The sequence below is a fragment of the Pseudonocardia sp. genome, assembly GCF_050250275.1.
Classification (GTDB): Bacteria; Actinomycetota; Actinomycetes; order Mycobacteriales; family Pseudonocardiaceae; genus Pseudonocardia.
This window is the reverse complement of the sequence record NZ_JBFWOY010000025.1, coordinates 16,820-106,595: the sequence shown is the minus strand read 5'-3', so window position 1 is coordinate 106,595 and position 89,776 is coordinate 16,820. Positions and strand designations below refer to the sequence as shown.

Here is an 89,776-nt window from a genome sequence, read left to right as displayed (position 1 = left end):
CAACACGAGGACCTCCAGGGCGAGGGTGTGGGTGCCTTCAGCAGCTCCACACTCAGCCCGGAGGTCCTCCCTGGATCAAGCACCCTCACGGGTGTGTCGCCCTGCACCAACCTGCCCGAGCAGTACATCTAGTCGCCGTCGAGTGTGGGCGGCCCACCGCCGCCACGTCAAGGGCCGGGACTAGAGCGCTCCAGTACCCTGGGCGCATGAACCGCCGCCCCACGCTCGAGGACGTCGCCGCCCGCGCGGGCGTCTCGCGGGCGCTGGTGTCGATCGTCATCCGCGACGCCCCCGGCGCCGGCGCCGAGACCCGCGCCCGGGTGCTCGCCGCCGCCGACGAGCTGGGCTACCGCCCCGACGCCCGCGCCCGCATGCTCGGCCGCTCCCGCACCCGGCTGATCGGCGTCTCCTTCGGTGTGGCACACGCCTTCCACGGCGACCTCGTCGACGGGCTCTACGTCGCCGCCCGCGACGCCGGGTACGAGCTGGCGCTCTCGGCCACCACCGCGCGGCGCGGCGAGGCCGAGGCGCTCGCCGACCTGCAGCAGGACCGGTGCGAGGCCATGGTCCTGCTCGGCCCCCAGCTGCCGGCCGCCCAGCTCGTCGCCGCGGCCCGGCACCTGCCCGTCGTCGTGGTCGCGCGGGCGGTGCGCAGCAAGGCGATCGACGTCGTCCGCACCGACGACGCCGCAGGCCTGCACCTCACCGTCGACCATCTCGCGGGTCTGGGGCACCGGCGGATCGCCCACGTCGACGGCGGGTCCGCCCCTGGTGCGGCCGAACGCCGCCGCGGCTACGCCCGGGCCATGGCGCGCAACGGTCTCGACGGCCACGCGTGCGTCGTGCCGGGCGGGCTCACCGAGGACGACGGGGCCGCCGCGGCCGAGGCCCTCATGGCGCTGCCGCAACGGCCGACGGCCGTCGCCGCCTTCAACGACCGCTGCGCGACCGGCCTGCTCGACCGGCTGCGCCGCGCGCACGTCGACGTACCCGGCGAGATGTCGGTGGTCGGGTTCGACGACAGCCGGCTCGCCCGGCTCTCCCACGTCGACATGACGACGGTCGCACAGGACGGCGACGGCCTGGCGGCGACGGCGGTCGGTCGGGTGATCGCCCGGCTCGACGGGGCGACCGTCGATCGCCGGGAGGTCGTGCTGGCGCCGCGGCTCGTGGTCCGCGGGACAACTGCACAGGTAAAACTGGACAGTCTGAACTGAACAATCTACCGTCGGCGACGTGCCCGCCGTCCTGTCCGAGTCCGCCACCCATGCCGCGCGCGACGTCCGCGTGCTCGTCGGACGCCTGCGGCGACGCCTGCGTCAGACCTACGACACCATGGACCTCACGCCGACCCAGATCTCGGCGCTGAGCCGCATCGGACGCGAGGGCCCGCTGTCGGCGAGCGACCTCGCCGCCGCCGAACGCGTCCGCCCCCAGTCGATCGCCGCGACCCTCGCCGTGCTCGAGGAGCGCGGCCTCACCGAGCGCCGCCCCGACCCCGGCGACGGCCGCCGCCGACTGCTCTCCCTCACCCCCACCGGCACCGCGCTGCTGGACGACGGCCGGCGCGCCGGCGAGGAATGGCTGGCCAGAGCGCTGCACGAGCGGCTCACCGAGGCGGAGCGGCGCACCGTCGTCGAGGCCATGGCATTGCTCGACCGGGTCACCGGACCGTGAGCCGCACCCACGTCACGGACGCGTTCGACCGACGGCTCATCGCGCCGATGATGCTCGGCGCGACGCTCAACCCGGTCAACACCTCGATGATCGCGGTGTCGCTCGTGCCGATCGGACTCGCGTTCGGGGCGTCGCCGTCGGAGACCGCATGGCTGGTGTCGGGCCTGTACCTCGCGACGGCGGTGGGGCAGCCCGTCGTCGGCAGGCTCGTCGACGTCCACGGCCCGCGCCGGCTCTACCTGGCCGGGACCGCGCTCGCCGGGCTCGCCGGAATCCTCGGCATGCTCGCCCCGTCGCTCTGGGTGCTCGTGATCGCACGCGTCCTGCTCGGGTTCGGCACGTGCGCCGGCTACCCCGCCGCGATGTACCTGATCCGCAGCGAAGGCAGACGCACCGGACAGGACAGCCCGGCGAGCCTGCTGGCGCTGCTCGCGATCGCGAGCCAGATCGTCGCCGTCGTCGGCCCGACGATCGCCGGCGTCCTCGTCGGCCTCGGCGGCTGGCGCGCGGTGTTCGCCGTCAACGTCCCGCTGGCCGTCGCCTGCCTCGTCCTGGGCGCCCTGCGGCTCCCCCGCCACCCCGCCCCCGACGCCGACGCACCGCGGCCCCGGACCGACCTGCTCGGGATCGCCCTGTTCGCCGTCACGCTGACGACGTTGCTGCTGTTCCTCATGTCCCCCTCGACCGGGCACTGGTACCTGGTGCTCGTCGCCGTCGCGGCCGCCGCGGTGTTCGCGGTCCGCGAGCTGCGCGCCACGAGCCCGTTCGTCGACCTGCGGGTGCTGGGCGGCAACCCCGCCCTGGTCGCGACCTACGTCCGCGCCCTGCTGACCTTCACCATCGGCTACGCCTTCATCTACGGCTACACCCAGTGGCTGCAGGAGACGCGCGGGCTCACCCCGACGCAGGCCGGGCTCCTCATGCTCCCGATGTTCGTGACGACGATCGCCGTCACGGCGCTCACCGGCCGCAACGGCGCCGTGCGCGCCAAGCTGGTCGTGGCCGCCCTCGCCCAGGTCGTGCAGGTCGCACTGTTCCTGGCGCTCGGCGCGGACAGCGGCATCTGGTTGCTGGTGCTGATCGCCGTGGCCGGCGGCGTCGCGATGGGGCTGGGCGGCCTCGGCAACCAGAACGCCGTCTACCACCAGTCCGACGCGGAGCGGACCGCCTCGTCCGCAGGGCTGCTGCGGACGTTCTCCTACCTCGGCGCGATCGTCGCCGCAGCCGCCACCGGCGAGTTCTTCGCCGACGGCGCCGACACCCCCGGCCTGCACCGGCTCGCAGTGTTCCTGCTGGTCGTCGGCGGGATCTGCCTGGTCGTGACGCTGCCCGACCGGTCGCTCGCCCGGGTCGGCGCCGGCGTCAGCGACCGGCCGCGAAGGAGGTGACGATCCCCACCGCGGCGAGGTCGTTCCACACGTGGTGCTCGTCGACCAGCCCGTCGCGCACCCCGAAGCGGTCGATGAACCGCACCCCGGCGAAGGCGCCGCCGTCGATCGCCTCGCCGTTCAGGGTGCCGTTGACGATCACGCACCAGCGGGCGTCGTCGGCGGACCGGTAGACGTCGACGCGCTCGATGTCCTTGTCGACCCGGCGGTACAGCGTCCGCCCGTGCTCGACCTGGTCGGCGGGCCCGGAGTAGGCGACGCCGCCGGGGAACACGATCGACGCGCCGGGCGCGAGCAGCGCGGCCGCCTCGTCGGTGTGGCCGTCGGAGCACAGCGTCAGGTAGCGGTGGGCGACCTCGACGGCCGCCTCGGACGTACTCATGCCTCAGTCAACCCTGCGAGCGGCAGCGGTCGCCACAGCGCCTGTCGCCACCCACGACCTCAGTCCTCGGCGCGCCAGAACGTGAAGCCGCCGAGCTTGCTCTCCCCCGTCCCGAGGTTCACGACGGTCGCGAACCCGGCCTCGGCGAGCATCGCGGCGACGTCCGGGCCCTCGTGCCCGTGCCCGTGGCCGTGCCCGTGTCCCGGGGCGCCGTGCCCCTCGGCGCCGTGGTCGTGGCGGCCGAGGTGGCCGTGCGCCGCTGCCCGCAGGCGTGTCGACGCGATCCGCGACACCACGCGGGCCAGCGGCACCGCCTCACCGCGGTCGATGTCGACCAGGTGCAGCCGGCCGCCGGGAGCCAGGACCCGGCGTGCCTCCCGCAACGCCTGCACACGCTCGGGGGCCGACACGTGGTGGAGCATGAACGACGACAGCACCCGGTCGACGCTGCCGTCGGCCAGCGGGATCTCCTCGGCGAACCCCTCCCGCACCGTCGCGGCGACACCGGCCCTGGCGGCCTTGCGGCGGGCCCACGAGATCGACTCGGGATCGGGGTCGATCCCGGTGATCTCCGCGGCGGGCTCGGCGTGCGCCGCGAGCAGCACCAGGTTCCCGGTGCCGCAGCCGATCTCCAGGACCCGCGTCCCCGGCTCGATCCCGGCCTGCACGAGCAGCCTCCAATGCGCGTCCCGCGCGCCGAGGAACCGGGAGAACCGGTCGTAGAACGGCAGCAGGCGCGGGTTGACCATCGCCGGCAGGTACTCGCGGGCGGCGGTTGCGGTGCTCATGTTCTCCTCCAGGAGACGAAGTTCGATTACCGTTCCCAGTGTGGATGTGCCTTCATCTGCGGACAAGCAACGAACTGTGGGCATGATGGGACTTTCTTCGGTCACCGATTCCGACGGCGTCCAGCTCGTCGGCTACGACCGGCGGGCGGGCGTGCCGCCCGTCACCGTCCGCCGGTGGGACGGCGCGCCGCACGACGCCGTGATGCTCGGGGCGCACGCCCACGACTTCCTCGTGCTGCTCCACGTCGTCGAGGGCGCCGACGTCATGCGCGTCGACGGCCACGACTGGCCGCTCACCGCGGGCGACGCGTTCGTGATGGCGCCCGGGGCCGTCGTCACCCCCCGGCCCGGTCCACGCCGCAGCGACGCCCGGATGTGGGCGGTGTTCTTCCCCGCCGACGCCGTCGATCCCGCCGCGGCCGCCCCCCTCGCCTCCTGGCGCTCCCATCCCCTGCTCGCCGCGTTCGGCGGACACCGGCGCGGGGTTGCGCAACGGCTCCACGTCCCCGAGGAGGAGCGGGCGGCCTGGGCCGGGCACCTGCGCGACCTCGACGACGAGCTGCGCGGGCGTCGCGACGGGTACGCCGACGCCGTCCGCGCCCACCTGACGTTGCTGCTCGTCCGGCTCGGACGGCTGCAGCCGGGCCCGCCGGCGGACCAGGGCGTGGAACCGCTGCTGGCGGCGGTGCTCGACGTCGTCGAGACCCGGTTCCACGAGCCGATCTCGCTGCGCGACGTGGCGTCCGCGGTCGGGCTGACCCCCGGGCACGTGACGACGGTCGTGGGCAGGCGCACCGGCCGCACCGTCCAGCAGTGGATCACCGAGCGGCGGATGCGGGAGGCCCGTCGGCTGCTGGCCGGGTCCGACCTGACGATCGCGGAGATCGGCAGCCGGGTCGGCTACCGGGAGACGGGATACTTCGTGCGGCGGTTCCGCGCCGAGCACGGCGTCCCGCCCGCGGCGTGGCGCAGGGCCGGCCGGACGGCCTGAGCGGACCGCGCAGGGGCCATGTCCGGGGCGGTGGAGTTCGGGCTCGACACCGAACGTGGGAACCCGGCCCGGCCACGGGGGACCTGAACCTTCCTCGACCTCGGCTCGTTGGAGCCTGATTTGATGACTGTGCCGACAACCGGACACGATCCACGCACCCATGAGACGGCGTCGCCAGATGGCAGCTGAGCTGCGACGACGAGCGATGAATCGAACGCATGTTCGAGTATCATCGTGTGGTGTCGACCGGTCAGCTCTTCGCCGCGCATCGCCTGCTGCAGCAGGCGATCGAAGAGCTGGCCGCGGTGTCCGGTCCCGCCGCCGGTGACGACGAGCTTTTCTCGGCCCTCACCGTCTGCGAAGGCGCCGCCCGACTCCTGGAACGGCTCTCGATCGGTGCGGTCGCCGCCCTGCAGCGGCGTGGGGTGTTCGCCGAACGCGGCTACCGCTCCACCGTCACCGCCCTGGGCGACCTGCTCGGCTGGGAACGCTCCGACGCCCGCCGCCGCCTCACGGTCGCCGAGCACGCCGTCGAGACCGTCGCCCTCGACGGCACCGCTCTCCCCGCCCGACTTACCGCGACCGCGACCGTCTTCGCAGCCGGCAACTGCTCGGCACGCCACGCCGAGATCATCGCCCGCGTCCTCGACACCCCCGCGGCCCGACGGCTGGCACCCGACGTGTGGGCCGCCGCCGAAACCCAGATCGCCGCGAAGGCGGGCGACTACAGCCCCGCCGACCTCCACGCCTGGGCCACAGCCCTGGTCGACACACTCGACCAGGACGGCCCCGAACCCGACGACCGCCCACCGGTCCCGGTCAACGAACTGTCCGTGACCCGCAACCCCGACGGCGCCGGCGGCCGGATCAAGGGCCGTTTCGACGACCCCACCATGTTCGACGCGATCGCGACCGTCGTCGACGCCCACTCCGCCCCGCCGACCGCCGACGACGACCGATCCGCCGGGCAGCGCCAGGCCGAGGCGCTCGCCGACGCCTGCGCGTTCGTCCTCGACCACGCCGACGTGCCCGCCCGCGGCGGTGAACGCCCCCACCTCACGGTGACGGTCCGGTTGGACGACCTGGAGGGGCGCGCCCGCGCCGGCTGCCTGGACGTCGGCGGTGCCCTGACACCGGAGCAGCTGCGGCTGCTGTGCTGCGACGCCCGGGTCGTGCCGGTCGTGCTCGGCGGCGAAGGTCAGCCCCTCGACGTCGGACGTGCTCGCCGCGTCATCTCCGACGGCCTGCGCCGTGCGGTCGCCGCCCGCGACCGCGGCTGCGCCCGCTGCGGCCGACCACCGTCGTGGTGCGAAATCCACCACGTCATCCCCTGGGAGTCGGGCGGGGCGACCTCGATCCACAACTGCACCATGCTCTGCCGCGCCTGCCACCGCCTCGTCCACCACGGCGGCTGGGCTGTGCTGCTGCGCAACGGCCTCCCGCAGTTCCTGCCACCCCGCTGGATCGACCACGGCCGCCGCCCACGAAGCCGACCCCGGCACACGGTCCAACTCCCCGACCTCGACCCGCCCGCGCATCCGTGCCGGCCGGTCGACGTCGCACGCCCCGGCCCTCGCCCGGCTCGCGAGTAGGCGCAGTACCCGAACCGTGCCGGGAGTCGCACACTCGCCACCGGGCCCGTTCACCGTGCGGGCCTGTTCTGGTTCGAGCTAGGGGTCTCGTGGCGCGGTGATCACGAGCAGGCGACCGTCGTCCGGGCGCATCGCTCCGGGCGCTCGAACCGCCTCGGCCTCGACCGTCGAGATGTCGCCGAGACGCGGCGACCCTGGCGGAACACCCGTCGTCGACCGCTCGCCGAGTACGCCGGCGAAGGCGGTGTGGGCGTGCCCCGTCGCGCCGGGCGGAGCGCACGGGACATGCCGTGGCGACGTGCGACGACCGCGGCCGGGTCACTGTCCGGGTGAGGTCGACGCCTCTCGATCGGCAGTGAGCGCCACCGAACGTCCGGTGGACGGTCGCGCCTCCCGGCCGGAGCGCCATGACCGCCGCCACCGACTCCCCCGTCGACCGGCCCGACGGCCCTCGACCTCGCCCCGCTCCACGCCGTCACGCGCCGCGAGGCGGCCCGTCGCCGCCGTGACGACCCCGCGGGCCGGGCTTCGACGACGTCCGCACCCTGCTGGGCGACAAGCGCCTCGGCCGGTCCCGCCCGGACCCGACGACGCCGCCCGGGTGCGGACCGTCTTCGCGACGCCCGCCCGCCGCCTCCCCGACCTGCGCCTGGCCCGCGGCCTCGACACCGTCGGCGTCCGCGTCGGCCACGTCAGCGGAGGCGTGACCGAACTACCGGTGACGTGGTGGGCGCTGGTCAGCGGTCGAGCCAGGCCGTCGCGTAGAACATGTCGCGCGTCAGGTACCGGACGACGCCCTTCACCTCGGGCTTCGTGATCGTCGACAGGTACCCGCGGCTGTAGTAGGCCATCGCGAGGTCCTGGTTGGTGACGAGCTGGACCTGTTGGTAGAGGCGCGTGCGTTCGGCGTCGTCGGTGGTGCGGGCCGCGCGGTCGAGCATCGCGTCGACCTCGGGGTCGGAGTAGGCACCGTAGTTCTGGCTGCCGCCGGTGCGCAGCGCGTTCGACGACGACGGGTACGGCGCGTCGACCGGCCCACCGACGTTGCCCGCGATCTGGAAGTCGCGGCTCTGGACGACGCTGGAGGAGTACTCGGCCAGGTCGTAGAACTGCGGCTGCAGCGTGATGCCGATCGTCGCCATCTGGGCCTGCAGGAACTCCGCGAACTCGACCCGGTTGGGCGCGTTCGTCGTCTTGTAGACGACGGTCGCGCTCCCCCCGCCCGCCACGTACTCCTGCACGAGGGCCTTGGCGCGCTGGACGTCGTAGGCCGGCCACGCCGCGGCGGCCTCCGGTGTCTGGTACTCGCTGGAGTCGCTGAAGTAGCCGGTCGCGCGTTCCATCTGGTTGCGGAACTGCACCGCGGCCAGCGCGTTCAGGTCGATCCCGCGGACCAGCGCCTCCCGCATCCGGTGGTCGTCGAAGGGGGCGGTGGTGTGGTTGAAGATGATCCACTCCGCGCCGTGCCCCGGCCCGTAGTAGGCGCGCAGGTTCGGGTTCGCCATGCCGCGCACCAGTTCCGTGTGGTAGCCACCGAAGATCAGGTCGACGTCACCGTTCTCGATCGACGCGTACCGGCTCTCCGTGTCGGGCAGCGGCCGGAACTCCAGCCCGTCCAGGCGCGGCAGGCCCTGCTGCCAGTAGTCCGGGTTGCGGGTCAACGTCATCCGGGAGTCCCGCACCCACGAGCTCAGCACGAACGGGCCCGCCCCGACCGGGTTCGTCGTGATCTGCGCACCGTACTTCTGCAGTGCCGCCGGCGAGATGATCAACCCGAGGCTGCCGCCGGTGAAGTTGCCCGCGAACGCCACCGGGAACATCCCGAACGGCCCGTCGAGCCCGAACTCCACGGTGAGCGGGTCGATCGCCCGCATCGACCGGATCGGTGCGGTGAACCGGTTGCCGGGCGAGGACTTCTTGTCGATGTGGCGCTGCACGTTGGTGATCACCGCCGCCGCGTCGAACGGCGTGCCGTCGGAGAACGTGACGCCCTCTCGCAGGCCCATCCGCCACGTCGTGCCGCCGTCGGGTGAGTCCATCGACCTCGCCAGGTACGGTTCCGCCCCGCCGTCGGGGGTGAGCTTCATGAGCGAGTCGTAGACCGCGAACGCCGCCATGTTGGTGTTCTGGATCGTGGGGTCGAACCCGACCGCCTCCCGGTCGGTGCCCATGACGAGCACGCCCCCGGTCTTCGGGGTTCCCTCCGTGGCCGGGTCGCCGCCGTTGGGGTTGGTGGCCTGCACTCCCCCGGCGCCGTTCGTGCCGGACGGGGTGGCCGATCCGCACGCGGCCACCAGTGTCAGGCCGACGAGAACGGCGACGAACCTCAGTAGCAGCCTTCGGGTCGTGGTGGTGGACAAGGCGGTCCCCTCACTCGTCGTCGAGTCGGCCCGTCCGGTGCCGCGGGACGGCGGCGATACGGACCCGACGGTCCGAACCGGAGCTTGGAGCGCGGACCCGACGCTAGTGGTGATGCGGGGCACACCGGAAAGCACTGTCGTTTCTGACAGTCATCGACGCCGTTGATGGTGACGCCGTCCAGACACGGCACGCCACTCGAACACGTCGGCGCTGGTGATCTCGGGCGGTTCCGCAGGCCCGGGCGTCAGGCGTTGCGCGGGAACCCGAGGTCGACGCCGCGGTGGGAGGGGTCGGGCCAGCGCGTCGTCACGACCTTGGTGCGGGTGTAGAAGTGCACGCCGTCGGTGCCGTGGGCGTGGGTGTCGCCGAACAGCGAGTTCTTCCAGCCGCCGAACGAGTAGTAGGCCATCGGCACGGGGACGGGCACGTTGATCCCGACCATCCCGACCTCGACCTCGTTCTGGAAGCGCCGGGCGGCGCCGCCGTCGTGGGTGAAGATCGCGGTGCCGTTGCCGTAGGGGTTGCGGTTGACCAGGGCGAGCGCCTCGTCGTAGGTGTCGACGCGCAGCACCGACAGGACCGGGCCGAAGATCTCGTCGGTGTAGATCGACATGTCGGTGGTGACGTGGTCGAACAGTGTCGGTCCGACGAAGAACCCGTCGCCGTCGGCGTCGTAGCGGGCGGTCCGTCCGTCGAGGGCGAGGGTCGCACCGGCCTGCTGCCCGGCCTCGATGTAGCCGGTGACGCGGTCGAGCGCGGCGCGGGTGACGAGCGGGCCCATGTCGGTGCCGCGGCGGCCGTCGCCGGTGCGCAGGGCCCGCGCGCGGTCGGCGATCGCGGCGACGAGCCGGTCGGCGACGTCGCCGACGGCGACGACGGCGGAGATGGCCATGCACCGTTCGCCGGCGGAGCCGAAGCCGGCGTTGACGGCCTGGTCGGCGGCGAGGTCGAGGTCGGCGTCGGGCAGCACGACCATGTGGTTCTTGGCCCCGCCCAGCGCCTGGACCCGCTTGCCGTGCTCGGTCGCGGTGCGGTGGACGTAGCGCGCGACGGGTGTGGAGCCGACGAAGGAGACCGCGGCGACGTCGGGGCTCGTGAGCAGCGCGTCGACGGCCTCCTTGTCCCCGTTGAGGACGTTGAACACGCCGTCGGGCAGCCCCGCCTCCTGCCAGAGCCGCGCGAGCCACAGTGCCGCGCCGGGGACCTTCTCCGACGGCTTGAGCACGACGGTGTTGCCGGCGGCGATCGCGATGGGGAAGAACCACATGGGGACCATGGCGGGGAAGTTGAACGGCGAGATGATCCCGACGACGCCGAGCGGCTGGCGGATCGAGGCGATGTCGACGTTGGTGGAGGCGTTCTCGGTCGCGGATCCCTTGAGCAGGTGCGGCATGCCGCAGGCGAACTCGACGACCTCGAGGCCGCGCGCGACCTCCCCGGCCGCGTCGGCGAGGACCTTGCCGTGCTCGGCGGTGATGATCTGCGCGAGCTCGTCGGCGCGGGCGTCGAGGAGGGCGCGGAACGCGAACAGGATCTTGCTGCGCCGGGCGAGGGAGGCGTCGCGCCACGCGGGGAACGCGGCCCGGGCGGTCGCGATGACACGGGCGGCGTCGTCGGCGGAGGCGAGCGGCACCCGCGCCGTCGTCGCGCCGGTGGCAGGGTCGGTGACGTCGGCGAACCGGCCGGACTCCCCCTCGACGGGGGTGCCGCCGGCCCAGTGGTGGAGTACGGCGGGGGGCGCGGGCGTCGTGACGGTCATGCGCGACTCTCCTCGGGACGGCGGGTGCGAGCCTGTGGATCCTAGATGAGATCTCAAGATCTCATCTAGGGTTCGCCTCGCGGCGGCAAGACGCGACACCGCGAAGACAACGCGCTGAACTGGTGTAACACGACCGAAACGCGCGGCACCCACTAGAGTCGCCACCCTGGGAAGGAGCGACAACTGCTGACCTCTTGACAGAGGGTCCACTGGTGGGTCAGGTTTGCGATCTCAAGTCGCGACGCCGAGGGAGACCGCATGACCGACCCCGCCGGACCTGCTCGCCCCTGCGACCTCCTGGTCACGGCCGCGTGGGTGATCACGGTCGACGCCGAACGCCGGATCCTCCGCGACGGTGGCGTCGCCGTCCTCGGCGACACGATCGTCGCCGTCGGCAAGGCTGCGGACCTCGACCGCGAGTTCACCCCGGCGCGGCGGATCGACCGGCCCGACGCGGTCGTCATGCCCGGCATGGCCAACGGGCACCGCCATCTGCTGTGCTGCGCGAAGGGGGCCATGCCCGAGGGCGGCACGACCCTGCAGTCGTTGCGCCGCTTCATCTATCCCTCGTTCTCCTCCCTGGAGCCCGAGGACATGTTCGTCTACGCCCGGCACGCCACCGCGGAGATGATCCGCAACGGCACCACGCTGTTCGAGGAGCCGGGCTGCAACCACATCGACGCAGTGCTGCCCGCGATCGCCGAGTCGGGCATCCGCGCCCGCATCGGGCTGTGGACGTGGGACCAGCGCGGGTCCGGCGGCGACGACGGGCTGCCGGACTGGCTCCGCCTCGACACGGCGGCGGCGATCCGGCGCCTCGAGGACGGGCTCGAGACCGTGCAGGCGTTCGGCAACGAGCGGATCCGGCCGGCCGTGTGCGTCGAGGGCGTGACGACGTGCTCCGACGAGCTGACCGTGGCCGCCGCCCGGCTGGCCGAGGAGTCGCGGACCCTCGCGGTGCAGCACAAGTCGACCAGCCAGCGCGAGGTCGAGCTGGAGCTGAAGGTGTTCGGCGAGCGCCCGGTCAAGCACACCGCGACCATCAAGGCGCTCAACGAGTACACCCTGCTCAACCACGTCACCAGCCTCGACGCCGACGACGTCGCCGCCATTGCCGACAGTGGTGCGACGGTCTCGTGGAACCCCAGCACCGCGCTCAAGCTCGCCAAGGGCACCACCCAGCACAGCAAGTGGCCCGAGCTCGTCGCGGCAGGCGTGCCGATGGGACTGGGCACCGACGCCGAGAACTGCTCCAACCACCAGGACATCTGCCGGGCCATCTACCTGGCGGCCCTGCTGCCCCGCGACGCCCGCGAGGACCCCGGCGCGGTCAGTGCCGAGACCGCGGTCGAGCTCGGCACCCTCGGCGGCGCCCGCGCGCTGCGCTTCGACGACGTCACCGGCTCGCTGGAGCCCGGCAAGCAGGCCGACATCGTCGTCTTCGACACGAACGACTACGACTGGCGGCCGCTGCACAACCCGATCGCGAACCTCGCCTACGGCGTCACCGGGCACTCGGTGGACACCGTGCTGATCGGCGGGAAGGTCGTGCTGGAGAACAAGAAGAGCACCGTGTTCGACGAGGGCGCGCTGCGCGAGGAGGTCGAGGCCACGGACCGGCGCATCCTGAAGAAGATCGGCATCGACCCCAGCCCGGCCTGGCCCGTCATCTGAGACCCGCTCCCGACCCCCGAAAGGCCCGAAGCCATGTACGGCGGCGTCGCCCTCCAGCCGGTCTACGCACCGGACCAGTTCGTCTCGATGGTCGAGCACGTGGAGCGGGTCGGGATCGCCGACCTGTGGCTCACCGACTCCTCGCTGCACTCGCGCTACTGCTACTCCTACCTCACCCTCGCCGCGGTCAACTCGCAGCGGCTGCGGCTGGGCACCGCCGTCACCAACCCGGTGACGCGCCACCCCGCGCTGGCCGCCGTCGGCATCTCGACGATCGACGAGATCTCCGGCGGTCGCGCCGTGTACGGCATCGGTGCCGGCGACCGGCCGCTGGACGCGCTGGGCCTCAAGCCCGCGAAGCTGGCGCTGCTGGAGGACTCGATCGTCGCGGCGCGGCGGCTGTGGACGGGCGAGACCGTCGACATGGCAGCCCGTGGGTTCACCCTCGACGACGCGCACCTGCGGTTCCCGTCGCGTCCCGACATCCCCGTCTACGTCTCGGCGAGCGGCCCGAAGACGCTGGAGCTGGCCGGGCGGGTGGCCGACGGCGTCGTGCTGCTGGCCGGTCTGCACCCCGACGGGCTCACCTACGCCCTGGAGCACATCGACCGTGGCGTCGACATGGCCGGCCGGTCGAGCAGGCCCGCGATCACGGTGTTCGCCTACGGCGCCATCGACGAGGACGAGGACGTCGCGCTGGCGGCGGGCCGCACCATCGCGGCATGGTTCCCGATGACGGCCCCGGTGTACTGCGGGCTCGCGGGTCTGTCGCCGGAGCTGGTCGAGCAGGTCCGCGCCCAGTACGCGGGCGGGGAGTTCCAGGAGGCGGCCAAGGCCGCCGAGCTGCTTCCCGACGACTTCGTGCGCCGGATGTCGTTGTCGGGCAACCGCGCCGCGACCCGCGAGCACATCCGCACCCTCGACAAGCTGGGCATCGACAGCATGGCGGTGTTCCCGATCGGCGGGGACGCCGACAGCCGGCTCGCGACGATCACCGCGTTCGCCGAGTGCCTGCGCGAGGAGGGCCACATCGCCGCCTGACTCATGACATACAGAGGCCCCGCAGCCGGTCCGGCTGCGGGGCCTCTGCGCGGCGCGTCAGCCTCGCGAGGGCAACGGCCGCCCGACCATCGCCGGGGCGCGCACCCCGCGCGCCGACGTCGCCAGCGCGATCAGGCTGAGCACGTAGGGCAGGCTCAGCCAGAACTGTGACGGCAGCACGAAGCTCGGCAGCAGCGCTGTCCCGAGGCCGCCGGCGACGATGCACAGCACCGCGCCCAACAGCAGCCAGCGCAGCGGCGAGCCGGACCTCCGTGCCCGCCACACCCCGGCCGCCGCGACCGCGAGACCGACCACGACGAGGGCGACCCACACCTCGCGCGGCACCTCGCCCATCGACTGCAGGCGCAGCTGCAGCGCGTCGGTGAAGCCGAAGACGAGACACGCCGCGACGACGCCGTAGGGCCGCCACTGGCCGAACACGACGGCGGCCAGCGCGAGGAAACCGCGCCCGGCCGTCATGTTCTCCGCGAAGAGCCCGACCTGGCCGACCGACAGGAACGCCCCAGCGAGCCCGGCGAGGCCACCCGCGGCCAGCACGCCGCTCCACTGCACGCGCACGACGTCGACACCCGTGGAGTCGAGGACCTCGGGCTTCTCCCCCGCCGACCGCACGCGCAGTCCCCCGCGGGTCCGGAACAGCATCCAGGCCACGAGCGGGCCGAGGACGTAGGCGAAGTAGACGAGCGGGAGCTGGTCGAACAGCACCGGGCCGATCCCCGGGATGTCGGCGAGCAGCGGCACCGCGTAGGGCTCCATGCGGACCGTCGTGGGCTGGGTCCCCTGGAACTGCAGCCGGTAGAGGAACATCGTCACGCCCGCGGCCAGCAGGTTCAGCGCGACGCCGACGACGATCTGGTCGCCGCGCAACGTGACCGAGACGAACGCCATGATCGACGCCGTCAGCAGTCCGAGCGTGATCCCCGCGGCCAGCCCCAGGCTCACGCTCCCGGTGGCCCACGCGGTGATGAACGCGCCGTAGGCGCCGAAGAGCATCATGCCCTCGAGGCCGATGTTGATCACGCCGCCGCGTTCGGAGATGAGCTCGCCGAGCGCGGCCAGCAGCAGCGGGACCGAGAGCCGGATCGCGGCCGCGAACAGCGCGATGTCGAACGGGTTCACGAGCGGACCCCTTCCGCGACCGGGGCGGGGACGTCGGTGGCACCGGGTGGCCTCGGCCTCGACCGGCGCCGTTCCGCGTACCAGGCCGTGCCGGTGACCAGCAGGATCACGACGGCCTGGGTGGCCGTCACCAGCCCCGACGAGATGCCGACGCGCGCTTCGAGCAGCCCACCGCCCTGCCGCAGCGCCGCGAGCAGCAGGGCCGCCGGGATGCAGGCCAGCGGTGAGTTGCGGGCGAGGAGGGCGACGACGATGCCGTCGAAGCCGTAGCCCGCGGAGAACCCGGGCGCCAGGTTGGCGGCCGGCGCCGCGAGCACCAGCGACGACCCCGCGATGCCCGCGACGGCGGCGGACGCGCACAGCGCCCCGACGCCGACCAGCGTCGTCCGCGTGCCGGTGGCCCGGGCGGCGTCGGCGTTCGCGCCGGTCAGCCGCAGCCGGTACCCGACGACGGTGCGGCGCAGCACGTACGCCGCGAGGAGGACCAGGATGATCACCAGGATGATGTCGGTGCGCAGCGTCGTGCGCGGCAGCAGCACGGGCCAGCGGGCGGTGTCGGCGACGGGCGAGCTCTGCCCGAGCGTGCCCGTCGGTTCCTCCATCGGGCCGTTGGCCAGCCACGACACGACCTGGGTCATGATCAGGGTGAGCAGCAGCGTCGCGATGAAGTCGTTGACGCCGCGGCGGGCCCACAGCCACGCGGCGACCCCGCCGAGCAGGGCGCCGCCGACCGCGCCGGCGAGGACCGCGATGGTCAGGTGCAGCACCGTCGGCAGGCCGGTCAGGTAGAGCCCGACGACGGCGGCGGTCGTGCCGCCGGCGAGGATCTGGCCCTCGAGGCCGACGTTGAGCCGCCCGGCGCGCGACGCGACGACCCAGCCGATCGCTGCCAGCACGAGCGGGACGAACTTGGTCAGCGTGGCGCCGAACTGCGCCGGGCTGCCGAACACCCCGTCCCACATCGCGGCGGCGGCCTTGCCGATGGGGGCGCCGGTGAGCGCGATGACCAGCAGCGACGCCGCCAGCGCGAGGACGACGGCCAGCACGCTCACCAGCAGGCCGCGCAGCGCCTGGCGGTTCATGCGACCACGTCCTCTCCGGCGCCGTTGACGGCCGTCATCAGCTCACCGACCCGGTCGCGGGTGGCCTCGTCGGCGGACAGCACCGCGACGATCCGCCCACCCGACATCACCGCGATCCGGTCCGAGAGCGCGAAGATCTCGTCGAGCTCGGCGGAGAACAGCACCGTCGCCCCGCCCGCGGTCTTGTGCGCGTTGATCTGGGCGTGGACGAACTCGATCGCGCCCACGTCGAGCCCGCGCGTCGGCTGGGCCGCGACCAGCAGGTCCGGATCGCCGTAGAGCTCACGGGCCAGCACGAGCTTCTGCTGGTTGCCGCCCGACAGACTCTCGACGGGCGTCTCCAGCCCGGCCGTGCGGACCCCGAAGCTCTCGACGCGCTCGCTGCAGTGCCGCCGGATCCGGCCCTGGCGCAGCACGCCGCGGCGGCTGAACTCCGCCTCGCCGACGACCCGCATCATCAGGTTGTCCGACACCGAGAGCGGCAGGGCCAGCCCGGCGGCCTGGCGGTCCTCGGCGATGACACCGGTGCGTCCCGGCCCGCCGCCGGGGGCGGTCACCCGCACCGACCCCGTGGTGGGCGTCCGGACGCCCGCGAGCAGGTCGGCGAGCTCGCTCTGCCCGTTTCCCTCCACACCGGCGACGCCCAGGACCTCGCCCGCGCGGACGGTGAGGTCGACGGGTCCGAGGTCGCGGTCGCCGCGGTAGCCGGCCATCGTCAGGCCCGCCGCCTCCAGGACGACCGGACCCGCGGCGACGACGGGCCGTTCGGTCCGCAGCACCACGTCGCGGCCGACCATCATCCTGGCCAGCTCCTCGGGTGCGGTGTCCCCCACGCGCACCGTGGCGACGACCTTCCCGCCGCGCATGACGGTGCAGCGGTCGGCGACGGAGGCGATCTCACCGAGCTTGTGGGTGATCAGCACGATCGCCAGCCCCTGGGACGCCAGCTCCTCCAGGACGACGGCGAGCCGGTCCCACTCCACCGGCGAGAGCACCGCGCTCGGCTCGTCGAGCAGGAGCACCCGGGCGTCGCCGAGCAGGCACTTGAGGATCTCGATCCGCTGCCGTTCCCCCACCGGCAGCAGCTCGACCGGGACGTCCGGGCGCACGGGCATGCCGTGCCGTTCACTCAGTTCCAGCAGCCGGGCCCGGGTGCCGGCGGCGTCGAAACGCCGGCCGCCGCGCGACCCCTGCGCGAGCGCGACGTTCTCCGTCGCGGTCATGTCGGGCACGAGCATGAAGTGCTGGTGCACCACGCCGACCCCGGCCGCCCGCGCCGCCTCCGGGTCGCCGGGAGGCAGCGTCGCGCCGCCGACGACGACCTCGCCCGCATCCGGGTTGACCAGCCCGGACAGGACCTTGACCAGCGTCGACTTGCCGGCGCCGTTCTCGCCGAGCAGCGCGAGGATCTCGCCGGGCCGGACGTCGAGGTCGACCGCGTCGTTCGCGACGAGGGCACCGTAGGTCTTGGTCACGCCCCGGACCGACAGCGCCGCCGCGACGGCGCTGTCGGCCGGGAGACCGTCCGGGGTGTCGGCCGACACCGTCACCCGCCCTGCGGCATGGTGATCGCCCCAGAGTTGATCTTGTTCGTCGTCTCGGTGACGACGGCCTGGTACTTCTCGTTGCCCGGGCAGAGCTTGAGCGCCTGCACCGTCGGGTCGTCGAGGGCGTAGAAGCGCGGCTGGGCCGGGAGCTGGTCCGCCTTGTAGTCCTCGAGGATGTGCACGACCATCACCCGGGTGTCCTGGAACGCGTAGCCGATCAGGGCGGGCGACTCGTCGCAGCGGTCGGTCGTCGGGTTGAAGACCTTCACGGTCTTGCCCGACTCCTTGACCGCGTCCAGCACGCCGGGCAGGCCCGCGTCCTGGAAGGCGTAGATGACGTCGGCACCGTTCGCGATCTGGGCGGCGGTCGCCTCCTTCGCCTTGGCCGCGTCGCTGAGCGAGCCGACCGTCACCGAGGCGACCTTGATCTCGGGCTTGACCGACTTGGCGCCGGCGGCGAAGTCGATCGAGGACTGCGAGTTCGGCGGGATGTCGGTGCCGCCGACGTAGCCGATGGAACCCGAGGCGCTCTCCTGTGCGGCGACGACGCCGGCGACATAGGCGGGGACGCCCTGCTTCGTCGCGTAGGTGTGCAGGTTCGGGATGCCCGTCTGGACCACGCCGGACATCACGAACGTGACGTCGGGGAACTGCGGGGCGACGGTGTTGCCCGCCGACACGAGCGAGCTGCCGCCCGCGATGATCAGCTGGTTGTCCGCGGCGAGGTTGGTCAGGGCGTCGATGGCGGCCTGCGGCGAATTGACGTTGTCGACCACCGACACCGTCATCCCCTCCTTGGCCGCCACGGCCTGCACCCCGTCCAGATAGGACTGGTAGAAGGCCTTGTCGTTGCGCGGCCCGGCGAGCACCACGCCGACCTTCGTGGGTGCGGCGGACGAGCCGGGGGTAGGTGTGCCGCCGGTGTCGGCGCCGCCTCCCCCTGAGCACGCGCTCAGCGCCAGGACCGCGGCGACGACGGGAAGAGCGAGTACACCGCGCCGTGCGAGCCGAGTGGCCGATCGGATCATCAGGTTCTCCTCAACCTGCGATCGAGCTCAGCCGCGGGGGCGGCTGAGATCTTGAGATCGCATTCTTGGTCAAACGATCGTGTCGGAGGTCGCATCCTGTCGTCAAGACGTCGGTCGCGGTGTAACCGCGGTGCAACATTCGCACAGTTCAGACTCATTGCTGCGCGAGAACCCCGCCCTTGACAAGCGCCCGTCCGCGGTCTGAAATTTGAGATCTCAAAATCGAGTAGGGGTGCAATGGAGAAGTCAGTCGCGGTAGCCAAGGCCCTCGAGAGCATCGACGAGGCCCGGGTGGTGTCCCTGGTGCAGGAGGTGTGCCGCATCCCCAGCGTCCTCGGGGACGAGCTCGCCTTCGCGAAGTACCTGGTCGACGTCATGAACGACTCCGACTTCACCGACGTGCGACTGCAGGACGTACTGCCCGACCGCCCCAACGCCATCGGCGAGCTCGACTTCGGCGCCGGCCCCCGCGTCGTCCTGACCGGCCACCTCGACACCAAGCCCGCCTCGATCGGCTGGACCGTCACCGAACCGTTCAGCGGCGAGTTGATCGACGGTCACGTCTACGGCCACGGGATCATGGACATGAAAGCCGCGCTGGTCTGCCAGCTCGTCGCCGCCGAGGCCGTCCGCGCCTCGGGCGTGCCCGTCGCGGGCACGCTGGCGTTCGCCGGGGTCAGCGACCACATGGGCGACCAGATCGGGTCCATCCGCTACTTCGACGAGTATTCGGCCGACCTCTGCGTACTCGGCGAGCTGTCCGACAACGAGATCTACCTCGGCCACCGCGGCCGCTACTACTTCGACGTCACCGCCCAGGGCCTGTCCGCCCACACCTGCCACAAGCCGATCGCCGTCAACGCGAACATGCTGGCGGCCAAGGCGATCCTCGAGCTCGACGCCTCCCGGCTCACCCCCGACCTCGAGCCCTGGGTGCGAGAGCTGTTCGGCGACGAGACCTTCATGGCGCCCGGCCGCGTCTACGGCGGGCTCCCGCCCGGCGGGCCGTCGATGATCCCCGACGAGTGCGTCGTCCGCGTCGACTGCAGGCCCCAGCCCGGCGTCAGCGTCGAGACCGTCCGCGCCGAGCTGGACCGCTGCCTCGACGCCGTCCGCGGTGCCGACCCCCGGTTCAAGGCGGCCGTCGAGCTCGCCGACGTCAAGTCGCCCTACGTCGCCGACCCGCACAGCCGGGTCGTGCAGACGATGGTCGACGCCGTGCGCCAGGTCCGCGGCACCGAGCCCCCGCTCAAGGCCGCCGGCTGGCTCGGCGACACCGCGAGCTTCGGCGACCGCATCCCCACCGTGATCTTCGGACCGGGCGGCGAACCCGTCTACTGCCCCAACGAGAACCTGTCCGTCGACGACATCCTCGAGGCCACCCGCGTCTACACCGCCTTCTCGACCCTGGCGCTGCTGGGATGACCGCACCGGCGACCGGCACCGCCGCCCCCTCGTTCGAGCACCTCCTCGCGCGCGACGACCTGGCGTGGATGGGGCAGAACACCACCCATCTCGAACCCCCCGCCGAGGTCGTCGCCGCACTGGAGGAGAGCACGCGCCGACGCGAGTTCCAGCTCTACGCGCCCGCGCTCGGCTTCGAACAGCTCCGCCACCAGATCGTCGACGACCTCGGCCTCACCGGTGCCGACGCCTGGATCACCGACGGCGCCGTCGGCGGGCTCCACCACATCTGCACCGCGCTGGCCGGCTCGATCTCCCGGGTGATCACCAGCGACCCCGGGTGGCCCTGGCCCGCGCGGTTCGCCGGCCTCGAAGGGGTGCCGTCGACGACACTGGACCTGTACTCCGCCGAGCAGGGCTACCGGCTCACCGCCGCCCAGATCGCCGCGGTGATCGAGCCGCGCTCCCTGATCTACCTGATCGACCCGCTCAACCCGCTGGGCAGCCGCTACGACCGGGCCGAGCTCACCGCCATCACCGACCTGGCCCGCGAGACCGGGTCGCTCGTCGTGCACGACTGCACCTACCGCCACTTCGCGACCGGTCACACCCTCGCCGCCGAGCTCTACCCCGAGGGCACGCTCACCACCTACTCGTTCTCCAAGTGGCTCGGGCTGGCCGGGCTGCGGCTCGGCGCCGTCGTCGCCGTGCCCGAACTGCTCGGGCGGCTGACCGCGGTGCCGTCCAACCCGTTGGGCGCCAACATCTCGGCCCAGCGTGCCGCCATCGCCGGGCTCACCGTGAAGGACGCGTGGCTCGCCCGGGTGCGCGCGACCAACACCCGCAACCAGGAGACGGTGCGGGCCGCGGTGGAGCGCAGCGGCCTCGGGCGGATGGTCGTGTGGCCCTCGCACGGGAACTTCGTGGCCGTCGACATCGCCGACAGCGGCTGGACCGCCGACGACCTGTGCGCCGCGATGCTCGACCGCGACGTGTTCATCCGGCCGGGCACGTACCAGTCGCCGCGGTTCGGCGAACGCTTCGTCAAGGTCAGCACCTCGGTCCCGCAGGAGTGGGCCGAGCGGTTCGCCGCGGCCTGGTCCGCGCTCCCGACGCCCGCCGGGGGACGCTGATGGTCGCCTCCCCGCGGCTGACCGAGCTCACCGTCGACGAGTACCGCGCCGCGAGCGGGCTCGACCTCGGCCGCCGCGTCGCCGCCGGTGAGCTCTCCCCCGTGCACCTCGCCGAGCTGGCCCTGCACCTCGCGGCGCAGGCCGAGCCCGCGATCAACGCCTACGCGACGCTGCTGCCCGAACGGGCGCGCGCCGCCGCCGCCGAGCGGGAGGCCGAGGTCCGCGCCGGGACGGTCCGCAGCGTGCTGCACGGCGTCCCGATCGCGGTGAAGGACAACATGCTCGAGGAGGGACTGCCCGCCGGGAAGGGGTCGCGGACCAGCCCGGACACCCCCGCGGCGGCGTCCTCACCGATGGTGGGGCGGCTGCTGCAGGCCGGCACCGTCGTCATCGGGCGCACCACCACGCCGGAGTTCGGCTGGAAAGGCACCGGCATCTCCCCGCGCACCGGGGTCACCCGCAACCCGTGGGACCCCTCCCGCAACTCCGGCGGGTCCAGCGCCGGCTCGGGCGCGACCGTCGGCAGCGGGGCCGTGCCCATCGCCACCGGCACCGACGCCGGCGGGTCCGTCCGCATCCCCGCGGCGTTCTGCGGTGCCGTCGGGCTCAAGCCGACCCTCGGGGCGATCCCGGTCTGGCCGGGGACCGTGAACGAGAACCTCTCCCACGCCGGACCGATCACCCGCGACGTCCGCGACGCCGCGGCCGTGCTCGCCCTGACCCGCGGGCCCGACGCCCGCGACCCGCAGTCCTACTGGTCGCACCCGCCCGCGGGCGACGGCGGCAGACAGCTGCGGGTCGGCGTCGTCCGCGCGCCGTTCGGGATCGCCCCGGACGACGACGTCGCCAGCGTGGTCGGCCCGGCGCTCGACGCGCTCGTCGCCTCCGGACGCGCCGACCACCACGAGGTCACGCTGCCGGCCGGGTTGCCGCGCAGCGTGTTCGAGGCGCTGTGGGTGACCGGCCGCGGCCTCGGCTTCCGGGAGCTGGCCCGCTCGCGCGGGACCGAGATGGACCCCGGGCTGGTCCGGCTCGGCCCGCTCGCGGAGGAGTACTCCCTGGCCGACTACTACGCCGCGCTCACCGCGCGCCGGGAGTTCAACGCCGCGATGGCGGGGCTCCTCGACGAGTGGGACCTGCTCGTCATGCCGACGATGCCGGTGACGGCGTTCGCGGCCGACGCCGAGGTCCCTCCGGGCGGTGCGGCCGACGCGCCGCTGCCGTGGATCACCTGGACGCCCTACACCTACCCGTTCAACATCACCGGGCAGCCGGCCCTCACGCTGCCCTGCGGTCTCGGGGGGCCGACGCTGCCCGTCGGCGTGCAGGTCGTCGGGCCGTGGGCGCACGACGACCGTGTCCTCGCCTACGCAGCACAGGCCCAGGACGTGCTGGCCCGCACGAACCTCCGGACCGTCGCCGGGCCGCCCGACGAGGTCCGGGAGCGACCGGACGCACCCGAGAGTGCAAGGTAGTACCCCACGACCCGGCGGCACCCGTCGTGCCGGAGCGAAGGAACGAGCACCCATGCCCAGGCCAGCACTCGAGCCCCCGACCCCCGACGGGTCCGCGGGGCTGCGGCTCGCACCGCTCGACACCTCCGTCGACAGCCACCTCCAGATCAAGGAGGTCGTGTACCGGCGGCTCGTGCGCGCCATCGTCGAGCTCGAGCTCGAACCCGGCCGCCAGCTGCGCGAACGCCAGCTCGCCGAACAGATGGGCGTCAGCAAGACACCGATCCGCGAGGCGATCGTGCGCCTGGAGAAGGAAGGTCTCGTCACCGTCGCGCCCTACCGCGGGGCGATCGTCCGCGGCTACTCCCACGGCGACGTCCGCGAGATCTACGAGCTGCGCGAGCTGCTCGAGGGCTTCTGCGCCCGCCGCGCCGCCATGCAGATCACCGAGTCCGACGAGACCGACCTGCGCGCCAACGTCCGGCGCAGCCGCGCCCTGCTCGACCAGGGCACGACCGACGACATCCCGGCCCTGTTCGACGAGTTCGACCGCATCCTCTACCGGCAGGCCGCCGGGCACCGGATCGGCGGCCTGCTCGTGGAGCTCGACCTGCACCTCGAACGTCTGGGCAACCTGACCGTCGGGGTGCCGGGCCGCCTCGACGCGTCGGTGCGCCAGCACGAGGAGATCGTCACCGAGATCACCAAGCGCGACCCGGTCGGGGCCGAGGCCGCCTGCCGCGAGCACATCCGCAGTGTGTTCGCCGACCTGATCAACGCGCTCCCGGAGCAGCTGACCCGCACGCCGATCGCCTGAGGCGCGCGCCGGGCCCTGCACCCACGGCGCCGGCGGATCCGCATCAGTGCCCCCGACCCCGGCCTCGTCGCGCTCGCTCCCGTCGGTTCCGTCCCGGGTCGAGCGAACGGACCGGGCGACACGACGTCGTGGGTCGTGGCGCGCCCATCAGCGGCGCAAGGTGGTGGCCCGCTCCATGTGCGACAGCTTCTGCGGGTTGCGCACGGCGTAGAGGCCGGTGACCCGGCCGTCGTCGATGCGCAGGGCGACGACGCCGTCGAGCTCCCCGTCGAGCCGGAGCACGAGCGCCGGGTAGCCGTTGACCTGCACCGGTTCGAGGGCGAGCGCGCCGGGGACGCGGGCCCAGCCGGTGGTGAGCAGCCGGCCGACCTTGTCGGCACCGACGACGGGCCGCAGCACCGCCTGCTTGATTCCGCCACCGTCGCCGAGCAGGACGACGTCGGGGGCGAGGACGTCGAGCAGCCCCTGCAGATCGCCGGTCTCGACGGCGCGGCGGAACGCGTCGAGCGCGCCACGGGTCTGGTCCTGCGTGACCTTCCCCCGGGGGCGGCGGGCGGCGACGTGCGCGCGGGCGCGGTGGGCGATCTGGCGGACGGTGGCGGGGGTCTTCTCGACGGCCTCGGCGATCTCGTCGTAGCCGACGTCGAACACGTCGCGCAGCACGAACACGGCCCGTTCGGTCGGGGCGAGGGTCTCCAGCACGAGCAGCATCGCCATCGAGACGCTGTCGGCGAGCTCGACGTCGTCGGCGACGTCGGGTGTGGTCAGCAGCGGCTCGGGCAACCACTGCCCGACGTAGGACTCCTTGCGCCTGCCGAGCGTGCGCAGCCTGGTCAGCGCCTGGCGGGTGGCGATGCGCACGAGGTAGGCGCGCTGGTCACGGACCTCGGCGGGGTCGACGGCGGCCCAGCGCAACCAGGTCTCCTGCAGGACGTCCTCGGCGTCGGCGGCGGAGCCGAGCATCTCGTAGGCGACGGTGAAGAGCAGATTGCGGTGGGCGACGAACGATGCGGTGGCGGCGTCGGTCACGGGTCCTCCTGTCGACCCCCATGAGACGCCCCATCCCCGCCCGATGTGACAGTGGGCCTCGTCACATCCGCGCCCGGTCACGCCGGACACGTGGGCGGCGTCTTGTGTCCGTCACCGAGTTCCACCCAGTGGAGGACGACATCATGGACGCCCGTATCGACCTGTTCGGCAACGACCTCGCGGCCACGTTCGGCAAGCGCTTCGCCAACGCGGCCGCTGTGATCCAGCGGTCCTCGCTGCCGGCCACGACGCAGGAGCTGGTGTCGTTGCGCGCCAGCCAGATCAACGGCTGCAGCTTCTGCACCGACATGCACACCAAGGACGCCGCCGCCGCCGGTGAGACCGCGCAGCGGCTCCACCTCGTCGCGGCGTGGCGGGAGGCGGCCGTGTTCACCGAGGCCGAGCGGGCCGCGCTGGCTCTCACCGAGGAGGCCACCCGGCTCGCCGACGCGCACGAGGGCGTCTCGGACGGGACGTGGGCCCGGGTCCGGGAGCACTACGACGACGACCAGGCCGCCGCGCTGGTCTGCCTGGTCGCACTGGTCAACGCGGCGAACCGGATGAACGTCGTCGCGCGGACACCCGCCGGCTCCTACGAGCCGGGGATGTTCGCGGCCATGGTGAGCTGAGTCAGCGCCAGCCCAGCTCCGGCGCCACATGGGTCAGCACGCTCTCGATCACGTGCGCGTTGTAGTCCACGCCCAGCTGGTTGGGCACCGTCAGCAGCAGCGTGTCGGCGGCGGCGATCGCCTCGTCCTCGGCGAGCGCGGCGACGAGCTTGTCGGGCTCGCCCGCGTAGGTCTTGCCGAAGCGGGCGTTGCCGCCGTCGATCCAGCCGACCTGGTCGGTGCTCTCGCGCTGCTGCCAGAACAGCGCCTTGTCGAGGTCGGACACGATCGGGAAGATGCTGCGGCTCACCGACACCCGCGACGCCCGGGCGTGCCCGGCGGCGTCCCAGGCCTCGCGGTAGCGCCGGATCTGCTCGGCCTGCAGCTGGTGGAAGGCGACGCCGGTGTCCTCGGTGAGCAGCGTCGAGCTCATGAGGTTCATGCCCTTCTCGGCCGCCCACTCGGCGGTCGCCCGCGATCCTGCGCCCCACCAGATCCGGTCGCGCAGGCCCGGCGCGTAGGGCTCGACGCGCAGCAGCCCCGGCGGGTTGGGGAACATCGGCCGGGGGTTGGGCTCCGCGAAGCCCTCCCCCTCGATGACGTCGAGGAACCGCAGTGCGTGCTCGCGGGCCATGTCGGCGTCGGTCGTGCCCTCGGCCGGGACGTGGCCGAAGTACCGGTAGCCGTCGACGACCTGCTCGGGGGATCCCCGGCTGATGCCCAGCTGGAGACGGCCGCCCGAGATGAGGTCGGCGGCCCCGGCGTCCTCGGCCATGTAGAGCGGGTTCTCGTAGCGCATGTCGATGATGGCGGTGCCGAGCTCGATGCGTGTCGTGCGCGCACCCGCGGCGGCGAGCAGCGGGAACGGCGACCCGAGCTGGCGCGCGAAATGGTGGACGCGGAAGTAGGCGCCGTCGGCCCCCAGCTCCTCCGCGGCCACGGCGAGCTCGATGGACTGCAGCAACGCGTCGGCCGCCGACGTGACCCTCGAATGCCGTGTGTCCGCCCAGTGTCCGAACGACAGGAACCCGATCCTCTTCACGGCCGCAGCAACGGGTTTCCCGACGCACCTATTCCGGGCCGCCCGGGCCCCGACGCCGGCGTGCGGGTGGGCGCCGCGTGCGGCTCGCGGCCCGTCGCGCGGGTGTCGTCGGTCGCGCTCACGTCGTCACCCTGGAAGAGTCCGGCCGGTGACCGGTGAGCTGCCGCTGATCGGCTTCGGGCTGCCGGTGTCGGGCAGCTGGGCCACCCCGGACACGATGCGCCACATCGCCCGGCGCGCCGAAGAGCTCGGCTACGCGGCGCTGTGGACGTTCCAGCGCGTCCTCGACCCCGTCGACGCCGACCTCGGTGCGGCCCACCGGTCGGTGTTCGACTCCGTCGTGGCGCTCGCCCACGTCGCCGGGTGCACGACGCGGATCGGCCTCGGCACCGCGACCCTCTGCGCCCCGTTCACCCCGCCCGCGGTGCTGGCGAAGACGATGGCGTCGCTGGACGTGCTGTCGGGCGGCCGGCTGTCCGTCGGGCTCGGGATCGGCTGGATGCCGCAGGAGTACGCCGCCGCGGGGGTGCCGTTCACCCGGCGCGGCCCGCGGATGGAGGAGTACCTGCGCTGCCTGGAGGTGTTGTGGACCCAGGATCCCGCCGAGTTCGACGGCGAGTTCTACACGGTGCCGCGCTCGCACGTCCTCCCGCGGCCGGTGCAGCACCCGCACCCGCCGCTGCTGCTCGGCGGCACCGCCGCCCCGGCGTTGCGCCGGGCCGGACGGCTCGCGCAGGGCTGGATCGGCAGCAGTCACCACGATCTCTCGCGCATCGGCGACTGCGTCGCACTGGTCCGTGAGGGCGCCGCCGCGGCCGACCGTGACCCGTCGGCGGTGCGGATCGTGGTGCGGGGCGTCGTCGAGCCGACCGGCCACGCACGCGGCTCCCGCCGGCCGCTGCACGGCAGCCGGGAGCAGATCCTCGACGACCTCGCCGCGCTCCGCGCGGTCGGGGTGACAGAGGTGTTCCTCGACCTCAACCTGTCACCGCGGGTGGGCTCGCCCTCGGCCGATGCCCGCTCCTCGGTCGCGTTCGCGGAGCAGGTGCTCGACGCTTTCGCCCCCGCCCACCGGGCTACTTGAGCTCGACGAACAGTGCGTGGGTCGGCACCTCACCGATGTTCTCGCCGACGTGGGTATGCGCGTCGACCCAGCGGGCCTGGTGCTGCGTCTGCTCCACCTCGACCTCGCGGCCCCCGACGGTCAGCCGCCGCCGGAACGTGGCCAACGGGATGATCACCATGTCGGGGTGGTCGTGCTCGCAGGTCCGGTCCCCCGGCTCGTCGCGGTACTCCAGCACCCGCACCCGTTCGTTCTCGAACACCACCGAGTACAGGCCCGGGTCGGTGACGACCGGGTCGGCACCCGTCGCGCTCGTCGTGTCCGTGCGCATCCGGCACCTCCAGATTCGGGAACGTTCGTGGGACTCACATACCATGACGGGACTACGGTACCGTGCACGTCAATGGCGACCCCGTACGAACTGACCGGCCGACGCAACCAGAAGGCCCGCACCCGCACCGCGCTCGTCGACGCGGCCCGCGAGCTGCTCTCCCGCGGGACGACGCCGACCGTCGAGGACGCCGCCGAGGCCGCCGCGGTCTCCCGGACCACCGCCTACCGCTACTTCCCGAACCAGCGCGCCCTGCTCGCCGCCGCCTACCCCGAGATCGACCAGGTGTCGCTGCTGCCCACCGACCCGCCCGACGACCCCGCGCAGCGGCTCGACCTGCTGCTGCACGCCACGAACCGGATCGTGCGCGACTGGGAGATGCAGCTGCGGGCCGCGCTGCGGCTCTCGTTGGAACCCGAGTCCGACCCGACGGGGCCGGTACTGCGCCGGGGACGGGTCATCGACTGGCTGGCCGACGCACTCGAACCCCTCGCCACGACGCACCCCCAGCTCGACCGGGACCGGCTCGCCGTCGCGATCCGCGCCGCGACCGGCATCGAGGCGTTCGTCTGGCTGGTCGACGTCGCCCGCTACGACCGCGAGGACGCGCTCGCCACGATGCACTGGAACGGCGTCGCGATCCTGCGCACCGCCCTGCGCGACGGCGGCCCCTGACCGCCACCCCGCCGGCCCCGGCCCCGGCCCCGGGGCGGTCACGCACCGCACCGCCGCGGCGCGCTACATGCGCGACAGGTCCGACTTCAGCGTCTTCATGGCGAACCGCGACTGCAGCCGTCCCAGCCCCGGCAACGCCATCAGCTCCTGGGTCATGAACCGCTCGTAGGTGGGCAGGTCCTCGACCGCGACCAGTGCCAGGTAGTCCGGCTGACCGAACATCCGCCGCGCCTCGACGACCTGCTCGAACGCCACCAGGGCAGCCTCGAAGGCCGCCACCGTCCGGTAGCCCTGGTCGGCGAGTTCGAACTCGACGTGGACCTGGAAAGCGCGTCCGATCGCCGCCGGGTCGATCCGCGCGTGGTAGCCCAGGATCACCCCCTGCTCCTCCAACCGGCGCACCCGCCGCAGACACGGCGACGGAGTCAGCCCGACCCGGTCCGCGAGCTCGGTGTTCGTCAGGTGCGCGTCCCGCAGGAGCTGGTCGAGGATTGCGCGATCCGTCCTGTCCACGCACAAATCGTGCGCCGATCGGCGAGTCGGCGGCAACAGTTGCAATCCTGCACCGAGGGCTCCGGCCTAGCGTGAACACACGTCACGACCGGAGGTCCGAGGTCCCGCATGGAGATGTCCGCGCTGCTCGCGTTCACCGCGGTCGCCGCAACGCTGATCATGGTGCCGGGCCCCGACTGGGCGCTGCTCGTCGGTGTCAGCTCACGGCGCGGGCCGGTCGCGCCCTCCATCGTCGGGCTCGCCCTGGGCTATGCCGTGATCACCACCGCCGTCGTCGCCGGGGTCGCCCCCCTCGTGGCGGCCGAGCCGACGGCACTCCTCGTGCTGAGCATGGTGGGCGCGGCCTACCTGCTCCACGTCGGAGTCGGGATGTTGCGCAGCCCGGTCGCCGCCGACATCCCGATCGACGCAGGAGCGCCGGCCACGGGCAGCGTGGGGCGAGCCGTCCGCCAGGGCCTCGGGGTCAGCACGCTCAACCCCAAGGCGCTGCTGTTCTTCCTGGCGTTCCTGCCGCAGTTCGCGAACCCCGGGGCCCCGTGGCCCTTCGCGATCCAGCTGGCCGTCCTCGGCACTACCTGGATCCTGCTGGCGTCGGGCTTCTACGCCGTCCTCGGCTACACGGCGCGGCGCTCACTCCACCGACGCCCCGGGCTGACCCTCGTCCTCACGCGCCTGTCCGGCGTGGCCATGGTCGTCGCCGGCATCGCACTCCCGATCGAACAGCTGATCCGCCACACCCCTGGCTGACGGTGGCGCGGCCGTGCGGGCCCGCCCTGCGCAGCCCACGCGGGCCGGCGGGCTCGGGCACGTCGCACCCCGAGCCGCACCCGGCCGACGACGTCTCCGCGCGATCCGTGACGAGCGTCGGACCTGGCGGCTCACCGAACCCGGCCACCCCGAAACAGATCCACCGAAGGTGGGGGTGACGGAGTTGTGTGATCGGGAATCCCGCTCGGGTCAGGCCGCTGAGCTGGGGATGAGCTCCTCCGACTGGACTCGAACCAGTAACCCTGCGATTAACAGTCGCATGCTCTGCCAATTGAGCTACGGAGGACCGCTGTGCCGGTCGGGCGCCGCCCTTCCGACTCGGAAACCTTAGCGCACCCGTTCGGCCGCACCGTCCGGGGGGCCCTGTCCGCCGGGCACCCGGCGGACCTGCGGCTGGGGCAGGATGGGGCGCGAACACGGACGAGCTGCGGAGGCGACATGCTGAAGTTCTTGTTGGGTGCGGCCGTCGGGTACGTGTTGGGGGCGCGGGCCGGGCACGAACGCTACGAGCAGCTGGTGCGCACCTACCAGCGCGTGACCGACCACCCCGCCGTGCAGGGCGCGGCGGGCGTGGTGCGGGCGCGGGTCGAGGAGGCCGTCACCGGCAACCCGCACGGCGACTCGTCGTCGAACGGACGCGGTCACTGACGTCGCGGCGCCGGGCGCCGGGAGGCCCGGCGGTCTACCTGCGCTACGTCGAGATCGACGAGGCCGCGGTCGCGGACGGCGCCGAGGACGGCTACCCGTTCGGCCTGCCCGTCGTCGCCGCCCTGCGCGGGCGGCGGCTGGAGCTGGGGCCGGGCGTCACGTTCCTGGTGGGCGAGAACGGGTCCGGGAAGTCGACGCTCGTCGAGGCCATCGCGGTCGCGGCGGGTTTCAACGCCGAGGGCGGGTCGCGGTCGTTCCGGTTCTCGACGCGCTCGACGGAGTCGGCGCTGGGCGGGGCGCTGCGGGTGGGCCGGGCGCCGGGGCGGGAGCTGACGTCGTTCTTCCTGCGGGCGGAGTCGTTCTACAACGTGGCCACGGAGATCGAGGAGCTCGACCTGGTCGACGCCTACGGTGGCGTCTCCCCGCACGAGCGGTCGCACGGGCAGTCGTTCCTCGACCTGCTCGCCCACCGTTTCCGACCGGGCGGGCTCTACCTGCTCGACGAGCCGGAGGCCGCGCTGTCGGTGACGGGCTACATGGCGGCGCTGGCGCGCATCCACGAGCTGGCGCGGCAGGGGTCGCAGTTCGTCGTCGCGACGCACTCGCCGATCCTGCTGGCGGTTCCGCGGGCGCGAATCCTGGAGATCGGTGCCGACGGGCGGCTGCACACCGTCGACTACGACGACGCGTTGCCGGTCGTGACGATGCGCGCGTTCCTGGCCGACCCGGGGCGCCGGGTACGGGACCTGCTGCGGCCGTGAGGGCTCAGCCTCGCTTGTGCGCCACCGCGAAGATGCGGCGGAACGGCAGCCAGGTCGTGCCGTCGGGCCGCTTCGGGTAGGCCTCGCGCAGCAGCGGTGCGAGCTCGGCGCGGAACGACTCGTAGGCCCGGGCGTCGAGGGCGTCGCGGACGGGTCGCAGCGCGGTGGCGCTGATCCACGTCAGCACCGGGTCGTCGCCGGTGAGTCGCTGCAGGTAGGTGGTCTCCCAGACGTCGACGTCGACACCCCGACGGCCGAGGATCTCGGCGTAGTCGGTGGGTTCGCGCACCGCGAGCTCGTCGCGCAGGGTGAGACCGCGGCGGGTGGCCAGCTCGCGGGCCAGGGCATGGGAGGGGGCGCCGAAGTTGCCGGGCACCTGCATCGCGAACCAGGCGCCGGCCGGGAGGGCCTCGATCCAGCGGGCGAGCAGGTCGGGGTGCGTCGGCACCCATTGCAGCACCGCGTTGGTGACGACGACGTCGACGTCCGGGCCGGGCGTCCAGGTCTCGACCGGCGCGAGCGAGGCGTCGATCCCCCGCGAGCGGGCGGCCCCGACCATGTCGGGCGAGGAGTCCAGGGCTTCGACGGCCGCGTCGGGCCAGCGGCGCGCGAGGACCTCGGTGAGGTGGCCGGGCCCGCATCCGAGGTCGACGACCCGGCGGGGAGCCGTGGCGCCGACGCGCGCGACGAGGTCGAGGAACGGGCGGGAGCGGGCGTCGTCGAACTGCAGGTAGAGCGCCGGATCCCAGGTGGTGCCGGTCATGCCCGGTGTGCCCTGCGCGCGACGTCGAGAGCGAGCCGGCGGACCTGTTCGGCGTCGGTGCCGGGGTCGGCGCGGACCTGCAGGACGGTGCCGTCGCGGCCGGGGACCTTGCGCTGCAGGAACCACACGCCACCGCCGGGCAGGTCGCGGCGGTGACGTGACTTGATGGAGCCGGTGACACGCTCGTGCACGATCTGCGGGACCTTGCCGGGGTCGTCCAGGCGCAACCGCCGCGGCGGGAGGTCGGTGAGCAGCACGACGCCGTCCTCCACCGACTCCGTGGCCTCGGTGACGACGAGCGTGCCCTCACCCCAGACGGCCTTGCTGACGAGGTGCCAGCTGATGCGTCGCGGGGCGTCGCCGGGCAGCCAGAGGCCCCACGACGTCACGACGACGTGGCTGCCGCCGACGATCGGGGCGACGGCGAGGACCCGTTCGTCGGGTTCGAGGGTGGCGTCGAAACCTGCGGGCAGCTCGCCGCGGCCCGTCACGATCTGGGTGAGGCGGTTCATCAGGCCCATCAGACGGCGGCTCCCATCGCTTTGTCGCGCAACGCGATCCGATACTGCTCGAGAGGTACGAGGTCGCCGAAGAGCTGGTGGTATGCGTCGGCTTCCTCGACGGGGTTGGTGCGCTGCAGCCGCGCCTTGAGCTCGGCGATCTGCGACTCGACGAGTGCGAGCCGGACCCCGGCGACCACGCTGCTGACGTAACGGGCCTCGTCGGTGAGCCCGGTGCCGCTGCCGGCGCCGCGCGCGGCCCGGCGCGGCAGCTGCATCGGTTCGACGGCGAGCTCGTGGACGAGCCCGCGGAGCTCGGGGACGCATTCTGTCCCGACGGCCTCGATCCAGGCCTGGCCCGACATCCCCGCGCACACCCCGCCCGCGGCGGCGACGGCGCGGTGCACGCCGGCGAACGCGGGGTGGGTGAACGCGGCTTCCGGCAGCTCGTCGTAGGCGGGTCCGGCGACGGCGGGCTCCTGCAGCGCCGCCTTCACGGCCTCGCGCTGCAGGTGCAGCCGGGGGTCGTCCTTCGGGGGCGCCGCGGCGGGGGGCGCGGACCGGCGCCCGCGCGACGGTTCGGCGGGTGCACCCGCGGACTCGCGGACCCGGCGGACGACCATCGCGATGTCGTCCCAGCTGGTCCAGCCGGCGAGGCGGCGTGCGTACTCGTCGCGCAGGTCCTCCCGGCGGATGCGGGCGACCAGCGGCACGCAGCGCTGCAGGGCGGCGACGCGGCCCTCGGCGGTGTCGAGGTCGTGCTCGCGCAGCATCGAGCGGATCGCGAACTCGAACAGCGGCTCGCGGCGGGCCACGAGGTCGCGCACCGCGGTGTCGCCGCCGGACTGGCGCAGCTCGCAGGGGTCCTGCCCGTCGGGGGCGATGGAGACGAACGTCTGCGCGGCGAAGCTCTGGTCGCCCTCGAACGCCTTGAGCGCGGCGGCCTGACCGGCGGCGTCGCCGTCGAAGGTGTAGATGACCTCGCCGAGGTCGAACGAGTCGTCGCCGATGAGCCGGCGGATCACCGACACGTGGTCGGCGCCGAAGGCCGTCCCGCACGACGCGACGGCCGTCGGCACGCCGGCGAGGTGCATGGCCATGACGTCGGTGTAGCCCTCGACGACGACGACCTGGCGCCGTTTCGCGATCTCGCGTTTGGCCAGGTCGAGCCCGAACAGCACCTTCGTCTTGTGGTAGACGCTGGTGTCGGACGTGTTGAGGTACTTGGCCTCGATCTGGTCGTCGTCGTAGAGGCGGCGGGCACCGAAGCCGACGACCTCGCCGCCCAGGTCGCGGATCGGCCAGAGGAGCCGGCGGTGGAACCGGTCGATCGGGCCGCGCCGGCCCTCCTTGGTGAGCCCGGCCTTCATCAGCTCGTCGAGGGTGAACCCGGCGGCCAGCAGGTGCTTGGTGAGCAGGTCCCAGCCGGCGGGGGCGTAGCCGCAGCCGAAGGTGGCGGCGGCCGCGGAGTCGAAGCCGCGGCTGGTGAGGAACGCGACCGCGGGCGCGGCCTCCGGGCTGCGCAGCTGCTCGGCATAGAACTCGGCCGCGCGGCGGTTGGCCTCGAGCAGCCGGGACCGGGTGCCGCGGTCGCGCTGGACCGACGAGCCGCCGCCCTCGTAGTTGAGCCGGATGCCGACCTTGTCGGCGAGCCGCTCGACGGCCTCGACGAAGCCGACGACCTCGATCTTCATGACGAAGTCGATGACGCTGCCGCCCTCGCCGCAGCCGAAGCAGTGGAACGTGCCGTGTGTGGGGCGGACGTTGAACGACGGGGTCTTCTCGTCGTGGAAGGGGCACAGGCCCTTCAGCGAGCCGGCACCGGCGCGGCGCAGGGCGACGTACTCGCCGATGACCTCGTCGATCCGGGCGCGGTCGCGGACCTCCATGATGTCGCTGTCCCGGATCCGCCCTGCCACGCCCAGAGTCTAGGCGCGCGTGCGGCTCAGGTTGCGAGGACCAGGCAGAACGGATGACCGGCGGGGTCGATGTAGACGCGGAAGGTCTCACCCGGCTGGACGTCGGCCTTCGTGGCGCCGATGCCGAGGACGAACTGCTCGCCGGCGTCGAGGTCGGGGACGTCGAAGTCGAGGTGCGCCTGCTGCGGGTGCTCCGCGGAGGGCCACTGCGGCGCGCGGTGGTCGGCGACCTGCTGGCAGGCGATGGTGACCGGGCCGTCGGCGACGAGCTCGACCCAGTCGTCGTCCTCCGCGTCCTTCTCGGCGAGGGGCCAGCCGGTGAGGGCGGAGTAGAAGCGGGCGAGCGCGTCGGGATCGGGGCAGTCGAGCGCGACGACGGACAGCCGCGGCGTGGGGCGGGTCATCGTCGCGACGGTAGCGGCACCGGTGGGTGTCCGCTGTGGTCGAGCAGCAGCGGGACCGCGGTCATCACCGTGAAGAGCAGGACGGCGGCGGCGAGGGCGGACCAGGTCAGGACGTCGTGGAGCACCATGCCCCCACGGTGGCCCCGCAGGCCGTGCCCCGGCTGCGAGCCGGCTGGCAGCCCGCTGAGAAAGCAGGGTCAGACGGCGAGGGACTGCGGGAGGACGGCGTCGATCGACTCGGGCGCGCGCCGCGGCTGCGGGATGAGCGGGGCGTCGGCCTCGACGCGACCGACGGCGTCGGCGTAGAGCGGCAGGGCCGCCATGGCCAGCAGCACGACGATGCCGGCGCCGCCGGCGAGGACGGTCAGGACGTCGGACAGCATGTTCATACCCCCCACATCTGCTCGCGGGCTCCGCGTGTTACCGCATCCGGCGGCGTGTCCGGCGTGTCGCTGCTACGTCATTCGGACGAGTGAACGGCGCTCCGGCCCGATCTCGCCAGCACGACCGCCAGGACGAGCGCGACGACGACCTCGACCGCGAAGCCGACCGTCTGCAACGTGGCGTCGAGTGCGCTGAACCCGTGCAGGTGGAGGCTGTGGAAGACGACGTGCGGGACCGTCCAGACGGCGAACACGACGAGCGTGATCGCGACGAGGCGGCGGTCGAGCCAGATCGCGGCGGCGACGAGCAGGACCGTCAGCGCGAGGCTGAGCGCGCCGACGTCGCGGACGAGGTGCTCGTTGTAGGGCGGCAGCGCGGAGACCCAGCTGTGGCCGGGTGCGGGGAAGCCGTCGTAGAACGAGCGCGGCGCGGGCAGCGCCCACAGCCCGACGAACGCCTGGGTCGCGGCGAGGAAGAGGAGCCCCACCCGCAGGACGACGCGCGCGGTCACGGCCTGCGCGTTCACGACGCCGCCAGGAACTGCTCGAAGGTCACCGTGCCGTCGGTGTGCGACGGCGTGGTGTGCGCGCCCGAGCGGAAGCCGCGCGCGATCGCACCGGGTAGTCGCAGCCCCACCACGCGGCGGCGCGTGCCCGTCGCGGCCAGCCAGGCGCGGCCGAGGTCGGCCATGTCACGCACCTGCGGGCCGCCGAAGTCGTCGGCCCGGCCCACGGCGGGCGCCACCGCGAGCGCGGCGACGTGGGCGGCGACGTCGGTGACGTCGACGGGCTGGAACGGTGTGGCCTTCAGGACCGGCAGCACGCCGGTGCGTGAGCCGGCGGCGAACATCGTCGCGAGCAGGTCGTGGAACTGGGTCGCGCGCAGGATCGTCCACGGCAGGGCGCTGCCGGTGACGACGCGCTCGGCCGCGAGCTTCGCCCGGTAGTAGCCCAGCGGCACGGCGTCGATGCCGACGATCGACACGTACAGCAGGTGCGGGTTCCCGGCGCGGGCGGCGGCGTCGACGAGGGTGCGGGTGGTGTCGGCGTCGCCGCGCGGGGCGGTGGCGCAGTGCACGACGACGTCGGCGCCGCGGACGGCGTCGTCGATGCCGGCGCCGGTGCGCAGGTCGCCGACGATGCGCCCCTCCCCCGCGGTGCGGCTGAGCACCCGCGGCGCGTGCCCGTCGTGACGGAGGTGCTCGACGAGGGCGCGGCCCAACGTGCCCGTGCCCCCGGTGACGAGAATGTCCATCGGTCCTCCCGTTCTCGGTGGTTTCCCGTGGGACGGCGACGGGGCCCGGGTCGTGACAGCGGGCGGATGTGACGCGCATCGCGCCCGGTAGCGTCCGCGCGGTGACCGCCGACCCCGTGGCCTTCGAGTCGCATCGCGCGCACCTGTTGGGCGTCGGCTACCGGATCACCGGCAGCCTGGCCGACGCCGAGGACGCCGTCCAGGAGGCGTGGCTGCGGTTCGCCGCGCAGGACGCCGGGGTGATCGACGAGCCGCGGGCCTGGCTCACCACCGTCGTCGGGCGGCTGTGCCTGGACCGGCTGCGCTCGGCGGCGGTGCGGCGCGAGCGCTACGTGAGGCCCTGGCTGCCCGAGCCGCTCGTCGCCACCCCGGGAGACGACGATCCGCTGGCCGTGGTCGTGCGCGACGAGGGTGTGCGGATGGCCGCGATGCTCGTCCTGGAACGGCTGAGCCCGCCGCAGCGGGTCGCCTTCGTCCTGCACGACGCCCTCGACCTGCCGTTCGGGCGCATCGCCGAGGTCCTCGACTGCTCGGAGGCCACCGCCCGCCAGCACGCGAGCCGGGCGCGGCGGATCGTCGCCGAGGCCGACGCACCGCCGCGTGCGACGGACGCCGAGCAGCAGGGCGTGCTCGCCGCGTTCGCCGACGCCCTCGCCCGCGCCGACACCGACCGCATCGTCGCGCTCCTGCACCCCGAGGTCGTGATGCTCACCGACAGCGGCGGCAACGTCTCCGCCGCGCGGCGCCCGATCGTCGGACCCGCCGACGTCACCCGCCTGTTGCTGGGGCTGCTGCGCAAGTACGGCGACGGGCTCGTGACGAACTGGAGCCCGGTCGTGGTCAACGGGGAGCTGGGCGTGCGGACCGAGGCGGTGGGCAAGGTGCCCGCGTCGGTCGTGGTGCTGTCGATCACGAACGGGCGAATCCGAGGTGTGTTTCAGGTGCTCAACCCGGACAAGCTCTGACCCGGCCGGGATCCATCGGCTACTCCCCCGTGTCGCTGCGGCACCCAGGGTGATCGGCAGGACAGGATTCCCGGGTGCAAATGGTACGTGCGTGGCGACGGGTGGTTCCGGTACTGGCGGCGGTGGCCGCCCTGAGCGTGGGGGCGTCGGGATGCGCCGCCCTGCAGACAGCAGGGTTCCAGGTGGGGCCGGCCGACGTGCCCGCGGCGGGCGCGACCGCCTCGGGTGACGCCGCCACCGCGCTCGCGGCGCTGCCCGTGAAGGGCCGGGCCCCCAAGACCGGCTACGAGCGCACACAGTTCGGGCCGGCGTGGTCCGACGTCGACCGCAACGGCTGCGACCAGCGCAACGACGTCCTCGCCCGCGACATGACCGGCGAGACGTTCAAGCCCGGGACCAAGGACTGCGTCGTGCTCACCGGCACCCTGGCCGACCCGTACACCGGCAGGACGATCGCCTTCCAGCGCGGCCAGAGGACCAGCGAGAAGGTGCAGATCGACCACGTCGTCGCCCTGTCCGACGCCTGGCAGAAGGGCGCCCAGCAGCTCGACGAGCCGACCCGCAAGCTGCTCGGCAACGACCCGCTCAACCTGCTCGCCGTCGACGGGCCGACGAACCAGTCCAAGGGCGACGGCGACGCCGCCACGTGGCTGCCGCCGTCGAAGACCTACCGCTGCGACTACGTCGCCCGCCAGGTCGCGGTGAAGACGAAGTACACCCTCTGGGTCACCGCCGCCGAGCGTGACGCCATCTCCCGCGTCCTGGCCGAGTGCCCCGGCCAGGCCTTGCCGGCCGACAGCACGATCACGCGCTGACGTCAGTGGCGACGGTCGCCACAGCGACCGTCGCCACTCACCGGGTGAGTCTGCAGGCGGCGTCGAAGCCCTGGTCAGTGATGCCCAGCGCGTGGTTGCTGCGGGCGCGCAGGTTCTCCAGGGCGATCGCGTGGGTGAGCTCGACCAGCCCGGCGCGACCGAACTCGCGCTCCAGCTCCGCGACCTGCTCGTCGGTGACCGTCATCGGGGTCGTGGTCATCGCGTCCGCGTAGGCGATCGCGAGCCGCTCCCGGGCGCTGTAGAGGGGGTCGGTGGCGTAGGAGTCGATGTGGCGCAGGCGGTCCACGTCGAGACCCTCGAGGCGCTGCAGCATGGTGCCGAAGTCGACGCACCACGAGCAGCCGACCTGCGTCGCCGTCCGGTACACCGCCAGCTCCCGGACCGGGCCGGGCAGGACCGTCGAGGCCTTCTCGTAGGCCAGCTCCGACACCAGCCCCGCCCAGAACAGCTTCCGGTGGTGACGGGCGACCGCGAAGGGCTCGGGCACGTCGCCGAACCGACGCCGCGCCATCCGGTACACCAACCGCCCCACCGGGCCTGCGTCACGCTCGGCCACCGCGGGAATCCGTGCCATCTCTCGACCTCCGTGTCTCGATCTCTCACTGGGACGAGACAGCCGGGCGGTTCGTGACGGTCAGACCCGGCGCAGCCGCGCGTGCCAGGCCAGCGCCTGCTGGTCGGTGAGCATCGCGATCTGGTCGACGACGACGCGCAGCCGGGCGGCGTCGTCCGCGGCGACGGCCCAGTCCTCGGCACGGACGGGGTCGAGGTCGGCGGGCGCGCCCGCGAGCAGCGACGCCGCCAGCTCGGCGAGCAGCTCCCGCTGCCGGGCCTGCATCGCGAGCCGGGCCGGGTCGGCCATCACGTACCGGACCGCGACGGCCTTGAGCAGGGCCACCTCGGCGGCGGCGCCCGCCGGGACGACGAGGTCGGCGGCGTAGCGGGCGAGCGGCGCGTCGGGATCCGGGAGCGCGTCGAGGGTGGCGTCGGTGGCGGCGCGGACGAACCTGCCCACGAGCTCGCTCGTCAGCACCTTGAGCGCGACGTGCTCGCCACCGGTGGCCGTGGGGCCGTGGAACCCGGCGACGCCCGCGACCGCGGGCAGGGCGAGCAGCGCGTCGGCGGCGTCGGCGAGGGCGGCGGGATCGGCTCCGAAGTTGGCGACGGCCAGCTCCGCGAGCGCGGCCCGCTCCTGCGGGTCGGCGAGCGAGGCCAGGTCGATGCGGCCGGCGAGGATGCCGTCCTCGACGTCGTGCACCGAGTACGCGACGTCGTCGGACCAGTCCATGATCTGCGCCTCGATGCAGCGCCGGCGCGGCGGTGCACCGTCGCGGACCCAGGCCAGGACGGGCGCGTCGGCCTCGTACGCGCCGTACTTGCGCACCCCCGGCCCGCCCACCCACGGGTACTTCGACGACGCGTCGAGCGTGGCGCGGGTGAGGTTGAGCCCGCCCGCGTGGTCGCCGTGGCCGACCTTCGGTTCGAGCCTGGTGAGGATGCGCAGGGTCTGGGCGTTGCCCTCGAAGCCGCCGCAGGCGCCCGCGATCTCGTCGAGGGCACGTTCGCCGTTGTGCCCGAAGGGCGGGTGCCCGATGTCGTGGGCGAGCCCGGCGGTGTCGACGACGTCGGGGTCGGCCCCCAGCTCCTCGGCGATGCCGCGGCCGATCTGCGCGACCTCCAGCGAGTGGGTCAGTCGGGTCCGCGGGATGCCGGTGATCTCGGCGCCCTCGCCCGGGCCGACGACCTGGGTCTTCCCCGCGAGCCGGCGCAGCGCCGCGGAGTGCAGCACCCGGGCGCGGTCGCGCGCGAAGGGGCTGCGCCGCTCGGGGCGGCCCCGGCCGGCGGCCTTGGGGGCCTCGGGGAGCAGCCGGGCGCGGGCGTGGTCGTCGTAGCCGCCGTCGTCGTGGCCGTGGTCGGGGGCGACGGTCGGGTGGGGCGGGCCGCTCATCCCAGTCCGGTGTCCTCGGTCTCGGCCGGTGCCTTGGTGATCCGGTAGTACAACAGCGCGGCCGTCTCCCTCACGATGTACTTGACCTGGGTCTCGCGGCTCTGCACCACGGGCCCGCTGCGCGTCGGCGAGGTCCAGGCGTCGAGCCCGGCGTCCTCGGCCATGGTGCGTGCCCGCAGCGAGTGCCACGGGTCGCTGACGAGGATCGCGCTGCGCCAGCCGTCGCGGCGGGCGACCGCGGCGACGGCCTGCAGGCTGGCCAACGTGTCCGAGCCCTCCCCGACGGCGACGACCGCCGACGCCGGGATCCCCTCGGCCAGCAGGTAGCGCCGCCCGGCGGACGCCTCGGTGTACTCGTCACCGGCCCGGTTGCCGCCGACGGTCACGATGCGCGGTGCGACACCCTCCCGGAACAGTGCCGCGGCGTGGTCGAGCCGGGACGCGAAGATCGGGCTGGGGCTGCCGTCGTACTGGGCGGCGCCCAGGACGATCACGGCGTCGGCGGGGGTCTCGGTGTCGGTGCGGGCCGTCTGCCAGACCCGGAACGCGGTGCCGCCCACGATGATCGCACCGATCAGCAGCCCCCCGATGAGGAAGCGGGCGGGCCAGCGCAGCCCGGACCGCGGGTACTCGACGCGGGGCCCTCGGCCGCCGATCCTGCGGGTGGGCGCCTCGGAGGCGGGCTCGGCCGGTCGGGGGCGGCGCAGCGGGACGGTCGGGGCGGCGCGCCCCCCGGGCGACCGCCACGGCGGGCGGGGTGCCGTCACCCGCCGATCCGGCTGTCGGAGGCGGTGAGTGCGGCGGCGGCGCGCCCGGAGCGGGCGGCGATGACCTGGGCGACGATCGAGACCGCCGTCTCGGCGGGTGTCCGGGCGCCGAGGTCGAGACCGACGGGGCCGTGGATCGAGTCGATCTCGGCGTTGGTGAGGCCCGCGGCCTGGAGCCGGCCCCGGCGGGCGGCCTGCGTGCGCCGGGACCCGAGCGCGCCGATGAACCCGCGGCCGCGGACGCCGTCGATCAGCACGGCGTCGAACTTGGCGGCGTGGTCGAGCAGGACGACGACGTCGGCCCCGGAGAACCCGGCGACGACCGCGCGTGCCTCGTCGAGCTCGCTGACGCTGCGCGTGCCCCAGCCGAGCAGCGCGGCCTGTGCCCGTAGTGCCTCTCCGATCGCGCCCGCACCGACGACGACGAGCGTGGGCACGGGGACCCACAGGTCGAGCAGTACGTCGGTGCCCGCGGCGTCGAACCGTTCGGTGGTGGTGGCGCCGCGACGGAGCCGGTCGCGGGCGGTGTCGCACGCCGCCTCGTCGGCCTCCGCGGAGCCGAGCGAGCCGTGGACCCGGTCCAGCTCGGCGCCGGTGAGGACCAGTACCGACGACCCGTCGGCCGGGGTGAGCAGGGCCGCGGGGACACCGCCCTCCAGCGCGTCGCCCAGCGCCGTCGCGAGCGCGGCCGGCAGCGGGTGCCCGAGCAGTGTGGCCCCGCCGGCGCAGGCCAGGCCGGCCGCGACGCCCGCCGCCTCGGTGACGTGCGCCTGGCCGGTGCGCGGGCCCGCCGCGGCGGACGCTGCGAGCGGCAGCGCCGTGTCGTCGAGCGCGCCGAGGTAGAGCACGCCCGCGGACTCGCCTGCTGCCGTCGACGCCACGAGCTGACCCGACTCGACGGTGCCGAAGCCGTGCCGGTCGAGCACCCGGACGACGCCGATCCCCGCCGACCCGCCCGCTGCCCAGGAGCGCAACGCCGCGCCCAGGGCACGGCGGGGATCGGTGGTGGCGTCGGTGGGGCCGGACGGCGGCACGGTCGCAGCGGTCACACGGGCAAGGGTAGCGACCGCGGCCGACGACCGTGGCGACGCAGAGCCGGGCGCGTCCCGCCGCGGGTCAGCCGGTCGGCAGGGTGCGTTTCAGGGCGAAGATCGCGATCCGGACGACGATCGCGTCGACGATCAGCGCGGCGAACGCCCAGCCGTCGAACAGCCCGGCGAGCGGGCGGCCCTGGGTGAGCGCGATGACGCTGGGCAGCAGGAACGTCGCGACGCCGACGGCCCCGACGACGGCGGCCGACAGCAGCGGCACCGGCTGCGCGGCGGGCGTCCGGAGCGTCCGTGCCAGCATGCCCGCGATCACGAGGGCCGCGATCACGAGGACGGCGTCGATGACGGCGAGACGCGAGGTGTCCCAGAGCCGGACGCCGTGGACCGCGTGGACGACCGCCGACGCCACGAGCAGCACGAGCAGGAACTGCGGGGCGGTGATCGAGCGCAGCCGGTTCACGGGCCCAGTGTCCCCTCCCCCCGGCCGCGGAATACCCATTGGGGGTATCTGGTTGGAGGAGACATGATGGACACGCTGACCTACCGGATGGCCGAGGACTGGGTCGACGGCGGTCGGCCGCTGGAAGCGCTCGGCATGCTCGAGCCCCGCGCCGAGGAGCTGCGGGCGAGCTTCAGCGGCACGCTGCTGCTCGGCCGCGCCTACTACCGCTCGGCGCAGCTGCGCAAGGCGGAGGAGGAGCTGCGCCGGGCCGTCGAGCTCGCCCCCGCCGACTCCTACGCCCGCTACCTGCTCGGTCGCACGCTCCAGCGGCAGAGCCGGCACGCCGACGCCCTGCCCCACCTGCGCCTGGCCGCCGCGCTCGACCCCGGGTACGCCGGGGACCGCGACACCTGCGCCGCCCGCGTGGGCTGAGCACCCTTCCCCTCCCTCACAACCAGCCGAAGCCGTCCGCGATGCGGACGGCTTCGGCGCGTGTGCGGGAGTCCGTCTTCCCGATCGCCGACGACAGGTGGTTGCGCACCGTGCCCTCCGACAGGTGCAGCCGCGACGCGATGTCGGCGACGGTCGCGCCGTCGGCCGCCGCGACCAGCACGTCGCGCTCGCGGTCGGTGAGCGGGCTGGCGCCGGTGCTCAACGACTCCGCCGCCAGCGCCGGGTCGACGACCCGCAGGCCGGCGTGCACCCGGCGCACCGCGTCGACCAGCTGCTCGGGCGGGCTGTCCTTGACCACGAACCCCGCCGCCCCCGCCCGCATCGCCCGCGCCAGGTAGCCCGGGCGGCCGAACGTCGTCAGCACCACGACCCGGCACGACGGCAGCGACTCGCGCAGCGCCGCGGCCGCCGCCAGCCCGTCGACACCCGGCATCTGCACGTCCAGCAGCGCCACGTCGGGCCTCGTACGGTCGGCGGCCGGGCCGACCTCGTCCCCCGTTCCCACCTGCGCGACGACCTCGATGTCGGGCTCCAGACCCAGCAGCGCCGCGAGCGCGCCGCGGACCAGCGCCTGGTCGTCGGCCAGCAGGACCCTGATCCTGGGGCCGGTCACCGGGGCGCCCTGTCGTCGGCGCGCACGCGCGGCGCCCCGGTCCGCGCGGGCGGGCACGTGGCGGCGAGCCGCCAGCCGCCGCGCTCCCCCGGGCCGGAGTCGACCCAGCCCCCGACCGCGGCGACCCGCTCGGTCAGCCCGGTCAGCCCGTTGCCCGCAGGCGTGCCGCTCGGGGCGCCGACGCCGTCGTCGACGACCTCGATCGAGTCCGGCGTCAGCCGCACCGTGACCCGGCCGGCGCCGCTGTGGCGGATCGCGTTGGTGACACCCTCACGCAGCACGTAGGCGAAGACCTGCTGCCGGTCGGCGGGCACGTCGTCGACGGCGCGAGGAAGATCGGCCTCGATCTCCGCGGCCCGCAACGCCTCCCGTGCCCCCGCCAGCTCCGCGGCGAGCGACGCCACCCGGTTCGCCGAGATCGTCGCACGCACGTCGGACAGCGCCTGCCTGCCGAGCCGCTCGACGTCGGCGACCTCGCCGGCGGCGCGCGCCTCGTCGCCGCGTTCGAGCAGGCGACGGGCCAGCGCCGCCTTCACCGTGATCGTCGTCAGGCTGTGCCCGAGCACGTCGTGCAGGTCGCGCGCCAACCGTTCGCGTTCCTCGGTGACGGCCAGCCTGGCCAGCTCCTCCCGCGCCACCCGCAGCTCCGTGTTCGCCCGGATCAGCCCGAACATGCCGATCATCGCCACCGTCATCGCCACGATGCCGACGACCGAGCCGAGGTCGACCGCCCCGAAGACGACGCTGTAGAGCGCGAACCCGGCCGCGACCGCCAGCACCGCCACGACCGCCGAGAGCCGCTTCGGCAGCAACGCCATGATCGTCACGACCAGGAAGCTGATGGTGTAGAGGACCCCGCCCTCGACGCCGCCGGCGCCCAGCCCCAGCACCATCGCCGCCCACAGCCCGGCCATGCCCAGGACCGTCGCCCCCGTCACCAGCGGCCGCGACGACCACATCGCGTAGTACAGCCCCACGCAGTAGCCGGCGACGTAGGCCAACACGTCGACCACCAGCAGGACCCGCAGGACGGGCCCATGGTCCGAGACCGCCGCCGCGTACACCCACGGCAGCAGCAGCAACGACCAGCCACCCGCCATCGGCAGCCACGTGCGCAGCGTCAGCCGCGTCGGGTCCATCGGACCGTCACCTGCGCCCGCGCGGCCCCCGTCGACCATGCCGTCCACGCTAGACCCGCAGCGCGTCGCGCCGGTACCGCACGGCCACCAGCCCACCCGCCACGACCAGCCAGACCAGCATCACCGCGACCCCCTGCACCGGGACGCCCCCGCCGGACACCTGGTCGCGGGCGACCTCGGCCAGCCAGTAGCTCGGCAGCAGGTGCGCGACGGTCGCCATCGCGGCCGGCAGGACCTGGGCCGGGATCAGCACGCCGCCCAGCAGGCTGAACACCAGCATCGTCACGGTGGCCATGCCCTGCGCCGAGTCCTGCGTCGCCATGGTGCCGACGAGCAGCCCGATCGCGGCGAACGGCAGCACCCCGAGCCACGCGGCCAGCAGGACACGCAGCCACTGCACCAGCGACAGGTCGACGTGCTTGAACGCCGCCGCGACGGCGAACGTCAGCACCAGCGCGGGCAGCGCGACGAGCATCGCCACCGCCGCCTTGACCGCGAGGTAGGCCCAGCCGGGCAGCGGGGTCAGCCGCAGCTGCCGGTTCCAGCCGACGGCCCGCTCCACCGCGACCCGCCCACCGGTGCTGATCGCCGCCGAGATCGCGCCGAACGCCGCCATGTTCAGCATGAGCACCACGGTCACCACAGCGGCGTCGGCACCCGTGGCGTAGAGACCGGAGAAGATCAGGAAGTACACGACCGGGAAGCCGACCGTGAAGATCAGGAACCGCGGCGAACGGACGATCCGCCGCACCTCGGACGCGAGCAGGACACCCATCGGTCTCAGACTCCTTCGCGGGAACGGGCGTCGACCGGCTCGGCCGTGAGGGCCACGAACGCGTCCTCCAGGCCGTGCGCGGTGACCTCGACGTCGTGGGCGTCCGGATGGGCGACGAGCAACGCCCGCAGCGCGGCGTCCGAGTCGTCGCACGTCAGACGCGTCCGCGGGCCCGCCGTCGCGACACCGGTGACCCCCGGCAGCGCGGCGAGCGCACCCGCACCGGCACCGGGGACGACCGCCGACACCACCCGCCCCGCCGCCAGCGCCCGCACCTGCGCCACCGACCCGTCCGCCACCACCCGGCCCGCCCGCAGCAGCACCACCCGGTCGGCGAACTCCTCCGCCTCGGCCAGGTAGTGCGTCGCGAACAGGACCGTCCGGCCGTCGGCGGTGAACCCGCGCATCGACGCCCAGAACTCCCGCCGCGCAGCCACGTCCATCGCGACCGTCGGCTCGTCGAGCACCAGCAGGTCCGGGTTGCACGCCAGCGCGACCGCGAACCGCACCCGCTGCTGCTGCCCACCCGACAACCGCCCGAACCGCTGCGTCGCGACATCGGCGACCCCGGCGCGGCGCAGCACCTCCGCCGGGGCGAGCGGCGCCGGGAACAGGGCCGCCGACAGCCGCACCAGCTCACCCGGCGTCACGTCCTCCGGGAACCCGCCGGACTGCAGCATCGCCCCCACCAGACCCCGCGACACCGCCTCCCGCGGGGTGCGGCCGAACAACGCCACCGCGCCCGCATCCGGCCGGGTCAGCCCCAGCAGGACGTCGATCGTCGTCGACTTCCCGGCGCCGTTCGGGCCCAGCAACGCCACCACCTCACCCGGCGCGATCGTCAGATCGAGCCCGTCGACCGCGCGCACCGCGCCGTAGCTCTTCGCCAGGCCCGCGATCCGGACCGCCGCAGCGTCGTTCGTCCTCATGGAACCGACTCTCGCGGGTGAACGCGGCACGTTCCCGGAGCGGGCGTCACACCTGCCCGGTGACGGATGTCATCATCGACACGGGAACTCTCGAGCTGACCGATTCGTCCACACCGCGACAGGCCCGTGCCGGTTCCCACCCGATCCCGGCTTCCGACAGACAGGACCATGGACCTTCCCCGAAGTACCGGCGGCGCCCACCGGCGTCTCCCCCCGCGTAGTCCCGGCGGTCCGCGATGACCGTCCTGTCCATCCTCCTCGGCATCGTCGTCGTCGTGCTCATCACGGCCGCGACCGGCTGGTTCGTCGCCCAGGAGTTCGGCTACATGGCCGTCGACCGGGCCCGGCTGCGCTCCCGCGCCGCCGCCGGTGACACCGGCGCCGAACGTGCCCTCGCCATCACCCGCCGCACCTCCTTCATGCTCTCCGGCGCCCAGCTCGGCATCACCGTCACCGGCCTGCTCGTCGGTTACGTCGCCGAACCCCTGATCGGCGCGGGCATCGGCGAGCTGCTCGGCGGCGTCGGCGTCCCCACCGGCGTCGGCATCGTCATCGGCACCGTGTTCGCGCTGCTCTTCGCGACCGTCGTGCAGATGGTGTTCGGCGAGCTCTTCCCCAAGAACCTCGCCATCGCCCGGCCCGAACCCGTCGCCCGCGCCCTGGCCCTGTCGACGTCGATCTACCTCGCCGTCTTCGGCTGGCTCGTGCACCTGTTCGACAAGGCCGCCGAGCTGCTGCTGCGGCTCCTGCGCATCGAACCCGTCCACGACGTCGAGCACGCCGCCACCCCGCGCGACCTCGAGGCGATCATCGACGAGTCCCGCGACAGCGGCGCCCTGCCCGTCGACCTGTCCACGATGCTCGACCGCGTCCTGGACTTCAGCGACCGGCACGTCGTCGCCGCCATGATCCCGCGACCCCGCGTCACGACCGTGCAGGCCGACGCCACCGTCGCCGACCTCGTCACCACCATGGCGTCGGGCCACTCCCGGCTGCCCGTGCTGCGCGACGACCCCGACGACGTCGCCGGCGTCGTCTGCCTGCGCGACGTCCTCGCCCTCGAGGACACCGGCCACGACCCCGCCGAGGTCCGCGTCGCCGAGATCATGCGGCCCGCGCTGCTCGTCCCCGACTCGCTACCGCTGCCCGCCGTCCTCGCCGAGCTGCGCGCAGCCCAGGAGGAGTTCGCCTGCGTCCTCGACGAGTACGGCGGCCTCGCCGGCGTCGTCACCGTCGAGGACGTCGCCGAGGAACTCGTCGGTGAGATCACCGACGAACACGACCCCGCAGGCGTCGACGTCCCCACCGTCGGCGAAGGCGTCTGGACCGTGTCCGGCGCACTGCACGTCGACGAGGTCGAACGCCTCCTCGACCACCCCCTGCCCGAGGGCGACCACCAGACCGTCGGCGGTCTCGTCGTCGCCACCCTGCAACGACTGCCCCGGCCCGGCGACGCGGTGGCCATCCCGCTGCCCCAGCCCCCCGGCGCCGAGGACGACGACCCCGTCGTGACCCTCCACGCCGTCGTCGAGAGCGTCGAACGCCGGGTACCCGCCCACGTGCGACTCCGGCTGACCAGCAGCGGACCCGCACCCACCACCGGCGAGGCCCACCGATGAACACGTGGACGATCGTCGTGTCGATCGCGCTGATCGCGGCGTCCGCCTTCTTCGTCGCGATCGAGTTCGCCCTCGTCGCGGCCCGGCGCTACCGACTCGAGGAGGCCGCGGAACGGTCCGCGTCCGCCCGCGCCGCGCTGCGCAGCGCCCGCGACCTCTCCCTGCTGCTCGCCGGCTCCCAGCTCGGCATCACCCTGTGCACGCTGGGCCTGGGCGCCATCGCCAAACCGGCCGTCGACGAAGCCCTCGAACCCGTCCTCACCGGCTGGGGGCTGCCCGCCGCCACCGCCGGGGTACTCGCGTTCGTCCTCTCGCTGATCGTGGTGACGTTCCTGCACCTCGTCGTCGGGGAGATGGCGCCCAAGTCGTGGGCGATCGCCCACCCCGAACGGTCGGCGACGCTGCTCGCCCTACCGATGCGCGGGTTCATGTGGCTGACCCGGCCGGTCCTGCTCGTGCTCAACGGGCTGGCCAACCGCTGCCTGCGGGCGGTCGGCGTCGACCCCGTCGACGAGCTCGGCGCCGGCCGCGACCCTGCCGACCTGCGCGAGCTCGTCACCCACTCCGCGCGGGCCGGGGCGCTCGACGAGGACCGCCGCGCCCAGATCGTCACCGCGCTCGACATCTACCGGACGCCGCTGCGCGAGCTCATGCACGCCGGCCTGGTCACCGTCGCCACGGGCGACACCGCCGCCCGCGTGCGTGCCGCCTCCCGCGAGAGCGGGCACCTGCGCCTCGTCGTCCTCGACGGCGACGTCCCCGTCGGGGTGGTGCACGTCCGTGACGCGCTCGCCGCGCCCGCCGGCGCCACCGCCGGGACGCTGATGCGGCCCGTCCTCACCCTCTCCGGCGACGAGACGGCCCACGCCGCGCTCGGCACCATGCGGGAGAAGCGGGCGCACCTCGCGCTCGTCTCCGTCGACGGGACACTCGGCCTGGTGACGATGCGCGACATCGTCGACCGGCTCTTCCCGGCCGAACCGGCCACGACGGGCTGACCCGCCCACGACGACGGCGGCGGCGCACCGGGGCTCCCGGTGCGCCGCCGCCGGTCGTCGATCCCGGCGCAGCCGCGTGCGGCGGTCATCAGCCCAGCAGGCGGGCCGCCAGGTACGGCTCGACCTGGTCGAGCGCGATCCGCTCCTGCGACATCGAGTCGCGCTCCCGGATCGTCACCGCCTGGTCGGTGAGGGTGTCGAAGTCGACGGTGATGCAGAACGGCGTGCCGATCTCGTCCTGGCGGCGGTAGCGGCGCCCGATCGCGCCCGCGTCGTCGAACTCGATGTTCCAGCTCTTGCGCAGCGCCGCCGCCAGGTCACGCGCCTTCGGCGACAGGTCCGCGTTGCGCGACAACGGCAGCACCGCGGCCTTGACCGGCGCCAGCCGACGGTCGAGCCGCAGCACGACCCGCTTGTCGATGCCGCCCTTCGCGTTCGGCGCCTCGTCCTCGGTGTAGGCCTCGATGAGGAACGCCATCATCGAACGGCCCACACCTGCCGCCGGCTCGATCACGTACGGCCGGTACCGGGTGCCCGAGGCCTGGTCGTAGAACGACAGGTCGACGCCCGAGTGGTTCGAGTGCGTCGTCAGGTCGAAGTCCGTCCGGTTGGCGATGCCCTCGAGCTCGCCCCACTCCTGGCCGGAGAACCGGAAGCGGTACTCGATGTCGACCGTCCGCTTCGAGTAGTGCGACAGCTTCTCCTTGGGGTGCTCGTAGTGCCGCAGGTTCTCGGCGTCGATCCCCAGGTCCGTGTACCAGCGGGTGCGCTCGTCGATCCAGTACTGGTGCAGCTCCTCGTCGGTGCCCGGCTCGACGAAGTACTCCATCTCCATCTGCTCGAACTCACGGGTCCGGAAGATGAAGTTGCCCGGCGTGATCTCGTTGCGGAAGCTCTTGCCCATCTGGCCGATGCCGAACGGCGGCTTCTTCCGCGACGTCGTCTGCACGTTCAGGAAGTTCACGAAGATGCCCTGCGCCGTCTCCGGCCGCAGGTAGTGCAGGCCCTCCTCGGTCTTCACCGGACCGAGGTGCGTCTCCAGCATCATGTTGAAGTCCTGCGGCGGCGTGTACTGGCCGCGGGTGCCACAGTTGGGGCACGGGACGTCGGACAGGTCGTCCTCCGCCGCGCTCTTGCCCGTCCGCTCGACGTACTCCTCGGCCAGCTGGTCGGCCCGGAACCGCTTGTGACAGCTCAGGCACTCCACCAGCGGGTCGTTGAACACACCGACGTGACCCGACGCCACCCACACCTGACGCGGCAGGATCACCGAGCTGTCGAGACCCACCACGTCCTCACGGCCGGTGACCATCGACCGCCACCACTGCCGCTTGATGTTCTCCTTCAGCTCCACGCCCAGGGGCCCGTAGTCCCACGCCGAGCGGGTACCGCCATAAATCTCCCCGGAGGCGAAGACGAATCCGCGGCGCTTCGCGAGCGCGACGATGGTCTCGATCTTGGCGGAAGTCGGCTTGCTGGCCACGGCAGATATCTCCAGGAGAAGTCCCGAATAGGAAGCCACCAGCGTATCGACTGCCGCACCACGCCCGCCCGCACCCCTTCCGTGGCCGCGACCCGCGGCCGACCTGGGGCGGACGGCCCTCCCCCGCGGCGCGAGTCGGACCCTCTCTTCGTGAGGCCGCGACGCCCGGCCCCGCGCAGCCGGCGCGCGGGCGTTCTGTGCTGCATGCGCGGTGCTGCTGCACGCCGCGCGAGGACCACGGAGGCTGGTGTCCGGCGTCGTTCAATCAGACATCGCTTATATAAGCTGAGACTGTTAGAGTCGGGACCGTGCACGCGTTCGACGTCCTCGGCGACCCGGTCCGGCGGCGCATCCTCGAGCTCATCGCCGACGGCGAGCTGAGCGCCGGGGAGGTGACCGCGACGGTCCGGGAGGAGTTCGGCATCTCGCAGCCCGCGGTGTCGCAGCATCTGAAGGTGTTGCGGGAGAACGGGTTCGCCACCGTGCGGGCCGTCGGAACCCGCCGGTTGTACGCCGTGCGGCCCGATGCCCTGCAGGAGGTCGACGTGTGGCTCGACCGGTTCCGCCGGTTCTGGACCCCCCATCTCGACGCGCTGGCGACGGAGATCGCCCGCGGCAAACGTGAACGGAGACAGCGGTGAGCGACGCGACGGACGTGCGGCACGACGTGAGTGCGGTGCGGCGTGAGGTCAGCGGGAGGACGTTGGAGGCGGGTGAGGCGCGGGTGGTGACCATCAGCCGCGTCTACCCGACGACGGCCGAGGACCTGTGGGACGCCTGCACCAGCATCGAACGGATTCCGCGGTGGTTCCTGCCGGTGACGGGTGAGCTGAAGGTCGGCGGCAGCTACCGGCTGGAGGGCAACGCGAACGGCACGATCCAGCGCTGCGACGCCCCCCGGGAGTTCGCGGCGACGTGGGAGTACGGCGGCGAGGTGAGCTGGATCGAGGTCGCGGTCGGCGCCGAGGGCGAGCAGGCGCGCCTGACCATCGTCCACATCGCCCACGTCGACGACGAGCGGTGGGCGATGTTCGGGCCGGGCGCGGTGGGCCTGGGCTGGGACCTGGGGCTGTACGGGCTGGCGCAGCACCTGGCGACGGGGGCGAGCGTGGACCCGGCGCAGGCGCAGGCGTGGTTGACGTCGCCGGAGGGGGTCGCGTTCCTGGCGGCGGCGAGCGACGACTGGTGCCGCGCGTCGGTGGCGGCGGGCACCCCGGAGGCGCAGGCGCGCCCGGCGGCGGACCGGACGACCGCGTTCTACACGGGCGCCGAACCCCCGGCAGGGTCCTGAGAGGACGTCAGCAGGCTCTCGTGCGCGGTGACCGCTCCCCCGGCACCGGAGGCGAGGGTCTCGAAGGTGGCGGGCTCGTCGGCCAGGGCCTCGGCGAGCAGGGGGACGACGTGTTCGCGCACCGGGAAGGGCGAGAGGGCACGTCGATAGGCGTCGACGGACGCGAACCGCACCAGCAGCACCCAGCGTCCCGGCTCCTCGATCGCGCGGCCGAGCTCGCCGCCGAGGCAGCCGGCAGCGGCGGTGAGCAGCTCCAGCGCACGCCGGCCGCGGGCGAGGAACGCGTCGGCCTCGGGGGCGGGGACGTCGAAACGGCACACGAGCAGCACGAGGTGCGAATGTAGTCCTGCGCGGACGCCTAACATGGGGGCCGGTACGTGACAGGACGGGGAACCATGTCGATCACCACCGGCTCGGCGGAGGGCGCCGAGGAGCGCGTCGACCACGACGAGCGGACGTGCATCGCACCGGCACCGGTCCGCACCCCGGACACGTTGGCGGCGGCGGGCGACCTGCTGCGGGCCCTGGCGGCCCCGGTGCGGATCGCGATCGTGCTGCAGCTGCTGGAGTCGCCGCGCTGCGTCCACGACCTGGTGGACGCGTTGGCCGTCACGCAGCCGCTGATCAGCCAGCACCTGCGGGTGCTGAAGGCCGCCGGAGTGGTGCACGGCGACCGGCACGGCCGGGAGGTCGTGTACTCGCTGGTCGACGACCACCTGGCGCACATCGTCGTCGACGCCGTGGCGCACGTCGAGGAAGAGGCGCGCGCGTGACCGATCCCCGCCCCGCGGTCCGGCCGCGGGCCACCCGGCAGCGGGCCGCGGTGTCGGCGTTGCTCGACGAGCTCGACGACTTCCGGTCGGCCCAGGAGATCCATGAGGCGTTGCGCCGTTCCGGCGAGGGCATCGGGCTGACGACGGTGTACCGCACGCTGCAGACGTTGGCCGACAACGGCGAGGTCGACGTGCTGCGCATGGGCGCGGGCGAGGCGGTCTACCGGCGCTGCGACACCGGCGAGCACCACCACCACCTGGTGTGCCGGGCGTGCGGGACGGCGGTGGAGATCGACGGGCCGGACGTGGAGCGCTGGGCGGACAAGCTGGCGGTGGAGCACGGGTTCACCGAGGTGAGCCACACCGTCGAGATCTTCGGGGTGTGCAGGTCCTGCTCGGACAGCGCCGCCGGACGCTGACCGCCACCTCCGTAGGGTGGCGGGGTGCCCTTCCAGCCTCCCGCCCCGCACCCCTCGGGGGCCCGGCCGCCCGCGATCCCGCGCGAGCTGGTGCCCAACCACGTCGCCCTGGTGATGGACGGCAACGGGCGCTGGGCGAACGCGCGCGGGTTGCCGCGGATCGAGGGGCACCGCCGCGGTGAGGCGTCGTTGATGGACGTGGCCCGTGGCTGCATCGACATCGGTGTGAAGTGGTTGTCCGCGTACGCGTTCTCGACGGAGAACTGGAAGCGCTCCCCCGACGAGGTGCGTTTCCTGATGGGCTTCAACCGGGACGTGATCCGCCGCCGGGTCGACGAGATGCACTCCATGGGGGTGCGGGTGCGCTGGGCCGGGCGGCGGCCGCGGTTGTGGCGCAGCGTGATCCGGGAGCTGGAGGTCGCGGAGGAGAAAACGCGGGACAACGACGTCCTGACGTTGACGATGTGTGTCAACTACGGCGGGCGCGCGGAGATCGCCGACGCGGTACGGGAGATCGGGCGCCTCGTCGCGGCGGGGAAACTGAAGCCGGACAAGATCGACGAGCGCACGATCGCGCGGTACCTCGACGAGCCCGACATGCCGGACGTCGACCTGTTCGTGCGGAGCTCGGGCGAGCAGCGGACGTCGAACTTCCTGCTGTGGCAGTCGGCGTATGCGGAGATGGTCTTCCTCGACACGCTGTTCCCGGACTTCGACCGTCGCCACATCTGGGAGGCGATCGAGATCTACGCGCGCCGTGACCGGCGCTTCGGCGGGGCGATCGACAGGACCGGCACGGGCGACAGCACCGGCACGGGCGACAGCACCGGCACGGACGACAGGGCCGAGGAGGCCGAGGCATGAGCGAGGTCCCCGAGATGCTCGACCGGGCGCGCAGGGCGTTGGAGCGGTTCCACGACGTCCAGGTCGACGACGACGGCGCCGTCACCTTCGTGCACGGCGCGGTGCCGTGCGTGGTGCAAGGGCTGGAGCTGGAGGAGGGCCTGCCCGTCCTCAACGTCACGTGCGTCGTGGCCTGGGACCTACCGGTGGAGGTCGACGTGCCGACGCGGGTGGCGATGGGCGCCGGCGAGGGCCTGTTCGGCACGCCCCGCGTCGTGCGCGGGGACAACGGCTGGGACGTGACGTTGCGCTACGCGTTCCCGGTCGCGGGACTGGCGGAGAAGCCGCTGGGCACCTTGCTGATGCTGGTGGCGGGCAACGCGTCGGCGCTGCGCGCGGAGCTGATGGACTGACGCCGCGGTCGCGGCGGCACGGCCACCGGCCACCCGCCCCGCCCACGCCGCCATCTCCCCGGCGGCGGCGAGGGCGACGGCCCGTCACGCGGGCACGGGTGGCCGCACGGACCGGACACCCGCGGGCTCACGCCGTCCGGACACGACCGCGACGACCGGCGCGCGGTCGACGTCCACGGCCGGTCCCTGCCCGGCCGGCGCGCCGACGGGCTGATCGGCCGAACGGGCGCGGTCGGACCCGGGACGGCGCAGGGAGCCGCCCCGGGCCCGGTCTGTGGGGATCAGCCGTTGCCGATGTGCACCAGCGGCAACGACGACAGCTGCGCCGGGTTCATCGCCGACGCGGCCGTGAGCACCTTCTGCTGGGCCTCCTGCATGCGGGCATCGACGAGCCCGGACAGGCCGTAGGCGATCCGGCCGAGCTGGCGGACCGCCGTGTCGTCCGGGCTCGGCTGCGTCGCGGACACGACGGCGACACCGGTCGGGGCGCCGGAGTTGTTCTGGGCGACCCCGACGGTGAACGTCTCGCGCGGGTTGGTGTGCCGCGACGCGTAGTGGTCACGCAGCTTCTTGACCAGCCCGTGGAACTCGCGGACCTGGCCCTCCATCTTGAGCTCGTCGATGTCGGCGTCGGTGAGGACCTCGGTGCGCCCGGAGAAGCACCGGACGTAGGCGACGAGCGCGCCGGTCCAGAGTGCCTCGACGACGACGGGGTCGGGCCCCTTCGCGAGGCTGGACACGAGGTGCTCACAGCACTGCAGGACGTACTGGAGGTCCTCGAACACACCGGCGAGGCGGGTCAGCTCCGCGGACTCCGGGCCGTCCATGCGCCGTACGGACGCCGGAGCCTCCTCGGTCTCGGTCGTCCCGTTGGTGTCGGCCACTTCGCCCCCTGCTGATCGTGCGCGGTACTGCGTGAGGCCGCAGGCTAACCCCGGATCGGGCCGGCGCCGATCTCGATATGAGACGCCGATCACCGCGGGTCGGGGCGTGGGCCCCGGCCGCTCACAGGGGGGCGCGGCGTTCCACCAGCGGCAGGGAGCGCAGCTGGCGTTCGAGGTGCCACTGCAGATGGGCGGCGACGAGACCCGAGGTGTCGCGGCGGGCGGCGGGGGCGGCGGCGTCGGCGAGGTCCCAGTCGCCGTGGAGCAGGGCGTCGAGCAGCGAGAACGTCTCCGGCGACGGCAACGCCGAGCCGGGGGGACGGCACACCTCGCACACCGCTCCCCCGCCGGCGACGCTGAAGGCGCGGTGCGGGCCTGGTTCGGCGCACTTGGCGCACTCGGTGATCGCGGGCGCCCAGCCGGCGTGGCTCATGGCGCGCAGCAGGAACGCGTCGAGCACCAGGGAGGGGTCGCGCTCGCGGCCCGCCATGGCCCGGATGGCGCCGACGAGCAGGAGGTAGACGCGCATCGTCGGCTCGCCCTCCTCGGCGACGAGCCGGTCCGCGGTCTCGAGGATCGCGCAGCCCGCCGTGTAGCGGGGATAGTCGCCGACGATGCCGGCGCCGAACGCGTCGACGGTCTGGGCCTGGGTGATGACGTCGAGGCTGCGGCCGGTGTAGCACTGCACGTCGACGTGGTTGAAGGGCTCGAGCCTGGCCCCCCAGCGCGACCGGGTGCGCCGCACCCCCTTGGCGACGGCGCGCACCTTGCCGTGCCTGCGCGTCAGCAGCGTGACGATGCGGTCGGCCTCGCCGAGCTTCTGCACGCGCAGCACCACACCGGTGTCGCGGTACAGGCTCACCGCACGAGCCTACGACTCCGCCGGCCGGGCGGTGGCGCAGCGCGGCCTCTTGACACCCCCGCGCCGGAGAGGGTGAGGTCAGGCTCACCAACTGTCGAGGGGGACACGTCGTGTCGGAGCAGCCGTCCCGGTTCCGTGACCACGCGGTCCCGCAAGGGGCGCGCGCCGCCACCGAGCGCACCCTGGACGCGACGATCGGGCTCGTCGGGGAGCCGAGCGACGCGGAGCGCTCGCGCACCCTGTTCACCGAGGCGCGCACCGCGACGCTGTCGACGATCGGTGTCGACCCGGCCGGGGTGCCGTTCGGGTCGCTCGTCGCGCACGCCGTCGACGATGCGGGCCGGCCGATCCTGTGCCTGTCCGACCTGGCCGAGCACACCCGCAACCTGGCGGCCGACCGGCGGGCGTCGGTGCTGGTCGTCGAGACGGGCGAGGGCGATCCGCTGGCGCTGGGCCGGGCGACGGTGATGGGCGGGATGGTCGTGCTGGAGGGCGAGGAACGCGCGGCGGCGCTGCAGCGCTACCGCGCCGCACACCCCGGCGCGTTCTACGCCGACTTCGCCGACTTCCGCATCCACCGCCTCGAGGTGGCGGCGGTGCGCTACGTCGGCGGGTTCGGGCGGATGAGCTGGGTCGACGCCACCCGGTACGCCCACGCCGAGCCGGACCCGCTGCGCCCGCACCGGGCGGGGATCGTCGACCACATGAACGACGACCACGCCGACTCGCTGCTCGCGTTCTGCCGTGTGCTGGGCGACCGGCCGGACACGGTGGCGGCGCGGATGGTCGACGTCGACCGTTACGGGTTCTCGGTGCTGGCCTCGGACGGGCCGGAGTCCGGGGAGAAGGCGCTCCGGTTCGTGTTCGACGAGCCCGCCGACACCCCGCTCGCGGTGCGGACGGCGATGGTGGAACTGGTACGCCGCACCCGGAGCTGACCCCGCTACGCTCGGGCACCCAGGCCCACCCCGAGGAGAGCGATGTCGCAGGACCCGAACCAGTCCGGTAACGACCCCACCTCCTCCTACGGCGGGTCGGGCTCGTCGTCGGACCCGACGTCGAGCCCCTGGGGTCCGGCGGGCTCCGCGGGTGGCGACGAGGGCACGGTCAGCTTCCAGAAGAGCTCCGGTGACGCCGGGCCCGCCCAGGCGGCGGGTCAGGACGCGGGGCAGCAGCAGCCCTACGGCGCCGACCCGTACGGCGGCTACGGCGCGCAGCCCGGGTACGGCGCCCCGCAGGGGTACGGCGCACCGCAGCCGGGCTACGGCGCGGAACAGCCCGGGTACGGGGCACCGCAGCCGGGCGGCTGGGACCCGAACGCCTACCCGCCGCCGGGTGGCTACGGCGCGCCGGGCTACCCGGACCCGTCACAGCCGCAGCCCTACGGCGCCTACGGCGCCTACCCGCCGCCCGCCTACCCGGTCGCGGCACCGACCAACACGATGGCGATCCTCTCGCTGATCTTCGCGTTCGTGTTCGCCCCGCTGGGCCTGGTCTTCGGGTTCGTGGCGCGCAGCCAGATCAAGACGAGCGGCGAGTCCGGCGACGGGCTCGCGCTGGCCGGGCTCATCCTCAGCGCGGTGTTCATCGCGCTGTTCATCCTGGTGTGGGTGCTCGTACTCGGCGCCTTCGGCGCGGCCGTGTCGGCGGTTCCCAACTACCGCTGAGGACTCCCCGGGCCCCCGAGCGGCACCGTGCGCCGCCGGCACGGTTGCCGCGTCCGCAGGGGCTCAGAACCCGAGCTTGCGCAACTGGCGGGGGTCGCGCTGCCAGTCCTTGGCGACGGTGACGTGCAGGTCGAGGAAGACCTTCACCCCGAGCAGCGCCTCGATCTGGCGGCGGGCCGCGGTGCCGACCTCACGCAGCCGCTCCCCACCGCGCCCGATGACGATGCCCTTCTGGCTCTGCCGCTCCACGTAGATGGTGGCGTGCACGTCGAGCATCGGGTTGTTCTTCGGCCGGTCCTCGCGTTCGATCATCTCCTGCACGACGACGGCGATGGAGTGCGGCAGCTCGTCACGCACCCCCTCGAGGGCGGCTTCACGCACCAGCTCGGCGACGAGGATCTCCTCCGGCTCGTCGGTGAGCTCGCCGTCGGGGTAGAGGGGCGGCCCCTCGGGCAGCCGGGCGACGAGCAGGTCCGCCAGCAGGTCGACCTGGAAGCTCTTGACCGCCGACACGGGGACGATCTCGGCGAAACCGATGTCCAGGGCGGTCAGCTCGGTCAGCCGCGCCGCGATCTGCTCCGGCTGGGCCCGGTCGGTCTTCGTGACGATCCCGATCACCGGTGTCCGTCCGGCGACGGCCTTCATCTCGCCTGCGATGAACTCGTCGCCACGTCCGACGGGCACGTCGGCGGGCACACAGAACCCGATGACGTCGACCTCGGCCCAGGTCTCGCGGACGAGGTCGTTGAGGCGCGAGCCCAGCAGCGTGCGGGGCTTGTGCAGGCCCGGGGTGTCGACGACGACGAGCTGCGCGTCGGGGCGGTGCACGATCCCGCGGATCGCGTGCCGGGTGGTCTGCGGCTTGCTCGACGTGATCGCGATCTTCTGCCCGAGCAGGGCGTTGGTGAGCGTCGACTTGCCCGCGTTGGGCCGCCCGACGAAGCACGCGAAGCCCGAACGGTGGTCGTCGGGCCAGTCGCCGAAACCCGTCATGAGAGCGGCCCCAGCTTCTCGCCCGTCAGGCGCTCCAGGATCTCGCGCCCGATCGGCAGCGCCGCGGTCGCAGCCGGCGACGGCGCGTTGAGGACGTGCAGGATCGCGCCGTCGCCGCTGCCCTGCTCGACGAACAGGAAGTCGTCGACGAGCGAGCCGTCGGGGCGCACGGCCTGCGCGCGGACACCGGCACCGGCCGGGGACAGGTCCTCGACGCGGACCTCGGGCAGCATCCGCTGGATCCGGCGGACCATCGCCTTCGCCGACAGCGACCGGTGCACCTCACCGAGCCCGTAGCGCCAGTGCTTGCGCGCCAGCGCGATCGTGCCGGTGTAGGCGAGCGAGCCGAGCAGCTCCTTCGGCTTGACCACACCCCACGAGTAGCCCTCGCGGGCCAACGCCAGTACGGCGTTGGGACCGGCGTGGACGTGACCGTCGATGCCGCGGGTCGCGTGTACGCCCAGGAACGGGAACGCCGGGTCGGGCACCGGGTAGATCAGGCCCTTGACCAGCTCGGCGGCCGACTCGGAGAAGCCGGCGTACTCGCCGCGGAACGGCACGATCCGCACCCCGGGGTCGGCACCCGCGGCGCGGGCCAGCTCGTCGGCGCGCAGCCCGGCGCACACCACGACCTGCCTGCCGAGGACGTCACCGGTGGCGGTGCGCACGACGACGTCGGCCCGCCGCCGCGCGATCCCGGTGACGGCGCGACCGGTGTGGACCTCGCCCCCCTCCTTCACCACGAGCGCGCCCAGCGTCTCGGCGATCCGGCCGTAGTCGCAGATGCCCGTCGACGGCACGTGCAGCGCCGCGACGCCACGCACGTGGGGCTCGTGGGCGCGCATCGCGTCCTGGTCCAGCTCGCGGGCCTCGACGCCGTTGGCCTTCCCACGGCGCGCGAGCTCCGCCATCCGCGGCAGCTCCTCGGGCCCGGTGGCGACGACGAGCTTGCCGGTGACCTCGTGCGGCAGGTCGTGCGCGCGGCAGAACGCGACCGTCTCGGCGCAGCCCGCGACGGCCAGCCGGGCCTTGGCGCCGCCGGGCGCGTAGTACAGCCCGGAGTGGATGACGTTGGAGTTGTTGCCGGTCTGGTGGGCGGCGAGGCGGTGCTCACGCTCCAGCACGACGACCGAGCGGCCGGTGCGGGCCACGGCGTGCGCGGTGGCCAGCCCGACGATGCCGCCACCGACGACCACGACGTCGGCGCGCGGCGTCGGCGGCAGCGCCGCGGGAGCGTTCACTCCGATGCCGTCTCGGGTGTGAGGACCCGGACCACGGTGCCCGAGGCGTCGGCCAGGATCACCGCGGCGGACGGGGCCAGGTCGCGGACAGCGGCGACCGAGGCGTCGTCGACGGCGCCCTCGGCGCTGACGACGGCTGCGGCCTCCAGGCCGGGTGCACCGCTGGACACGGCCGCGGCGACCGCGGCCTGCAACGCTGTGAGCTGCAGCGACGGCAGCGCGACGCTCGCCGCGGCGTAGGTGCGGCCGTCGGTGTCGCGCACGGCGGCGCCCTCGGCGGCCCCCGTGCGCGCGCGCGACGAGCGGGCCAGCGTGACGATCTTGGCGTCCTCAGGGTCGAGGTCGGACATCGGTTCCTTCCCGACGGTCGGCGAGCCCGCCCGTCCCGTTGTCTGTGTCGTGGGGTGCCGCGACGGTGGCCGCGGGGTCGCCCGCCCTGCCGTTGGCCGCCGCGGCGTCGTGCAGGTCGAGCGGGGAGCCGTCGACGGCGCGGTCCTCACGTGCGGTGTGCAGCACCAGCGGCAGGTCGGCGTCCCCGTCGACGGGGCTGACCAGCACCGTCGTGATCCGGATGCGGCCGCGGGCGTCCTTGCCACCCTCGGCGAGCAGGTGCAGTCCCGCCACCTCGGTCTGCGCGCCCGGCAGCGGCACCTTCCCCAGGCGGTGGGCCAGCAGCCCGCCGACGGTGTCGACGTCGGCCGCCTCCAGCGCCGCGTCCAGCGGGGAGTTGCCGTCGTCGTCGGGGGTGAAGGCGAACAGCTCGCCGAAGTCCTCGACCGGCAGCCGGGCCGCCACCCGGACCCGGCGCGCGTCGATCTCCTCGACCGGCGGGACCCCGTCGGGGTCGTACTCGTCGGTGATCTCCCCGACGATCTCCTCCAGGATGTCCTCGATGGTGACGACGCCGGCCGTGCCGCCGTACTCGTCGACGACGATCGCCATGTGGTTGCGGCTGCGCTGCATCTCCTTGAGCAGCTCGTCGACCCGCTTCGAGTCGGGCACGTACACGGCGGGGCGCATGACGTCGACGAGCTCCGCGGGCGCGTCGGCGCCCGCGTGCTGGGCCGCGACCAGGTCCTTGAGATAGGCGACGCCCACGACGTCGTCGATCCCGTCGCCCAGCACCGGGACGCGCGAGTAGCCGCTCTTCAGCGCGAGCCGCACCACCTTGTCGATCGGGGTGTCGCGCTCGGCCCACACCACGTCGGGGCGCGGGACCATGACGTCGCGGACCATGGTGTCGCCCAGCTCGAACACCGAGTGGATCATCTGGCGCTCGTCCTCGTCGACGACGCCGCGGGTGCTGGCCATGTCGACCAGCTCGCGCAGCTCCACCTCCGAGGAGAACGGGCCCTCACGGAAACCGGGCCCGGGGGTGATCGCGTTGCCGACCAGGATCAGCAGCTTCGCCAGCGGCGACAGCAACGTGGCCAGGACCCGGATCGGGACCGCCACGACCATGCCCACCCGGTACGGGTGCTGGCGGCCCAGCGTGCGGGGGCCGACACCGATCAGCACGTAGCTGACGACGACCATGATCACCGCCGCCACCAGCACGCCCACCCACGGCGTGCCGAACGCGCGGGCCAGCGCCATCGCCAGCAGCACCGTCGCCGCCGTCTCGCAGATCAGCCGCAACAACAGCAGGAGGTTGACGTGCCGCGGCCGGTCGGCCACCACCCGCGACAGCGCCTTCGCGCCCGGCCGGCCCGCCCGCACCAGCGCCTCGACCCGGGCGCGTGAGACCGACCCGAGCGCGGCGTCGGCGGCGGCGAACACACCTGCCAGCGGCACGAGCAGCACGACGACGACGATCATCACGACGGTGCCGCTCACGGCTTCAGCCGTCCTCGAGACCGGCGGCGCCGAGGACCTGGGCGTCGGTCCGGCGCTGCGCCTCCTCGCGGGCGGCCCGCTCCCGCGCCGCCCGCCACTCCCCGAGCAGCTTGTCCTGCAGGGCGAACATCTCGCGCTCCTGGTCGGGCTCGCCGTGGTCGTACCCCAGCAGGTGCAGCACACCGTGCACGGTGAGCAGGTGCAGCTCGTCGGGCAGGCCGTGACCGGCCTTGCGGGCCTGGTCGCTGGCGAAGGCGGGGCACAGCACGATGTCGCCCAGCAGGGCGGGCCCGAGATCGGGCGCGTCGGGACGGCGGGTGTCCTCGGCCAGCTCGTCCATGGGGAATGCCATGACGTCGGTCGGGCCGGGCTCGTCCATCCAGCGTTCGTGCAGCTCGCTCATCGCCTCGGTGCTGACGGCGGTGATGGCCAGCTCCACGGCGGGGCTCACACCCATCGCGTCGAGCGCGTAGCGGGCGACGGACACGATCAGCGACTCGTCGACGGCGATGCCGGACTCGTTCGCGACCTCGATGCTCACAGGGTTCCTCTGCGCGTGATGTGCTCCGACGGGCGATCGCCGGTGGTCCGAGGGTAGTCGGGCCCCCTCGGCCACCGGCGGACCGGTCGGTTCAGCGCCTGCCGCGGCGGCGCTGCTCGGGGCCGGTGCGCGGCGCGCTCGCCAGGCCGCGCCGCTCGTTGACGGCGTCGAACCGGGCGTACGCGTCGACGATGTCGCTCACCAGCCGGTGGCGCACCACGTCGGTGCTGGTCAGCTGCGAGAAGTGGACGTCGTCGACACCGTCGAGGATGTCGCGCACCACCTGCAGCCCCGAGCGGGTGCTGCCCGGCAGGTCGATCTGGGTGACGTCGCCCGTCACCACGATCTTCGAGCCGAACCCGAGGCGGGTGAGGAACATCTTCATCTGCTCGGGCGTGGTGTTCTGCGCCTCGTCGAGAATGATGAACGCGTCGTTGAGGGTGTTGTGCGTCAGGAGGTGGCCCTCGGTGACGTACAGGGAGTCCTCTGCCGCAACCTGGATGCAGACCGTCTCGGCACGGCCCTCGGGCTGGATGGCGTGAACGAACCGCATGGGCCGTCCACCACCACCCTCAGCCGCATAACGCGCGCGCTTGCGCTCCAAACGGAACGGCTCGACACCGGCCGGGAGCCGGATGTCGATGACGTGGGCGTCGGCCTTGTAGCCGACCGCACGTCCGTTCGCCATCCCCGGCTTGCGCCCCCCGCTGAGCCGCACCCTCGCGTAGGCGACGCCGCCGAGCGATCGTACGAGCTCGACGACGTCGTCGCGCAGCTGCGGCGACGTGGTCGTGTACTGGATGCGGCACGTCCTGCCCGCTTGGGTCACCGGCCCGCCGTCGGTGTCGAGCAGCCCCTGCAGGACCGCGATCCGCACGTCCGAGGAATTGTCGAGGTAGACGCGCGGGACGAACTTCGTGCCGGAACGCGCGCCCGACAGACCCAGCTTCCGGATGGCCCCGGTGACCGGGTTCTCCAGCGTGATGACGTCGCCCGCTTCGCGGACCCGGTTGAGGATGTGGTCGACGCCGCCCTTGTGCCGGACGGCGATGCCCGGGATCGACCTCCCCAGCGCCTCGGCCAGCTCGGGGTCGGCGGTCGCGAACGACGGCGTAGTGGCGAGCGTGATGCAACCGTCGCCGAGCAACAGACCCAGCGCGTACGGGTCCATCGGGACGTCCTGGCGCGGGAACTCCACGGCCCCGGTGAGCATCGGCAGCTCGTAGCGGTGCGCGTGGGCCGCCCGCAGCTTGCCGATCATGTCGCGGGTCTCGAGAACCCGCCACGGCTTGTCGCGCCGGCGGTCCGCCGCAGTCCGCACCGTCCAGAGGTGCTCACCGCAGCACAGAGCCGACGCCCCGTCCTGTGCCGTCACCCGGTAGACGTCCTTCTCGCCCTGCGGGTAGACGCCGAGAACGGGGGTCGGGGTGCCATCGGACCCGACGACAAGGTCACCGACCTGCAGATCCCCGATCGGCCGCCACCCGTCGGGCGTGAGCACGTTGGTGTCGATCGGCTGCGCTCGGCCGCGCATGTACGCCAACGGCGCGACCTCGATCGTTCCGGCCGCCATCAGTTTCGGGATGGACTCCGGGTCGATCATGTCGTGCAATGCGTCGTAGAGCGGGCGCAGGTAAGGGTCGATCTTCTCGTAGAGCGTGCCGGGCAGGTAGCCCAGCCGCTCCCCCGCCTCGACCGCCGGCCGGGTCAGGATGATGCGGTTGACCAGCTTGCCCTGCAACGCCTGCACGGCCTTGGCCATGGCCAGGTACGTCTTTCCCGTACCGGCCGGGCCGATGCCGAAGACGATCGTGTGTGTGTCGATCGCGTCGACGTAGCGCTTCTGGTTCAACGTCTTCGGGCGGATCGTCTTGCCGCGCCGCGACAGGATGTCGAGGCTCAGCACCTCGGCGGGCGACTCCCCCATCCGCTCACGGTCGGCCGCGTTCTCGTCGGACAGCATCTCGACGGTGCGGCGCACCGTGTCCTTGCCGACCTGCTGACCGCGCTGCGCCAACGTGACCAGCTCGGCGAAGACGCGCTCCGCGAACGCCACGTCGGCCGGCTCGCCCGACAGCGTGAGCTCGTTGCCCCGGACGTGCACGTCGGCATCGAGGAGCTCCTCGGCCGCGCGCAGGCTCTCGTCGCGCGAGCCCAGCAGGGCCAGCAGCGCGGTGTCCGGCAGAGCCATCCTGGACTGGACTGTGTTCGGCTCGATTCCGGTCAAGTGTCGTGCCGCCTGCTCTCTCTGCTCGCCCGCTCCCACGGGACCCTCACTCGGGCCGCCGGACAGCGCTCACCGGCGTCGCCCCTGCAACGCCGCCGCTGCCCCGCGACGACGCGATGCTACCGCCGGGGACCGACAGTCCGCCGTGCGATTTCTCCGGTCCGACCCGGGGCGGCGTCTAGCGGAGCATCTTCGAGACGTCGCGGAACCGCGGGTGGCGCGAGTCGCGCAGCCACTCGAACATCACCATCTCGCTGGTGACGACCTCCGCGCCGTGCTCCCGCGCCCGCGCCAGCGCGGCCTGCCTGTCGGACTCCCGCCGCGACCCCACGGCGTCGGCGACCAGCACCACCCGCACGTCACGCTCACGCAGGCCCAGGACCGTCTGCAGCACGCAGACGTGCGCCTCGGCCCCGGTGACGACGACCTCGTCGCGGCCCGGGGGCAGCAGCATGTCGAACCCCGGCTCGGCGACCGCCGAGAACGCCGTCTTGGGCATCACGAGCTGCGGGAACCCCGCGAGCGCCGCGACCGTCGGCCCGAGGCCCTGCGGGTACTGCTCCGTCGCGGCGACCGGCACGTCCAGCGCCGCGGCCGCCTCGCCCAGCAGCGCCGTCCGCGCCACCACGGACTCCCCGTCGTGGATCGCCGGCATCAGCCGTTCCTGCACGTCGATGATCAGCAGGACCGACCGGGACGCGGTGAGCAGCACGCAGCCACCCTAACCGCCCGCGCGCAACCTCATGGTCGTGAACCGGCGTCCGGACAGCCGTGAGGTTGCGCGCGGGTGGTCTCAGTGCCCGCGGAAGGCCTCCGCGAGCCACCAGGAGCCGCCGTCGGAGGCGATCTTGGCGTCGACGAGCAGCGGCCGGTCCCGGGCCCCGCCGACCCAGTCGCGCACGCCGTCGAGGTCGGCGGCCGACCGGACGGTGACGGCGTCGAAGCCGTAGCCGCGGCCGATCGCGGCGATGTCGGTCTCCGGGAAGACGACGGTGGCCAGGTCGTCGCCGTCGGGACCGAAATGGTGGACCTCGGCGCCGTAGCCGCGGTCGTCGTACACCACGACGACCATCCCGAGCCCGAGCCGCGCGACGGTCTCCAGCTCGGCGGCGGCCATGAGGGCGCCGCCGTCGCCCAGGGCGGCGACGGTGAGCCTGTCGGGCCGGGCCAGCGCGACGCCGATCGCGGTGGACAGCCCCAGGCCGATCGACTGGAAACCCTGGGTGAAGCAGAAGGCCGCCTCGTCGGGAACACCCAGGTAGGCGGCGGGGTAGCCCATGAAGTTGCCGGAGTCGACGGCGACGCTGCGCTGGGCGGGCAGCACGTCGTCCAGACCGGTCGAGAGCACCCGGGGGTCGATGCCGGCCGGTCCGGTGAGGTCGGGCGGGTCGAGCGGCACGTCGCGCCAGCGACCCCGGGCGGCGATGCGGGCGCGGACGTCGTCGGTGCGGTACCCGGGGCGGTCGTCGCCGTCGAGGGCGACGGCGACGTCGGCCGCGGTCGCCGCGACGTCGCCGAGGACCCCCAGGTCGACGGGCCGGTGTGCGCCGAGGGCGTCGGCGTCGAGGTCGACCTGCACGACGGTCGCGTCGGCTCCGATGAGCGCGCCGTGGCGCATCGTCCACATGTTCAGGGCGCACCCCCAGCCCACGACGACGTCGGCGTCGGCGATGAGCTCCGCGGCGAGCGGGGTGGCGAAGCCGCCGGAGATGCCCAGCGACCAGGGGTTCCCGGTGAACAGCCCGTTGGCGACGGCGGAGGTCGCGAGCAGCGCGCCGCAGCGCTGGGCGAGCCCGGCCAGTTCGGGCCCGGCCCCGCGGGCGCCCCGGCCGGCGACGAACACCGGCCGGCGGGCACCGGCGAGCGCCGCGACGAGCCCGGCGACCGACGCCGCGGCGGGCCTGGGCGGCGCGAGCGGCGTGGGCTCGGGGACGTCGAGGTCGTCGAGCGACCCCAGGCCGGGGACCGGTGCCGCCTGCACGTCCAGCGGCAGGTTGAGCACGACGGTCCGGCGCTGCTCGGTGGCCGTGCGGTACGCGCGGACGGTGTCGGCCAGCGCGCTGCCCGGCGAGTGCACCCGTTCCGCGACAGCACCGACGGCCGCGCTCAGGGCGTCCTGGTCGATGCGGAAGTTGGAGCGGACCGCGGCCCCACCGGTGTCGGCGGCCAGGACCAGCAGCGGGGTGCGGCTCTTCGCGGCCTCGGTGACACCGGTCAGTGCGTTGGTGAGCCCGCAGCCCTGGTGCACCGTGAGCACGGCGGGGACGCCGGTGGTGCGGGCGTGCGCGTCGGCGGCCGTGGCGGCGCCGGCCTCGTGGCGGGTGGCGGTGAACGGCACCCCCGCGGCCCGCAGCGCGTTCGTGACGTGGAAGTTCCCGCTGCCGACGACCCCGAACGCGTGCCCGACCCCGAGCCTGCCCAGCACCGTGCCGACGAGCTCCGCCACGGTGACGGTCATCGTTCGACGAGCGCCAGGACGCGCGCGGGGCTGCCCGACCCCGAGACGATCGGCAGCGGCCCCGTGACCAGGACCGCGCCCGTCGGGGGCAGCGTCGCCAGGTTCTGCAGCTGGGTGAGCCCGTACTTGCCCGCGCCGAGCAGGAACGAGTGGCACGGGAACGGCGGGTCGAAGCCGTGGGCGGCACCGGCGTCGGTGCCGACGGTCTCCACCCCGACCCCGAGCAACGCCGTCTCCTCGGCGAGCCAGCGCGCGCACGCCACCGACATGCCGGGGGTGTGCGGGCCGGTCTCGTCCGCGTTGAGGAACGCGGCGGCGTCCTCGGCGCGGGCGTCCCAGCCGGTGCGGTACAGCAGCCAGCCCCCGTCGGGCAGCGAGCCGTGCTCGGCCGTCCAGGCCCGCACGTGCTCGACCTCCAGCAGGAAGTCGGGGTCGGCGGCCGACTCCGCGGAGAAGTCGAGCACCACCGCGGGCGCGACCAGCTTGTGCGCCGGGACCTGCGAGACGTCCTCGCCCTCGCGGCCGGTGACCCAGTGGACGGGCGCGTCGAAGTGCGTGCCGGTGTGCTCGCCGGTGTGGATGTCGTTCCAGTACCAGGCGGGGCCGCGGTCGTCGTAGCGGCTGATCTCCGACAGCGAGAACGGGATCGTGTTGGCGAACGGCGGCGGCAGCTGCAGCACGGGGGTTCCCGCGTGCAGCGGCGCGGTCAGGTCGACGACCTCGATGCGCCGGTCGCGGAGCGCGGCGAGCAGGTCCTGCAGCACGGCCATGAGCTGTCCCGTCTGCCGCGCGCGGTCGGGCGCCGCCGTGGCGGGGTCCACGCTAGAACAGGCGCTCGATACCCGACTCGCAGGCGCGCCACGCCTCGGTCGCCGGGTCGATCACCGCGAAGTGGTCGACGCCCGGCAGCACGACCAGCTCGGCGGGGTCGCCCGCGGCCCGCGCGGCAGCGACGTAGCGCTCGCTCTGCCGCAGCGGGACGTTGACGTCGGCGTCGCCGTGCACGCAGATCACGGGCACGCCGACGGGTAGCCGTTCGGCCGGCGAGGCGAGCCCGTAACGGTCGGGGTGTTCGGCGGGGGTGCCGCCCAGGAGGTCGTCGACGGCGCCCCGGCCGACCTCGTTGCGGGCGGCGTCGACGAGGTCGAGCACCCCCGCCTGGCTGACCGCGCCGCGCAGCCGCACGGCGGGGCCGGCACCGGGAGAGCCGGCGGGCAGGCCGGGCCGGGCGGCGAGCCACGCCGCGAGGTGCCCGCCGGCGGAGTGCCCGACGGCGACGACCCGGTCGGGATCGAGCCACTCCTGCCCGGCCAGCAGGTCCACGGCCGCGGCGACGTCGTCGAAGGTCGCGGGCCAGCCCCCGCCCGCCCCGACGCGCCGGTACTCGATGTTCCACGCCGCGAACCCGGCGGCCGCCAGGGTGGCGGCGAGGGGGCGGCCGAGCGCGAGGTCGTAGCGGGCGCGCCAGAACCCGCCGTGGATGACGACGACGGTCCCCCTGATGTCGGCGCCGCCGGGGGGCAGCGTCAGCTCGACGAACTGTGCGGGGCCGGTGCCGTAGTCCAGCCGCGTCGGAGTGCTCACGACCCGATCATGGCTGAGCGGGGGTGGTGGGTGGCAACCCGCTCACGGAGCACCGGGGATGCCACGCCGCGATGAATGTGGGGGGACACCCACCGCGGCGTGGCGCCGCCGGACGAGGGGACTCTCCGGCGGGCCCGAGGGTACGGATCACACGTGCTCAGACGGTCGCCGAGGCAACCGGTCGATGCGCGCAATATAGCCCCGGACCTGGCACGACTGGCACTCCGTCACCCGGATGCCGAGCGGAGTCCCACGGTCAGCCGCGCGGGCTCCACCGGCCGGTCAGCGCACCGATGGCGCCGAGCGCGACCGCGGCGGCGGTGGAGGCGCGCAGCACCTCGGGGCCGAGCCGGACGGCGTGGGCGCCCGCGGCGGTGAGCGTCGCGATCTCCTCGTCGGAGACCCCGCCCTCCGGTCCGACGACGAGCAGGACGTCAGCGGGGGCCGGTTGCAGGAAGGGAGCGATCCCCTCGGTGGCCGACTCGTGCAGCACCAGCACCCGCTCGTGGCTCCCGCAGAGCGCGGCGAGCCCGCGCGTCGACACCGGCGCGGCGACGGGCGGCACCCAGGGGCGGCGGGCCTGCTTCGCGGCGGAACGGACGGTGGCGCGCCAGCGGGCGAGCGCCTTGTCCCCGCGCGGGCCGTCCTCCCACTTCACGACGCAGCGCGACGCCCGCCACGGCAGGATCTCGTCGACACCCGCCTCCGTCGCGAGCTCGACGGCGAGCTCCCCGCGGTCGCCCTTCACCAGCGCCTGGGCCAGGACGACCCGCGGCGCGGGCGGGTCGAGCACCGCGCGGGAGACCACGCGCAGGTCGAGCCGGTCGTGCCCCACCGTGTCGACGACGGTGTGCGCGAGATTGCCGCGGCCGTCGGCGAGGGTGATCTCCTCGCCGGCGCGCAGCCGTCGCACGGTGGCGGCGTGCCTGCCCTCGGGTCCGTCGAGAACGGCCGACGTCCCCTCGGGCAGCTCGTCGACGAGGAACAGCGGCGCGGTGCCCACCGTTGCTGCGTCCTGCCCGGTCAGCGGCCGCCGAAACGCAGCCGGGAGAACAACCCGTGCCCGTTACGGCTGCCCATGGCCAGGTCGGGCTGCTCCTCACCGCGCAGGGCGGCGAGCTTGCGCAGCAGCTCGGTCTGCTCCTTGTCGAGCTTCGTCGGGACGGCCACCTCGATGTGGACCATCAGGTCGCCGTGACCGTCGACGCGGCCGTTGGACCGCAGCCGCGGCATCCCCTTGCCGCGCAGGGTGCGGATCGTGCCGGTCTGGGTACCCGCGTCGATCTCGAGGTCCTCGGAGCCGTCGATGATCGGCAGCGCGACGGTGGTGCCGAGCGCGGCCGCCGTCATCGGGAGGCTGACGGTGCAGTGCAGGTCGGCCCCGTCGCGGGTGAAGATCTCGTGCGGGGTCTCCTCGACCTCGACGTACAGGTCGCCCGCCGGGCCGCCGCCCGCGCCCACCTCGCCCTGGCCGGCGAGCCGAACCCGCATCCCGTCGGCCACACCGGCGGGGATACGCACGCCGACGCTGCGCCGCGACCGGACCCGGCCGTCGCCCGCGCACTGGCGGCACGGTTCGGGGATGACCTCGCCGAAGCCGCGGCAGGTCGGGCAGGGACGCGACGTCACGACCTGGCCGAGGAACGACCGCTGCACCGACTGGACCTCGCCGGACCCGCCGCAGATGTCGCAGCGCGTGGGCGAGCTGCCGGGAGCGCAACCGGAGCCGGAGCAGTCCGAGCACAGCACCGCGGTGTCGACGGTCAGCTCGCGCTGCACCCCCGCGGCGCACTCCTCGAGCGAGAGCTGCATCCGGATGAGCGCGTCGGCACCCGGCTGGACACGGCTGCGGGGCCCACGACCGCGGCCGCCGCCCGAGGAGCCGAAGAAGGCGTCCATGATGTCGCCGAAGCCGAAGCCGGCGCCGAAGGGGTCGCCGCCAGCACCGCCACGGCCGTTGTCGAGCGGGTCGCCGCCCAGGTCGACGATGCGTCGCTTCTCGGGGTCGTTGAGCACCTCGTAGGCGGTGCTGACCTCGCGGAAGCGTTCCTGAGCCGCCGCGTCGGGGTTGACGTCGGGATGCAGCTCCCGGGCGAGTTTGCGGTACGCCCGCTTGATCTCGTCGGGGCCCGCGCCGTGTTCGACGCCGAGGATCCCGTAGTAGTCGCGTGCCACCCTTGCGTTCCCCATGGTCCTTCGCTCGACGAGTCGCAGATTTCGGTCAGAGTGCCAGAGTACGTGTCACGGAAGTCGAGCCGGGCAGGCTCAACCCCGCGAGGTTCACTTCCCCGACAGGATGTCACCCACGTAGCGGGCGACGGCGTGCACCGCCGCGATCGTGCCGGGGTAGTCCATCCGCGTCGGTCCGAGCACGCCCATCCCGCCCAGGATGGTGCCCGCGCCGTAGCCGATGGACACGACCGAGGTGGCGCGCAGGTCCTCCACCTCGTTCTCCTCGCCGATGCGCACCGTGACCAGGCCGGGGTCCTGCGCCGCGGCCAGCAGCTTCAGCACGACGACCTGCTCCTCCAGCGCCTCCAGCACCTGGCGCAGCGAACCGGGGAAGTCGGCGACGTTGCGGGTCAGGTTCGCGGTGCCGCCCAGCACCAGCCGCTCCTCGGGATGCTCGACGAGCGTCTCGATCAGGACCGTCGACAACGTCACGACGACGTCGCGCAGCTCGGCGGGCACCTTGTCGGGGAGCTCGGCGACGGCCACCGACGCCGCCGACAGCGGACAGCCGACGAGCGCGGCGTTGAGGTGGGTGCGGATCGCGGCGACGTCGTCGTCGGACAGGACGTCGCCGAGGTCGACGACGCGCTGGTCGACCCGCCCGGAGTCGGTGATCAGCACCAGCATCAGCCGGGCGGGTGAGAGCGCGACGACCTCGAGATGACGGACCGTGGAGCGGGTCAGCGTCGGGTACTGGACGACGGCGACCTGCCGCGTCAGCTGCGCGAGGAGCCGCACGCTGCGGCGCAGCACGTCGTCGAGATCGACCGCACCGTCGAGGAACGTCTGCACCGCGCGGCGCTCGGCGCTCGACAACGGCTTGACCTCGGCGATCTTGTCGACGAACAGGCGGTAGCCCTTGTCGGTGGGGATCCGCCCGGCGCTGGTGTGGGGCTGGGCGATCAGCCCGTCCTCCTCGAGGACCGCCATGTCGTTGCGGACGGTCGCGCTCGACACACCCAGGTTGTGCCGCTCGACGATCGTGCGCGACGCGACCGGCTCCTGCGTCGATACGTAGTCGGCGACGATGGCCTGCAACACCGCGAAGCGCCGTTCATCGGCGTTCACCGCCACCTCCCCCTGGTCCCACTCGTCCGTCGTTTCCAGTCTAGGTCGTCCGTCGCGGATAGGGAGGTCGACAGAACACCCGGCACCGGCTGCGGTGACCCGTCCCACAGGACGCGGCACACTGGGCACCGTGCTGCTGCGCCGTCCGGTCCTCGACGCGATCGCCGCCGGCCGCGTCACGCGGGCCTACCGCCGGTGGGACCGGCCCCGGGTGAAGGCCGGCGCCCGGCTGCGGACGGCCGTCGGGGTGCTGGAGGTCACGGCCGTCGGCACCGTCGACGAGAACACCCTCACCGATGCCGACGCCCGCGCCGCCGGGGTCGACGACGCCGCCGCACTGCACCGCGAGCTGGCGAAGCGTCCGGCGGGCGAGGTGTTCCGCGTCGACCTGCGGCTCGCCGGGGAGGACCCGCGGATCGCGCTGCGCGCCGACGACGACATCGACGACGACGCCCGCGCCGCCCTCGACGCCCGCCTCGCCCGGATGGACGCCACGTCGCCCTCCGGGCCGTGGACGGCCGCCACGCTCACGATGATCGCGGAGAACCCCGAGGTCCGCGCACCCGACCTGGCCGAGCGGATGGGCCGCGAGACGCTGCCGTACAAGCGTGACGTCCGCAAGCTCAAGGAGCTGGGGCTGACCGAGAGCCTGCCCGTCGGCTACTGCCTCTCCCCGCGAGGCCGCGCGTACCTGCGGAACTGACTGTTCACCCACAACCGACGCGCGCTGTGGCAGCGTCGGACACGTGACCGCGGGGGGACGTCGCTCGCTGAGCCGTCGGGCGCTGCTCGTCAGCGCCGGAGCCGCCGCGCTCGTGGCGGCCGGCACGGTCCCGTGGCCCGCCCCCGCGAGCGGCGCCCCCGACCCCGAGGTGCTGCGCGACCGCATCCGGGCCTCGGCCACCCAGCCCTACACCGGGCTCGCCGAGACGTCGGGACGCCTCGGCCTGCCCGACCTCCCCCCGCTCGAACAGGCCACCGCGCTGTTCACCGGCACGACCCGGATCCGGGCGTTCCACGCCGGCCCGCAACGCTGGCGCGTCGACGAGCTCACCGCCGCCGGCGAACGCGACATCTACCACCTCGACGGCGTGGAGTCGCTGTGGGACTTCGGGTCCCAGCGCCTCACCCGGATCGTCGGGACGACGTCGCTGCGGCTGCCCCGCGCCGCCGACCTGCTGCCACCCGACCTGGCCCGGCGCATCCTCGCCGCCGCCCCCGACGACCCCGTCGAGGCACTGCCCGACCGCCGCGTCGCCGGGCGGACGGCGGCGGGCATCCGCGTCTCCCCCGCCGACCCCGACACCACGGTCGCGCACGTCGACATCTGGGCCGACGCCACCGGTGGGCTGCCGTTGCGCGTCGAGATCTCCGGCCGCACCGACCCCGCGAGACCCGTCCTGATCAGCGAGCTGACCTCGGTCGACCTGACCGCCCCGGCCGACGACGTCCTCGTCCCCACCTTGCCCCCCGGCGGCACCGCCGCCGAGGTGGCCGCCACCGACCTCACCGGCGCACTGCGCGTCCTCGGCCCCTCGGCACCCCCGGGCCGGCTCGCGGGACGCGGACGGCTCCCGCGGTTCCCCGACCTGCCCGGCATCGGCGTCTACGGCACCGGGCTGGGCGGGTTCGTGCTGGTCCCGGTGACCGGCCGGATCGCCGCCCAGGCCGTCGACGGCGCCGCGGCCGCGGGCGGGGTGCCCGTCACCGTGCCGAACGGGCGCGCCGTCGCCGTGTCGACGCCCCTGCTGTCGGTCGTCATCCGGGCAGGCGGGCGGCGCGGGGCGCTGCTCGTCGGCACCGTGTCGCCCGCGGTCCTCACCGAAGCCGTGACCGAACTGTCGGGGAGGGCCCCGTGACCGAGCCCGTCATCACCACATCGGGGCTGACGAAACGGTTCGGCCGCGTCGTCGCCGTCGACCACGTCGACCTCTACGTCCCCGCCGGTGTGCGGTTCGGCCTGCTGGGCCCCAACGGGTCCGGGAAGACGACGCTCGTGCGGATGCTGCTCGGCCTCGTCCACGCCACCTCCGGCACCGCCACCGTCCTCGGCGAGCCGATGCCCCGGCGCGCCGCCACCGTCCTGCCCCAGGTGGGCGCGCTCGTCGAAGGACCCGCCGCGTGGGGACACCTGTCCGGGCGGGCCAACCTGCGCCTGCTCGACGCCGCCGGGCCCGGCGGGCGGCGCCGCGACCGGCGCCGGCGCGTCGACGAGGCGCTGGAGCGCGTCGGGCTCGCCGGGATCGACCGCCGCCCCGTCAAGGCCTACTCGCTGGGCATGCGCCAGCGCCTCGGCATCGCCGCCGCCCTCCTGCGCGCCCCGCGGCTGCTGCTGCTCGACGAACCCACCAACGGCCTCGACCCCCGCGGCATCCACGAGATGCGCGACCTGCTCGTCGCCCTCAACGCCGCCGGGACCACCGTCGTCCTCTCCAGCCACCTGCTCACCGAGGTCGAGGCGCTGTGCACGCGCGTCGGCATCATGGACGCGGGCCGGCTCGTCCTCGCCGACGACCTCGCCTCGCTGCGCGCCCCCACCGGCCGCATCCGCGTCCGCACCCCCGCCCCCGACGCCGCGCTCGCCCTCCTCGACGGGCGCGTCGAGGCGCGCGACCACGACCTGCTCACCGTCCGCGGCGACGACCCCGCCGAGCTCAACGCACTCCTCGTCGGCGCCGGGGTGCCGATCACCGCGATCGACCGGGAACGGCGCACCCTGGAGGACGTCGTCCTCGACGTGACCGGCAGCGGCGACGACCGGTTCGAGGGGCACCGATGATCGCCACCGAACTCGTCCTCATGCTGCGCAGACGGCGCGTGTGGCTGTGCTGGGCGCTGCTGTGCCTGCTGCCCACCGTCGTCGCCGTGCTGCTCGCCACCACCCGCCTCGCGCCCCCACCCGGGCGCGGCGGCGCCTTCCTGTCCGCCGTGCTGTCCGACGGGCAGCTGTTCCCCGCCGCCGCCCTCGCCCTCGTCCTGCCCGTGTTCCTGCCGATCACCGTCGCCATCGTCTCCGGCGACGCCGTCGCGGGCGAGGCCGCCGCGGGAACGCTGCGCTACCTGCTGGTCCGTCCCGTCGGCAGGCTGAAACTGCTGGTGGCCAAGCTCGTCTCCGTCGCCGCCTTCACACTGCTCGCCGTTCTGCTCGTGACCGTCACGTCCTACGTCGTGGGCGTCCTCGCGTTCGGGTTCGGGCCCGGCGCCGAGCTCGGCGGGGGCGGCATCACCTCGCTGTCCGGGGCCACCCTCACCCCGCTGCAGCTCGCCGGGCGCACCGCCGGCACCGTCGGCTACCTCGCGCTGTGCATGCTCACCCTCGGCGCCGTCGGCATCTTCTTCTCCACACTCACCGACTCCCCCCTCGCCGCCGCCCTCGGGGTCCTCGCCGTCGTCGTCACCAGCGCGGCCCTGCAACCCCTCGACGCCGCCGAGGCCGTCCGCACCTTCCTGCCGACACAGCACTGGCTCGCCTGGATCGACCTGTTCCGCGACCCGCCGCTGCTCGACGCCGTCCGCACCGGTGTGGAGGTCCAGCTCGGCTGGATCCTCGTCGCCTTCGGCGCGGCCTGGGCGAACTTCACGACCAAGGACGTGACCTCCTAGCCCCGTCCCGCGCCGCGGAGGGTCGCGCAGTCGGGCGGGCCCGGCACCGTCAGCGGTGTCGTGCCCAGCGCGCGCAGCACCGCGCCCGTCACCAGCGGGTCCGTCGGCAGACCCGAATGCGTCACCCGCGCCCCCGCGCACACCGCCTGCACCGACGTGTCCAACGCCCCCGCCAGGCGCGCCGACTCCGGCGGGGTGACCGTGTCGTCGTCGGTCGTCCACAACGACAGCCACGGCAGCTCGCCACCGACCTCCGCCCGCTCGATCTCCGTCAGCTCCGGCGACCCCGGCACCAGCTGCCGGCACGCCACCGGGCACGCGTCCGGAGCCAGGCTCGCACCCGCCGTCGCCAACGTCGTACCGTGCAGCGGCGCCCCCAGCGTGACCACACGGCGGGCCTTCGCCGCCCCGTCGTCACGCGCCAGCCACAACGCCGTCACGACGCCCCCCGCCGAGTACCCGACCACGTCCACCGACGGCGCGCCGGCCGCGAGCGCGTCGTCGACCGCCCGGTCCAGGACCGTGACCTGCGCCGACAGGTCACCCGTGCCGTCACCGACCAGCGTCAGCACCGTCGCCTGCCGGCCGGTCGCCTCGATCCGGCGGGCCAGCACCTGCAACGACGCCCGGCTGCCCCCGTAACCCGGGACCAGCAGCACGGGGCCGGGCCGGTCGTCGGCGGGCCGGGTGCCGGGCAGCGGCAGGCCGGGACCACCGGACACGCGCACCCCGACGATCACCCCGACGGCGACGACCACGAGCACGAGCGCCGCGACCAGCAGCCGCCGCCGAGGACTCACGGGGTGGCCCTGCGGGGGTGACGGGCAGGGGGTGCGGTCATGCGGGAACTGCCGTCAGCAGGTCGGTGACGACGCGGTCGGCCAGCAGGCGGCCGCGGCGCGTCAGCACTGCGCGACCGGCGCCCAGTGCGTCCCCGTCGAGCAGGCCCTCCGTGGCGGCGCGGCGGGCGGCCTCGCGGCCCGGGGCGTCGAGGAGGTCCAGGTCGAGTCCAGTTGCCAGGCGCAGCCGCAGCATGACGCGCTCCGTCGACTGCTCGTCCGGTCCGAGGAGCTCGTGGCCCGCCTCCGGGGCCTCCCCCGCGGCCAGCATCGCCGCGTACCGGGCCGGGTGCTTCACGTTCCACCAACGCCGCCCACCCAGGTGCGAGTGCGCCCCGGGGCCGGCTCCCCACCAGTCGCCGTCGAGCCAGTAGCCGAGGTTGTGCCGGCAGGCCGCGGCGTCGTCGGCAGCCCAGTTGGACACCTCGTACCAGCGCAGACCCGCCGCCGACAGGGTGTCGTCGATGATCTCGTACCGGGCGGCGGCGACATCGTCGTCGGGGGCGGCCAGCTCCCCGCGACGCACCCGCCGGGCCAGCGCCGTCCCGTCCTCGACGATCAGCGAGTACGCCGACACATGGTCGACCTCGGCGGACATGACCGCGTCGAGGGAGGCGCGCAGGTCGTCGTCGGTCTCGCCCGGCGTCGAGTAGATGAGGTCCAGGTTGACGTGCCCGATCCCGGCGGCGCGGGCCTCCTTCGCCGCGGCGACCGCGCGACCCGGGGTGTGGCGGCGGTCGAGGATCCGCAGCACGTGCGGCGCCGCCGACTGCATGCCCAGCGACACCCGCGTGTACCCGGCCTCGACGAGCCCCGCGAAGAACTCCGGCGACGTCGACTCCGGGTTGGACTCCGTCGTCACCTCGGCGCCGGGGGCGAGACCGAACTCGGCGCGGATCGCGTCGAGCACCGCACCGAGACGCGCCGCCCCGATCAGCGACGGCGTCCCACCCCCGACGAACACGGTGTCGACGGGCCGCTCCCCCACCACCTCGGCCGCGCCCGCGAGCTCGCGGCGCACGGCGTCGAGCCAGCCGTCGGGCGAGGTGCCCGAGCCGGAGCCGGACAGCTCGTCGGCGGTGTAGGTGTTGAAGTCGCAGTACCCGCAGCGTGAGGCGCAGAACGGCACGTGGACGTACACGCCGAACGGCGTCGAGGACTCGGGGACGGGCACTCCGTCGAGGTTAGCCGCCCGTGCTCCCGCCGCCACCGCCTCCGCCGCCCAGGGTCCGCAGGCCCGCGGTGCCGCCGGCCGGGAGCGGCCGGGACAGGTCGGCGAGCACGACCTGGTCGCCCTCCCGCTCCCGGCCGCCGAGCTCGGCGCGCGGGTCGTCGGCTACGTCGAGGCGCGAGTGGAGTCGGGACGACAGTCGCCGAGGCGCGGGGGGCTCGGCGGGCTCGGGGCGGTGCACCAGCAGCGTCGAGTCCTGGCAGATCGCGAGCTGCGTCGCGGTCGAGTGCGCCGCGACCGGGACGGTCGTCCCGCCACCGGTCACGAACACCGCCGCGGTCGGTCGGCGGTGGTCGCCGCGAGTACCGACGCGCAGGCGGTCGTCTCGGCGGTGAGGTCGCGTCGTGCGGCGGCGAGCAGCCCGTCGACGGTGCGTTGGCCGGCGAGCACGGCGGCCGGCTCCGTGGCGACGGCGTCCCCGCCCGCGGCGGACACGGTCAGCCCGGCAGGCACCACATCGAACGTGCCACCAGGGCGCTCCCCCAGCGCTGGTGACACGTCGGGGGGGCTGGGCGTCGAGGTGCAGCGCCGCCGGGAGCACGACGGAGCCGCCTCCGAACGACGCCGGGACCGCCCCGGGGCCCGAGCCGCCGGACGCCGCGGACGCGGCGACCTGCTGTCCCACGGGGCGTTGTCCGAACCTCTCCCGGTCCGCGGTCCAGTTCCACCGAAGTGTCCGGACAATTGCCGAGGTGACTCTCATGACGTAGAAGGCTGTTGGTCGTACGGGTCCGGACATGGCAACCTGACGGGGTGAATGCGCTGACCTTGCGGCTCGTGGCCCGTCGCCACGTCGATCTGCAACGGGTCACCAGCGCCATTTGTCGGTTTGCGGTCTGATCCCGCGCCGAACCCGTCCACGGACCGATTTCCTGGCGCAGGGTGAGCTGTGCCCGGAACCCGGTCGTGGACGAGCGCCTCGTTCATGGTCGGAACTGCTTCCGGTGTCGCGGTGAGCCGTGCCGTCATCCGGAGGCCCCGAATTGCCCCCCACCACCCCGCCCTCGAAGTCCCCTGCCCGCCCCAAGCGCGGCGAGGGCCAGTGGAAGCTCGGCCATCGTGAGCCGCTGAACCCGAACGAGCGCTTCAAACGCGACGACGACGGTCTCAACGTGCGCGCGCGCATCGAGAACGTCTACTCCAAGCAGGGGTTCGACTCGATCGACCCGTCCGACCTGCGCGGCCGGATGCGCTGGTGGGGCCTCTACACGCAGCGCAAGCCCGGGATCGACGGCGGCCGCACCGCGGCGCTGGAGCCCGAGGAGCTCGACGACGAGTACTTCATGATGCGCGTGCGCGTCGACGGCGGCGGCCTCACCACCGAGCAGCTGCGCGTCCTCGGTGAGGTCTCGCAGGAGTTCGCCCGCGACACCGCCGACGTCACCGACCGCAACAACATCCAGTACCACTGGCTGCGCATCGAGGACATCCCCGAGGTGTGGCGCCGGCTCGAGGCGGTCGACCTGGTCACGACGGAGGCCTGCGGCGACACCCCACGTGCGTTCCTCGGCTCACCCGTCGCGGGGATCGCAGCCGACGAGCCCATCAACGGTGACCCGGCGATCTTCGCGATCCGCGAGAAGTACGTCGGCGACCCCGCGTTCTCCAACCTGCCGCGCAAGTTCAAGACGGCGATCTCGGGCCAGCAGGACGTGGCGCACGAGGTCAACGACATCGCCTTCATCGGTTCGGTGCACCCCGAGCACGGCCCCGGGTTCGACCTGTGGGTCGGGGGCGGGCTCTCCACCAACCCGAAGCTCGCGGTCCGGCTGGGCGCCTGGGTCCCGATCGACGAGGTCCCCGAGGTGTGGGCCGGCGTGATCTCGGTGTTCCGCGACTACGGCTACCGGCGGCTGCGCAGCCGCGCCCGGCTGAAGTTCCTCGTCGCCGACTGGGGTGCCGAGGAGTTCCGCCGGGTCCTCGAGGAGGAGTACCTGCACCGCAGGATGATCGACGGTCCGGCGCCCGCGACCCCGGAGCGGCCGATCGACCACATCGGCGTGCACAAGCAGGTCGACGGTCTCAACTACATCGGCGTCGCGCCCGCATCGGGCCGGGTGTCGGGGACCACGCTGATCGCGCTGGCCAAGGCGGTGGAGGCGGCCGGCTCGCGGCGGCTGAAGCTCACCCCGTACCAGAAGATCGTCGTGCTCGACGTCCCCGACGAGGCCGTCGAGTCGCTGCGCTCGAACCTCGACAGCCTGGGGCTGCAGTCGGACCCGTCGCCGTGGCGGCGTTCGACGATGGCGTGCACGGGAATCGAGTTCTGCAAGCTCGCGATCGTGGAGACGAAGGAACGGGCGATCCGGCTGGTCGAGGACCTGGAGAAGCGCCTCGCCGACATCCACCCCGACGTCCCGATCTCGATCCACCTCAACGGCTGCCCCAACTCGTGTGCCCGCACCCAGGTCGCGGACATCGGGCTGAAGGGCCAGATCGTCACCGACTCGGCCGGCAACCAGGTCGAGGGCTTCCAGGTCCACCTGGGCGGCGGCCTCGGGCTCGACTCCGGCTTCGGCCGGAAGCTGCGCGGCCACAAGGTCGTCAGCGCCGAGCTGGGCGGCTACGTCGAGCGTGTGGTGCGCAACTTCGTCGCGAAGCGCACCGAGGGCGAGCGGTTCGCGCAGTGGGTGCTGCGGGCCGAGGAGAGCGACCTCACGTGACCGACCGTGCACGGTCGCCGTTGCGCGCGGGGCAACCGCCGCGGACGCGCCCGACCGACGTCGGCGAGGAGGGCCGGTGAGCGGTACCCAGCGGGCCGTTCCCTTCTACTGCCCGTACTGCGGCGAGGAGGACCTCCGCCCCGCCGAACAGACCGAGAAGGTGCCGCAGGGCGCGTGGTACTGCGCCGACTGCCTGCGCACCTTCACCGTGAAGATGATCGGGATCGGGGTCCCAGAAGTGACGAAGTCGTGAGTGTCGCGACGGAGACCGACCTCCGTGCGCTGGCCGAGCGCGGGGCCGAGGAGCTCGGCCGCGACGCGACCGCCGAGCAGGTGCTCGCATGGGCGGCGCAGACGTTCGGCGACAAGCTGATCGTCGCGTCGAACATGCAGGACGCGGTGCTCGTCGACCTCGCGGCGAAGGCCCGGCCGGGCGTGGAGATCCTGTTCCTGGAGACGGGCTACCACTTCGCGGAGACGATCGGCACCCGCGACGCGGTCGAGGCCACCTACGACGTGCGGATCGTCAACGCGGCGGCGGCGCAGTCGGTGCCCGCGCAGGACGAGGCGTGGGGCAAGGACCTGTTCGCCCGCGACCCCAACCAGTGCTGCGCGCTGCGCAAGGTCGCGCCGCTGGAGGACACCCTGGCCCGCTACGACGCGTGGGTCACCGGCGTGCGCCGGGTCGAGGCCCCGACCCGGGCGAACACCCCGCTGGTCACCTACGACGAGAAGTTCGGGCTGGTCAAGGTCAACCCGATCGCGGCGTGGAGCGACGACGACATGGAGGCCTACATCGCCGAGCACGGGATCCTGGTGAACCCGCTGGTCGGCGCCGGGTACCCGTCGATCGGCTGCGCGCCCTGCACCGCGAAGCCGCTGCCGGGGGCCGATCCGCGGTCCGGCCGCTGGGCCGGCACGGCGAAGATCGAGTGCGGGCTGCACCCCTCCGAGGTCGCCCGATGACCGCGCCCACGGTCGACGCCCTCGACGCGCTCGAGTCCGAGGCGATCCACATCTTCCGGGAGGTCGCCGGCGAGTTCGACCGGCCGGTGATCCTCTTCTCCGGCGGCAAGGACTCGACGCTGCTGGTGCACCTCGCGGTGAAGGCGTTCGCGCCGGCGCCGGTGCCGTTCCCGCTGCTGCACGTCGACACCGGGCACAACTACGCCGAGGTCATCGAGTTCCGCGACGCGATCGTCGAGAAGCTGGGTCTTCGCCTGGAGGTCGCGCACGTCCAGGACTGGATCGACGACGGCCGGCTCACCGAACGCGCCGACGGCACCCGCAACCCGCTGCAGACCGTCCCGTTGCTCGACACGATCGTCGAGAAGAAGTTCGACGCGGTGTTCGGCGGCGGGCGGCGCGACGAGGAGCGGGCGCGTGCCAAGGAGCGCGTGATGAGCCTGCGCGACGCGTTCGGCCGCTGGGACCCGCGCAAGCAGCGGCCCGAGCTGTGGAACCTCTACAACGGCCGGCACGCCGCGGGCGAGCACGTCCGCGTCTTCCCGATCTCCAACTGGACCGAGCTCGACGTCTGGCGCTACATCCAGCGCGAGGGCATCGAGCTGCCGTCGATCTACTACTCCCACCAGCGCGAGGTGTTCCGCCGCGACGGGATGTGGCTGGCCGAGGGCCCGTGGGGCGGCCCGCGCGGCACCGAGGCCCTGGAGCTGCGGACGGTCCGCTACCGCACCGTCGGCGACGGGTCGTGCACCGGCGCCGTGGAGTCGACGGCCACGACGCTCGACGAGGTGATCGCCGAGGTCACCGCGTCACGGCTGACCGAGCGCGGCGCCACCCGCGCCGACGACCGCATGTCGGAGGCAGCCATGGAGGACCGCAAGCGTGAGGGGTACTTCTGATGGGTAAGGATCTTCTCCGGTTCGCGACGGCGGGGTCCGTCGACGACGGAAAGTCCACCCTGGTGGGCCGCCTGCTCTACGACACCAAGTCGGTGCTGGCCGACCAGATCGAGGCCGTGCAGCGCGCCTCGGTCGACAAGGGCCTGAGCACGCCGGACCTGTCGCTGCTGGTCGACGGCCTGCGCGCCGAGCGCGAGCAGGGCATCACCATCGACGTCGCCTACCGCTACTTCGGCACGCCGACCCGCGAGTTCGTCCTCGCCGACACCCCCGGGCACGTGCAGTACACCCGCAACACGGTGACCGGGGCGTCGACGGCCGAGCTCGCGGTGCTGCTGGTCGACGCCCGCCACGGCGTCGTCGAGCAGACCCGCCGCCACGCCGCGGTGCTCGCGCTGCTGCGGGTGCCGCGCCTGGTGCTGGCCATCAACAAGATCGACCTCGTCGACTACGACCAGGCCGTCCTGGAGGCCATCGGCAAGGAGTTCGCCGGGCTCGCCCGGTCGCTGGGCTTCGCCGACGACGCCGTCGTCACGATCCCGGTGTCGGCGCTGGTCGGCGACAACGTCGTCGAGCGCAGCGCGCGCACCCCCTGGTACGAGGGCCCGACGCTGCTGGGACACCTGGAGTCGGTGCCGGTCACCGGCCCGGAGGCCGACGCGCCGTTCCGGCTCCCGGTCCAGTACGTGATCCGGCCGCGCACCGAGGAACTCCACGACTACCGCGGCTACGCCGGCCAGGTCGCCTCCGGCACGGTCCGGCCCGGCGACGAGGTCGTCGTCCTCCCGGGCGGGCACCGGACCACGGTCGCGTCGGTCGAGACCGCCGACGGCCCGCTGGCGGCCGCCGCCGCGGGGCGCAGCGTCACAGTCCTGCTCACCGACGACATCGACCTCTCCCGCGGCGACGTCATCGCCGCCGCGGGCGCGCCGCCCCGGGTGACCGACGACTTCGACGCCACCCTCTGCTGGCTCGCCGAGAAACCGCTGCGCCCCGGTGCGCGGCTGCTGCTCAAGCACGGCACCCGCACCACGCAGGTGATCGTCGGCGAGCTGCGCGACCGCCTCGACACCGACACGTTCGCCCTGAACGTGCCGGAGACGTTGCAGATCAACGACATCGGCCGGGTCGCCCTGCGCACCGCCGACCCGCTGCCCGTCGACGACTACGCCGACATCCGCGCCACCGGCGGGTTCCTGCTCATCGACCCGCCCACCGGCAACACCCTGGCCGCCGGCCTCGTCGGCGACCCGCTCGTGCTGGTCGACCTGCCCAGCCGCGAGCCGTCGACACCCGGCCCGTAGTCCCCACCCCCCGACCGAGAAGAAGGAATCCCGCTCCGATGCGTCTGCGCTCCAGAGTTCCCATCGCCCTCCTCGCCGCCCTCGCCGCGGTCGGGGTGCTGGCCTCCTGTTCGCGGGCCGCGGAGTCGCCCACGAGCGGGTCGGGCGGGACCGGCGGCGCCACGTCGCCGGCCGCCGAGCTGCGGCTCGGCTACTTCCCCAACATCACCCACGCGCCCGCGCTGATCGGCGTCGACAAGGGCTACATCGCCCAGGAGCTGGGCTCGACGAAGCTCACGACACAGACGTTCAACGCGGGCCCCGAGGAGGTCAACGCGCTGCTCGGTGGCTCGCTCGACGCCGGGTTCATCGGGTCGAGCCCCGCCATCAACGCGTTCGCCAAGTCCAACGGCCAGGCCGTCCGGCTCGTCGCCGGGTCCACGTCCGGCGGCGCGCAGCTCGTCGTCGCCAAGGACATCACGAGCCCCGAGCAGCTCAAGGGCAAGACGATCGCCACGCCGCAGCTGGGCAACACCCAGGACGTCGCGCTCAAGAAGTGGCTCAAGGACAACAACCTCGAGATCGGCGAGGGCGCCGACAAGGTGACCGTCCAGAACCTGGACAACCCACGGACGCTGGACCTGTTCAAGACCGGGCAGGTCGCCGGTGGGTGGCTGCCGGAGCCGTGGAGCTCACGGCTGGTCGACGCCGGGGCGAGCGTGCTCGTCGACGAGCGCACCCTGTGGCCGAACGGCGAGTTCCCGACGACCGTGCTGATCGTGCGTACCGACTTCCTCGACAAGCACCCCGAGACGGTCGAGGCGCTGCTGCGCGGCGAGCAGAAGGCGATCGACTACATCGCGAGCGACCCGGCGGGCGCGAAGACGGCGTCGAACGACTCGATCAAGCGGCTCACGGGGTCGTCGCTGCCCCCCACGGTCGTCGAGCGGGCATTCAGCGAGCTGTCCTTCGGCCTCGACCCGCTCGCGGCGACGTTCCCGCAGCTCGCGAAGGACAGCTTGACCGCGGGCGCCCAGAAGCAGGAGACGAACCTGCAGGGCTTCCTGGACGTGACCGCCGTCAACAAGGTCCTGCAGGCCGCGGGCAAGCCCGCGGTCGACGCGGCCGGCCTCGACAAGCCCGCGGGCTGACCTCCCCTCCGGGGCCGGCTCCCCACGGAGCCGGCCCCACCACCACGGACCAGAAGGGCGACCGCCGGATGAGCACCACCACCAGCGCGCACACCAGCACGGCCGCCGGCACGACCGCCGGCACCGACTCGCAGGCCACCGCCGTGCGGCTCACCGGCATCGGCAAGACGTTCGGCACCGGTGGCGACGCGGTGACCGCGCTGCAGGGGGTCGACCTCGACGTGTCCGCCGGCGAGTTCGTCTGCCTGCTCGGCGCGTCGGGCTGCGGCAAGTCGACGCTGCTCAACCTCGTCGCCGGGCTCGACGAACCCACCTCGGGCGAGCTCGTCCGCCCGGCCGGATCGCCCTCGTTCATGTTCCAGGAGTCGGCGCTGCTCCCGTGGCTGACCGCGGGCCGCAACGTCGAGCTGCCGCTGCAGCTGTCCGGGCTGTCCCGGTCGGCCCGGCGGGCGCGCGCCGCCGAGCTGCTCGGCCTGGTGCGGCTCGACGGCCTGGCCGACAAGCGTCCCCACGAGCTCTCCGGCGGCATGCGCCAGCGCGTCGCGCTGGCGCGCGCGCTGGCCGCGGCCACCGGCCCCGACGGCACCGGCGGCGGTGTCCTGCTGATGGACGAGCCGTTCGCCGCCCTCGACGCCATCACCCGCGACGTGCTGCAGGGCGAGCTGCTGCGCGTCTGGGAGGCCACCGGCACCACCGTGATCTTCGTGACCCACGACGTCCGGGAAGCCGTCCGGCTCGCGCAGCGCGTCGTCCTGCTGTCCTCGCGCCCGGGCACCGTCGTGTCGGAGTGGGTCGTGACCGACCGCACCGGCCTCGCCGGGGAGCGCCTGCACGACGACATCACCTCCCGCCTCCGTCAGGTGATCGCGAGCCATGCCGCCTGAGACGTCGCTGACCGAGGACTCGCCCACGACCCGCGACGACGCCGCCGCCGAGCTCGCGGGCCTCGACGCCCTCGACACCCCCACCGTCACCCGGACGCCGTGGTGGCGGCGGGCGGTCGTGGTCGGCCTGCCGCCCCTCGTCGCGCTCGTCCTGTCGATCGCGATCTGGCAGATCCTGTGGGCGGCCGCGATCTGGCCCGAGTTCCAGCTGCCGGCCCCGATCTCGGTGTGGCAGGCCGTCGAGTCCCGGCTCGTCACCGGCGAGGTGTTCACGATCCTGTGGACCTCGATCAGCCGCGCGTTCCTCGGCTTCGCCGCCGCGGTCGTCATCGCGACACCGCTGGGCCTGCTCGTCGCCAAGGTGACGGTGGTGCGCCGGGCGATCGGGCCGCTGCTCTCGGGCCTGCAGAGCCTCCCGTCGGTCGCGTGGGTACCGGCCGCGGTGCTGTGGTTCGGGCTGACCGACGCCACCATCTACTTCGTCGTCCTCGCCGGGTCCGTCCCGTCGATCGCGAACGGGCTCGTGTCCGGCATCGACCAGATCCCGCCGATCCTGCCGCGTGTGGGCCAGGTCCTCGGCGCTCGCGGCCTGACCAGCGCCCGGCACATCCTGCTGCCCGCCGCCCTGCCCGGCTACCTCGCCGGCTGCAAGCAGGGCTGGGCGTTCTCCTGGCGCTCCCTGATGGCCGCCGAGATCATCGCCGCCGGGCCGGCGCTCGGCATCGGTCTGGGCGCCTACCTCAAACAGGGCAGCGACCTCAACGACATCAGCATGGTGTTCTCCGCGATCACCCTCATCCTCGTCGTCGGCATCGGGATCGAGCTGCTGGTGTTCCGGCCGATCGAGCGCCGCGTGCTGCGCGCCCGGGGCCTGGCCGCCGGTGTCTGAGCCCGCGCTCGTCGCCGTCGCGCACGGCAGCCGTGACGGCCGCTCCGCCGCCACCATGCACCGGCTGGTGCAGGCCGCCGCCGCGCAGGCCCCGGGCCTCGACGTCCGGCTGTCGTTCCTCGACTTCAACGCCCCCCGGCTGCCCGACGTGCTGCACTCCGTCGCCGCCGACGGGCACCGCCGCGCCGTCGTCGTCCCCCTGCTGCTCGGCGCGGCCCACCACGCCCGCGTCGACGTGCCCGCCGCCGTCGAGGCCGCCACGACCCGGCTGCCGCACCTGCGCGTCGCCGTGTCGCCGGTCCTGGGCGACGATCCCGCCCCGCTGCTCGCCACCGCCCGCGCCCGGCTCGTCGAGGCCGCCGGCGGCAGCGGCGACCCGCACGCCGGCGTCGTGCTCGCCGCCGCAGGGTCGAGCCACGAGTCCGCCAACGACGTCGTCCGCACACTCACCGCCCGGCTGCCCCTCGCCGTCGCGGCGTTCGCGACCTCGGCGGAACCGACCGTCGACGACGCGATCGGCCGGCTGAGATCTCTTGGCGCGCAGCGGATCGTCGTCCTTCCCTGGTTCCTCGCGCCCGGCCGGCTGCTCGACCGTGTCGAGGCTCGCGCACGCGCCGCCACTCCCGACGTGACCGTCGCCGAGCCGCTCGGCGACCACCCCCTGGTCGCCGCGACGATGCTGGCGCGCCACCGCGGCTGCGCCACCGACGCCGCCGCCGCGCTCGCCGACGCCGGCTGACACCCGTTCCGGCCGTTGCGCCGTTCGGCGCACACGTGTGCGCCGTATATGCGAGGATTCGCACGATCGCCTGGACGCCGGCATCATCGTCATTGCCAAAGAGCGCATTCACGGAATCGCCGAACAGGGATGAACAACGGCACCGGGCGAAGAAAGTTGCACTGCACCATTTCATCCTTGCGCTCCGGCACGATCCCCGATCGGATGCCAACCCGGCCCGGTTTCACCCTTTCGGGCCATTGGGCCACCCGCACCCGATCCGGCTCAGCCCGCCGCCCGAGTATGTGTTCTGAGCAGCTCATATACCCGAATCCAGGTTCGCAGCCGGGCCACACTCTGACCACTGTGCGCATCACCCACGTCGCGCAGCCGATCGGGTTGTCAAACCATCAGGTGACACGTTCGGCTTGCTCCGTCAGCCAGGTGAACATATGTGTGATCTGAAACGGCGCTCTACGAATTACGAGAGAGTGAGCAGCGGCGCCATCGGGCGCTGCACGACAAGAAGGGAATGTCGATGGCGATCCGTAAGCCTGTCCCGGCGATCAAGCACTGCGTGCCGAAGCCCCCGTCGCACTGCGACGACCGTGACGACGACCGCCGCCACGGTCACCACCACCACCGCCGTCGCCACCAGCACCACGACGACCCGTGTGGCCGCAAGTCGAAGCGCGACCGCCACCGCGAGCACTGCGGCCGCTGATCTCTCGCCCCAGCAGAGACCAGCAGCACGTATGACTCAGCACGGCTGAGAAGCTGTTCCGGCGGCCCCGCGCGAAGCCCCAGCGGCGCGGGGCCGCCGCATGATCGGAGATCGTCGATGTCCACCACCGCCGACGAGGGACGCACACCCCCGCCGCGTCGGCCCCCCGTAACTCCTGATCACGAGCACGATCCCGACTCCTGGGACTCCCCCGGCCAACCCGCCCGCGACGACGACCGCGACCGGTACGACCGCCACGACGACGAGGACGACGAGCCCTACGAGCGCAGCTCCATCGCCGACGTCCGCGAGGCCGCCAAGGTCCCGATCCGGCACATCTTCACGCGGTTCTGGCCCGACACCAAGCCCTTCCGCGGGCGGATGTTCCTCAGCCTCCTGCTCGTCGCCGTCGGACCCGCGCTCGGCACCCTGAACATCTACCTGTTCAAGGTCCTCATCGACGACATCATCACCCCGCAGGACTTCCGGCTCTTCCCGCTCGTCGCGGGCGCCTTCCTCGCCATCACCGTCGTCGGCGGCCTGATCAACTTCGGCGACGAGTACATGACCGCATGGGTCGGCGAGAAGTTCGTCATGGGCCTGCGCCAACGGGTCTTCGACCACATGCACCGGCTCTCCACCGGCTACTTCGAGAGCCGGCAGCTCGGCGACCTGCTCTCCCGCCTCACCGGCGACGTCGCCTCCATCGAGGCGCTCATGCTGTCCGGCGTCAACATGGCGCTGACCTACAGCTTCCAGATCGTCTTCTACGCCGGCGCCATGTTCATCCTGAACTGGCAGCTCACCCTCGCCGCCCTCGTCGCCGCCCCGATCTTCCTGCTCATCGCCCGCTCCTTCGCCCGGCGCATCCAGTCCGCCGCCCGCGAGAGCCGCCGCCGCGCCGGATCCATCAGCGCCGTCGCCGAGGAGAGCTTCGGCAACGTCGCCCTCGTCCAGGCCTACGACCGCGCCGACCACGAGAGCCGCCGCTTCCGCGACCAGAACCTCGGCAACTTCCGCGCCCAGATGCGCGCCATCAAGATCGAAGGCCTGTTCTCCCCGATCAGCGCGTTCGTCGAGTCCGTCGGCACCCTCGTCGTCATCGGCATCGGGGTCTGGGAGCTGTCCCAGAACCGCATCACCCTCGGCGGACTGCTCGTCTTCCTCGCCTACATCTCCCAGCTCTACGGCCCCGTCCAAGGCTTCGCCGGGCTCACCAACTCGATCTTCGCCGCCAGCGCCAGCGCCGAGCGGATCATCGAGGTCCTCGACGCGAAGCCCGGCGTCGAGGAACCCGCGAAGCCCGTGCGGATCGGCCGCGCCCGCGGCGACATCCGGATCACCGGCCTCGAGTTCGGCTACCCCGGCACCGACCTCACCGCCCTCCACGACGTCGACCTCGACATCGCCGCCGGCACCAAGGTCGCCGTCGTCGGCGCCAGCGGCGCCGGCAAGTCCACCCTCACCAAGCTGCTGCTGCGCACCTACGACCCCGACGCGGGCACGATCACCCTCGACGACGTCGACCTGCGCGACCTCACCCTCACCGACCTGCGGCGCAACATCACCGCCGTCCTCCAGGAGACGCTCGTCTTCGACGGCTCCATCGCCGACAACATCCGCTGGGGTCGCCCCGACGCGACCGACGAGGACGTCGCCACCGCCGCCGCGGCCGCCGACGCCCACGACTTCGTCCTGCGCCTGCCCGACGGCTACGACACCCGCATCGGCCAGCGCGGCCGCATGCTCTCCGGCGGGCAACGCCAGCGCATCGCGATCGCCCGCGCCATGATCCGCGACGCGCCCGTCCTGCTCCTCGACGAACCCACCACCGGCCTCGACGCCGAGTCGACCCGGCGCGTCCTCGAACCGCTGCGCCGCCTCATGGACGGCCGCACCACGGTGATCATCTCCCACAACCTGATCACCGTGACCGACGCCGACGAGATCGTCTACGTCGAGGACGGCACGATCAGCGCCCGCGGCAGCCACGAGGAACTACTCGCCGCCAGCCCCGGGTACGCCCACCTCTACCGGCTGCACCACCCCGACGACGACAACGCCGTGCCCCCGGCGCCGTCGGCACCGACCCTGGAGAAGGCCCCCGCCGCCCTCCGGCCCGTCCCGCGGCCGGCCGCCGCGGCCACGCAGCCGGACCGGCGCGACCACGACGACACGACCGGTCCCGTGCCGGTACCGTTCCGCCGCCCCGAGCACGTCGAGCCCCCCGCGCCTCGGCGATACGTCGCGATGCCGGTCGCGGGCGGCGCGCCGCCCGTGCCACGCCGCGTAGCCGACGAGCCGCGCGAGCGGTTCGCCGTGCGGCCCGCGGTCCACGCGAACGCGCGCTCCGCCCGCGACGTCGAGGAGACCTCCCTGCTCGGGTCGGCCCTGCGCCGCCCGGTGCCCGGTCCCGGTGGGGCGTCGGAGTGGGCGCCCGGGACCCCCGCCCCGCGGCACGACCGCCGACCGCGGCCGAGCGACGGCGAACCGCACGGCAGCGGCCTGCACGGCAGCGGCGACGGCCTGCGCGGCAGCGGCGACGGCCTGCGCGGCAGCGGCGACGGCCTGCGCGGCAGCGGCGACGGCCTGCGCGGCAGCGGCGACGGCCTGCGCGGCAGCGGCGACGGCCTGCGCGGCAGCGGCGACGGCCTGCGC

At 73.5% G+C, this 89,776-nt stretch carries 94 protein-coding genes, 1 tRNA gene and 5 pseudogenes; 46 read left to right on the top strand and 54 right to left on the bottom strand.

The window, feature by feature from the left end; genetic code table 11:
• Nucleotides 1-206 precede the first annotated feature (206 nt).
• From AB7F12_RS22040 to AB7F12_RS22030, 3 genes are read left to right on the top strand one after another with little or no spacing between them, the layout of a single operon-like run.
• Nucleotides 207-1,217 carry a LacI family DNA-binding transcriptional regulator gene (locus tag AB7F12_RS22040; protein ID WP_428497081.1) on the top strand — a complete coding sequence of 337 codons (1,011 nt, stop codon included), beginning with the start codon at nt 207-209 and terminating at the stop codon, nt 1,215-1,217.
• Between the two features lie 19 nt (nt 1,218-1,236).
• Nucleotides 1,237-1,677 (top strand): MarR family winged helix-turn-helix transcriptional regulator, encoded by a 441-nt coding sequence (locus AB7F12_RS22035; RefSeq protein ID WP_428497080.1) that lies wholly within the window; start codon nt 1,237-1,239, stop codon nt 1,675-1,677.
• Nucleotides 1,674-3,065, top strand: coding sequence for an MFS transporter (locus AB7F12_RS22030; RefSeq protein WP_428497079.1), 1,392 nt, complete (start codon nt 1,674-1,676; stop codon nt 3,063-3,065). Before AB7F12_RS22035 ends, AB7F12_RS22030 begins: the two co-directional genes overlap by 4 nt.
• On the opposite strand, the gene AB7F12_RS22025 is transcribed toward AB7F12_RS22030, so the two are convergent.
• Nucleotides 3,040-3,447 (bottom strand): hypothetical protein, encoded by a 408-nt coding sequence (locus tag AB7F12_RS22025; protein ID WP_428497078.1) that lies wholly within the window; start codon nt 3,445-3,447, stop codon nt 3,040-3,042. The genes AB7F12_RS22030 and AB7F12_RS22025 overlap by 26 nt on opposite strands.
• Nucleotides 3,448-3,506: 59 nt before the next feature.
• Nucleotides 3,507-4,235 carry a class I SAM-dependent methyltransferase gene (locus AB7F12_RS22020; RefSeq protein WP_428497077.1) on the bottom strand — a complete coding sequence of 243 codons (729 nt, stop codon included), beginning with the start codon at nt 4,233-4,235 and terminating at the stop codon, nt 3,507-3,509.
• 85 nt (nt 4,236-4,320) lie between these two features.
• Between AB7F12_RS22020 and AB7F12_RS22015 the strand changes: the two genes are divergently transcribed.
• A complete protein-coding gene (locus tag AB7F12_RS22015; protein ID WP_428497076.1) occupies nt 4,321-5,226 on the top strand; it encodes an AraC family transcriptional regulator in 906 nt (301 codons plus the stop codon).
• A 239-nt stretch (nt 5,227-5,465) separates the two neighbouring features.
• Nucleotides 5,466-6,818, top strand: coding sequence for a DUF222 domain-containing protein (locus AB7F12_RS22010; RefSeq protein ID WP_428497075.1), 1,353 nt, complete (start codon nt 5,466-5,468; stop codon nt 6,816-6,818).
• 737 nt (nt 6,819-7,555) lie between these two features.
• On the opposite strand, the gene AB7F12_RS22005 is transcribed toward AB7F12_RS22010, so the two are convergent.
• Nucleotides 7,556-9,178 carry an ABC transporter substrate-binding protein gene (locus tag AB7F12_RS22005; RefSeq protein ID WP_428497074.1) on the bottom strand — a complete coding sequence of 541 codons (1,623 nt, stop codon included), beginning with the start codon at nt 9,176-9,178 and terminating at the stop codon, nt 7,556-7,558.
• A 245-nt stretch (nt 9,179-9,423) separates the two neighbouring features.
• Nucleotides 9,424-10,938, bottom strand: a complete 1,515-nt coding sequence (locus AB7F12_RS22000; protein ID WP_428497073.1) for a CoA-acylating methylmalonate-semialdehyde dehydrogenase — start codon at nt 10,936-10,938, stop codon at nt 9,424-9,426.
• 258 nt (nt 10,939-11,196) lie between these two features.
• Between AB7F12_RS22000 and AB7F12_RS21995 the strand changes: the two genes are divergently transcribed.
• Nucleotides 11,197-12,612, top strand: coding sequence for an amidohydrolase family protein (locus AB7F12_RS21995; RefSeq protein ID WP_428497072.1), 1,416 nt, complete (start codon nt 11,197-11,199; stop codon nt 12,610-12,612).
• Nucleotides 12,613-12,645: 33 nt separating this feature from the next.
• Entirely contained in the window at nt 12,646-13,653 is a 1,008-nt protein-coding gene (locus AB7F12_RS21990) for an LLM class flavin-dependent oxidoreductase (protein ID WP_428497071.1), read from the top strand.
• 57 nt (nt 13,654-13,710) lie between these two features.
• Here the strand turns inward: AB7F12_RS21990 and AB7F12_RS21985 are convergent, their stop codons facing one another.
• From AB7F12_RS21985 to AB7F12_RS21965, 5 genes and pseudogenes are all read right to left on the bottom strand, one after another.
• Nucleotides 13,711-14,793, bottom strand: a complete 1,083-nt coding sequence (locus tag AB7F12_RS21985) for an ABC transporter permease (RefSeq protein WP_428497070.1) — start codon at nt 14,791-14,793, stop codon at nt 13,711-13,713.
• Nucleotides 14,790-15,875 (bottom strand): ABC transporter permease, encoded by a 1,086-nt coding sequence (locus tag AB7F12_RS21980; RefSeq protein WP_428497069.1) that lies wholly within the window; start codon nt 15,873-15,875, stop codon nt 14,790-14,792. The genes AB7F12_RS21985 and AB7F12_RS21980 overlap by 4 nt, the downstream gene beginning before the upstream one ends.
• A pseudogene (locus AB7F12_RS21975) lies at nt 15,872-16,543 on the bottom strand (ATP-binding cassette domain-containing protein); the annotation flags it as partial. The pseudogene AB7F12_RS21975 and the gene AB7F12_RS21980, both read right to left, overlap by 4 nt.
• A gap of 342 nt (nt 16,544-16,885) precedes the next feature.
• Nucleotides 16,886-17,314 (bottom strand): annotated as a pseudogene (locus AB7F12_RS21970) (ATP-binding cassette domain-containing protein); the annotation flags it as partial.
• 107 nt (nt 17,315-17,421) lie between these two features.
• Nucleotides 17,422-18,450, bottom strand: a complete 1,029-nt coding sequence (locus AB7F12_RS21965) for a BMP family protein (RefSeq protein ID WP_428497068.1) — start codon at nt 18,448-18,450, stop codon at nt 17,422-17,424.
• 237 nt (nt 18,451-18,687) lie between these two features.
• Here AB7F12_RS21965 and AB7F12_RS21960 point away from each other — a divergent pair, with 237 nt between their 5' ends.
• The 4 genes from AB7F12_RS21960 to AB7F12_RS21945 are packed head-to-tail and all read left to right on the top strand — an operon-like array spanning nt 18,688 to nt 23,258.
• On the top strand, nt 18,688-19,875 hold the full coding sequence (locus AB7F12_RS21960; RefSeq protein WP_428497067.1) for a M20 family metallopeptidase: 1,188 nt from the start codon (nt 18,688-18,690) through the stop codon (nt 19,873-19,875).
• Nucleotides 19,872-20,987 carry a pyridoxal phosphate-dependent aminotransferase gene (locus tag AB7F12_RS21955; RefSeq protein WP_428497066.1) on the top strand — a complete coding sequence of 372 codons (1,116 nt, stop codon included), beginning with the start codon at nt 19,872-19,874 and terminating at the stop codon, nt 20,985-20,987. Before AB7F12_RS21960 ends, AB7F12_RS21955 begins: the two co-directional genes overlap by 4 nt.
• Entirely contained in the window at nt 20,987-22,462 is a 1,476-nt protein-coding gene (locus AB7F12_RS21950) for an amidase (protein ID WP_428497065.1), read from the top strand. The genes AB7F12_RS21955 and AB7F12_RS21950 overlap by 1 nt, the downstream gene beginning before the upstream one ends.
• 52 nt (nt 22,463-22,514) lie before the next feature.
• A complete protein-coding gene (locus tag AB7F12_RS21945) occupies nt 22,515-23,258 on the top strand; it encodes a GntR family transcriptional regulator (protein ID WP_428497064.1) in 744 nt (247 codons plus the stop codon).
• Nucleotides 23,259-23,405: 147 nt separating this feature from the next.
• On the opposite strand, the gene AB7F12_RS21940 is transcribed toward AB7F12_RS21945, so the two are convergent.
• Nucleotides 23,406-24,287, bottom strand: a complete 882-nt coding sequence (locus tag AB7F12_RS21940; protein WP_428497063.1) for an RNA polymerase sigma-70 factor — start codon at nt 24,285-24,287, stop codon at nt 23,406-23,408.
• Nucleotides 24,288-24,430: 143 nt separating this feature from the next.
• On the opposite strand from AB7F12_RS21940, the gene AB7F12_RS21935 reads away from it, so the two are divergent.
• On the top strand, nt 24,431-24,916 hold the full coding sequence (locus tag AB7F12_RS21935; protein ID WP_428497062.1) for a carboxymuconolactone decarboxylase family protein: 486 nt from the start codon (nt 24,431-24,433) through the stop codon (nt 24,914-24,916).
• A 1-nt stretch (nt 24,917) separates the two neighbouring features.
• Here AB7F12_RS21935 and AB7F12_RS21930 read toward each other — a convergent pair whose 3' ends face one another.
• A complete protein-coding gene (locus AB7F12_RS21930) occupies nt 24,918-25,937 on the bottom strand; it encodes an LLM class flavin-dependent oxidoreductase (protein WP_428497061.1) in 1,020 nt (339 codons plus the stop codon).
• Between the two features lie 148 nt (nt 25,938-26,085).
• Between AB7F12_RS21930 and AB7F12_RS21925 the strand changes: the two genes are divergently transcribed.
• Nucleotides 26,086-27,021 (top strand): TIGR03619 family F420-dependent LLM class oxidoreductase, encoded by a 936-nt coding sequence (locus AB7F12_RS21925; RefSeq protein WP_428497060.1) that lies wholly within the window; start codon nt 26,086-26,088, stop codon nt 27,019-27,021.
• Here AB7F12_RS21925 and AB7F12_RS21920 read toward each other — a convergent pair.
• Complete coding sequence (locus AB7F12_RS21920) at nt 27,014-27,331, bottom strand: cytoplasmic protein (protein WP_428497059.1); 318 nt, start codon at nt 27,329-27,331, stop codon at nt 27,014-27,016. The two genes, AB7F12_RS21925 and AB7F12_RS21920, sit on opposite strands and share 8 nt — an antisense overlap.
• A gap of 72 nt (nt 27,332-27,403) precedes the next feature.
• On the opposite strand from AB7F12_RS21920, the gene AB7F12_RS21915 reads away from it, so the two are divergent.
• Complete coding sequence (locus AB7F12_RS21915; RefSeq protein ID WP_428497058.1) at nt 27,404-28,006, top strand: TetR/AcrR family transcriptional regulator; 603 nt, start codon at nt 27,404-27,406, stop codon at nt 28,004-28,006.
• Between the two features lie 63 nt (nt 28,007-28,069).
• Here the strand turns inward: AB7F12_RS21915 and AB7F12_RS21910 are convergent, their stop codons facing one another.
• The gene (locus AB7F12_RS21910) at nt 28,070-28,519 is read right to left on the bottom strand and encodes an Lrp/AsnC family transcriptional regulator (protein ID WP_428497057.1); all 450 of its coding nucleotides are present in this window, start codon (nt 28,517-28,519) and stop codon (nt 28,070-28,072) included.
• Nucleotides 28,520-28,627: 108 nt separating this feature from the next.
• On the opposite strand from AB7F12_RS21910, the gene AB7F12_RS21905 reads away from it, so the two are divergent.
• Nucleotides 28,628-29,266: a LysE family translocator gene (locus tag AB7F12_RS21905; RefSeq protein ID WP_428497056.1), complete on the top strand. Its 639-nt coding sequence runs from the start codon at nt 28,628-28,630 to the stop codon at nt 29,264-29,266.
• 234 nt (nt 29,267-29,500) lie between these two features.
• Here the strand turns inward: AB7F12_RS21905 and AB7F12_RS21900 are convergent.
• Nucleotides 29,501-29,573: transfer RNA gene (locus tag AB7F12_RS21900), tRNA-Asn, on the bottom strand.
• Nucleotides 29,574-29,725: 152 nt separating this feature from the next.
• On the opposite strand from AB7F12_RS21900, the gene AB7F12_RS21895 reads away from it, so the two are divergent.
• Both AB7F12_RS21895 and AB7F12_RS21890 read left to right on the top strand, forming a co-directional pair.
• Complete coding sequence (locus AB7F12_RS21895) at nt 29,726-29,935, top strand: hypothetical protein (protein WP_428497055.1); 210 nt, start codon at nt 29,726-29,728, stop codon at nt 29,933-29,935.
• 38 nt (nt 29,936-29,973) lie between these two features.
• Nucleotides 29,974-30,696 carry an AAA family ATPase gene (locus AB7F12_RS21890; protein WP_428497085.1) on the top strand — a complete coding sequence of 241 codons (723 nt, stop codon included), beginning with the start codon at nt 29,974-29,976 and terminating at the stop codon, nt 30,694-30,696.
• A 4-nt stretch (nt 30,697-30,700) separates the two neighbouring features.
• Here AB7F12_RS21890 and AB7F12_RS21885 read toward each other — a convergent pair whose 3' ends face one another.
• From AB7F12_RS21885 to AB7F12_RS21850, 8 genes are all read right to left on the bottom strand, one after another.
• A complete protein-coding gene (locus tag AB7F12_RS21885; protein ID WP_428497054.1) occupies nt 30,701-31,459 on the bottom strand; it encodes a trans-aconitate 2-methyltransferase in 759 nt (252 codons plus the stop codon).
• A complete protein-coding gene (locus AB7F12_RS21880) occupies nt 31,456-31,971 on the bottom strand; it encodes a hypothetical protein (RefSeq protein ID WP_428497053.1) in 516 nt (171 codons plus the stop codon). The genes AB7F12_RS21885 and AB7F12_RS21880 overlap by 4 nt, the downstream gene beginning before the upstream one ends.
• An 8-nt stretch (nt 31,972-31,979) precedes the next feature.
• Nucleotides 31,980-33,878, bottom strand: coding sequence for a DNA primase (gene dnaG / locus AB7F12_RS21875; protein ID WP_428497052.1), 1,899 nt, complete (start codon nt 33,876-33,878; stop codon nt 31,980-31,982).
• A gap of 26 nt (nt 33,879-33,904) precedes the next feature.
• A complete protein-coding gene (locus AB7F12_RS21870; protein WP_428497051.1) occupies nt 33,905-34,282 on the bottom strand; it encodes a VOC family protein in 378 nt (125 codons plus the stop codon).
• Entirely contained in the window at nt 34,279-34,410 is a 132-nt protein-coding gene (locus AB7F12_RS21865) for a hypothetical protein (protein WP_428497050.1), read from the bottom strand. The genes AB7F12_RS21870 and AB7F12_RS21865 overlap by 4 nt, the downstream gene beginning before the upstream one ends.
• Nucleotides 34,411-34,479: 69 nt before the next feature.
• Nucleotides 34,480-34,671 (bottom strand): hypothetical protein, encoded by a 192-nt coding sequence (locus AB7F12_RS21860; RefSeq protein ID WP_428497049.1) that lies wholly within the window; start codon nt 34,669-34,671, stop codon nt 34,480-34,482.
• A gap of 71 nt (nt 34,672-34,742) precedes the next feature.
• Complete coding sequence (locus tag AB7F12_RS21855) at nt 34,743-35,177, bottom strand: hypothetical protein (protein ID WP_428517974.1); 435 nt, start codon at nt 35,175-35,177, stop codon at nt 34,743-34,745.
• An 11-nt stretch (nt 35,178-35,188) separates the two neighbouring features.
• The gene (locus tag AB7F12_RS21850) at nt 35,189-35,920 is read right to left on the bottom strand and encodes an SDR family oxidoreductase (RefSeq protein ID WP_428516805.1); all 732 of its coding nucleotides are present in this window, start codon (nt 35,918-35,920) and stop codon (nt 35,189-35,191) included.
• A 101-nt stretch (nt 35,921-36,021) separates the two neighbouring features.
• On the opposite strand from AB7F12_RS21850, the gene sigJ reads away from it, so the two are divergent.
• Both sigJ and AB7F12_RS21840 read left to right on the top strand, forming a co-directional pair.
• Entirely contained in the window at nt 36,022-36,885 is an 864-nt protein-coding gene (sigJ, locus tag AB7F12_RS21845; RefSeq protein WP_428497046.1) for an RNA polymerase sigma factor SigJ, read from the top strand.
• A gap of 122 nt (nt 36,886-37,007) precedes the next feature.
• On the top strand, nt 37,008-37,700 hold the full coding sequence (locus tag AB7F12_RS21840; protein ID WP_428497045.1) for an HNH endonuclease family protein: 693 nt from the start codon (nt 37,008-37,010) through the stop codon (nt 37,698-37,700).
• A 37-nt stretch (nt 37,701-37,737) separates the two neighbouring features.
• Here the strand turns inward: AB7F12_RS21840 and AB7F12_RS21835 are convergent, their stop codons facing one another.
• The 5 genes from AB7F12_RS21835 to AB7F12_RS21815 all read right to left on the bottom strand — a co-directional run bounded on the left by AB7F12_RS21835 (nt 37,738) and on the right by AB7F12_RS21815 (nt 41,945).
• The gene (locus AB7F12_RS21835; RefSeq protein WP_428497044.1) at nt 37,738-38,295 is read right to left on the bottom strand and encodes a carboxymuconolactone decarboxylase family protein; all 558 of its coding nucleotides are present in this window, start codon (nt 38,293-38,295) and stop codon (nt 37,738-37,740) included.
• Between the two features lie 60 nt (nt 38,296-38,355).
• Nucleotides 38,356-39,669 carry a deoxyguanosinetriphosphate triphosphohydrolase gene (locus tag AB7F12_RS21830; protein ID WP_428497043.1) on the bottom strand — a complete coding sequence of 438 codons (1,314 nt, stop codon included), beginning with the start codon at nt 39,667-39,669 and terminating at the stop codon, nt 38,356-38,358.
• Nucleotides 39,666-40,283: a YdcF family protein gene (locus AB7F12_RS21825; RefSeq protein WP_428497084.1), complete on the bottom strand. Its 618-nt coding sequence runs from the start codon at nt 40,281-40,283 to the stop codon at nt 39,666-39,668. The genes AB7F12_RS21830 and AB7F12_RS21825 overlap by 4 nt, the downstream gene beginning before the upstream one ends.
• Before the next feature lie 149 nt (nt 40,284-40,432).
• On the bottom strand, nt 40,433-41,485 hold the full coding sequence (locus AB7F12_RS21820; RefSeq protein ID WP_428497042.1) for an XdhC family protein: 1,053 nt from the start codon (nt 41,483-41,485) through the stop codon (nt 40,433-40,435).
• A gap of 67 nt (nt 41,486-41,552) precedes the next feature.
• Nucleotides 41,553-41,945: a hypothetical protein gene (locus AB7F12_RS21815; protein WP_428497041.1), complete on the bottom strand. Its 393-nt coding sequence runs from the start codon at nt 41,943-41,945 to the stop codon at nt 41,553-41,555.
• 66 nt (nt 41,946-42,011) lie between these two features.
• Here AB7F12_RS21815 and AB7F12_RS21810 point away from each other — a divergent pair, with 66 nt between their 5' ends.
• Nucleotides 42,012-42,359, top strand: coding sequence for a tetratricopeptide repeat protein (locus AB7F12_RS21810; RefSeq protein ID WP_428497040.1), 348 nt, complete (start codon nt 42,012-42,014; stop codon nt 42,357-42,359).
• 16 nt (nt 42,360-42,375) lie between these two features.
• Here AB7F12_RS21810 and AB7F12_RS21805 read toward each other — a convergent pair whose 3' ends face one another.
• From AB7F12_RS21805 to AB7F12_RS21790, 4 genes are read right to left on the bottom strand one after another with little or no spacing between them, the layout of a single operon-like run.
• Nucleotides 42,376-42,993 (bottom strand): response regulator transcription factor, encoded by a 618-nt coding sequence (locus AB7F12_RS21805; protein WP_428497039.1) that lies wholly within the window; start codon nt 42,991-42,993, stop codon nt 42,376-42,378.
• Nucleotides 42,990-44,171, bottom strand: a complete 1,182-nt coding sequence (locus tag AB7F12_RS21800; RefSeq protein WP_428497038.1) for a sensor histidine kinase — start codon at nt 44,169-44,171, stop codon at nt 42,990-42,992. The genes AB7F12_RS21805 and AB7F12_RS21800 overlap by 4 nt, the downstream gene beginning before the upstream one ends.
• A gap of 10 nt (nt 44,172-44,181) precedes the next feature.
• Nucleotides 44,182-44,907, bottom strand: coding sequence for an ABC transporter permease (locus AB7F12_RS21795; protein ID WP_428497037.1), 726 nt, complete (start codon nt 44,905-44,907; stop codon nt 44,182-44,184).
• A gap of 5 nt (nt 44,908-44,912) precedes the next feature.
• Nucleotides 44,913-45,836 carry an ABC transporter ATP-binding protein gene (locus AB7F12_RS21790; protein ID WP_428497036.1) on the bottom strand — a complete coding sequence of 308 codons (924 nt, stop codon included), beginning with the start codon at nt 45,834-45,836 and terminating at the stop codon, nt 44,913-44,915.
• A 236-nt stretch (nt 45,837-46,072) separates the two neighbouring features.
• On the opposite strand from AB7F12_RS21790, the gene AB7F12_RS21785 reads away from it, so the two are divergent.
• Together AB7F12_RS21785 and AB7F12_RS21780 are read left to right on the top strand one after the other, a co-directional pair.
• Nucleotides 46,073-47,455 (top strand): hemolysin family protein, encoded by a 1,383-nt coding sequence (locus AB7F12_RS21785; protein ID WP_428497035.1) that lies wholly within the window; start codon nt 46,073-46,075, stop codon nt 47,453-47,455.
• Entirely contained in the window at nt 47,452-48,453 is a 1,002-nt protein-coding gene (locus tag AB7F12_RS21780; RefSeq protein WP_428497034.1) for a hemolysin family protein, read from the top strand. Before AB7F12_RS21785 ends, AB7F12_RS21780 begins: the two co-directional genes overlap by 4 nt.
• Nucleotides 48,454-48,541: 88 nt before the next feature.
• Here AB7F12_RS21780 and AB7F12_RS21775 read toward each other — a convergent pair whose 3' ends face one another.
• Nucleotides 48,542-49,936, bottom strand: coding sequence for a glycine--tRNA ligase (locus tag AB7F12_RS21775; protein WP_428517976.1), 1,395 nt, complete (start codon nt 49,934-49,936; stop codon nt 48,542-48,544).
• A gap of 308 nt (nt 49,937-50,244) precedes the next feature.
• Here AB7F12_RS21775 and AB7F12_RS21770 point away from each other — a divergent pair, with 308 nt between their 5' ends.
• Both AB7F12_RS21770 and AB7F12_RS21765 read left to right on the top strand, forming a co-directional pair.
• Nucleotides 50,245-50,577: an ArsR/SmtB family transcription factor gene (locus tag AB7F12_RS21770; RefSeq protein ID WP_428497033.1), complete on the top strand. Its 333-nt coding sequence runs from the start codon at nt 50,245-50,247 to the stop codon at nt 50,575-50,577.
• Entirely contained in the window at nt 50,574-51,227 is a 654-nt protein-coding gene (locus AB7F12_RS21765) for an SRPBCC family protein (protein WP_428497032.1), read from the top strand. The genes AB7F12_RS21770 and AB7F12_RS21765 overlap by 4 nt, the downstream gene beginning before the upstream one ends.
• Here AB7F12_RS21765 and AB7F12_RS21760 read toward each other — a convergent pair.
• Entirely contained in the window at nt 51,194-51,556 is a 363-nt protein-coding gene (locus AB7F12_RS21760; protein WP_428497031.1) for an antibiotic biosynthesis monooxygenase family protein, read from the bottom strand. The two genes, AB7F12_RS21765 and AB7F12_RS21760, sit on opposite strands and share 34 nt — an antisense overlap.
• 66 nt (nt 51,557-51,622) lie before the next feature.
• On the opposite strand from AB7F12_RS21760, the gene AB7F12_RS21755 reads away from it, so the two are divergent.
• Genes AB7F12_RS21755 through AB7F12_RS21740 form a run of 4 tightly spaced genes read left to right on the top strand, consistent with a single transcriptional unit; the run spans nt 51,623 to nt 53,675 of the window.
• Nucleotides 51,623-52,000 (top strand): ArsR/SmtB family transcription factor, encoded by a 378-nt coding sequence (locus AB7F12_RS21755; RefSeq protein ID WP_428497030.1) that lies wholly within the window; start codon nt 51,623-51,625, stop codon nt 51,998-52,000.
• Nucleotides 51,997-52,419 carry a Fur family transcriptional regulator gene (locus AB7F12_RS21750; RefSeq protein WP_428497029.1) on the top strand — a complete coding sequence of 141 codons (423 nt, stop codon included), beginning with the start codon at nt 51,997-51,999 and terminating at the stop codon, nt 52,417-52,419. The genes AB7F12_RS21755 and AB7F12_RS21750 overlap by 4 nt, the downstream gene beginning before the upstream one ends.
• A 24-nt stretch (nt 52,420-52,443) precedes the next feature.
• Nucleotides 52,444-53,283 (top strand): isoprenyl transferase, encoded by an 840-nt coding sequence (locus tag AB7F12_RS21745; protein ID WP_428497028.1) that lies wholly within the window; start codon nt 52,444-52,446, stop codon nt 53,281-53,283.
• Nucleotides 53,280-53,675: a hypothetical protein gene (locus AB7F12_RS21740; protein WP_428497027.1), complete on the top strand. Its 396-nt coding sequence runs from the start codon at nt 53,280-53,282 to the stop codon at nt 53,673-53,675. The genes AB7F12_RS21745 and AB7F12_RS21740 overlap by 4 nt, the downstream gene beginning before the upstream one ends.
• Nucleotides 53,676-53,956: 281 nt before the next feature.
• Here the strand turns inward: AB7F12_RS21740 and AB7F12_RS21735 are convergent, their stop codons facing one another.
• The gene (locus AB7F12_RS21735; protein WP_428497026.1) at nt 53,957-54,559 is read right to left on the bottom strand and encodes a hypothetical protein; all 603 of its coding nucleotides are present in this window, start codon (nt 54,557-54,559) and stop codon (nt 53,957-53,959) included.
• 121 nt (nt 54,560-54,680) lie between these two features.
• Nucleotides 54,681-55,421 carry a DNA repair protein RecO gene (recO, locus tag AB7F12_RS21730; RefSeq protein ID WP_428497025.1) on the bottom strand — a complete coding sequence of 247 codons (741 nt, stop codon included), beginning with the start codon at nt 55,419-55,421 and terminating at the stop codon, nt 54,681-54,683.
• A 110-nt stretch (nt 55,422-55,531) separates the two neighbouring features.
• Between recO and AB7F12_RS21725 the strand changes: the two genes are divergently transcribed.
• Together AB7F12_RS21725 and AB7F12_RS21720 are read left to right on the top strand one after the other, a co-directional pair.
• Nucleotides 55,532-56,359, top strand: coding sequence for a HugZ family protein (locus tag AB7F12_RS21725; RefSeq protein WP_428497024.1), 828 nt, complete (start codon nt 55,532-55,534; stop codon nt 56,357-56,359).
• Between the two features lie 42 nt (nt 56,360-56,401).
• Nucleotides 56,402-57,088 (top strand): DUF4190 domain-containing protein, encoded by a 687-nt coding sequence (locus AB7F12_RS21720; protein ID WP_428497023.1) that lies wholly within the window; start codon nt 56,402-56,404, stop codon nt 57,086-57,088.
• A gap of 63 nt (nt 57,089-57,151) precedes the next feature.
• Here AB7F12_RS21720 and era read toward each other — a convergent pair whose 3' ends face one another.
• The 15 genes and pseudogenes from era to hrcA form a co-directional block, all read right to left on the bottom strand.
• Nucleotides 57,152-58,081 (bottom strand): GTPase Era, encoded by a 930-nt coding sequence (gene era / locus AB7F12_RS21715; protein WP_428497022.1) that lies wholly within the window; start codon nt 58,079-58,081, stop codon nt 57,152-57,154.
• Nucleotides 58,078-59,322, bottom strand: coding sequence for an L-2-hydroxyglutarate oxidase (lhgO, locus tag AB7F12_RS21710; protein WP_428497021.1), 1,245 nt, complete (start codon nt 59,320-59,322; stop codon nt 58,078-58,080). Before lhgO ends, era begins: the two co-directional genes overlap by 4 nt.
• Complete coding sequence (locus tag AB7F12_RS21705; protein ID WP_428497020.1) at nt 59,319-59,672, bottom strand: cytidine deaminase; 354 nt, start codon at nt 59,670-59,672, stop codon at nt 59,319-59,321. The genes lhgO and AB7F12_RS21705 overlap by 4 nt, the downstream gene beginning before the upstream one ends.
• Nucleotides 59,653-61,158: a hemolysin family protein gene (locus AB7F12_RS21700; protein ID WP_428497019.1), complete on the bottom strand. Its 1,506-nt coding sequence runs from the start codon at nt 61,156-61,158 to the stop codon at nt 59,653-59,655. Before AB7F12_RS21700 ends, AB7F12_RS21705 begins: the two co-directional genes overlap by 20 nt.
• Nucleotides 61,159-61,162: 4 nt before the next feature.
• Nucleotides 61,163-61,699 (bottom strand): rRNA maturation RNase YbeY, encoded by a 537-nt coding sequence (gene ybeY / locus AB7F12_RS21695; RefSeq protein WP_428497018.1) that lies wholly within the window; start codon nt 61,697-61,699, stop codon nt 61,163-61,165.
• A gap of 91 nt (nt 61,700-61,790) precedes the next feature.
• Nucleotides 61,791-62,141, bottom strand: a pseudogene (locus AB7F12_RS21690) (PhoH family protein); the annotation flags it as partial.
• Nucleotides 62,142-62,411: 270 nt separating this feature from the next.
• Nucleotides 62,412-62,870 (bottom strand): annotated as a pseudogene (locus tag AB7F12_RS21685) (LAGLIDADG family homing endonuclease); the annotation flags it as partial.
• A 351-nt stretch (nt 62,871-63,221) separates the two neighbouring features.
• Nucleotides 63,222-63,890: pseudogene (locus tag AB7F12_RS21680) on the bottom strand (PhoH family protein); the annotation flags it as partial.
• 214 nt (nt 63,891-64,104) lie between these two features.
• Nucleotides 64,105-64,638, bottom strand: a complete 534-nt coding sequence (locus AB7F12_RS21675; RefSeq protein ID WP_428497017.1) for an isochorismatase family protein — start codon at nt 64,636-64,638, stop codon at nt 64,105-64,107.
• An 81-nt stretch (nt 64,639-64,719) separates the two neighbouring features.
• On the bottom strand, nt 64,720-66,384 hold the full coding sequence (locus AB7F12_RS21670) for a thiamine pyrophosphate-binding protein (RefSeq protein ID WP_428497016.1): 1,665 nt from the start codon (nt 66,382-66,384) through the stop codon (nt 64,720-64,722).
• Nucleotides 66,381-67,154 carry a cyclase family protein gene (locus AB7F12_RS21665; RefSeq protein WP_428497015.1) on the bottom strand — a complete coding sequence of 258 codons (774 nt, stop codon included), beginning with the start codon at nt 67,152-67,154 and terminating at the stop codon, nt 66,381-66,383. Before AB7F12_RS21665 ends, AB7F12_RS21670 begins: the two co-directional genes overlap by 4 nt.
• Nucleotides 67,155-67,206: 52 nt before the next feature.
• Complete coding sequence (locus AB7F12_RS21660) at nt 67,207-67,968, bottom strand: alpha/beta hydrolase family protein (protein ID WP_428497014.1); 762 nt, start codon at nt 67,966-67,968, stop codon at nt 67,207-67,209.
• A gap of 256 nt (nt 67,969-68,224) precedes the next feature.
• Nucleotides 68,225-68,971 (bottom strand): 16S rRNA (uracil(1498)-N(3))-methyltransferase, encoded by a 747-nt coding sequence (locus tag AB7F12_RS21655; RefSeq protein ID WP_428497013.1) that lies wholly within the window; start codon nt 68,969-68,971, stop codon nt 68,225-68,227.
• Between the two features lie 20 nt (nt 68,972-68,991).
• Nucleotides 68,992-70,143, bottom strand: a complete 1,152-nt coding sequence (dnaJ, locus tag AB7F12_RS21650; protein ID WP_428497012.1) for a molecular chaperone DnaJ — start codon at nt 70,141-70,143, stop codon at nt 68,992-68,994.
• A 105-nt stretch (nt 70,144-70,248) separates the two neighbouring features.
• Entirely contained in the window at nt 70,249-71,268 is a 1,020-nt protein-coding gene (gene hrcA, locus AB7F12_RS21645) for a heat-inducible transcriptional repressor HrcA (RefSeq protein WP_428497011.1), read from the bottom strand.
• A gap of 130 nt (nt 71,269-71,398) precedes the next feature.
• Here hrcA and AB7F12_RS21640 point away from each other — a divergent pair, with 130 nt between their 5' ends.
• From AB7F12_RS21640 to AB7F12_RS21625, 4 genes are read left to right on the top strand one after another with little or no spacing between them, the layout of a single operon-like run.
• Nucleotides 71,399-71,971 carry a hypothetical protein gene (locus AB7F12_RS21640; RefSeq protein WP_428497010.1) on the top strand — a complete coding sequence of 191 codons (573 nt, stop codon included), beginning with the start codon at nt 71,399-71,401 and terminating at the stop codon, nt 71,969-71,971.
• Nucleotides 71,972-72,014: 43 nt separating this feature from the next.
• A complete protein-coding gene (locus AB7F12_RS21635; protein WP_428497009.1) occupies nt 72,015-73,127 on the top strand; it encodes a hypothetical protein in 1,113 nt (370 codons plus the stop codon).
• Entirely contained in the window at nt 73,124-74,047 is a 924-nt protein-coding gene (locus AB7F12_RS21630; RefSeq protein ID WP_428497008.1) for an ATP-binding cassette domain-containing protein, read from the top strand. The genes AB7F12_RS21635 and AB7F12_RS21630 overlap by 4 nt, the downstream gene beginning before the upstream one ends.
• Nucleotides 74,044-74,871 (top strand): ABC transporter permease, encoded by an 828-nt coding sequence (locus AB7F12_RS21625; protein WP_428516799.1) that lies wholly within the window; start codon nt 74,044-74,046, stop codon nt 74,869-74,871. Before AB7F12_RS21630 ends, AB7F12_RS21625 begins: the two co-directional genes overlap by 4 nt.
• Here the strand turns inward: AB7F12_RS21625 and AB7F12_RS21620 are convergent.
• The 4 genes from AB7F12_RS21620 to AB7F12_RS21605 are packed head-to-tail and all read right to left on the bottom strand — an operon-like array spanning nt 74,868 to nt 77,394.
• Nucleotides 74,868-75,671 carry an esterase/lipase family protein gene (locus AB7F12_RS21620; RefSeq protein WP_428497006.1) on the bottom strand — a complete coding sequence of 268 codons (804 nt, stop codon included), beginning with the start codon at nt 75,669-75,671 and terminating at the stop codon, nt 74,868-74,870. The genes AB7F12_RS21625 and AB7F12_RS21620 overlap by 4 nt on opposite strands.
• A gap of 37 nt (nt 75,672-75,708) precedes the next feature.
• Nucleotides 75,709-76,884 carry a radical SAM family heme chaperone HemW gene (hemW, locus tag AB7F12_RS21615; RefSeq protein ID WP_428497005.1) on the bottom strand — a complete coding sequence of 392 codons (1,176 nt, stop codon included), beginning with the start codon at nt 76,882-76,884 and terminating at the stop codon, nt 75,709-75,711.
• Nucleotides 76,885-76,894: 10 nt separating this feature from the next.
• Entirely contained in the window at nt 76,895-77,212 is a 318-nt protein-coding gene (locus AB7F12_RS21610) for a hypothetical protein (protein WP_428497004.1), read from the bottom strand.
• On the bottom strand, nt 77,203-77,394 hold the full coding sequence (locus tag AB7F12_RS21605; RefSeq protein ID WP_428497003.1) for a hypothetical protein: 192 nt from the start codon (nt 77,392-77,394) through the stop codon (nt 77,203-77,205). The genes AB7F12_RS21610 and AB7F12_RS21605 overlap by 10 nt, the downstream gene beginning before the upstream one ends.
• 300 nt (nt 77,395-77,694) lie before the next feature.
• On the opposite strand from AB7F12_RS21605, the gene AB7F12_RS21600 reads away from it, so the two are divergent.
• From AB7F12_RS21600 to AB7F12_RS21545, 12 genes are all read left to right on the top strand, one after another.
• A complete protein-coding gene (locus AB7F12_RS21600; RefSeq protein WP_428497082.1) occupies nt 77,695-77,781 on the top strand; it encodes a putative leader peptide in 87 nt (28 codons plus the stop codon).
• Between the two features lie 143 nt (nt 77,782-77,924).
• Nucleotides 77,925-79,604 (top strand): nitrite/sulfite reductase, encoded by a 1,680-nt coding sequence (locus tag AB7F12_RS21595; protein WP_428497002.1) that lies wholly within the window; start codon nt 77,925-77,927, stop codon nt 79,602-79,604.
• A gap of 76 nt (nt 79,605-79,680) precedes the next feature.
• On the top strand, nt 79,681-79,857 hold the full coding sequence (locus AB7F12_RS21590; protein ID WP_428497001.1) for an Insertion element protein: 177 nt from the start codon (nt 79,681-79,683) through the stop codon (nt 79,855-79,857).
• Nucleotides 79,854-80,570 (top strand): phosphoadenylyl-sulfate reductase, encoded by a 717-nt coding sequence (locus AB7F12_RS21585; protein ID WP_428497000.1) that lies wholly within the window; start codon nt 79,854-79,856, stop codon nt 80,568-80,570. The genes AB7F12_RS21590 and AB7F12_RS21585 overlap by 4 nt, the downstream gene beginning before the upstream one ends.
• The gene (gene cysD / locus AB7F12_RS21580) at nt 80,567-81,469 is read left to right on the top strand and encodes a sulfate adenylyltransferase subunit CysD (RefSeq protein ID WP_428496999.1); all 903 of its coding nucleotides are present in this window, start codon (nt 80,567-80,569) and stop codon (nt 81,467-81,469) included. Before AB7F12_RS21585 ends, cysD begins: the two co-directional genes overlap by 4 nt.
• Nucleotides 81,469-82,773 (top strand): sulfate adenylyltransferase subunit 1, encoded by a 1,305-nt coding sequence (locus AB7F12_RS21575; protein WP_428496998.1) that lies wholly within the window; start codon nt 81,469-81,471, stop codon nt 82,771-82,773. Before cysD ends, AB7F12_RS21575 begins: the two co-directional genes overlap by 1 nt.
• Nucleotides 82,774-82,811: 38 nt before the next feature.
• Nucleotides 82,812-83,903, top strand: a complete 1,092-nt coding sequence (locus AB7F12_RS21570; RefSeq protein WP_428496997.1) for an ABC transporter substrate-binding protein — start codon at nt 82,812-82,814, stop codon at nt 83,901-83,903.
• 68 nt (nt 83,904-83,971) lie between these two features.
• Complete coding sequence (locus AB7F12_RS21565) at nt 83,972-84,787, top strand: ABC transporter ATP-binding protein (protein ID WP_428496996.1); 816 nt, start codon at nt 83,972-83,974, stop codon at nt 84,785-84,787.
• Complete coding sequence (locus tag AB7F12_RS21560; protein WP_428496995.1) at nt 84,777-85,676, top strand: ABC transporter permease; 900 nt, start codon at nt 84,777-84,779, stop codon at nt 85,674-85,676. Before AB7F12_RS21565 ends, AB7F12_RS21560 begins: the two co-directional genes overlap by 11 nt.
• Nucleotides 85,669-86,415, top strand: a complete 747-nt coding sequence (locus tag AB7F12_RS21555) for a sirohydrochlorin chelatase (RefSeq protein WP_428496994.1) — start codon at nt 85,669-85,671, stop codon at nt 86,413-86,415. The genes AB7F12_RS21560 and AB7F12_RS21555 overlap by 8 nt, the downstream gene beginning before the upstream one ends.
• Before the next feature lie 517 nt (nt 86,416-86,932).
• Nucleotides 86,933-87,118, top strand: a complete 186-nt coding sequence (locus tag AB7F12_RS21550; RefSeq protein WP_428496993.1) for a hypothetical protein — start codon at nt 86,933-86,935, stop codon at nt 87,116-87,118.
• 117 nt (nt 87,119-87,235) lie between these two features.
• A partial coding sequence (locus tag AB7F12_RS21545) for an ABC transporter transmembrane domain-containing protein (protein WP_428516797.1) occupies nt 87,236-89,776 on the top strand: 2,541 nt, incomplete at its 3' end.

Bases quoted from the DNA above. Each gene is read 5' to 3' on its own strand.
- AB7F12_RS21755 (WP_428497030.1), top strand. From the start codon at position 51,623: ATGTCGATCACCACCGGCTCGGCGGAGGGCGCCGAGGAGCGCGTCGAC.
- AB7F12_RS21625 (WP_428516799.1), top strand. From the start codon at position 74,044: ATGATCGCCACCGAACTCGTCCTCATGCTGCGCAGACGGCGCGTGTGG.
- AB7F12_RS21870 (WP_428497051.1), bottom strand. From the start codon at position 34,282: ATGACCCGCCCCACGCCGCGGCTGTCCGTCGTCGCGCTCGACTGCCCC.
- AB7F12_RS21915 (WP_428497058.1), top strand. From the start codon at position 27,404: ATGGCGACCCCGTACGAACTGACCGGCCGACGCAACCAGAAGGCCCGC.
- AB7F12_RS21565 (WP_428496996.1), top strand. From the start codon at position 83,972: ATGAGCACCACCACCAGCGCGCACACCAGCACGGCCGCCGGCACGACC.
- AB7F12_RS21720 (WP_428497023.1), top strand. From the start codon at position 56,402: ATGTCGCAGGACCCGAACCAGTCCGGTAACGACCCCACCTCCTCCTAC.
- AB7F12_RS21670 (WP_428497016.1), bottom strand. From the start codon at position 66,384: ATGACCGTCACCGTGGCGGAGCTCGTCGGCACGGTGCTGGGCAGGCTC.
- AB7F12_RS21945 (WP_428497064.1), top strand. From the start codon at position 22,515: ATGCCCAGGCCAGCACTCGAGCCCCCGACCCCCGACGGGTCCGCGGGG.
- AB7F12_RS21665 (WP_428497015.1), bottom strand. From the start codon at position 67,154: ATGGCCGTGCTGCAGGACCTGCTCGCCGCGCTCCGCGACCGGCGCATC.
- AB7F12_RS21850 (WP_428516805.1), bottom strand. From the start codon at position 35,920: ATGGACATTCTCGTCACCGGGGGCACGGGCACGTTGGGCCGCGCCCTC.
- AB7F12_RS21885 (WP_428497054.1), bottom strand. From the start codon at position 31,459: ATGACCGGCACCACCTGGGATCCGGCGCTCTACCTGCAGTTCGACGAC.
- AB7F12_RS21570 (WP_428496997.1), top strand. From the start codon at position 82,812: ATGCGTCTGCGCTCCAGAGTTCCCATCGCCCTCCTCGCCGCCCTCGCC.
- AB7F12_RS21790 (WP_428497036.1), bottom strand. From the start codon at position 45,836: ATGAGGACGAACGACGCTGCGGCGGTCCGGATCGCGGGCCTGGCGAAG.
- AB7F12_RS21830 (WP_428497043.1), bottom strand. From the start codon at position 39,669: ATGAGCGGCCCGCCCCACCCGACCGTCGCCCCCGACCACGGCCACGAC.
- AB7F12_RS21575 (WP_428496998.1), top strand. From the start codon at position 81,469: ATGGGTAAGGATCTTCTCCGGTTCGCGACGGCGGGGTCCGTCGACGAC.
- AB7F12_RS21785 (WP_428497035.1), top strand. From the start codon at position 46,073: ATGACCGTCCTGTCCATCCTCCTCGGCATCGTCGTCGTCGTGCTCATC.
- AB7F12_RS22000 (WP_428497073.1), bottom strand. From the start codon at position 10,938: ATGACCGTCACGACGCCCGCGCCCCCCGCCGTACTCCACCACTGGGCC.
- AB7F12_RS21955 (WP_428497066.1), top strand. From the start codon at position 19,872: ATGACCGCACCGGCGACCGGCACCGCCGCCCCCTCGTTCGAGCACCTC.
- AB7F12_RS21740 (WP_428497027.1), top strand. From the start codon at position 53,280: ATGAGCGAGGTCCCCGAGATGCTCGACCGGGCGCGCAGGGCGTTGGAG.
- AB7F12_RS21860 (WP_428497049.1), bottom strand. From the start codon at position 34,671: ATGAACATGCTGTCCGACGTCCTGACCGTCCTCGCCGGCGGCGCCGGC.
- AB7F12_RS21950 (WP_428497065.1), top strand. From the start codon at position 20,987: ATGGTCGCCTCCCCGCGGCTGACCGAGCTCACCGTCGACGAGTACCGC.
- AB7F12_RS21935 (WP_428497062.1), top strand. From the start codon at position 24,431: ATGGACGCCCGTATCGACCTGTTCGGCAACGACCTCGCGGCCACGTTC.
- cysD (WP_428496999.1), top strand. From the start codon at position 80,567: ATGACCGCGCCCACGGTCGACGCCCTCGACGCGCTCGAGTCCGAGGCG.
- AB7F12_RS21705 (WP_428497020.1), bottom strand. From the start codon at position 59,672: ATGTCCGACCTCGACCCTGAGGACGCCAAGATCGTCACGCTGGCCCGC.
- AB7F12_RS21865 (WP_428497050.1), bottom strand. From the start codon at position 34,410: ATGGTGCTCCACGACGTCCTGACCTGGTCCGCCCTCGCCGCCGCCGTC.
- AB7F12_RS21780 (WP_428497034.1), top strand. From the start codon at position 47,452: ATGAACACGTGGACGATCGTCGTGTCGATCGCGCTGATCGCGGCGTCC.
- era (WP_428497022.1), bottom strand. From the start codon at position 58,081: ATGACGGGTTTCGGCGACTGGCCCGACGACCACCGTTCGGGCTTCGCG.
- AB7F12_RS21810 (WP_428497040.1), top strand. From the start codon at position 42,012: ATGGACACGCTGACCTACCGGATGGCCGAGGACTGGGTCGACGGCGGT.
- AB7F12_RS22020 (WP_428497077.1), bottom strand. From the start codon at position 4,235: ATGAGCACCGCAACCGCCGCCCGCGAGTACCTGCCGGCGATGGTCAAC.
- AB7F12_RS21795 (WP_428497037.1), bottom strand. From the start codon at position 44,907: ATGGGTGTCCTGCTCGCGTCCGAGGTGCGGCGGATCGTCCGTTCGCCG.
- AB7F12_RS21965 (WP_428497068.1), bottom strand. From the start codon at position 18,450: ATGATCCGATCGGCCACTCGGCTCGCACGGCGCGGTGTACTCGCTCTT.
- AB7F12_RS21895 (WP_428497055.1), top strand. From the start codon at position 29,726: ATGCTGAAGTTCTTGTTGGGTGCGGCCGTCGGGTACGTGTTGGGGGCG.
- AB7F12_RS21990 (WP_428497071.1), top strand. From the start codon at position 12,646: ATGTACGGCGGCGTCGCCCTCCAGCCGGTCTACGCACCGGACCAGTTC.
- AB7F12_RS21560 (WP_428496995.1), top strand. From the start codon at position 84,777: ATGCCGCCTGAGACGTCGCTGACCGAGGACTCGCCCACGACCCGCGAC.
- AB7F12_RS21550 (WP_428496993.1), top strand. From the start codon at position 86,933: ATGGCGATCCGTAAGCCTGTCCCGGCGATCAAGCACTGCGTGCCGAAG.
- AB7F12_RS21995 (WP_428497072.1), top strand. From the start codon at position 11,197: ATGACCGACCCCGCCGGACCTGCTCGCCCCTGCGACCTCCTGGTCACG.
- AB7F12_RS21905 (WP_428497056.1), top strand. From the start codon at position 28,628: ATGGAGATGTCCGCGCTGCTCGCGTTCACCGCGGTCGCCGCAACGCTG.
- AB7F12_RS21980 (WP_428497069.1), bottom strand. From the start codon at position 15,875: ATGAACCGCCAGGCGCTGCGCGGCCTGCTGGTGAGCGTGCTGGCCGTC.
- AB7F12_RS21800 (WP_428497038.1), bottom strand. From the start codon at position 44,171: ATGGTCGACGGGGGCCGCGCGGGCGCAGGTGACGGTCCGATGGACCCG.
- AB7F12_RS21880 (WP_428497053.1), bottom strand. From the start codon at position 31,971: ATGAACCGCCTCACCCAGATCGTGACGGGCCGCGGCGAGCTGCCCGCA.
- AB7F12_RS21960 (WP_428497067.1), top strand. From the start codon at position 18,688: ATGGAGAAGTCAGTCGCGGTAGCCAAGGCCCTCGAGAGCATCGACGAG.
- AB7F12_RS21835 (WP_428497044.1), bottom strand. From the start codon at position 38,295: ATGGCACGGATTCCCGCGGTGGCCGAGCGTGACGCAGGCCCGGTGGGG.
- AB7F12_RS22040 (WP_428497081.1), top strand. From the start codon at position 207: ATGAACCGCCGCCCCACGCTCGAGGACGTCGCCGCCCGCGCGGGCGTC.
- AB7F12_RS22025 (WP_428497078.1), bottom strand. From the start codon at position 3,447: ATGAGTACGTCCGAGGCGGCCGTCGAGGTCGCCCACCGCTACCTGACG.
- AB7F12_RS21920 (WP_428497059.1), bottom strand. From the start codon at position 27,331: ATGCGCACGGACACGACGAGCGCGACGGGTGCCGACCCGGTCGTCACC.
- AB7F12_RS22015 (WP_428497076.1), top strand. From the start codon at position 4,321: ATGGGACTTTCTTCGGTCACCGATTCCGACGGCGTCCAGCTCGTCGGC.